We start from the raw sequence: 113683 nt of genomic DNA on the forward strand, positions 1-113683 counted from the left end.
CCTGGACCTGACCGAGCGGGACGGACGCTGGTACGTGACCGCCGACCGCCCCGGCGAGGGCGCCGGCCCACGGCTCTGGCAGCAGGGCGATGTGGAGGTGGTGCGAGGGGAGCGGAGCCTGGTCCTCGGCGTCGGCCAGACACAGGAGCGGCTGCGCGAGGTCGCGGCGGCGGCGGACCGGGCGGTGCCCGTGGTGTCGGCGGTCTGGCCGGACGCCTGGGCGGACCGGGTGGTCGTCCTCGTCCCGGCCACGCTGGAGGCGATGGGCGGGCTGCTCGGCGCGCCGGGGACGTCCTACCGGGGCATGGCGGCCGTCACGACCGGCGAGGCCGGTGGCGGACCGGACGCCCCCGCGGACCGGGTGATCGTGAACCCGGAGGCGTACGGGGTGCTCGGGGACTTCGGCCGCCAGGTGGTCCTCACCCACGAGACCACGCACGTGGCGACCCGCGCGCACACCTCGGCCTCCACTCCGGTCTGGCTCTCGGAGGGGTTCGCCGACTGGGCCGCCTACCGGGGCACCGGGCGCACGGCCGCCCAGACGGCGCCCGAGCTGAGGCGCTCGGTCCAGGCGGGCCAGGCCCCGCAGCGGCTCCCCGACGACGGGGACTTCGCCTTCGGCGGGGACCCGGAGGCGCTGGCGAGGGCGTACGAGAGCGGCTGGCTGGCCTGCGAACTGATCGCCGAACGCTGGGGAGAGGCCGCGCTCGTCGCGTTCTACCGGCAGGTGGGCGCGCACCCGGGCCGGGACGGAGCGGTGGAGAAGGCGCTGCGGGACGTGCTGGACACCAGCCCCGGTGACTTCACCGCGGCCTGGCGCGCCTCCCTGGCCCGGCGTCTGGCCTGAACCCGACCCGCCGCGCCGCCCGCCGTACGAACGGCTCCGTGCGCGGGGGCCGCGGCCCGGCCGGTCTTCAGGGCAGCGGCGCGACGCTCCGGCGGTCCCGTTGCGCCGGCAGGGTCGGGGGCGTGCGGCGCGGCTCCGTCACGGTCTGCCGCCACAGCACCCGACAGGCGCTCAGGCAGGCGGCGACCAGCAGGCCGTTGCGGACGAGCAGCAGGGCGATGCCCAGCGGGTCGCTGTGCGACACGTGCGTGAACCACACCGGGAACTCGAACTGTGTGACGGCCGCCGCCCACACCACCAGATGTGCCGGCCGTCGCATCCCGCTCGCGCGGTAGGCCAGGCAGACCGCCGCCAGGCCGAGCAGCCAGATCATGTACTGCGGACTGATCACCCGGCTCGTGGTGGTGAACAGCAGCACCGCCACGAAGGCCGCGTCCGCCGTGGTGGTCGTGGAGAACGCGCGGGCTCGTATCCGCCACCACGCCAGCCAGCCGAAGGCGGCGACGGACAGGACCTTCGCCGCCAGGGTGACCAGGGGGACGTACGGACCGAGGAACTCCACCGAGCCGTAGTTCAGCCGGGCCTCGCCCTCCCAGCCGAAGTGGCGGCCCACGTGGAACACCAGCGCGCCCAGCGACTCGACCTCCGTTCCCCGGTCGCGCTGGAAGGTCAGGAAGGCCAGGGCCCCCGGCGCCGCGAGCGTGCACAGGAGCAGCACCCCGGCCGCCGCGCCCGCCGCCGTCCACCAGGACCGTAAGGTGGCCCGGCCGCGCGGGGTCCCCGCGAGCAGCAGCGCCGGCCAGACCTTCAGCGTCGCGCCGAAGCCCGCCAGCGCGCCCAGCAGGCGCGGGTGGCGCAGTCCGGTGAGCAGCGCGGCGACGGCGACGGCGGTGACCATCACGTCGTACCGGGCGTAGGCGGTCGGCCCGAGCAGCGGGACACCCGCGATCCAGATCCACGCGCCGTGCGGCGAACGGCCGGGACGCCCGCCCGCGTACCGCAGAAGTCCGAACACGAGCGCGTCGCACAGGAAGGCCAGGACGAAGAAGGCGGCGGCGTACCCCAGGAACGGCAGGACCGCGGGGGAGAGGATCGCGAGGGCGGCGGCGGGTGGGTACTGCCAGGTGACGTCGTCCAGCGGGTACGTGCCGGACCTCAGGACCTCGTACCACCCCTGGTAGATCTGTTCGACGTCGCTGGTGACGTCCGGTCCGGGGACCGTGACGACCTTGAAGACGCACAGCAGGAGGACGATCCGGGTGACGCCCCAGAGGGCGACCGGGTGGCGCGGGAGGCCGCGCAGGGCGCCGGTCCGTCCGCCGGCCGGGGTGCCCTTGGCCGCCACCGGAGCCAGGAGCGGTTCCTCACCCGTGTCCGGGCGCGACGCGCCCCGTACGCCCGTCATTCCCACGTGTCCTCGTCCTGTCGGTCCGCTCGTGCGGAGGTGGTGGTGCCGGGCGGGGAGTGCGGCCCCTGTACATTCGGCCACGATGCACAAGACCCTGATCGTAACCAACGACTTCCCGCCCCGTCCCGGCGGAATCCAGGCGTTCCTGCACAACATGGCGCTGCGTCTGGACCCCGAGCGGACCGTGGTCTACGCCTCCACCTGGAAGCGGGGCCGTGAGGGGGCCGAGGCGACCGCCGCGTTCGACGCCGAGCAGCCTTTCACGGTGGTCCGCGACCGCACCACCATGTTGCTGCCCACCCCCCGCGTGACCGCGCGGGCGGCCGGGCTGCTGCGTGAACACGGCTGCACCTCCGTGTGGTTCGGGGCCGCGGCACCGCTCGGACTGATGGCGCCCGCGCTGCGCCGGGCCGGTGCCCGGCGACTGGTGGCGACCACCCACGGGCACGAGGCGGGCTGGGCGCAACTGCCCGCGTCCCGGCAGCTGCTGCGGCGGATCGGCGAGGGTACGGACACGATCACCTACCTCGGCGAGTACACCCGCTCCCGGATCGCGGCGGCCCTGACCCCGGCCGCCGCCGGTCGGATGGCGCAACTCCCGCCGGGGGTCGACGAGAAGACCTTCCATCCGGGCTCGGGCGGCCGGGAGGTGCGGGAACGCCTGGGCCTCAGCGACCGCCCGGTCGTCGTCTGCGTCTCCCGGCTGGTGCCGCGCAAGGGCCAGGACACGCTGATCCTGGCCATGCCGGAGATCCTGCGCCGGGTGCCGGACGCGGTGCTGCTGATCGTCGGCGGCGGTCCCTACGAGGACGATCTGCGCAAGCTCGCGCGGGAGACCGGCGTGGCCGGCTCCGTACGCTTCACGGGCGCCGTCCCGTGGGAGGAACTGCCCGCGCACTACGGCGCGGGCGACGTCTTCGCGATGCCCTGCCGCACGCGCCGCGGCGGGCTCGACGTGGAGGGGCTCGGCATCGTCTACCTGGAGGCTTCGGCCACCGGTCTGCCGGTCGTCGCGGGCGACTCCGGCGGTGCCCCGGACGCGGTCCTGGACGGGGAGACCGGCTGGGTCGTGCGCGGCGGAGACCCCGAGGAGTCCGCGGACCGCGTCGCGACGCTCCTCCTCGACCCGGAACTGTCCCGCCGTATGGGCGAGCGGGGCCGTCGGTGGGTCGAGGACCGCTGGCGCTGGGACCTGCTCGCCGAGCGCCTGAGGGAACTGCTCTGAGGGCCGCCCCGAACCCCGGCCGGGAACCGCGGCCCGGCCGGGGTTCGGGGCGGTCAGACGGGCAGGTAGTCGGTGAGCGCGCAGCCGTCCACCAGGAGCTTCTCCCGGCGGTAGCCGTCCGGCACCACGAAGTCCTTCTCGCAGGTGAAGAGCAGGACGCCGGAGCGCTTCAACTCCTCGGCCACCGCCGTGTCGTCCGCCGCGAGGGCGAAGTCCTGTCCGAGGAGGAAGCGGCCCCCCGCCCCCTCGGCCGCGGCCTTCTTGTTCGCCTTCTGGAACTTCTCCATGTCCGACACCGACAGCAGCGTCAGGGTGTCCCGGCTGTCGTTCCCGCACACCGCGCGTGCCTCGATGCCCCACGCGGGGTCCGCGGACTCCCGGCTCAGGGCGCCGTCGACGCCGGTCCGCAGGTCGCTGCACATGGTGTGCTGCCCGACGAGCCGTTCGAGCGCCGCCATGTCCCCCGCCTTCGGCAGGCCCGCGTCCTCCCCCCAGGCACTGCCACAGCCCGAGACCGTGACCAGCGCGGTGAGGGCCGCGCCCAGGACGGCGGTGCGCTTGAGCCGCATGTGAACCTGCTCCTCCTGTGTTTCCTCGGCCGGGCCCGTCCCGGCACGCGAGAACGCCCCCGCCGGGTCCGCGAAGCGGGTTCCGCCGGGGGCGTGCCGAGCGTACGTCACGCGTGGTAGAGCGACTCGATCTCGTCGGCGAAGTCCTTCGCCACCATGTTGCGCTTCAGCTTCAGCGACGGGGTGATGTGTCCCGCCTCCTCGGTGAACTGCGCCTTCAGGACGCGGAACTTCCGGACCGACTCGGCCTTGGACACCGCCGCGTTGCCGTCGTCCACCGCGCGCTGGACCTCGGCCAGCAGGTCCGCGTCCTCCCGCAACGAGGCGGCCGTCGAGTCCGCGGGCTTGCCGTGGTCGACGGCCCAGCGGCTCAGGAACTCCTCGTCCAGGGTGACCAGCGCGCCCACGAACGGGCGTCCGTCGCCGACGACCATGCACTCCGCGACCAGCGCGTGGGCACGGATCCGGTCCTCGATGACGGCCGGGGCGACGTTCTTGCCGCCCGCCGTCACCAGGATCTCCTTCTTCCGGCCGGTGATCGCGAGGTAGCCGTCCTCGTCGAGCGTGCCGATGTCACCGGTGTGGAACCAGCCGTCGGTCAGCGCCTCGGCGGTCGCCGTCTCGTTCTGCCAGTAGCCGCCGAAGAGGTGCTCGCCGTGCAGCAACACCTCGCCGTCGTCGGCGATCCGCACCACCGAGCCGGGCAGCGGCTGGCCCACCGTGCCGATCTTCTGCCGGTCCCACGGGTTGAAGGCGGTGGCGGCGCACGACTCGGTCAGACCGTAGCCCTCCAGCACGGTGAAGCCGATGCCGCGGAAGAAGTGCCCCAGCCGCTCGCCCAGCGGCGCCCCGCCGGAGATCGCGTACTCGCCGCGCCCGCCGAGGACGGCGCGCAGCTTGGAGAAGACCAGCTTGTCGAAGATCCTGTGCTTGATCCGCAGGCCCAGGGAGGGGCCCTGCGGGGTGCCGATCGCACGGCTGTACGCGATCGCCGTGTGCGCGGCCCTGTCGAAGATCCTGCCCTTGCCCTCGGCCTGGGCCTTGGCGCGCGCCGAGTTGTAGACCTTCTCGAAGACACGCGGCACACCGAGGATCAGCGTCGGCCGGAAGGCCGCCAGTTCGTCAGTGAGGTTCTTGATGTCCGGGACGCAGCCCAGCTTGATCGGCGCCATCACGGAGGCGACCTCGACCAGGCGCCCGAAGACGTGCGCGGCGGGCAGGAACAGCAGGACCGAACACTCGCCGGTGCGGAAGAGCGGCTTCAGGCGCTCCACCACGTTGCCGCACTCGGCGAAGAACGCCCGGTGGGTCAGCACGCATCCCTTGGGGCGGCCGGTGGTGCCGGAGGTGTAGACGATCGTCGCCGGGTCGTCCGCGTTCGCCGCCGACATCCGCTCGTCGAGCAGCGCGTCGGACACCCCGGCGCCGTCCTCCGTGAGCCGGGCGACGGCGTCGTCCTCGATCTGCCGCACGCCCTTCAGAGCCGGCAGGTCGTCCCGGACGGAGGCCACCGACTCCGCGTGGGCCGCGGACTCCACCAGGGCCAGCGAGGCACCCGAGTCACCGAGGATCCACTGGATCTGCTCCGGTGAGCTGGTCTCGTACACCGGCACGGTCACCGCGCCGGCGCTCCAGATCGCGAAGTCGAACAGGACCCACTCGTAGCGGGTCCTGGAGAGCAGGGCCACCCGGTCGCCCGGCTCGACACCGGAGGCGACGAGCCCCTTGGCGACGCCACGGACCTCGGTGAGGAACTGCTCGGCGGTGACGTCCGTCCAGACGCCGGCCACCTTGCGCCCCATCACGGCGACATCGGGGTGCTGAGAGGCGTTGCGGCGGATGAGATCCGTCAGGTTGCCGTCCGTGGGGACCTCGTACAGGGCCGGAAGGCTGAACTCGCGCAAGACTGCTGCTCCTCATCGGGCGCCGGCGCCACGGCTCTGTGTGATGCACCGGTGCGGTCCAAGATCGGGCAGGGGTGCTCAGTGGGGGTGAGCACGACTGGACTGCTCGGACGTTACCCACCAGTACTCGGTTCCCGATAGGGGGTCCCGGTCAGATGTTCGGTGCGTCACATATGTGTGGCGGTGCTTCGCGCACAGTAATCCACACCGTCGACGACTCGGAAGTAACCGCAGGTCCGACAGGCTCTATGGTGAATTCCATGTCAGGCATGAGAGTTCACGTGGTCAGTGACGTGCACGGAAACGCCACCGCCCTCGCCCGGGCGGGGGACGGCGCGGACGCCCTGATCTGCCTGGGTGACCTGGTGCTCTTCCTCGACTACGCCGATCACAGCCGCGGGATCTTCCCCGACCTCTTCGGGGTGGAGAACGCCGATCTGCTGGTCTCGCTGCGCACCGAGCGTCGCTTCGACGAGGCCCGTGACCTGGGGCGGCGGCTCTGGTCCGCGCTCGACGTGGACCGCGACACGGCCATCGAGTCCGCGGTGCGCCGCCAGTACGCGGAGCTGTTCGCGGCCTTCCCCACCCCCACCTACGCCACCTACGGGAACGTCGACATCCCCGGCCTGTGGAGCGAGTACGCGCGTCCGGGCACCACCGTCCTCGACGGCGCGCGGACCGAGATCGGCGGCCTCGTCTTCGGCTTCGTCGGCGGCGGGCTGCGCACCCCCATGCGGACGCCGTACGAGGTGTCCGACGAGGAGTACGCGGCGAAGGTCGAGGCCCTCGGGGAGGTCGACGTGCTCTGCAGCCACATCCCGCCCGACGTGCCGGAACTGACCTACGACACCGTCCCGCGGCGCTTCGAGCGCGGCAGCCGGGCGCTGCTGGCCGCGATCCGCCGCACCCGCCCCCGGTACGCGCTCTTCGGGCACGTCCACCAGCCACTCGTGCGCCGTATGCGGATCGGGGCCACCGAGTGCGTCAACGTGGGCCACTTCGCCTCGACGGGCAGGCCGTGGGCGCTGGAGTGGTGAGCGGTGCGGGGCGGGCGCCGGGGGCGGTATAGCCTTCGGGTCGGCACGCCAGTGCCCTTCGACTTCCGCCGGACCGCACAGTGGAGGAGCCACCGCGATGGCCGAACACACCAGCTCGAGCATCACCATCGAGGCGGCGCCGGCCGACGTCATGGGCGTGATCGCCGACTTCGCCCGCTACCCGGAGTGGACGGGCGAGGTGAAGGAGGCCGAGGTCCTGGAGACCGACCCGGCCGGCCGCGCCGAGAAGGTCCGCCTCCTGCTGGACGCCGGGGCGATCAAGGACGACCACACCCTCGCGTACACCTGGACCGGTGACGGCGAGGTCAGCTGGACGCTGGTCAAGTCCCAGATGCTGCGCGCCCTCGACGGCTCCTACCGGCTGGCCCCGGCGGCCGGCGGCGCCCGCACCGAGGTCACCTACCAGTTGACCGTCGACGTCAAGATCCCGATGCTGGGCATGATCAAGCGCAAGGCGGAGAAGGTCATCATCGACCGCGCGCTGGCCGGACTGAAGAAGCGCGTCGAGTCGGGCGCGTAGCCCCGCCGCCCGGCGCCGGCCGCCCCGAGGACCGGGCCGCGGCCCGTGCCCCGGTACCGTCACCGCATGCGGATCATCCTTGTCACCGGCCCCGGCGGCGCCGGGCGTACCACCGTCGCCGCGGCGACCGCCCTCGTCGAGGCATGGGCCGGCCGTCGCGTGCTGCTCCTCGCGGCGGACGGCGGCACCGGGACGGTGCTCGACGACGGAGAGCTGCCCGGCTCCCTGACGGTCCTCCGCCCCGAGACCGGCGCCGGATTCCGCCGCGAGTTCCTGGCCATCCAGAGCCGCGCCGGCACCGCCTTCGACCTGCTCGGCGCGGCGCCCTTCGAGGAGGCCGAGCTGACCGAGCTGCCCGGCAGCCGCTCGTTCGCCCAGCTCCGCGCGCTGCGGGACGCCGCGGCCGGGGACCACGACCTCGTCGTCGTCGACATGCCGGTCCTGCGCGACGCGCTCGCCCTGCTCGCGCTGCCGGTCCAGCTCCGCCGCTATCTGCGGCGCCTCCTGCCGCCCGAACGGCAGGCCGCCCGCGCCCTGCGGCCCCTGCTGGCCCAGCTCGCCGGCGTCCCGATGCCCGCGCAGTGGCTCTATGAGTCCACCGCCCGCTGGGAGACCGAACTCGCGGCCGTCCAGGCCGTCGTCGACGCCCCGGACACCACCGTCCGGCTGGTCGTCGAACCCGGCCCGGCCGCCGACGAGGCCCTGCGCACCGCCCGGCTCGGCCTCGCCCTGCAGGGCGTCGCCCTCGACCTCGTCGTCGCCAACCGGATGCTGCCCGCCGAGTCCGGCGACCCCTGGCTCGCCGGACTCGCCGCCCGGCAGCACGACCACCTGGCCCGGCTGCGCGAGGCGTACGGGTCCGTCCATCCGCTCCCGCACCTCGGCCGTGCCCCCCGGGGGCCCGAGGACCTCGCCCTCCTCGGAGCCGTCCGGCACCAGGCGCCCGCCGTCGCCCCTCCCGGACGGACCGTCGAGGACCGCCGCGAACAGGACGGCGTCCTCGTCTGGCACCTGCCGCTGCCCTGCGCGGTCAAGGACGACGTCTCGCTCGTCCGCCGCGGCGACGAACTCCTCCTCACCGTCGGCCCGTTCCGTCATGCCCTGGCCCTGCCCGCCGCGCTGCGCCGCTGCACCGTCACGGGCGCCGGTCTCGTCGAGGGGGACCTGCGGGTCCGCTTCACGCCGGACCCCGGTCTCTGGCCGCGAACCCCCTGACGGCGTGTACCGTCGACGGTAGAAGCCCTAAGGAGTACGCCATGAGCGATTCGGACGCCTGGGCCCGGGCATGCGCCGAGGACCTGGAGGCGGAGAAGGCCCGCCGCCGCGCGCGGAGCGGTGAGGAGCCCGGCTCCGCGGCCGAGGAGTTCCGCAGGCTCTTCGACGCCGTCGCCGACAAGGTCTCCTCGCTGCGGGGCCCGCTGGCGGGCATGGCCGCGCAGGGAACCGTGCAGCAGTTCGTCGACCAGGCGAAGGCCGCCGTCGAGCCGGTCATCGAACGCAACCCACGGGTCTTCGAGCACCTCGCGGCGGCCGGCGGCGAACTTCTCGCCGCCTACCGCTCGGCGGTCGAAGGCCACGAGACCCGCTGGACGCGTGACGACGACCGGCACGCGGACGATCTCGGTGGGGAGCACGCCCGTGAGGACGGAACCCGCGAGGCCCGCAGGGACGAACCCCGCGAGGACGAACCCCGCAAGGACGACGACGGACCCGGAACCGGGCAGCGGATCGACCTGGACTGACCAGGACGACCGGTCCCCTCGGGTACGGTTGGCCTTAGCGGGGCTCGACCGAAACTGAGGGACATATGGGACTCACCATCGGCGTCGACATCGGCGGCACGAAGATCGCGGCCGGCGTGGTCGACGAGGAGGGCAACATCCTCGACACGCACAAGGTGCCCACCCCGCCGACTCCCGAAGGCATCGTCGACGCGATCGCCGCGGCCGTCTCGGAGGCCGGCAAGGGACACCGGATCGAGGCTGTGGGCATCGGTGCCGCGGGCTATGTCGACGACAAGCGCGCCACCGTCCTCTTCGCGCCGAACATCGACTGGCGGCACGAGCCGCTGAAGGACAAGGTCGAGCAGCGGGTGGGTCTGCCGGTCGTGGTCGAGAACGACGCGAACGCCGCGGCCTGGGGCGAGTACCGCTTCGGCGCCGGGCAGGGCCACGAGGACGTCATCTGCATCACGCTCGGCACGGGCCTCGGCGGCGGCATCATCATCGGCAACAAGCTGCGCCGGGGACGCTTCGGCGTCGCCGCCGAGTTCGGGCACATCCGGGTCGTCCCGGACGGTCTGCTGTGCGGCTGCGGCAGCCAGGGATGCTGGGAGCAGTACGCCTCCGGGCGCGCGCTCGTCCGGTACGCCCGGCAGCGCGCCAACGCGACCCCGGAGCACGCGGAGATCCTGCTGGGCCTCGGCGACGGTACGCCCGAGGGCATCGAGGGCAAGCACGTCAGCGCCGCGGCCCGCCAGGGTGACAAGGTGGCCGTGGACTCCTTCCGCGAGCTGGCCCGTTGGGCCGGCGCCGGCCTGGCGGACCTGGCCTCGCTGTTCGACCCCTCGGCGTTCATCGTCGGCGGCGGCGTCTCGGACGAGGGCGACCTGGTGCTCGACCCGATCCGGAAGTCCTTCCGTCGCTGGCTGATCGGCGGCCGGTGGCGCCCGCACGCCCAGGTCCTCGCGGCCCGGCTGGGCAACAAGGCCGGTCTGGTCGGAGCCGCCGACCTGGCCCGCCAGGGCTGACCACCACCGCCGCGGTCCGGTCGGCACACCGTCACACCACCGCCCGTCGCGTCCCCAGGGGACGCGACGGGCGGTGTCGTATCTTGCTGGCCATGGCGATCCGCGAGCTGCCCGACTCCCGTACCGAGGCGGACGGTTCGGCCGTCGTCCGGGTCCTCGGCTACAACATCCGGTCCCTGCGCGACGACGAGGACGCCCTCGCCCGCGTCATCCGGGCCTGCGCCCCCGACCTCGTCCTCGTCCAGGAGGCGCCGCGCTTCTTCCGCTGGCGCAAGCACGCCGCCCGGCTCGCCGCCAAGAGTGAGCTGGTCGTCCTCGGGGGCGGGGCCACGGCCGCCGGCCCCCTGCTGATGTGCTCGCTGCGGGCCACCGTGGAACGCACCGAGGACGTGCTGCTGCCGCTCACCCCCGGACTGCACCGGCGGGGCCTCGCCACCGCCGTCGTCCGCTTCGGCGGCGCCAGGGTCGGGGTGATCAGCTGCCATCTGAGCCTGCGGGAGGAGGAGCGGTACGGCCAGGCCGGGATGCTGTTGGACCGGGTGGCCACGCTCGGCGTGCCGCACGTGATCGTCGGTGGCGACCTCAACGAACGTCCGGACGGCCGCGGTTTCCGCCGCCTGGCCGCGGCGCTCCAGGACGGCTGGGCGGTCAGCCCCTGGGGCGGCGAGTACACCTCGACGCCGGCCGATCCGCATCAGCGCATCGACGCGATCCTGGCCACTCCCGGCGTGGAGTTCCTCGGCTGCGGTGTTCCGACCGGGCTGCCGGCGTCCGATCTGGCGGCGGCCACGGACCACCTCCCGGTGCTGGCGGCGGTCCGCGTCCCGGCGGCCGGCTGACCGGGAACCGGCCGCGGCCATGCGCCCCACCGTCCGCTACACGACCGCGCCGCGTCCCGGATCGTCGTACCCGTCCTCGTCGTCGTCCTGCCGCATCCGCGCCACCAGGGTCGCGAAGCCGCCCAGGAAACCGCCGACGCAGACCGTGGTCAGCCACCACGTCATGTCCCACCGCAGCACCACCGCGAGCAGCATCAGGACCGGGCCGCCCACCACGCCGAGCCAGGCGAACTTGGTGGTCGCGTCGGCCTCCGGCAGCGGCGGCGGCTCCGGCGGGACGAAGTGCCCCTCGTCACCGTCGCCGTCGTCGTCAGCGCCGCGGGCGTCGGTGTCGCGGGCGTCCTCCGCGTCCGGGTCCGCGACCGCGTAGTCCCGCGGGCCGGCCCCCACCCCGGGGGCGAACACGATCGAGCTGCCGAGGGCGGGCTTCTCCGGCTTCCCCGGCTTTCCCGGGTCGGCGGCCGGACCCTCGTGGTCCTCGTCGTCGTCCTCGTTCCCGTCGTCCTCCGGGAGCGCGAGGTCCTCCACCGACCGGAAGGGCCGGGCCCCCGGCGGGTCCGCGGGCTCCTCGCCGTACCCGGCGACGATCGCGGCCCAGGCCGCCTCCTCGTCGATGGGCTGCGGCTCGCGCTCGCCGTCCTGCTGCTCAGCCACCGCTCGTGTTCCCCTTCGTCTCGGTCGCCAGCGGAGCGAGCCGGCCCACGAACGCCAGGCTCTCCTCGAAGATCCGCTCCGCGTCATGGTCCAACGTCGCGACGTGGTAACTCTGTTCCAGCAGGATCTCCGTCACGTCCGTGGAGGAGACCCGGCTCAGCACCCGCGCCGAGTCGGCCGGCGGCACCACGTGGTCCTGGGGACTGTGCAGGAGCAGCAGCGGCTGCGTGACCTGCGGCAGCTCCGCGTCGACGACCTGGAAGAAGCGCCGCAGCGAATGCGCCGCGTGCAGCGGCACCCGGTCGTAGCCGACCTCGGTCACGCCCTCCTTGGCGATGTCGCTGGCGATGCCCTTGGTCGAGGCGACCAGGTGCCGGGCCACCGGCAGGGCGTGCGCCGCCAGCCCGTGCACCTTGTTGCCCGGGTTCACGAGGACGATCCCGCGGACCGCGTCCCCGTGCCGGGCGGCCAGCCGCAGGGTCAGCGCCCCGCCCATGGAGAGGCCGAAGACGAAGACCTTCGCGCAGCGCGCGAGCAGCTCCTCCAGGGCGCGGTCCACCTCCGCGTACCAGTCGTGCCAGGTGGTGAGCTGCATGTCCTCCCAGCGGGTGCCGTGCCCGGGCAGCAGGGGCAGCGACACGGTCAGCCCGCGCTCGGCCAGGTACTCGGCCCAGGGGCGCAGCGACTGCGGGGAACCGGTGAAACCGTGACAGAGGAGGACGCCGACCTCTCCGCCCTCGTGGCGGTACGGCTCAGCTCCAGGAAGGACCGGCACGGGGGTCTCCTGTTCGTGGGTTCGGCGAAGCGACGACAAAAAGGGGAAGGACCTTCACCGTACGCGACCGGGCGGACACCGACCAGGGCCGTTCGCACGAAGGTGCCGAGCCCGTCGCGGCTCCCCCCGCGCCGTACGGGATAAGGTCTGTCCCACAGCACACGGAAGGTACCCGAGTTGATCTACGGCGCAATGAAGTTCTCCATCGGAGGGTCACTGAAGCTCGCCTTCAGGCCCTGGGTGGAGGGCCTCGAGAACATTCCCGCCGAGGGGCCGGCGATCCTCGCGAGCAACCATCTGTCGTTCTCCGACTCCTTCTTCCTGCCGGCCGTCCTGGACCGCAAGGTCACCTTCATCGCCAAGGCCGAGTACTTCACCTCGCCCGGAGTGAAGGGCAAGCTCACCGCCGCCTTCTTCAAGGGCGTCGGCCAGCTTCCGGTGGACCGGTCCGGCGCGCGCGGCGCGGGCGAGGCGGCCGTCAAGGCCGGGATCGAGGTCATCGAACAGGGCGGCCTCTTCGGCATCTACCCGGAGGGCACCCGCTCGCCCGACGGCCGGCTGTACCGCGGCAAGCCCGGCGGTCTCGCCCGGGTGGCCCTGGCCACCGGCGCGCCCGTCATCCCGGTCGCGATGATCGACACCGAGAAGATCCAGCCGCCCGGCAAGGTCGTTCCCAAGCTCATGCGCCCCGGCATCCGGATCGGCGAGCCGCTGGACTTCAGCCGGTACCAGGGCATGGAGGGGGACCGTTTCATCCTCCGCTCGGTGACCGACGAGGTCATGTACGAGATCATGAAGCTGTCCGGCCAGGAGTACGTCGACATCTACGCGACCGCCGCCAAGCGGCAGATCGCGGAGGCCGAGAAGGCCGCGAAGGAGGCCGTGAAGGCCGAGATCGCGGCACGGGAAGAGTCCGGCGCGTAGCCCTCCGCGGGGTGGGCCTTTGGGGGTGGGGAGATGGCCAGGCGCGAGCGTGTCGTGCGCATGTCGGTCGAGCAGCCGCTGTGGCGCGCGCTCACCGCCTACCGCGTCCTGACGATGGTCTACGCGGTACTGATCTTCGTCTTCTCCCAGGAACGCTACGAACGCCCGGCGGTGGCCGTCGTGTTCCTCGCCGTGATCTGCGTGTGGACCCTGGCCACGCTGCCGAAGGTGGCGAACGCGGTCAGCTGCACCCGGGGCTTCCTCGTCGCCGACCTCGCGATCGCCCTCGTCGGCATCCTGCTCACCCCGCTCGCCGACGCGCAGGCCCGGACCCAGGACGGCCCCACGCTGCCGTCGATATGGACCGCCGGTGCCGTCCTCGCGTACGCGATCAAGGGCGGCTGGCGCTGGGCCGGCTTCGCGTCCTCGCTGGTGGCCGTCGCCAACCTCGTCGAGCGCGGCAGCCCCAGCCGGGACACCCTTCACAACGTCCTCCTCGTGTGGGTCGCGTCCATCGCGATCGGCTACGTCGTCGAGGTCGCCCGCGCCTCCGAACGCACCCTGGCCCGCGCCCTGGAGATCGAGGCGGCCACCCGCGAACGCGAGCGGCTGGCCCGGGACATCCACGACAGCGTCCTGCAGGTGCTGGCGATGGTGCAGCGGCGCGGGACGGCGCTGGGCGGCGAGGCCGCCGAGCTGGGCCGGATGGCGGGCGAACAGGAGGTCGCCCTGCGCACCCTGGTCGCCGGCGGGCTCACCCGGCCCTCGCTGGTCTCGGAGGACGAGTCCGAGGGCGCGGTGGTCCGCTTCGTCGAGGAACCGGACGACGACGCCCCGGTCGACCTGCGCGGCCTGCTCGTGCCCCGGGCGGGGGCGCGGGTCACGCTCTCCGAGCCGGGCGTCCCGGTCCTGCTGGCACCGGCCGCCGCCCGGGAGCTGACGGCCGCGGTCTTCGCCGCCCTGGACAACGTCCGGGTCCACGCGGGCACGGACGCGCGCGCGTGGATCCTGGTCGAGGACTGGACCGACGAGGTGATCGTCACGGTCCGGGACGACGGACCCGGCATTCCGGAGGGGCGGCTCGACCAGGCGGAGGGCGAGGGCCGGATGGGCGTCGCCCTGTCCATCAGGGGCAGGCTGCGCGATCTCGGCGGCACGGCCGAGCTGATCTCGGTACCGGGCCAGGGCACGGAAGTGGAACTGAAGGTCCCGCGGGAGCGGGACCCGCGGGGGAAGGCGAGCGGATAGATGAGCGAGCAGCGGACGCACGAGGAGCGACGGACGGCGGACGACCGGCCGGTCCGGGTGATGGTCGTGGACGACCATCCGATGTGGCGCGACGCCGTCGCCCGGGACCTCTCGGAGGCCGGTCTGGACGTGGTCGCCACGGCCGGCGACGGCGAGCAGGCCGTACGCCGCGCCACGGCCGTCGGGCCGGACGTCCTCGTCCTCGACCTGAACCTGCCGGCCAAGCCCGGCGTCCAGGTCTGCAAGGAGCTCGTCGGAGCCGACCCGGCCCTGCGGGTCCTGGTGCTCTCCGCGAGCGGCGAGCACGCCGACGTCCTGGAAGCGGTCAAGTCCGGCGCCACCGGCTATCTGCTCAAGTCCGCCAGCACCGCCGAACTGATCGACGCGGTCCGCCGGACGGCCGTCGGCGACCCCGTCTTCACCCCGGGGCTGGCGGGGCTGGTCCTCGGCGAGTACCGCCGGCTGGCCTCCGAGCCCGAGCCGGCCACCGGCGTCGACGAACCGAAGGCGCCACAGCTCACGGAGCGCGAGACCGAGGTGCTGCGCCTGGTCGCCAAGGGACTGGGCTACAAGCAGATCGCCGAACGCCTGGTCATCTCCCACCGCACCGTGCAGAACCACGTCCAGAACACTCTGGGCAAACTCCAGCTGCACAACCGTGTGGAACTCGTCCGCTACGCCATCGAGCGCGGCCTCGACGACGCCTGACGGGTGCGGTGACGCCCCCGGCGAGGCCGGGGGCGAGGAGCCGTCCACCACGCCGACCGCCCCCACGGGCCGTATATTCGCCGGGACCAGACAATTCCGGCACACTCTCGGAGGGGCTCCGTGGAAATCCTGGCGTTCGGCGTGCAGGCGGACGAGAAGCCGATGATGGAGAAGGCATTCGAGGGCCACCATGACGTCCGCTGCCTGGAGGTGTTCCTCACCGAGGACACCGCGCCCATCGCGGCCGGCTACGAGGTCGTCTCCAGCAGCGTCAACGCGGACCTCGGCGCCCGGGTGCTGCGCACCCTCCACGCCGGCGGGACCCGGATGATCGCCCAGCGCTCCACGGGCTTCAACAACATCGACCTCGACGTCGCGGCCCGCCTCGGCTTCACCATCGCCCGCGTCTCGTACTACTCGCCCTATTCCGTCGCGGAGTTCGCCTGGACGCTGGCGACGGCCGTCAACCGCCGGATCGTCCGCGCCTCCAACCGGACCCGGGACTTCGACTTCCGGCTCGACGGTCTCATGGGCCGGGACCTGCGCGGCCGTACGGTGGGTGTCCTCGGCACCGGGAAGATCGGCGAGGCATTCACCCGGATCGCCCACGGCTACGGCATGAACCTGCTCGGCTGGGACCTCGCCGAGAACCCGGCCTGCCTGGCGCTCGGCATGACCTACGTCGAGAAGGAGCGGATCTTCGCCGAGGCCGACCTGATCAGCCTGCACGTCCCGCTGCTGCCCAGCACCCACCGGCTCATCGACGCCGCCGCGCTCAAGGCGATGAAGGACGACGTGCTGCTGGTGAACTCCAGCCGCGGCGGACTGATCGACACCGAGGCCCTCGTCGCCGAACTGCGCGCCGGCCGCTTCGCCGGGGTGGGCCTGGACGTCTACGAGGCGGAGGCCGGGCTCTTCTTCCTCGACAAGTCGCTGGAGGCCGTCCAGGACGACGTCCTGGCGAGGCTGATGACCTTCCCCAACGTCGTGGTCACCTCCCATCAGGCGTACTACACCGTCGACGCGGTCGGCCAGATCATCGACACGACCCTCCGGAACGTCCTCGACCACATCGAGGGCCGGCGCAGCGAGAACGTCCTGGTGCCGGCGGAGTCCTGACCCGGAGGTGCCCGGCACCGCCCCGGGAAGCGGCCCCGGCGGGACCTACACCAGGACCCCCGCCAGCAGGGACGCGGTGAGCGCGGCCCCCTCCCGGGTCAGGACCGACTCCGGATGGAACTGCACCCCCGCGAAGCCCGGCCCGCGCAGCGCGTGCACCTCGTCCGTCACCGGGTCCCGGCTGACCTCGATCCGGTGCAGCGCCAGTTCGGTGGCCGCGCGGTCGTCGCACCGGGCCGTGAAGCTGTTGTAGAAGCCGACCGTCCGTTCCTGCCCGAACAGGTCGATCCGGAGCTGCGCCCCCTGGAACGGGGTGCGCTTGCGCACGATCTCCAGGCCCAGCTCCGCCGCGATCAGCTCGTGGCCCAGGCAGACGCCGAGCAGCCCGTGCCGGTGGTCCCGCACGAGGTCGGCGGTCAGCCGTCGGAGGAACCGCATCTTCGGATCGCCCGCGTCCCCCGGGTCGCCCGGTCCGGGGCCGAGCACCACGGGTCCGTCGTGGCCGAGCGCCAGCTCCCGCAGCCCCGGCTCGTCGTAGCGGACCACCGAGACCTCCGGTCCGGAAGAGCGCAGCAGATGGGCGAGCATCGCCGTGAAGGTGTCCTCCGCGTCGATGACCAGCACCTGGCCCGTCAGCGCCGCGACCGTTCCCCGGGCCGGGGCCGCCCCGTCCCGCATCTTCAGCCAGAAGGGCGCGAGGTCGGCACGCCGCGCGTCCAGGGCGGCCCGCACCCGGGGGTCGTCGGCCGGCCGCGGCGCCCGGGGTACGTCCTCGCGGGGCCGCCCCTCCCGCACCCCGAGGGCGGTCAGCACGCCCGCCGCCTTGGCGTGGGTCTCGGCGACCTCGCCCGCGGGGTCGGAGTGGCGCACCAGCGTCGCGCCCACCGGCACCCGCAGCCGGCCTTCGGCGGAGATGTCGGCGGTCCGGATCAGGATGGGGGAGTCCAGTGTCTGCGCCCCGTTCCGGTCCGTGCGCAGCAGTGCCAGGGCGCCCGCGTAGTAGCCCCGGCCTCCGGCCTCGTGGCGCTTGATGACCCGGCATGCGTTCTGCACCGGCGAACCGGTGACGGTCGCCGCGAACATGGTCTCCCGCAGGACCTCCCGCACGTCGAGGGAGGACCGGCCGCGCAGTTCGTACTCCGTATGAGCGAGATGCGCCATCTCCTTGAGGCGGGGGCCGATCACCACTCCGCCCCGGTCGCCGACCGTGCACATCATCTTCAGCTCCTCGTCGACCACCATGGAGAGCTCCTCGGCCTCCTTCCGGTCGGCGAGGAAGGCCAGCAGGTCCTCGGGGGTCGGCGCGGACCCGGCCGGGTACCGGTAGGTGCCGCTGATCGGGTTCATCACGACCGTGCCGCCGGACATCCGGACGTGCGCCTCCGGGCTCGCGCCCACCAGCGTGCGGGACCCGGTGTGCACGACGAAGGTCCAGTACGCGCCCCGCTCGCCCGCCAGCAGCCGCCGGAACAGCGCGAGGGCGTCGGCGCGGCCGAAGCCCGGGATCTCGCCGGTGAAGGTACGGCGGATGACGAAGTTGGCACCCTCGCCCGAGCCGATCTCCTCGTCGACGACCCGGCGCACCGTCTCCGCGTACACCGCGTCCGGCACGTCGAAGCCGCCGCCCTCCACCCGCACCGCGTGGGCGGGCAGCCGCTCCATCGCCTCGTCGAGCGGCAGCTCGTACGCCTCCTCGGCGACCAGGTACGCCAGCGGTGTGCCGTCGTCGCGCACCTCGAACCCGCGCTCGCGGATCTGCCGGAACGGCACCAGGGCGAGGGTCGGCAGCGTGCCGACGGGCAGGTCGGCGAGCCGTTCGGCCTCGCGCACCGCGCCGATCAGCACCTCCACCGTGTCGTGGTCGCGGCCCGGGGCGCGCCGGCGCAGCAGTGCGAACGGGGGACAGGAGTCGTCCAGGAGACGGGAGAGGTCCATGCGGTTCGTCGTTCCTTCCGTGGAGCGGAGAGGAACGGCCCGGAAAACAGAGGAAGGCCGCCCCTCGGGCGGCCTTCGCGTGTTCGGGTACGCGCAGTCAGTGGGCCGCCGGATGAGCGGTCCACCACCAGTCACGGGGCGTCTGCGCGAACATGCCGGTGATGGTAGCCCATGATCCGCGCCGTACCGGTGTCGTACGTCTCAGCTGGCGGTCACTGGCGTGGACAAAGCCCTCGGCCACGTACTGTGGTCGTGTGACCGTGAACGCTGAATCCCACGCCGTCGCCAAGGCGACCTGGCGAGACCTGCCCGCGGCGCAGCAGCCCGAGTACCCCGATGCCGAGGCTCTGCGCGATGTGATCGCGGACCTCGAGTCGTATCCGCCGCTCGTCTTCGCGGGCGAGTGCGACCAGCTGCGCGCCCGGATGGGAGCCGTCGCCCGTGGCGAGGCGTTCCTCCTCCAGGGCGGCGACTGCGCCGAGGCATTCGACGCCGTGTCCGCCGACCACATCCGCGCCAAGCTCAAGACGCTGCTCCAGATGAGCGCCGTCCTCACCTACGCGGCCTCCGTGCCCGTCGTGAAGGTCGGGCGCATCGCGGGGCAGTACTCGAAGCCCCGCTCCAAGGGGACCGAGACCCGCGACGGCGTGACCCTGCCGACGTACCGCGGCGACTCGGTCAACGGCTTCGACTTCAACGAGAAGGCCCGTGTCCCGGACCCCGAGCGCCTCAAGCGGATGTACAACGCCTCCGCCTCGACGCTCAACCTGGTGCGCGCCTTCACCACCGGTGGCTACGCCGACCTGCGCCAGGTGCACGCCTGGAACCAGGACTTCGTGAAGTCGTCCCCCTCGGGCCAGCGCTACGAGCAGCTGGCGCGCGAGATCGACAACGCCCTCAACTTCATGAAGGCGTGCGGCACCGACCCGGCCGAGTTCCGCGCGGTCGAGTTCTACGCCTCCCACGAGGCGCTGCTCCTCGACTACGAGGGCGCGCTGACCCGGACCGACTCGCGTACCGGCAAGCTGTACGACACCTCGGGCCACATGGTCTGGATCGGTGAGCGCACCCGACAGCTGGATCACGCCCACGTCGAGTTCGCCTCGCGGATCGCCAACCCGATCGGCATCAAGCTGGGCCCGACGACCACGGTCGACGAGGCGCTGACGTACGTCGACCGGCTCGACCCTGACCGGGAGCCCGGCCGGCTGACCTTCATCGTCCGCATGGGCGCCGACAAGGTGCGGGACAAGCTGCCCGAGCTGGTCGAGAAGGTCACCGCCTCCGGCGCGGTCGTCGCCTGGGTCACCGACCCGATGCACGGCAACACCTTCGAGGCGGCCTCGGGCCACAAGACCCGTCGCTTCGACGACGTGCTCGACGAGGTCAAGGGCTTCTTCGAGGTCCACAAGGCTCTCGGCACCCACCCGGGCGGCATCCACGTCGAGCTCACCGGTGACGACGTCACCGAGTGCGTGGGCGGCGGACACGAGATCTTCGTCGACGACCTGCACCAGCGCTACGAGACGGCCTGCGACCCGCGGCTCAACCGCAGCCAGTCGCTCGACCTGGCGTTCCTGGTGGCGGAGATGTACCGCGACCAGTGAGCGTGACCGGGGGGTGACCTCCCGCGACGGTGGGGCGCGGATCTCTGTGATCCGCGCCCCACCGTCGTCGTGAGGACTTTCCCGAGTCCGGCCCGCCAGGTAAGGTTAGGTTGACCTTATCGATCCTGGCGGGAGGTGAACCGCGTGTACATCTGCTCGTGCTTCGGTGTCACGGAGAAGCAGGTCAAGGAGCACGCGGACGCGGGTGCCTGCACCCCGCGCCAGATCGCCTCCGCCTGCAAGGCCGGCACCGACTGCGGCTCGTGCGTGCGACGCATACAGGCGCTCCTCGGGCGCGGGAGCTGCCCGCGCCGGGACCTCCTGGACCAGGGCGCGCCCGCCCTGGTGGCGGAGTTCACCGTGCCGGAACGCCTCTCCGAGGCTGCCTGAGAGCCTGTCGGCCGAAGGTCACCCGACAGGCTCTGAGCTGAGACCGAGGCCCGTCGTCCGCGGGTCGTCCCGCACCGGCGGGGCTCCCGCTCCGGCCGGCCGGGGTCGGAACCGATCCTTCCTCAGCCCGGCTGCTCGATCAGCGTCGAGAGGTAGAGCGCCTCACCCAGGCTCTCGACGAGTTCCAGCTGGGTGTCGAGGTAGTCGATGTGGTGCTCCTCGTCGGCCAGGATCTCCTCGAAGAGGTTGGCCGAGGTGATGTCGCCCTTGGCGCGCATGACCTCGATGCCGCGCTTGAGGCGGTCGATCGCCTCCACCTCCACCTGGCGGTCCGCCTGGAACATCTCGGTGACCGTCTGGCCGACACGGACGTGGAAGAGCCGCTGGTAGTTGGGCAGGCCGTCCAGCATCAGGATGCGTTCGGTCAGCTTGTCCGCGTGCTTCATCTCGTCGATGGACTCTTCGCGGGTGTACTTGGCGAGCTTCGTCCAGCCCTTGTTGTCCTGGATGCGGTAGTGCAGCCAGTACTGGTTGACGGCCGTCAGCTCGCCGGTCAGCTGCTCGTTGAGGAACTCGAGGACCTCGGGGTCGCCCTGCATCGCAGAGGCTCCTTCCACGCATGTCTGTGTCGTGACTGGGCAGGATGGCCGCATCCTCGCACCACGCGTGGGAGGCGTCCAGTAAGTACAGGCTTAGTGTGAGTTGCCCGAATCGTGCCGCGGTCGGGGCTTGCCTGGTCATGACCACCCCTCGCGGTCTGTCACCATGGATGACATGGGTCAGCCGGAGAGCGGAGTACGCCGGGAAGCGGCACAGTCGGATCTTCCGCCGGGGCAGCGGCTGCAGCGCGGCTGGCCGGTCACCCACTACGGACCCGTTCCCAAGTTCAAGCCGGACCGCTGGGAGTTCAGGGTCTTCGGCGCGACGGCGGACGGCGACAAGCGCTGCTGGAACCACGAGGAGTTCTCGGCACTCCCCTTCGCCACCACGGTGGCCGATCTGCACTGCGTGACGAAGTTCAGCATGCTGGGGGCCGAATGGGGAGGCGTCCCCGCCCGCACGATCCTCGAACTCGCCCCGCCGGCCGCGAACGTCACGCACGTGATGGTATGGGCCGAGTACGGCTTCAGCGCCAACATGCGCCTCGCCGACTTCGCCTCGGACGGCACGATCTTCGCCACTCACAAGGACGGTGAACTGCTCACCGCCGAGCACGGCTTCCCGCTCCGGCTCGTCGTGCCGCACCTGTACGCCTGGAAGGGCCCGAAGTGGGTCAGGGGCGTGGAGTACATGACCGCCGACCGCCGCGGCTTCTGGGAGGAGCGCGGCTACCACAACATCGGCGACCCGTGGACGGAGCAGCGCTACTCCTACCAGGAGGAGCCGGGGGACGGCCCCGAGCTCTGAGCGGCCCCGGAGCGCCCGGACGCCGCCCGGGTTGCCGGAGGGCGCTCAGGCCCGGAGTTTCTTCAGCAGCTCCACGTCCGCCGCGTGCCCCTCGGGGCCGCCGGGCGTCTCGATGACCAGCGGCACGCCCTCCGTGGCGGGGTGCGCGAGCAGCTTCCGGAACGGCTCCTCGCCGATGTGCCCGGCCCCGATGTTGGCGTGCCGGTCCCTGCGCGCGCCGACGGCCTCCTGGGAGTCGTTCGCGTGGATCAGCCTCAGCCGCCCCTCGCCGACGACGTCCACCAGCCGGTCGAGGGTCCGCGCCATGCCGTGCGGCCCGGTCAGATCGTGTCCGGCGGCGAAGATGTGGCAGGTGTCGAGGCAGATCCCCAGCTTGGGGTGGTGGTCGAGGGCGTCGAAGTAGGGGCCGAAGTCCTCCGCCCGCGAACAGAGCGAGAAACCCTGCCCCGCCGTCGACTCCAGCAGCAGGACCGGGTCGTCCTCGTGCGTCAGCTCGTCCAGCAGCGGCAGCATCCGTTCGCGGACCTGCGCCAGCGCCGTCGCCCTCGGCCGTCCGCCGGTCGCCGAGCCGGTGTGCACCACCACGCCCCGGGCGCCTATCTCACGGCCGCGGCGCAGTGAGTGCCGCAGCGAGTCCACCGACTTGGCGACCGTGGCCTCCGTGTGGGAGCCGAAGTTGATCAGGTACGGGGCGTGCACCCAGGCCGACAGGCCCTCGGCCTCGCACTCCGCGCGGAAGCGTTCGTCCTGGGCGGGACTGCCGAGGGGCGTCGCCCAGCCGCGCGGGTTGGCGACGAAGACCTGCACGGCCTCGGCGCCGAGCGTGCGGGCGTAGGCGAGTCCGGTCGTGGCGAGGCCGCCGGCCACCGGGACGTGGCCGCCGACGGGGTTGCGCATGAGTCTCTACAGTCCCTTGATCGTGATCGTGATGGTGGAGCCCTCGGCCGCCGAGGCCCCGCCCCGGACGGACTGCCTGGAGACCGTGTCACCGAGAAAGGGGAAGGTCTTCTCCACCTTCACCTCGAAGCCCGCCTGCTCCAGCCGCTCGCGCGCCTCGTCGACCGTGGCGCCCACGACGTCGGGCACCTCGATCATCCGCGGGCCCTTGGAGACGGTGAGGGTGATGACGTCACCCCGGGCGGCACGGCTGCCCTCGGACGGCGACTGGGCGGCGATCGTGCCCGCGTCCTGCGGGGAGTGGATCCGCTCGCTCGCGATCCGCACGGTGAGCCCCGCCTCCCGCAGCGCGGCCGTGGCATCCTCCACGGACTCTCCGGTCACGTCCGGCACGTCGATCGGCGCGCCCTTGCTGACGACCAGGGCGACGGCGGAGTCCGGGCTGCGCTCCGTGCCGGGCTCGGGATCGGAGCCGATCACGGCGCCCTGCGCCACGGACCGGTCGAAGACCCTGGTCACCACACCGGTGCCCAGTCCCTCCCGCTCCAGGATCTCCCTCGCCTCGGCCAGCGGCTTCCCCCTGAGGTGGGGGACCGTCACCACCTCGGGGCCGCGGGAGAGCGTGAGCACCACCGCGCTGTTGCCGCGGATCCGCTCCCCGGGGGCGGGGTCGGTCGCCATGACCGTGCCGCGGTCGTAGACCTCGCTGAAGGCGCGCCGGGTCGTCCCGACGTCCAGTCCGGCGTCGGCGAGCCGCTTCGCGGCCTCGGCCTCGGTCTGGCCGAGCACCGCGGGGACACGGGTGAACTGGCCGGAGTTGATGTACCAGACGCCGGTTCCGAGTCCCAGGATCAGCAGCACGGCGGTCACGACGAGCAGCGGGCCGCGGGAGCGGAGGGGCCCGCGACGAGGCCCGGACGCGGCGGGCGTCCGGTGCGCCGCAGGCTCGGCGTCGGGCGGCACCACGAAGCGGCTCGTACGCTCGGGCGGGACGCGCGGGATGACGCTCGTCGCCTCCTCCGACGGGACCCCCGGGCGCGGAGCGTCCTCCGGACGCGCCAGCGGCGGCAGCAGGTCCAGCTGTTCGTCGTCGAGCGCGGCACGCGCCGCCCGGGCGCGGGCCAGCAGGTCGACGGCGTCGTACGGCCGGACGTCCGCGTTGCGCGCGGTGGCGGCGGCCACCAGCTCGTCGAGCTCGAGGGCGAGGCCGGGGACGGCGGCGGACGGAGCCGGGACGTCGGTGTTGAGGTGCTGGTAGAGCACCTGGGCCGGGGTTTCCCCGGCGTGCGGTTTGCCGCCGGTCAGCATCTCGTAGAGGACGACCCCGCAGGCGTACACGTCCGAGCGGGTGTCGGCGGTGCCGTGCTCGATCTGCTCGGGAGCCAGGTACGAGACGGTCCCGAGCACGGCGCCGGTGGTCTGGGTGGCGGAGCCGACGGCCCGGACGAGCCCGAAGTCGGCGACCTTGACCCGGCCGTCGTCCCCTATCAGGACGTTCTCGGGCTTCATGTCCCGGTGGACGAAGCCGGCCCGGTGGGCCGCGCCGAGCGCGGCGAGCACGGGCTCCAGGATGTCGAGGGCGGCGCGGGGCCGCAGGGCGCCGCGCTCGCGCAGGACGTCGCGCAGCGTGCAGCCGGCGACGTACTCCATGGCGAGATAGACGTACGCGCCGTCGGCGCCCTGGTCGAAGACCCCGACGACATTGGGGTGGGAGAGCCGGGCCACGGACTTCGCCTCGCGGATGAACCGCTCGACGAAGGTCGCGTCGGTGGCGAGCGAGGGATGCATCACCTTGAGCGCGAGCACCCGGTCGAGACGGATGTCGACGGCCCGGTAGACCGTGGCCATCCCACCGACGGCGATACGCGCGTCGACGCGGTAACGGCCGTCGAGCAGCTGCCCGACGAGCGGGTCCTGAAGGGTCGTGTCCACGGCCCCGAGTTTACGAGTCCGCGAGCCCGGCGGGGGCCGCGCGCCCCCGTCCGCCCCGTACTGCAGCCGAGCTGTGACGGGGCGGGAACCCCGCCGTGCCCCGCCGGGACCGGGTCCGCGCCGCCCGCGCGGGGGCGGGGACCCGGCCCCGCGCGGCTGTTGCGTCCCTCAGAACGCCGGACGCTCCGGGTCCAGCCTGGCCCGGCCCTCCACCGGCGACGATGCCTCGGCGAAGTGCCGGCGGGGGATGCGCCCCGCCCGCCGGGCCAGCCGGCCCGCGCCCACCGCCTGCCGCATCGCCTCCGCCATCAGGACCGGTTCCTGCGCCCGGGTCACCGCCGAGGCCAGCATCACCGCCGCGCAGCCCAGCTCCATCGCGAGCGCCGCGTCCGAGGCCGTCCCGGCCCCCGCGTCCAGGATCACCGGCACCCGCGCCCGCTCCACGATCAGCTCGAAGTTGTGCGGATTGCGGATGCCGAGCCCGGAGCCGATCGGAGAGCCGAGCGGCATGACCGCCGCGCAGCCCACGTCCTCCAGCTTCCTCGCGAGCACCGGATCGTCATTGGTGTACGGCAGGACCGTGAAACCGTCGTCGACCAGCGTCTCCGCGGCGTCCAGCAGTTCCACGGCGTCCGGCAGGAGGGTCCGCTCGTCGGCGACCACCTCCAGTTTGATCCAGTCCGTCCCGAGCGCCTCCCGCGCGAGGCGCGCCGTCAGCACCGCCTCGCCCGCGGTGTAGCAGCCCGCGGTGTTCGGCAGGACCCTGACGCCCAGCCGGTCCAGGACGGACAGGACCGAACCCCGCACCGTCGGGTCCAGCCGTCGCATCGCGACGGTCGTCAGCTCGGTGCCGGAGGCGATCAGCGAACGCTCCAGCACGTCCAGGCTGGGCGCCCCTCCGGTGCCCATGATCAGCCGCGAGGAGAACTCCGTACCGCCGAGGCGGAAGACGTCGTCGGACACGTCTCAGCCCCCCTGCACCGCGGTGAGGACCTCGACCCGGTCGCCCTCGCCGAGCATCGTCACGGGCCACTGGCCGCGCGGTACGACCGTCTCGTTGACGGCCGCGGCCACGCCCGAGGGCGCCGCGGTCAGACCGGCGACGAGGGCGTCGAGGGAGAGGGGACCGGAGAGCACACGCGGCTCCCCGTTGACGGAGAGGTTCATGCGAGCTGCTCCTGACGTGCGCGAAGGGAGGGTGCGGCCGGGAACCGGAGCGGGCTGAAGGGCCGGGCCTCGTCCGGCAGCGCGCCGGTGATCAGCGCCTCGGCCAGCGCGTCGCCCGTGACCGGCGTGAGCAGCACCCCGTTGCGGTAGTGGCCGGTGGCCAGATGAAGACCCGGCAGCGCGGTCGGCCCGAGCAGCGGCGCGTTGTCCGGAGACCCCGGCCGCAGGCCCGCCCGTGTCTCGGTGAGCGGCAGTTCGGTGATGCCGGGCACCAGCTCGTGGGCGTCGCGCAGCAGCTCGTACACCCCGCCCGCGGTCACCGTCGTGTCCCAGCCCAGTTCCTCGCTGGTCGCGCCGACGACGAGTTCGCCGTTCGCCCGCGGCACCAGGTAGACGTGGCTGCCGCGGACGACCGCCCGGACCGTGCGGGAGAGGAACGGCGCGAACGCGGGCGGCACCGTCAGCCGGAGCACCTGACCCTTGACCGGTCGTACCGGCGGCAGGACCTCGTCCGGTACGCCGGTCAGCCGGCCGCTGAGACTGCCGCCGGCCAGGACGACCTGGTCCGCGGCCGGTGTCGTCCCGTCCGCCAGGGCCGCGCCCGCGGCCCGGTCCCGTACCACCGTCAGCCGTTCCGCGACGCTCCGGTGAAAGACCACGCCGGCCCGTTCGCAGGCGGTGACGAGCGCGGCGGCGAGCCGGCGCGGATCGACCTGGTGGTCGCCGTCGACCCGCAGCCCGCCCCGGACGCCCGGTGCCAGCATCGGCTCCAGCCGTCGGCAGTCGCGTCCGCTGAGCCACTCCGAATCCAGACCGCAGCGGGTCTGCAGGGTGTGCAGTTCCCGCAGGTGAGCCCGGTCGTCGGCGTCGAGGGCGACAGCGAGCGTGCCGCAGGCTCGATAGCCGACGTCGTGCCCCGTGGCCTCCTGGAGTTCGGCGACGAAGCCCGGATAGCGCCGCGCGGAGACCAGGTTGAGGCCCAGCAGGGTCTCCTCGCCGTAGTGCAGTTCGGTGACGGCGGCGAGCATGCCCGCCGCCACGGCGGCGGCCCCGCCGCCCGGTTCCGGGTCGACCACGGCGGCGCGCAGCCCGCGCAGCGTCGCCCGCCAGGCCGTGACCAGGCCGATGATCCCGCCCCCGATGACGAGGACATCCGATCCTGTGCGTGGATGCATGGGCGTCCAGCCCCTCCCTTCGCCGGCATGACCCGGATCAGGTTCGTACGGTCGGAGGCCGTCCCAGCCTCCCTCTCAGCCCGGTGCGTCCGGGCTCCCGCGAGTGCTTTACGACGGCCAGACTAGCCTCCGCCCCGTCCCGCTCCCAGAGCCCACCCTTACTGACGATGCGTCAGCTGCGTAAGGTGGACGGGTGAGCGAGCAGAAGCAGTCACCGCAGCACGTCGTCGTCGTAGGTGCCGGGATGGCGGGCGTCCAGACCGCGGTCGCCCTGCGCGAGCAGGGCTTCACCGGGCCCGTCACCCTCATCGGCGCCGAGCCGCACCAGCCCTACGACCGGCCGCCGCTCTCCAAGGCGGTGCTCCTCGGCAAGGCCGAGGACTCGGCCTTCGACGTCGACTTCGAGGCGCTCGGCGTCGGACTGCGGCTGGGACTCGACGTGACCGGACTGCGCGCCGACGACCACGAGATCGACACCCAGGCCGGACCCGTCCCGTATGACGTGCTCGTCCTCGCCACCGGAGCCCGCCCGGTCACCCTGCCGGGAAGCGAGGGCGTCCCCGGCGTCCATCTCCTGCGGACCCTCGACGACGCCGCCCGGCTCAGGCCGGTCCTGGAGCGGCGCCACGACATCGTGGTCGTCGGCGCGGGATGGATCGGTGCCGAGTTCGCCACCGCCGCCCGAGAGGCGGGCTGCGCCGTCACCGTCGTCGAGGCCGCCGAACGGCCGCTGTTCGGCGCGCTGCCCGCCGAGGTCACCGCCCCGATGGCCCGCTGGTACGCCGAGAGCGGCGCCGAGCTGCTCACCCACGCGCGCGTCGCGGCCGTCGAGCCAGGGCACGTCGTGCTCTCCGACGGCCGGACCCTGCCCGCCGGCGCCGTCGTCGTCGGCATCGGGGCCCGGCCGGACACCGGTTGGCTCGACGGCTCCGGCATCGCCCTCGACGCGGGCGGCTCCGTCACCGCCGACGCCCGACTGCGGACCTCGCTGCCGGACGTGTACGCCGTCGGTGACTGCGCCTCCTTCCCGTCGGCCCGCTACGGCGAACGGCTCCTGGTCCACCACTGGGACAACGCCCTCCAGGGTCCCCGGACCGTCGCGGCCGGCATCGTCGGCGATGCCCCCGCCGACTACGACCCGGTGCCGTACTTCTGGTCCGAGCAGTTCGGCCGCTTCGTGCAGTACGCCGGCCACCACGACGGTGCGGGCGACCTCGTACGCCGCGGCGACCCGGACGGTGCCGCCTGGTCCGCGCTGTGGCTGCGCGACGGCGCCCTCGTCGCCCTGCTGGCCGTCGGCCGTCCGCGCGACCTGGCGCAGGGCCGCAGGCTGATCGAGTCCGGCGCCCGGCTCGACCGGGACCGCGCGGCCGACCCCGCCGTGCCCCTGAAAGCGGCGGTGCTCTGAGCGCCTGTCGGGTGGCCCCTGACCGGGCGGTCAAAGGCCACCCGACAGGCTCTGAGCGGCCCCGGGCCCTTGCCCTGCCCCTTCCCGCGGCCGCTCGGACCCCGCCGCCCCGGCCCGGTCCGGCCCCGCCCGGACACGAGCGTCCCCGGCCCGGTCAGGGGGCACCCACGGGGCCCGACTACCGGCTGTCGGTCCGGGATGGCACGCTTGTCCCGTGACCGAGATTGACGCAAAGACCGATGCTCTCGTCCCCGCCTGGCTCTACCTCCCCGACATCGCGGAGATGCTCGACGTCGAGGTGACGCGCGTGCGCCAGCTGGTCAAGGAGGGCCAGCTCATCGCCGTGCGCCGTGGGGAGAACAGGGCGCTCCAGGTGCCCGCCGCCTTCATCCAGGGCGACAAGGTCGTCAAGGGTCTCTCCGGGACCCTGACGCTCCTGAAGGACGACGGCTTCACCGACGAAGAGATGCTGGAGTGGCTCTTCACTCCCGACCCCACCCTGCCGGGCACCCCCGCGCAGGCCCTCAGCGAGAATCGCGGTACGGAGGTGAAGCGCCGCGCCCAGGCGCTCGCCGTCTGAGCACTGACGACACACCGAGGGTCCCGCGGGGACCGGGTCCGCCCGGCCCGCGCGGGACCACCGCACCCGACGGGGGGATCCACCCATGCCCACGCCACGCGAGCGGCTCGCCGACGCCCGGCTCTACCTGTGCACCGACGCCCGCAGGCGCCAGGGTGACCTGCCCGCGTTCCTGGACGCCGTGCTCTCCTCCGGCGTGGACATCGTGCAACTGCGCGACAAGGGGATGGAGGCCGGCGAGGAGCTGGAACACCTCGCCCTCCTCGCCGACGCCTGCCGTCGGCACGGCACGCTCCTCGCCGTGAACGACCGCGCCGACGTGGCGCACGCCATCCGCTCCGACGTGCTGCACCTGGGCCAGGGCGACCTGCCGGTGCCCGCGGCCCGCGCGATCCTCGGCGACGAGGTCCTGGTCGGCCGTTCCTGCCACGCCGGGAGCGAGGTGGACGCGGCCGTCGCCGAGCCGGGAGTGGACTACTTCTGCACCGGCCCCTGCTGGCCCACCCCCACCAAGCCGGGGCGCCACGCGCCGGGACTCGGGCTGGTGCGGTACACCGCCGCCCTGGAGCAGGACCGGCCGTGGTTCGCCATCGGAGGCATCGACGAGGGCAACCTCGACGAGGTGCTCGACGCGGGCGCCCGCCGGATCGTCGTCGTCCGTGCCCTCACCGAGGCCGACGACCCGGCCGCCGCCGCGGCCCGGCTGGCGAAGCGGGTCCGGGAGCGTCCGGCGTAGAACGCCCGGAATCGCCCCCGCGGACGTTGTCCAAAAAGATGTCCATTCTGCGGACCTTGCTTCGTCGGCGCGTGGACCCCGTCTAACCTGCCGGTATGGCTCTCGGAACCGCTTCCACCCGATCGGATCGCGCACGCACGGTGCGCGAGATTCTCGCGTCCGGAAAGTGCTCGTACTCCTTCGAGTTCTTCGCGCCCCGGACGGAAAAGGGCGAGCGGAGCCTCTGGAACGCCCTGCGCCACGTCGAGCAGGTCGGTCCGAGCTTCGTCTCCGTGACCTACGGCGCCGGCGGCTCCACCCGAGGCGGTACCGTCAAGGCCACCCAGGAGATCGCCGCCGACACCACCCTCACGCCGGTCGCCCATCTCACCGCCGTCGACCACTCCGTGGCCGAGCTGCGCAACGTCCTGGGCCAGTACGCCGACGCCGGGATCCGCAACATGCTGGCGCTGCGCGGCGACCCGCCCGGCGACCCGCTCGGCCTCTGGGCCGAGCATCCGGAGGGGGTCCGCTACGCGGCCGACCTGGTCCGGCTGATCAAGGAGTCCGGCGACTTCTGCGTGGGCGTGGCCGCCTTCCCCGAGATGCACCCGCGTTCCACCGACTGGGACACGGACATCCGGCACTTCGTCGACAAGTGCCACGCGGGCGCCGACTACGCGATCACCCAGATGTTCTTCGACCCGGAGAGCTACCTGCGGATGCGCGACAGCGTCGTGAAGGCCGGCTGCGAGACGCCGATCATCCCCGAGGTCATGCCCGTCGTGAACGTCCGGACGCTGGACCGGTTGCCCCAGCTGAGCAACGCCTTCTTCCCCGCGGACGTGAAAGACCGCATCCTCGCCGTCAAGGACGATCCGGCCGCTGTACGCTCCATTGGCATCGAGTTCGCGACGGAGTTCTGCGCGCGTCTGCTCTCCGAGGGTGTCCCCGGACTGCACTTCATCACGCTGAACAACTCCGCCGCGACGTTGGAGATCTACGAGAATCTCGGGCTGCACGAGCAGTCGTGACCGGCGTACCCGCCCCCGACCCGCGGCGGTGGCCGGAGGAGAGGGGCGGGCATGGGGTGGACGGTCCTCTACATCGCGTTCGGCATCGTCGCGTTGTGGTTGCTGGGCGAGGTGCTGCTCCAGTACAAGGCGCGGCTGCGCTGGCGGCTGCTGGCCTTCAGCGGTTTCCTGGCCGTCGTCGTCGGGGTCCTGCTGCCCTCCGTTGCCGTGATCATCGCGGGAGCGGTCACCTTCGCCGTGGGACAGGCATACGTCACTCTGTCGTTCCGCCGCGGCTTCTCCACCGGCTGGGCCCTGGGCGGGAGCCCGGGAGCCAGCCGGCGCCGCCGGTCCGGCCCGCCGGCCGCCCGGCCGAACCTGGAGGTCACCGACCTCTCCTACGAGCCGGTGGACCCCGCCCCGGACGGGACCGACGTGGTCCACGAGCCCGAGCCGCTCCCCGAGGACACCGGCTCGTACGGCGTCTACGACACTTCCTACGAGTCCTCCTACGACACTTCCTACGAGTCCGCCGGCGGACGGGAACAGCCGGAGGAGACGCGGCCCGGCTACGACACCGGCCACGACGCCTACGCCGCCGGCTACGACCCGTCGGCCCAGCAGCGGCCCGGCTACGACTACGGCACCGGGCAGCACTACGCCGCCTACTCCGACCCGTACATCGGTCCGGGCACGGACGGTCAGCAGTACGCCTCGTACGACTACGGCACCGGCGCGCAGCAGCCCTATGACCCCTACTCCGCCTCGTACAGCTACGACACGCCGCCCGGGGGCGTGTGGGTGCCGCAGCAGCGGGACGACGAGCAGTCCGCGCGGCAGGAGTGGGGGCACGGCGGCCACGACCCGCACGAGAGCGACCCACACCACCGCTACTGAGCCTGATCGGGCTCGCCCGACGCCGTCCGCCGGCGGCCCGCACGACGGCGTCGCCCCAGGTCAGCGCGAGCCGCGGAAGTCCGCGCCCTCCACGACGAGCCCCGCGACCAGTGCGCCCGACATGCCCGCGTGCGCCAGCCCGCCGCCCGGGTGGGACCAGCCGCCCGCGAAGTACAGGCCGGGGAGCGGGGAGAGGTTGGGCGCGGGCAGGAAACGCCCCTCCGCCCCCGCGAGCGCCGGACCGGGCACCTCGGCGCAGCCCGTCTCCCGCAGGGTGTCCCGCGGCGTCCGGACCTCCTGCCACAGCAGGCGCTCGCGGAGGCCGGGCACGGCCGCCTCGGCAGCCGCCAGCATCCCCTCGGCGTGCCCCGCCCCGTCCGCCGCGCCGTCCGTCCGTACGGTCGAGGTGACCGTCACCGACTCGTGCTCCGCGTCGGGGCGCAGGCTCGCGTCGTCGGGTCGCAGCACGGTCACGATGGGCCGGTCCGCCGTCGCGTGGACCACCGTGCGGTGCACCGCTCCGGCCTCCCGCGCGCCGCGCAACGCCAGACAGAGCGTCACCCGGCCCGTCCCCGGGGACAGGGGGAGGGGCCGGTCATCCCGGTGCTCACGGGACACGACCCGCTCCCGGAAGAGCGAGGGAACCGGTGCCCCGGCGACGACATGGTCCGCCCCGACGACTTCGCCGCCGGCCAGTTCGATCCCGGCCGCCCGGCCGTCCTCCTCGCGGACCCCGGTGACCTCGGCCCCGAAGACGAACTCCACCCGTCGCTTCCGGCAGCGCTCGTACACGGCGTCCGCCAGGGCCCGGATGCCCCCGCCGACGTACCAGGTGCCGAAGGTCTGCTCCATGTACGGCAGGACGGCGGCCGAGGCCGGGGCGGTGGCCGGGTCGAATCCGTAGGACCAGGCATGGGCGTCGAGCAGCGCGGCCAGCCGGGGATCGCCCAGTTCGCGGCTGCCGATCCGGCCGAGCGTGGTCGTCGGCCGGCGCAGCGGGCCCGTCTTCCGGCCCGGATAGGGCTCGCGGGCCAGCGCCGTCGTGTCCCGGGGCTGGGGCTCCTCCAGGAGCGGGCGGCGGGTGCGGTCCCAGGCTTCGCGGGCGCGGACCAGGAAGTCCCCCCAGCGCTCACCGGCCCCCGTGCCCAGCGCGGCGTCCAGCGCGGCGACCGTGCCGGCCCGGGAGGCGTTCGGCAGGTCGACCCGGGTGCCGTCGGCGAAGACATGACGGCTGGCCGGGTCGACCTGGGCCAGCGTGACGAGGTCTTCCAGCGGCTCCTTGCCCGTCTTGACGAACAGGTCCCGGTAGACCGCGGGCAGATGCAGCAGACCGGGGCCGGTGTCGAAGCCGAACCCGTCGCGCGTGTACCGGCCGACCGCGCCGCCGTACGTCGCCGCGCGCTCGTACACCGTCACCCGGTGGCCGGCCACGGCCAGCCGGGCGGCGGCCGCCATGGCGCCCATCCCGGCGCCGATCACCACAATCCGTGCCATGTCAGGGACCCTATCGGCCTCCGTCGGCCGCCCGGTCAGCCGGGCGGGACCACGACCCCGGCCTCCGCCGAGGCCAGGCGCCGCTCCTCGCGCCGCTGGGCCCTGCGGCGCAGGAAACGGCGGATGCGGTGGGCGAGGAAGCCCAGTATCACCAGACCGAGCACCAGCAGGACCGCCACGACGGCGGACGCCGCCCGGGGGTTGAAGATCGCGAAGGTCACGATGCCCGCGACCGCGAGGTCCTCGGCCAGGCTCAGGGCGATGTTCGAGAACGGCTCGGGTGAGGTGTTGACCGCCATCCGGGTCCCGGCTTTGACGGCGTGGCTCAGCAGGGCGGTGGAACCGCCGACCGCACCCGCGGCCAGCTCCGGCAGCGATCCCGACTGCCCGGCGATCAGGGCGCCGACCACGGCGCCGGCGATCGGCCGGATCACGGTGTGGAAGGAGTCCCAGAGGGAGTCGACGTACGGGATCTTGTCCGCCACCGCCTCACAGAGGAACAGCACGGCGGCGGCGATCAGGACGTCGGTGCGCTCCAGCGGGGCGGGCACCTCGTCGCTGAGGCCGGTCACGCCGAAGAGACCGAGCAGCAGGACCACCGCGTAGGCGTTGATCCCGCTCGCCCAGCCGCTGGTGAAGACGAGGGGGAGTACGGACACGGACGCGATCGTAGTCAGTGGTGGCCGCGTGCGGGTGGGGATCGGCACGGACGGCTGAGTACGCGTACCTAGGCGCGGAGATGAGTAGCCGCACGGATGGGCTCCGACCTGCGCGGACGGGAGAGTGGGGGCACGGAAGGGGCGCGGTTCCGTACCGCCGGCACGGGGCGGCGGTACGGAACCGCGCGCCTGCCGGCACGGGGGTGCGCGGGGGGCACGGGGGTGCTCACGGGGGACGGGGGGAGGACCGCCGGTTCCGGCGAGGCTCGGGGGGATCGAGCCTCGCCGGAACCGGTGTCTTCGCGTTCCCGGCGGTGGACCGGGCCGGGCTGCCGGGGCGGGCCCGGTCCCGGGCGCGGGTCCTCAGCGGCCGCTCACCCGGCCATGCAGCAGACGGGAGAGCGCGCGGTGCACGTCGTCGATCGACCGCTCGCTCTGGAATGCCTGCCAGTCCAGGGCGGCCACCAGCACCATGCCGACCAGCGCCGCCGCCGTGAGCGGGATGTCGATCTCCTCGCTCAGCTCGCCGGCCTCCACGCCCTCCCGGAGCACTCCCTCGACCACCGCGACCGCCTGCTGGCGGACCACCAGGAGGGTCGAGTTCCAGGCGCGGTTGGTGCGCCAGAGCTCGGCGACGTACAGCTGGGTGAAGGCCGGGTAGCGGTCGATGAAGACCAGGCCCGCCCGGATCATGGCGTCCAGCGCGTCGACCCGGCTCCCGCCCCGCCGCCCGGTCTCCTCGGCCGCGTCCCGCAGCGAGGCGGTGAGCAGGCCCACGCCGTGCCGCAGCAGCTCCTCGAAGAGCTCGGTCTTGCTCTTGAAGTTGTAGTAGACCGTGCCCTTGGCGACCCCCGCGCGTTCGGCGATCTCGTCGACCGTGGTCGCCGAGAAGCCCTGCTCGGCTATGAGGGTGACGGCGGCCTCGTAGAGCTTCGCGCGGGTGGCCCGGCGTCTGGTGCTGCTGCTGTCCATGGAGACGATTCTCACAGGTCCGGCGGATGTCACAGGGACAGTTCCGGGTGGAGCCGGTCCATGGTCCACACCTGCTTGCGGCGGGCGGAGACGGCCGTCAGCGCCAGGGCGCCCACCGTGAACGCGGTCAGGACCGCGCATGCCTGCCAGACCGGTCCCAGGCCGCCGCCGGTGATCAGCCGCCGCAGCGCCTCGACCACATGGGTCATCGGCAGGAACGGATGGATCGCACCGAAGAAGCCGGGGCTGGTCTGTACCGGGTACGTGCCGCCCGCCGAGGTGAGCTGGAGCATCAGCACCGCGAGCACCAGGATGCGGCCCGCCGCGCCGAAGCGGGCGTTGAGCCACTGGATGATCGCCGCGAAGCAACAGGTCACCAGGACCAGGAAGGAGACGGTTCCGGCCGCCCTGGCCATCTGCAGGCCCAGGCCCCAGTGCAGGACCGACATCAGCGCGGCGACCTGCAGCACCCCGATCGCCGCGACCGGGAACCAGCCGGCCAGCGCGATCCGCCGGGCGGAGGCGCCGGCGGCCAGGGCGCGCCGGTTGAGTGGCTGGATCACCATGTACGCCACCATCGCGCCGACCCAGAGGGAGAGCGGGATGAAGTACGGGGCGAATCCGGTGCCGTAGTTGGGTGCCTTGTGCAGGGACTGCGAGGCCAGTTCGACGGGGTCGGCCATGACCGCCGTGCGGCGGTCCCGGTCACGCTGGTCGTAGTCGGGGATCTTGTCGACACCGTCGTTGAGCCCGGTGGCGAGCTCGCCCGAGCCGTCGGCCAGTTTGAACAGACCGCCGTCGAGGTCTCCGGCGCCCTTCTTGAGCCTGCCGACGCCGGTGTCCAGGTTCGTGGAGCCGGTACGGGCGCCGGTGAGTCCGGTGTGCAGGTCGTCGGCGCCCTTGGCGACCTTCTGGGCGCCGCTGTTCAGCGCGTTGACCTTCTTGACGGCGTCCTCGAGGTCCTCGTCCAGATGCGGTGCGGCCTCGGCCAGCGCGTCCGCCTGCTTCTGCAGGGTGGCCAGCCGGCCGTCGAAGCGCTTGAGGTCGCCGGTCTGGTCCTTGGTCAGTTCGTGCAGATCGTCGGCGATCTTCGCCACGTCGTCCGCGCTGACCTTGGCCTCCTTCAGGACCGGGCAGGTCCGCGGGTCGGGCAGCGGGTTGTCCACGCACTCCTTCTTGTGGAGTGCCTCCAGGTGGTCGTCGGCCAGGTGCGCGGCGCTGCGGGCGAGCGGGGCGCGCCGCACCAGGTCGTCCAGGTCGTGGCGGACCGCCTGGACCGAGTCGGAGACCAGCCGGGCGGTGTCGCCGATCGACTTGCCGTTGTCCTTCAGGAACGGGCGGACCTGGCCGGCCGTGCCGTTGACCCGGTCGGCGAGGGCCTGGGTCCCGGCGGAGACCTGCCGGGCGCCGGTCTCCAGGTCGCCTGCGCCCTTGTCGAGCTTCCTGAGGCCCGAGGCCAGGTCGCCGCTGCCCTTCTTGGCGTCCTTCAGCCCGTCCGCGAGGCTCTTGGAGCCCTTCTTGGCCTTGTCCACGCCGTCCTTGACCTGGTCGGCACCCTTGGCGGCCGCGGCGGTCGCGTCGTGGATGTCGGAGAAGGAGATGAAGATCCGGTCCAGGAACGTGCGCGAGGACTTGGTGGAGGCCGCGGTGCGCACCTCGGAGAACACCGTGCGGGAGATCTGCCCGACGATGTAGTTGTTCGCGTCGTTCGTGCGCACCTTGAGGGCTCCGGTCTCCGGGCTGTCGCCGGAGCTGGAGGCGATCCGCGAGCTGAAGTCGCGGGGCATGGTCAGCGAGAGGTAGTACGTGCCGTTCTCCACGCCTCGGGCGGCCTCGGCGTCGCTGACCTCGTGCCATTCGAAGACCGCGCTCTCGCGCAGGCCCTTGGTGATGTCCGCGCCGGCGTCGATCCGCCCGCCGCCCGCGGTCGCGCCCCGGTCCTCGTTGACGAGCGCGACGGGTATCCGGTCGAGCCTGCTGTAGGGGTCCCAGAACGAGCACAGGTAGAGCGCGCCGTACAGCAGCGGCAGCAGCAGGACCGCGATGAGCGCGGCGGCCGGCAGTTTTCCCCTGCCGAAGCGCCTGAGCTCAAGCGCGGCCAGTCTCGGCGAGCGCATCGGCCGCCCCCTCCTCGATGGTGTCGGTGTCGGTGTCCCCGGGGGCGTCGGCCTTCGGGGCCTCGGGTGCCCGTCCGGCGGCGGTGTCCCGCCGGTCCGGGGCCTCCGGCTTCGTCTCCGGGTCCGGCTCCGGCGCGGTTCCGCCCGGCGCGGTGGTGACGCGCACGGCGCCTTCGGGCGCGTCGCTGCACACGGCCAGGACGGTCGTGCCGGAGTCGGCGACGGAGCGCAGCAGAGCCCATGCCTCGACCCGGTCGGCGTCGGAGAGCTTGAGGTCGGTGTCGTCGAGGGCCAGCAGGCGGGGCCTGCCGATCAGGGCGAGGGCGACCGACAGGCGTAGCGCCTCCAGCCGCTCCAGGTCCCGGACGGAGGTCCGGCCGGCCTTGGGCAGGGTGGCCGGGTCGAGTCCGGCCGCTTCGAGGGCCTCCCTGATGCGGGCGCGCATCTCCGCGGTCCGCTCGGCCGGAGGGCGCAGCAGGGCGCGCACCGAGCCGTCGTAGCGGCGCTGGAGCAGCGCGCGCTCCCGCAGGTGCTCGTCGACGGTGAGGGCGGGGTCGAGGTCGCTGACGCCCGGCACCGGGCCGAGCGCGCTGAGGCGTCGGACGGCGGCCATCCCGCGGGGCAGGTGCAGTCCGGCGATCTCGGCGTGTCCCTCGTGGGTCTTCATCCGGCCGGTCAGCGCGAGCAACAGACAGGTCCGGCCCGAGCCCGACGGGCCCTCGATCGCGACGAGCGAGCCGGGCGCGGCCCGGAGGCCGACCTCGCGGAAGACCCAGCCGCGCGGCCCTTTCAGTCCGAGGCCCTCCGCGACGACGGCGGCGCCGTGCGGCTCCTTCGGGTTCGCTTTCACGGACCCCCACCCCTCATCCCCTGTTTTTGAACTGACCAGTCAGTTCAAAAACAGTAGCGCCCTCACGCCTTCGAAGGCAAAGCGGCAGGTCAGGCTGATTGTCAGTGCCGCCCTGCACGATGGACACACACGGCCACGGTGCCGTCACACGACGACAGGAGGCTCGTCATGACCAGCTCCTCGGCAGCGGCGCCCCGGCGCCACAGCACCGGTCGCACCGCCCCCGCACTGGTCGGACCCCCATCCGACATCCATCCCGTTCCGCGCCGCGCCACGGCGCCGCCCGCCGCCCTCGACCTGCTCGCCCAGGCCCGCGCCGGGATCGAGGAGGCCGCCGCGCTCGACGTGGCCAACGAGAGCTACGCCACCGCCCACCTCGCCGCCCTCCGTACCGCCGCGGCCGTGCTCGCCGCCCGCGGCAGGCCGGAGACCAGCCCACGCAGGCGCGCCCGGATCAGGAGCGCCTGGGAGGTGCTTCCCGAGATAGCCCCCGAGCTGGCCGAGTGGAGCGCGCTCTTCGCGGCGGGCGCGGAGCGGCGGGCTCGGGCCGAGGCGGGCATCGCCGGCGCCGCCGGCCGGCGGGAGGCCGACGACCTGATACGGGACGCCGCCATGTTCCTGCGCCTGGTCGAACGCCTCCTCGTCCTGCAGCCCGTCCTGCCCCGCCGGCCGGGCACCGGTGACGCCGTGAGGTGAGCGGGGGGTACGCCGCCCGAGGCCATAGGGTGGGGGACGTTCGTTCCCGTAGCGAGGAGTCAACAGCCGTGCCGGACCCTTCCCCTGTCTTCGGTCGAGAGGCGTCGTCGCGTCCGTCGCGCGCCTCCCTGCGTACCGCCGTCGTCTGGGACGTCCTCAAAGAGGCTCTCGACCGCCGGGTCAAGGCCACCGGGAAGGACGGCCTCGACGTCCTCGACACGGGCGGCGGTTCCGGGAATTTCGCGGTGCCGGTGGCCCGCCTGGGCCACCGCGTCACCGTCGTCGACCCCAGCCCCAACGCCCTGTTCGCGCTGGAGCGCAGGGCCGCCGAGGCCGGGGTCGCCGACCGCGTCAGCGGGGTCCAGGGCGACGTGCGCGGCCTGTTCGACGTCGTCGAACGCCAGGGGTACGACGTGGTCCTCTGCCACGGCGTCCTGGAATACGTCGACGACCCGGCCGAGGGCCTGCGCAACGCGGTCGCCGCGCTCCGGCCGGCCGGAGCGCTCAGCCTGCTCGCCGCGGGCCTGGGCGGTGCCGTCCTGGCCCGCGCGCTGGCCGGCCACTTCACCGAGGCCCGCCAGGCCCTCAGCGACCCCGAGGGCCGCTGGGGCGCCGGTGACCCGGTCCCCCGGCGCTTCACCGCGGAGCAGCTCGCCGAGCTGGCGGGGGAGGCCGGTCTGGAGGTCGGGGCGGTGCACGGCGTACGGATCTTCGCCGACCTGGTGCCCGGGGCCCTCGTCGACACCGAGCCGGGCGCCGCGGAGGCTCTGCTCAGGCTGGAGGAGGCAGCCGCCGAGCTGCCCGCCTTCCGCGCCGTCGCCACCCAGCTGCACCTCCTGGGCGAGAAGCGCGGCTGACACCCGGGCGGCGGCACGCCCCCGGGCGGGCGGGCGGCGTTCTCCACACCGGGCTGATCAGCGGCGCAGCTGCACACGGAGTACGCCACAGGCCCCCCGATCGGGCTTGTGTCCCCGTATGATCGGGGGACACCAACCGGCATGACGGGCAGGGCGCTGGGGAATCAAGGCTTCAGCATCCGAACCGCGTGGCGGCCCGGATTGGCGTTTTGGCGTTGAGGGCGGGTTTCACGGGGGCGAATCCCTGCCTATCCTGAAAGGGCCGCATACCGGTCGCCCCCGCGACCGACGACTAGGAGGACTCCGTGCCGCTCTCGGAGCACGAGCAGCGAATGCTCGAGCAGATGGAGCGAGCGCTGTACGCCGAAGATCCCAAGTTCGCGACAGCGCTCGAGGGAAGCGGACTGCGTACGTACACCCGGCGACGGGTCTACCAGGCAGTCGTCGGCTTCCTGGTGGGTATCGCGCTCCTCATGGCCGGAATGGTCGCCCAGCAGATCTGGATCAGCGTGGTGGGGTTCCTCGTCATGCTGGGCTGCGCGGTCCTGGCGGTCACCGGATGGCGCAAGGCTCCCAAGCCGGGCGAGCAGCAGGTGGCGGGTGAGGCGGCCGGCGGCCGTCCGTCCCGGCAGCGCCGCTCGATGATGCATCGCATCGAGGAACGGTGGCAGCGCCGCCGTGACGAGCAGCAGGGCGGCCACTGACGGCCCCCTGAGCGGAGGCCGCACCTCCGTACACGACACCGAGCCCCGTGGGGCCGGCACCTCCGGGTGGTCCGGCCCCACGGGGCTCGTCGCGTTCCCGCTCGCGGGCCGGTGTCGGCCCCCGCTGTGGCGCGGGCCGACGAGCCCCGACGAGCACCGGCCCGCGAGCAGCCGTCCCAGCGTGGCCGTCCCCGCCCGGCCGACGGCCCGGGGACACCCAGGCCGACGGCGGGAGGAACGGACCGGCGCCGGATTCAGCCCTCGCCGCGCGACGGGCGGCGCACCAGCGCCATGGCCCGCGCCGTCAGCGCCCGCCGCCGGGCCGACCAGGCGTCCGCCAGCGACGCCCACCGGTCCGAGGCCGACCACAGCACCCTGGCGGCCGAACGGGGGGCCAGCAGGGCGCGCAGCCGGACGCGACGGCCGGAGGCCGTGTGGAAGCCCGCCCTGACCAGGGCCACGTCCGCCGCCGGGACCGCGGCCGACCGAGGCCCCGGAGCGTAGAGGACCTCCTCCAGCGCGCCCGCCGCCCGGTGCACCGCGTCGGCCGCCTCGCCCTCCAGCCCGCCCCGCCGCACGACCCGCGCGGCGCGCCCGCGGGGCGTCAGCGACTCGTCCGGCACGATCCCGTGGTCCCAGGCCGTGTCCTCGATCTCCCGCCAGGCCGCGAGTGTCCGGGCCACCACGTCCTCGGCGGCGCGCCCCGTGGAGCCGAGCCGCCGCGCCCGCACCCGGGTGCGCCACCACAGGGGTGTCAGCGGCAGCAGCAGGACCGCCGCCGCCCCCAGACAGATCAGCGCGACCGTCAGCGGAGGCATCCCGTCACCGCCCGAGGAAGCGGCGCCCGTCGCCTGCTCCTGACCGCACTCGCCGAGCCGCCGCAGCCGCGGCGGGCAGCTCTCCGCCGCGCTCGGCGCGGCGGACGGCTGCGCCGAGGCGCCGGGCTCCGGCTGCGCCGGCCCGGTGGGCGTACCGGTCGGGGACTGGGCCCGCGTGTACTCCGGGGTGGAGCCGCGTGACGGTGTCGGCTCGAACCGGGTCCAGCCGACACCCTCGAAATACAGCTCGGGCCAGGCGTGCGCGTCCCGGATGCCCACCGACATCGTGCCGTCGGACTGGGTGGTGCCCGGCATGAAGCCCACCGCCACCCGGGCCGGGATGCCCAGCGAGCGGGCCATCGCCGCCATCGAGAACGAGAAGTGGACGCAGAAGCCCTCCTTCTGACGCAGGAAGCGGGAGATCGCCTGGACCCCCGTGCCCGACTCGACCTCGACGTCGTAGCGGAAACCGCCGTCGACCGCGAACCAGTCCTGGAGCTTCACCGCCCGCTCGTAGTCGTTGCGCGCCCCCTCGGTCACCGCGGCGGCGGTGGTCCGCACGTCCGCGGGCAGCGAGTCCGGGACCCGGGTGTACTCCTCGCGGAGATCCACCGAGGGCGGCGACGCGGCGGCCAGCTGCTCCGCCGTGGGCCGTACGTCCAGGCTGGTCACCTGGTATTCCGCCCCCTTGGTGGTCTGGTCGGCGTCGCCGACCAGCATCCGCCCGACCGGTTCGTAGCGCCAGCGCCCGCCGATGGTGACCCGGGACGCCGGATAGGGCATCGGCAGCCACTTCTGCTCGTACGCGGGGGACGCCACGAAGTTGCTCGTCACCTCCCGCGTCCGGACGTCCTGCGCCAGCCCGTTCGGCCACGGCAGCAGCTCGGGCACGTCCTGGATCGGCCGGACCGAGGACTTCCAGGAGGTGCCGTCGAACTCGTCGAGCGCCACGAGCCGCAGGTACATGCCCCCGGTGTCGGGGGAGTTGGTGCGGTAGCGGAGCACCTCGCGGTCCTCGGGCTGCCGCAGGTCGTCCTGGATCGACACCAGCGGGTTCACGGCCGAGACGGTGCCACCCTTGCCGCCGGCGCCCGGCCCGGTGCCGGCGCCGTCGAACAGCCCGCCGGTGAACCCGGGCAGGGCGAGCGGAACCACCAGCGCGATCCCCGTCGCGACCGCGCCGATGCGCCGGCCGGTCCGCACCGGGGCGAGCACCTGCCCGCCCTCGGAGGCGCCCGACCCGGGCGGTCCGGTGCGCGACGCGCCCCCGAACACCCGCCCCCACGCGGAGAGCCGGTCCCGGCCCTCCGCGAGCAGGAGCAGCAGATAGCCGGAGGCCGCGGCCAGGAACCACAGCGGGCTCGCGTCGCCGCCGGAGAGTCCCGCCGCCACCGAGTACAGCGCGAGCAGGGGCAGACCGGCCGGGGCCGCGGCCCGGAAGGTCACCGCGAGCGTGTCCACCAGCAGCCCGATCACCACGACACCGCACACCAGGATGAGCCGGATGCCCTCGGTGTCCGGAGCGGGGATGGCGTAGCGGCCCACGTCGGCGGCCCCCGCCTGGAACAGGTCGGCGAACCGCGCGAAGGCCGCCGTGCCGGGCAGCACGCCGAGGAACGCCTCCTCGCGGGCGAAGAGCACCGTCAGTGCCAGCAGTGTCACGACGCCCTGGGCCGCGATCGTCAGCGGCCGGGCCAGCGGTACCCGCCGGGTCAGCGCGCCGACCCCGCTCTGTACCGCGAGCAGCAGTGCCGCGGCGAAGATCCAGACCGCCGGCTTCACCAGGGGCAGCAACGCGCCCGACGCGAGCAGCGTCGCGGCGAAGGCCCCCACCGTCAGCCGGCCCCGCCCGCTCATGACCGTCCTCCTCGGGTGTCGCCCGCGGCGTGCCGGGTACGCACCCCGCCGGCCTCCTGCCACAGCTCGGCGAGAGGCGCGCCGGGCGGCACGGCCAGCGCCGTCCACCCCGCCTCCCGCAACTGCCGCAGCCGTTCCTCGACCGCCCCGGACATCGCGCCACCGGTCAGCCAGGTGCCGCTGTCCAGGACGAACGCGACGGCCGCGCCGCTGCGCCGCCGGATCCGGGCGGCCAGCGCCGCCTGTTCCTCGTCGAGGTCGCCCAGGAACGCCACCAGGAGACCTTCCCTCCCGCCGCGCAGCACGTCGTGGGCGCGTGAGAGCCCGGCTCCGTCGGAGTGGTCGACGACGGCCAGCGTGTCCATCATCAGACCGGCGGCCTCGGCCGAGCCCTGCGGGGAGCCGGCGAACCCCTCGGCGCCCTCGCCCGGCACCGTGGTGCCGGTGTCGGTGAGCAGCCGGACGGAATAGCCCCGCTCCAGCATGTGCACCAGAGTGGAGGCGGCACCCGAGACGGCCCACTCGAAGGCCGAGTCGGGCCCGGCGCCCTGGTAGGCGAGCGCGCGGGTGTCGAGCAGCACCGTGCAGCGGGCCCGCTGCGGCTGCTCCTCACGACGCACCATCAGCTCGCCGTAGCGCGCGGTGGAGCGCCAGTGGACCCGCCGCAGGTCGTCGCCGTGGCGGTATGCCCGCGGGATCACGTCGTCGTCGCCGGCCAGCGCCGGCGAACGGTGCGCGCCGTCCCCGTGGCCGGCGGACTCGCCGGCCGGCCTCACCTGGGGCAGCGGCTCGGTCCGGGGCACCACGGTCAGGGTGTCGTGGCCGCTGAACGAGCGGGTCAGCTCGCACATCCCGAAGGGGTCGCTCAGCCGCAACTGGAGCGGGCCCAGCGGGAAGCGGCCGCGCAGATCCGAACGGACCCGGTACGACACCTCGCGCCGTCCGCCCGCCTCGACCCGGTCCAGTACGAAGCGAGGCCGCGGCCCGAGCATGTACGGCACGTGGTCCTGGAGCATCAGCAACCCGGTGGGCAGCTTGGAGACGTTCTCCACCCACAGGTGCACCCGGGCCTCGGAGCCGACCGCGACACGCTGCGGGGAGAGCCGACGGCTGCCCGCGACACGGTGGCGGGTGCGGTGGAGCACACCGACGCAGATCAGCGGCAGCACGGCGAGCAGCAGTCCGACGCGCAGCAGGTCCCCCTGGCCGAGGACGTAGGCGCAGATCGCGGCGGCGACACCGGCGGCGAGGAAGGACCGGCCACGCGTGGTGAGTCCGCCCAGCGCGGCCCGCAGGCCGCCCCGTGCCTCGCCCGGAGCTGCCTCCGGCCCGGTGGCGGTCGGCCTCACAGCTGCCGGGCCCCGGGCTGCTGCCGGCCGTGGAGCACACGGGCGCCCGCGGGCGGCCCCGCGGGCGGCCCCGCGGGCGGGGCCGAGGCCGGCACGGGCGCGCGCTGCAGGATGTCCAGGACGACCTGTTCCGCCGTGAGCCGGTTGAGCTGGGCCTGCGCCGTCGGCAGCAGCCGGTGGGCGAGCACCGGGACGGCCAGCGCCTGGAGGTCGTCGGGCAGGACGTACTCGCGCCCGTCGAGCGCGGCGGACGCCTTGGCGGCACGCAGGAGATGGAGCGTGGCGCGCGGCGAGGCCCCCAGGCGCAGGTCGGGGTGGCTGCGGGTCGCGGCGACGATCTCCACGGCGTAGCGGCGCACGGAGTCGGCGACGTGCACACCGCGCACCGTCTCGATCAGCTTGAGGATGTCGTGCGCGTGCGCCACCGGCTGGAGGTCGTCGAGCGGGGAGAGCGCGCCGTGTACGTCGAGCATCCTGAGCTCGGCCTCGGGGCTGGGATAGCCGATCGAGACACGGGCCATGAAACGGTCGCGCTGGGCCTCGGGCAGCGGATAGGTGCCCTCCATCTCCACCGGGTTCTGGGTGGCGACCACCATGAACGGGCTGGGCAGCTCGTAGGTCTGCCCGTCGACGGTGACCTGCCGTTCCTCCAGGGACTCCAGGAGGGCGGACTGGGTCTTCGGCGAGGCACGGTTGATCTCGTCGCCGATCACGATCTGTGCGAAGACCGCCCCCGGCTTGAACTCGAAGTCCCGCCGCTGCTGGTCGAAGATGGACACGCCCGTGATGTCCGACGGCAGCAGGTCCGGTGTGAACTGGATGCGGCGCACCGAACAGTCGATGGACCGGGCGAGCGTCTTGGCCAGCATGGTCTTGCCCACGCCGGGGACATCCTCGATCAGAAGATGTCCCTCGGCGAGCAGCACGGTCAGCGAAAGCCGTACGACCTCAGGCTTGCCCTCGATCACAGCCTCCACCGACCTGCGGACACGCTCCGCTGTGGTGGTCAGATCCGCGAGGCTCGCTCGATCGTCATAGGTCGTCACCCGGCCCTCCTCGGCCCTTTCCCCGGACCTGGCGCGACTGACGGCCCGGCCCACCCCGATACAGGGACACGACTCCCGGGGGGTTTCCGGAAGGTGCCACCGCAGCATTGTTGTTGCCCGTGGCGCGATGTGTCACTTGCCCGGGGGTGAAAAGGAGTGCAATGCCAGGTTTTGTGGGGTCACACCGGGTCGATCTCGCGGAGCAGGCCGCTCGTCACGTCGAAGACGAAGCCCCGGACGTCGTCCGTGTGGAGCAGGAAGGGAGAGGTCCTGACCCGCTGCATCGACTGCCGGACGTCCTGCTCGACGTCGCGGAACGCCTCGACCGCCCACGGCGGACGCTGGCCGATCTCCATCTCCAGGTCATGACGGAACTCCTCGGTGAGCGATTCCAGGCCACAGCCCGTGTGGTGGATCAGGACGACGCTGCGCGTCCCGAGCGCCCGCTGGCTGATCGTGAGGGAACGGATCACGTCGTCGGTGACCACACCGCCCGCGTTGCGGATGGTGTGGCAGTCGCCGAGCGCGAGGCCCAGGGCGCTGTGCAGGTCGAGGCGGGCGTCCATGCACGCGACGACGGCGACGTTCAGGACGGGACGCGCGTCCATGCCGGGGTCGGTGAACGCGGCGGCGTACTTCGCGTTCGCCTCGATGAGACGGTCGGTGACCGCTCCGGGCGTCCGTACGGCGTCGGCGGCGGCGGGGGAGGGGTGCGCAGAAGTCGACATGAGGACGACGGTAATGGTCACAAGGGTGCGCGGCCCGCTGTGAGGGCGGACAAAGAACGTCAATGCGCCTTGTTGTGAGTTAACCCACAGGCTCGTGACCCCGGGTCCGTACGGGTGATCCACCGGGAACGCCGGCCTCCCGCGCGACGCGCCAGCCGGTTGATTGACCGCCGGGTCCAGTGGACTAAAGTGACGCGGAGTTCACGGAGACATCGAGCGAATTCAGCGGATTCTCCCCCGCGTGTGCGGCGGTACGTACGGCTCGGCCTCCTCCCGCTCGCCGGCCGGCCGAGGCGCCTTCCCGGCGCCGGTCCGGCACTTCCCCTTTCTGCGAGCGGGCGGGGACCCGGCGGTGCGTACCGGCCGCGCCGGATCTGAGAGGGCGCATTGAGCAACGACCGACACGTCCCGGTGATGCTCCAGCGGTGCCTGGACATGTTGGCCCCGCCCCTGGAGCGCCCCGGCGCGGTCGTCGTCGACTGCACCCTCGGCCTGGGCGGCCACAGCGAGGCGCTGCTGAAGCGCTTCCCCGAGGTGCGGCTGATCGCCCTCGACCGGGACAAGGAGGCGCTGCGTCTCTCCGGCGAGCGGCTCGCCCCCTACGGGGAGCGCGCCACGCTCGTGCACGCCGTGTACGACGAACTGCCCGAGGTCCTCGACCGACTCGGCGTCCCGCGCGTCGACGGCGTCCTCTTCGACCTGGGTGTCTCCTCCATGCAGCTCGACGAGGCCGACCGCGGCTTCGCCTACGCGCAGGACGCCCCGCTCGACATGCGCATGGACCAGACGACCGGAGTGAGCGCGGCCGAGGTCCTCAACACCTACCCGCCCGGCGAGCTCGTCCGCATCCTGCGCGCGTACGGCGAGGAGAAGCAGGCCAAACGCATCGTCTCCGCGATCGTGCGGGAGCGCGACAGGGAGCCGTTCGGCAACAGCGCCCGCCTGGTCGAACTCATCCGCGACTCCCTGCCGCAGGCGGCCAAGCGCACCGGCGGCAACCCGGCCAAGCGCACCTTCCAGGCCCTGCGCATCGAGGTCAACGGCGAACTCACCGTCCTCGAACAGGCCGTCCCGGCCGCGGTGAAGGCCCTCGCGGTGCACGGCAGGATCGCGGTGCTGTCCTACCACTCACTGGAGGACCGCCTGGTCAAGCAGGTCTTCGCGGCCGGCGCGGCGACCACGGCGCCGCCCGGTCTGCCCGTCGTCCCCGAGCGTTACCAGCCGCGTCTGAGACTCCTCACCCGCGGCGCCGAACTCCCCACGGAGGAGGAGATCGCCGAGAACCGCCGCGCGACCCCGGCCCGGCTGCGGGGCGCGGAGCGCATCCGGGAGGACGAGATCTCGTGACGGGCACGGGGCCGCTCAGGGGACGGGCCGCCCGACTCGGGCGGCTCATGCCGTCGGGGCCGAGCACCGCCGCCCGCACCCCCTTCGTCCTGCTCGTCGTCGTGCTGCTCGGCGGCGGTCTGATCACCCTGCTGCTGCTCAACTCCGCCCTCAACCAGGGCTCCTTCAAGCTCAGCGAACTCAGGAAGAAGACCACCGAACTGACCGACGAGGAGCAGGCCCTCCAGCGGGACGTGGACGACCGGTCCGCGCCCGACTCCCTGGAGCGGCGGGCCCGCGAGCTCGGCATGGTCCCGGGAGGCAGCCCGGCCTTCCTCGACTCCGACGGCACCGTCCGCGGCGAGCCCTCCCTGGCGACCGCCCCCGCCGTCGAACCGGCACCCACGCCGGCCGGCCCACCCGCCGGGGAGCCCCCCGCCGCCGCGGCGTCCGCCGTACCGGAGCCGTCCGCGAGCCCCTCCGCGGACACGGCCGGGCAGCCGCCCGAGAAGAGCCCCGACCCCCCGCGGACGACCGCGCCCACCCCGACCCGATCCGGCAGGTGAACGCTGTGCCCCCCAAGGAGCCCCCGCGCCGGCGGGTACCCGGACCCGCCCGGCCCGCCTCCTCCCGGTCCGGCTCCGCCCGCCGTACCGCCCGGCCCGCCGCGTCGCGCTCCGCGGCGTCCCGTCCCGGCCCGGCCCGGCGCCCCTCCTCCCGTCCCGCGAGCCGGCCGCGCACGATCAGGCTCGGCAACCCCAAGCCCCGGCTGCGGCTCATCTCCCTGGGGCTGACCCTGGTGATGCTGGCCTTCGTCGTCCGGCTGCTCCAGGTGCAGGCCGTCGACGCCAGCGCGTACGCCGCCAAGGCCGAGCGGGCCCGCTACCAGGAGTACACGCTCTCCGCGGACCGCGGCGAGATCACCGACCGCGCCGGGATCGCCCTGGCCACCAGCGTCGACGCCTACGACATCACCGCCGACCCCAAGCTGTTCACCCCCGAGGACAGCAAGGTCCAGGACGCCCCGGAACAGGCCGCCGCCCTCCTCGCGCCGATCCTCGGCAAGGAGCCGGCCGAACTGGTCGAGAAACTCCGCACCCCCAAGTCCCGCTACACCATGCTCGCCCGCAAACAGACCCCGCAGGTGTGGAGGCAGATCAAGGACCTCAAGAAGGTCTACGCGCAGAAGGCCAGGCCCTCGCGGGGCGGCAACGGCGTCAGCATCCTGGCCGGCGTCATCAGCGAGCCCAGCACCAAGCGCGTGTACCCCAACGGAGAACTCGCCGCCGGGATACTGGGCTTCGTCAACGCCGAGGGCCGCGGCGCGGGCGGCCTGGAGTCGATGCTCGACGAGGAACTGGCCGGCAAGGACGGAAAGATCCGCTTCGCCCAGTCCGGCGGACGCCGGGTGCCCACGGCGGGCTCCCGGGGGACCCCGGCCGTACCCGGCTCGGACATCGAGCTGACCATCGACCGCGACATCCAGTGGGCCGCCCAGCAGGCCATCACCGAACAGGTGGAGAAGTCCCGCGCCGACCGCGGCTACGTGATAGTCCAGGACACGCGGACCGGCGAGGTGCTGGCCATGGCCAACGCTCCCGGCTTCGACCCCAACGACCTGTCCGCGGCCAACGCCGCCGCGATGGGCAACGCCTCTCTCCAGGACGCCTACGAACCCGGCTCCACCAGCAAGGTGATGTCCATGGCCGCCGTCCTGGAGGAGGGTGCGGCGACCGCCGGCACCCACGTCACCGTCCCCAACCGGCTGCACCGCGGCGACCGGCTCTTCAAGGACGACATCGACCACCCCACCTGGTACCTGACCCTCAACGGGGTCCTCGCCAAGTCCAGCAACATCGGCACCATCCTGGCCACCGGCCAGCTCGGCCGGAACCAGTCCGAGTCCAACCGGATCCTCTACTCCTATCTGCGCGCGTTCGGCATCGGTACTCCCACCGGGCTCGGGTACCCAGGCGAGACCCGGGGCATCCTCGCCAAGCCCCAGGACTGGTCGACCTCGCAGCAGTACACGATCCCCTTCGGCCAGGGGCTCTCCGTCAACGCCATGCAGGCCACCTCCGTCTACTCGACCATCGCCAACGGCGGCGTCCGGATCGAGCCCACCCTCGTGCGCGGCACCAAGGGACCGGACGGCCGCTTCACGCCCGCGCCCGCGCCCCGCCAGACCCGCGTGGTCAGCGAGAAGACCGCCAAGACCCTCGCGCAGATGCTGGAGTCGGTGGTCGGCGACGAGGAGGGCACCGGCACCAAGGCCCGCATCCCCGGCTACCGGGTCGCGGGCAAGACCGGTACGGCCAACCGGGTCGATCCCGAACTCGGCCGCTACAAGGGCTACACCGCCTCCTTCGCGGGTTTCGCGCCCGCCGACGCCCCGCGGATCACGGTCTACTGCGCCATCCAGAACCCGACCAAGGGCAGCTACTTCGGCGGCCAGATCTGCGGACCCATCTACAAGAAGGTCATGGAGTTCGCCCTCAAGACGCTCCATGTCGCCCCGACGGGCAGCGAGCCCGCGGGGCTGCCGGTGACCTTCAAGGCCAGCGAGTGACACCCCGGGAGCACCCATGACCACGACCACCCCCGATTCCGGCGACCGCAAATCGAACGTCGGCGACGCCCGGCCCTCTTTTGGCTCCGCGGCGGGTGCGCCCGGTACGCTCACCGCCGTGCCACACGCTGATCAGTACCGAAACGCCATGCCCCGCCCGGAGCAGGCCCGCCCCACACACCTGGGCGATCTGGCCGCCCGGCTCGGCATCGAGACCTCCGCGGCCGCTGAGGTCTCGGGCATCACCCACGACTCCCGGGCCGTGCGTCCCGGGGACGTCTACGCGGCCCTCCCCGGCGCCCGGCTCCACGGCGCCGACTTCGCCGCCCAGGCCGCCGGACTGGGCGCCGCCGCGATCCTCACCGACCCCTCCGGCGCCGAACGCGCCGCGGCGACCGGTCTGCCGGTCCTGGTGGTGGAGGACCCGCGCGGACGCATGGGCGAACTCGCCGCCGAGGTGTACGGACGGCCGGGCACGGACCTGCTGCGGATCGGCATCACCGGCACCTCCGGCAAGACCACCACGGCCTACCTCGTCGAAGGCGGCCTGAGAGCGGCCGGGCACCGGACCGGCCTGGTCGGCACCGTCGAGATGCGGATCGGCGACGAGCGCATCAAGTCCGAGCGGACCACCCCCGAGGCCACCGACCTCCAGGCCCTCTTCGCGGTCATGCGCGAACGCGGGGTCGACGCCGTGGCGATGGAGGTCTCCAGCCACGCGCTCGTGCTCGGCCGGGTCGACGGCTGCGTCTTCGACGTCTCCGTCTTCAACAACCTCAGCCCGGAGCACATGGAGTTCCACTCCGACATGGAGGACTACTTCCAGGCCAAGGCGAAGCTGTTCACGCCCGAACGCAGCCGGCGTGGCGTGGTGAACCTCGACGACGCCTACGGCCGCCGGCTCGCCAGGGAGGCCACCGTCCCGGTCGTCACCTTCTCCGCCGCGGGCGACCCCGGCGCCGACTGGAGGGCGGAGGACGTCGTCCTGGGCGCCGCCGACTCCGCCTTCACCGTCGTCGGCCCGGCCGGGGAGCGCATCCCGGCGACCGCCCCGCTGCCCGGCCCCTTCAACGTCGCCAACACCCTGGCCGCGATCGTCACCCTCGCCGTCGCCGGGGCCGACCCGCGGACCGTCGCGGACGGCGTCGCCGCCGTGCCGGGCGTCCCGGGCCGCCTGGAGCGCGTCGACGCCGGCCAGCCCTATCTGGCCGTCGTCGACTACGCCCACAAGACCGACGCCGTCGAATCGGTGCTGCGCTCGCTGCGCGAGGTCACCGAAGGCCGCCTCCACATCGTCCTCGGCTGCGGCGGCGACCGCGACATCACCAAGCGCGGCCCGATGGGCGCCGCGGCGGCCCGGCTGGCCGACACCGCCGTGCTGACCTCCGACAACCCCCGCTCCGAGGACCCGCTGGCGATCCTCCTCGCCATGCTGACCGGCGCGGCGGAGGTACCCGGCGACCAGCGCGGCGACGTGCTGGTCGACGCCGACCGGGCCGCCGCCATCGCCGCGGCCGTGGCCCGAGCCCGCCCCGGCGACACCGTGCTCGTCGCCGGCAAGGGCCATGAACAGGGCCAGGACATCGCCGGGGAGGTCCGCCCCTTCGACGACCGCCGGATCCTGCGTGAAGCGATTGAACGCAGCCTCAAGAACAGTCAGGGATAAGTTGTGATCGCCCTCTCCCTCGCCGAGATCGCCGAAATCGTCGGCGGGCAGTCGTACGACATACCGGAACCGGCCGCCCTCGTCACCGGTCCCGTCGTCATCGACTCCCGCGAGGTGAAGCCCGGCAGCCTCTTCGCCGCCTTCGCCGGCGAGCACGTCGACGGCCACGACTACGCGGTCCGCGCCGTCGGGGCGGGTGCGACGGCCGTCCTGGCCGCGCGGCCCGTCGGTGTGCCCGCCATCGTCGTGGACGATGTCCAGAGCGCACTCGGAGCACTCGCCCGCACGGTCGTCGAACGCCTCGGCACCGACGTCGTCGCACTCACCGGCTCCGCCGGCAAGACCTCCACCAAGGACCTCATCGCCCAGGTCCTGCAGCACCACGCGCCCACCGTGTGGACACCCGGATCGCTCAACAACGAGATCGGGCTGCCGCTCACCGCGCTGCGCGCCGACGACGGCACCCGGCACCTGGTCCTCGAAATGGGCGCCCGCGGCATCGGGCACATCCGCTACCTCACCGGACTGACCCCGCCGCGCATCGGACTCGTCCTCAACGTCGGCACCGCCCACATCGGAGAGTTCGGCGGCCGGGAGCAGATCGCCCAGGCCAAGGGAGAACTCGTCGAGTCCCTGCCGTCCGCCGAGAACGGCGGCGTCGCCGTCCTGAACGCGGACGATCCGCTGGTCCGGGCGATGGCCTCCCGCACCCGCGCGCGCGTGACGCTCTTCGGGGAGTCGGACGAAGCGGTCGTACGCGCCGAGAACGTCCGGCTCGCAGGTAACGGACAGCCCTCTTTCAAACTCCGCACACCCACCGGGTGCGGGGACGTGACCTTGCGCCTGTACGGTGAGCACCACGTGTCGAACGCGCTCGCCGCGGCCGCCGTCGCGCACGAGCTGGGCATGCCCGTGGAGGAGATCGCCATCGCGCTCTCCGAGGCAGGCACCCTTTCGCGCTGGCGCATGGAGGTCACCGAGCGTTCGGACGGCGTGACGATCGTCAACGACGCCTACAACGCCAACCCCGAGTCCATGCGGGCCGCCCTGCGCGCCCTCGCGGCCATGGGGCGGGCGGCACGGGCCCAGGGGGGCCGTACGTGGGCGGTGCTCGGCAAGATGGCCGAGCTCGGTGACGCGTCGCTCGTCGAGCACGACGCGGTCGGACGGCTCGCCGTCCGGCTCAACGTCAGCAAGCTCGTCGCGGTCGGGGACAGGGAAGCGTCCTGGTTGCAACTGGGCGCATATAACGAGGGTTCGTGGGGTGAGGAGTCGGTGCACGTGTCCGACGCGCGGGCGGCGGTCGACCTGTTGCGCAGTGAGCTGCGCCCGGGAGACGTCGTGCTGGTGAAGGCGTCCAGGTCGGTCGGCCTCGAACAGGTCGCCCTGGCACTGCTCGACGCCGAGAGCGAGGTTTCCGGCCGATGAGGCAGATCCTCTTCGCGGGGGCCATCGGGCTCTTCCTGACCCTGATCGGCACCCCGCTGCTCATCAAGCTCCTGGCGCGCAAGGGGTACGGGCAGTTCATCCGCGACGACGGCCCGCGCGGCCACGCCGGCAAGAAGGGCACGCCCACCATGGGCGGCATCTCCTTCATCCTGGCCACGCTCATCGCGTACGCGCTGGCCAAGGTCATCACCGGCGAGTCCGTCTCCTACTCCGGCGTGCTGGTCCTCTTCCTGATGGCCGGCATGGGCCTGGTCGGCTTCCTCGACGACTACATCAAGATCGTCAAGCAGCGTTCGCTGGGCCTGCGGGCCAAGGCGAAGATGGCCGGCCAGCTGATCGTCGGCATCGCCTTCGCCGTGCTCTCGCTGCAGTTCGCCGACTTGCGCGGACTCACCCCGGCCTCTACCAAGCTCTCCTTCATCACCGACTTCGGCTGGGCCATCGGCCCGGTGCTGTTCGTGGTCTGGGCGCTGTTCATGATCCTCGCCATGTCCAACGGCGTGAACCTGACGGACGGTCTGGACGGCCTGGCCACCGGCGCGTCGGTGATGGTCTTCGGCGCCTACACCTTCATCGGGCTCTGGCAGTTCCAGGAATCCTGCGTCAATGCCACCACGCTCACCAACCCGAACGCCTGTTTCGAGGTCCGCGACCCCCTCGACCTCGCGGTCGTCGCCTCCGCGCTGATGGGCGCCTGCTTCGGCTTCCTGTGGTGGAACACCTCGCCCGCCAAGATCTTCATGGGGGACACCGGCTCGCTGGCCCTCGGCGGTGCGCTCGCCGGCCTCGCCATCTGCTCCCGTACGGAGCTGCTGCTCGCCCTGCTCGGCGGGCTCTTCGTGATGATCACGATGTCCGTGGTCATCCAGGTCGGCTCCTTCAAGATGACCGGCAAGCGGGTCTTCCGGATGGCTCCCCTCCAGCACCACTTCGAACTCAAGGGGTGGTCCGAGGTCCTGGTCGTCGTCCGGTTCTGGATCATCCAGGGCATGTGCGTGATCGTGGGCCTGGGCCTCTTCTACGCGGGATGGGCAGCCGAGAAGTGACCACGGATCAGCACGACGCCGACTGGCGGGGCAAGCGCGTCACCGTCGCCGGGCTGGGCGTCAGCGGCATTCCCGCCGCCCGCGTCCTGCACGGTCTCGGCGCGGTCGTGACCGTCGTCAACGACGGCGACGACGAGCGCTCCCGCGCTCAGGCGGCCGAACTGGAGGCGGCGGGCGTCACCGTGCGCCTCGGGGACGGGGCGACCCTGCCGGAAGGCACCGAGCTGATCGTCACCACGCCGGGCTGGCCGCCCGACAAGCCCCTCTTCACCGCCGCCGCCGAGGCTGGCGTCGCGATCTGGGGCGACGTCGAACTCGCCTGGCGCCTCCGCGGCCGGGGCGGTGCGGAACCGGCCCCCTGGCTCGCGGTCACCGGCACCAACGGCAAGACCACGACCGTCCGCATGCTCGCCTCCATCCTGGAGGCGGCCGGCCTGCGCACCGCCGCCGTCGGCAACATCGGCGTCTCGCTCCTGGACGCCGTCCTCGGCGAGGAGACGTACGACGTGCTCGCCGTCGAGCTCTCCAGCTACCAGCTCCACTGGGCGCCCTCGCTGCGTGCCCACTCGGCCGCCGTGCTCAACCTGGCGCCCGACCACCTCGACTGGCACGGCTCCATGGAGGCGTACGCCGCCGACAAGGGCCGGATCTACGAGGGCAACACCGTCGCCTGCGTCTACAACGTCGCCGACAAGGCCACCGAGGACCTGGTCCGGGAGGCCGACGTCGAGGAGGGCTGCCGGGCGATCGGCTTCACCCTGGGCACCCCCGGCCCCTCCCAGCTCGGTGTCGTCGACGACATCCTGGTCGACCGGGCGTTCGTCGCCGACCGGCAGAAGCAGGCGCAGGAGCTGGCCCAGACCGCGGACGTGACGCCCCCGGCCCCGCACAACATCGCCAACGCCCTCGCCGCCGCCGCCCTCGCCCGCGCCTTCGGCGTGGAGCCCCGGGCGGTCCGGGACGGACTGCGGGCCTTCCGGCCCGACCCGCACCGCATCGAACTGGTCGAGGAGATCGAGGGCGTCGTGTACGTCGACGACTCCAAGGCCACCAACACCCACGCGGCCGAAGCCTCGTTGGCGTCCTACGACCCGATCGTGTGGATCGCCGGCGGCCTCGCCAAGGGGGCCACCTTCGACGAACTCGTCAGCCACTCGGCGAAGCGGCTGCGGGCGGCCGTCCTGATCGGCGCGGACCGTGCCCTGATCCGCGAAGCCCTGGCACGACACGCCCCCGAGGTCCCGGTGGTGGACCTCGACCGGACCGACACTGGGGCGATGTCCGTGGCGGTCCGCGAGGCGGCCCGCCTCGCCCAGCCCGGTGACACGGTCCTGCTGGCCCCGGCCTGTGCCTCGATGGACATGTTCGCCAACTACAACAAGCGGGGCGAGGCGTTCGCGGAGGCCGTCCGCGCCCTCGCCACGACCGGGCACGCCTGACCTGACCCGCCGACAGGTCCGGCCGAGCCGGGCACGACTGGAGGGGACAGCGACCATGCCGAGCAGAATCGTGGGGACCCGCAGGCCCCCCGCCGCACGCGGTGCGGGCCGGGCGCCCGCGCCGGCGCGGGGCCCGCGCACCGGCGGGGTACGGCGGACGTACGAGCGGGCCCGCCGTGCCTGGGACCGCCCGCTGACCGCGTACTACGTGATCTTCGGGGCCGGTCTGCTCATCACCACCCTCGGCCTGGTGATGGTCTATTCGGCGTCGATGATCACGGCGTTGCGCTACGACCTCGTCCCCTCGTACTTCTTCCGGAAGCAGTTCTTCGCCGCGGCCCTCGGCGCCGTGCTGCTGCTGGCGGCCTCCCGGATGCCGGTCAGACTGCACCGCGCCCTGGCCTATCCGATCCTCGTCGCGGCCGTCTTCCTGATGGTGCTGGTGCAGGTTCCGGGGATAGGGCGAGAGGTCGGCGGCAACCAGAACTGGATCTCGCTGGGCGGCCCCTTCATGCTGCAGCCCAGCGAGTTCGGCAAGCTGGCCCTGATCCTGTGGGGCGCCGACCTGCTGGCCCGCAAGCAGGACATGCGGCTGCTGACCCAGTGGAAGCACATGCTCGTCCCGCTGGTCCCGGGCGCCTTCATGCTGCTCGGACTCATCATGCTGGGCGGCGACATGGGTACCGCGATCGTCCTGACCGCCATCCTCTTCGGCCTGTTGTGGACCGCGGGCGCCCCCACCCGGCTCTTCGTCGGCGTGCTCGCCTTCGCGGGCGGGATCGGCTTCCTGCTGATCAGGACCAGCCCGAACCGGCTGAAGCGGTTCGCCTGCATCGGCGCCACGGACCCCGGCGGGGAGGGTGCTCCCTGCCTGCAGGCCGCACACGGCATCTATGCTCTGGCCTCGGGCGGATGGTTCGGTTCCGGCCTCGGTGCAAGTGTGGAAAAATGGGGCCAACTACCTGAAGCGCACACCGACTTCATCTTCGCCGTCACCGGGGAGGAACTGGGGCTCGCGGGGACGCTGTCGGTGCTCGCCCTGTTCGCGGCTCTAGGCTATGCGGGTATCCGCGTGGCCGGACGCACGGAGGACCCCTTCGTGAGGTATGCCGCGGGAGGCGTGACCACGTGGATCACGGCGCAGGCCGTGATCAACATCGGTGCGGTGCTCGGTCTGCTGCCGATCGCCGGGGTCCCGCTCCCGCTGTTCTCCTACGGGGGGTCGGCCCTGCTGCCGACCATGTTCGCCGTCGGGCTGCTGATCGCGTTCGCGCGACAGGAGCCCGCCGCGAAAGCGGCCTTGGCCCTGCGACGCCCTCACTGGGGCAAGCGGGCCGGGGGGAGATGGAAGTCGATGCGACGGCGCGTCAAGAAGCGTCCGTCCGGAGAGCGGTGAATTTCGGTGCATGTCGTACTCGCCGGCGGGGGGACCGCCGGCCACATCGAGCCGGCGCTCGCCCTCGCGGACGCCCTGCGCAGGCAGGACCCGAGCGTGGGGATCACGGCGCTCGGCACGGAGAAGGGTCTGGAGACCCGTCTCGTGCCCGAGCGGGGCTACGAGCTGGCCCTCATCCCCGCCGTCCCGCTGCCGCGCAAGCCCACCCCCGAGCTGATCACGGTTCCCGGGCGGCTGCGGGGCACCATCAAGGCGGCCGAGCAGATCCTGGAGCGCACCAAGGCGGACTGCGTGGTCGGCTTCGGCGGCTACGTGGCACTGCCCGGCTACCTCGCCGCCAAGCGGCTCGGTGTTCCGATCGTGGTCCACGAGGCCAACGCCCGTCCGGGCCTGGCCAACAAGATCGGTTCGCGGTACGCGGCCGGGGTCGGCGTCGCCACCCCGGACTCCAAGCTCCGCAACGCCCGCTACATCGGCATCCCGCTGCGCCACACCATCGCCACGCTGGACCGCGCCCGGGTCCGCCCCGAGGCGCGCGCCGCGTTCGGCCTCGACCCGAACCTGCCGACCCTGCTGGTGTCCGGCGGATCGCAGGGCGCCCGGCGGCTCAACGAGGTCGTCCAGCAGATCGCCCCGGTGCTCCAGCGCTCGGGCATCCAGATCCTGCACGCGGTCGGCCCGAAGAACGAAGTGCCGCGCGTCGACAACATGCCGGGAATGCCGCCGTACGTACCGGTACCGTACGTGGACCGGATGGATCTCGCGTACGCCGCGGCGGACATGATGCTCTGCCGCGCCGGCGCCATGACCGTCGCCGAGCTGTCCGCCGTCGGGCTCCCGGCCGCCTACGTCCCGCTGCCCATCGGCAACGGCGAACAGCGGCTCAACGCCCAGCCGGTGGTCAAGGCGGGCGGCGGCCTGCTGGTCGACGACGCGGAGCTGACGCCGCAGTGGGTGCAGGGCAACGTCCTGCCCGTCCTCGCCGATCCGCACCGGTTGTACGAGATGTCCCGCGCAGCCTCCGAGTTCGGCCGCCGGGACGCCGACGACCTGCTCGTCGGCATGGTGTACGAGGCGATCGCCGCCCACCGGCAGGGGTAGGGCGGCGACGGAAGGCAGGAGACGCCAGGTGGCAGCCGGACCGACGACAGCCGAGAAGAGCGGCGCGAGCAGGCCGAACGGGTCGTCGGACCGGTCGCCCCGGGGGGGCGACGGGGAGGCCCGTGAGGGACGTTTCCGGGTCCCCGGCCCGCGACCGCTGCTGATCTGTTCGGCGCTGATCCTGCTCGTGGCGAGCGGGATCTGGGCGCTCTACGGCTCCTCGTGGTTCCGGGTCGAGCGGGTGACCACCTCCGGCACGCGGGTCCTGACTCCGCGCGAGGTGGAGGAGGTCGCCGCCGTGCCGATGGGTGCCCCGCTCGTCTCCGTCGACACCGACGCGATCGAGGCACGGCTCGCCGAGAGACTGCCCCGCGTCGACACCGTCGACGTCGTCCGTTCCTGGCCGCACGGAATCGGCCTCAGGGTGACGGAACGGAAGCCCGTCCTGCTGCTGGAGAAGGGCAGGCGGTTCGTCGAAGTGGACTCCGCCGGAACGCGGTTCGCCACCGTCGACCGGGCGCCGCGCGGCGTGCCGAAGCTCGTGCTGGACGCGTCCGCCTCGCCGAGTCTCCGGCGCTTCGACACGGACCGCCTGCTGGCCGAGGCGGTGGTCGTCGCGGGCGAACTCCCCAAGAAAGTCGCCGTGGACACTCGTGTCGTGCGCGTCACCTCGTACGACTCCATCACTCTGGAGCTCAGCGGGGGCCGTACGGTCTTCTGGGGAAGCGGCGAGGACGGCGAGGTCAAAGCTCGCGTACTGTCCGCTTTGATGAAAGCAACCCCCAAAGCGGGGCACTTCGATGTAAGTGCCCCCACGGCACCTGCCGCGACGGGTAGTTGACGTCCATCGCTGCTGGCCAGGACCCTGGTTGGCCAGCGCTACGGGTGATCACATAGGGTGAAAAGAAAAACGGGAGGTTCGGCGTGTTCGTTGAACGTGCGCCACTTGTCGACTTAGTGTCCTGTTCGGAAGAGTCCAGCGAACAGAGACACTGGTAACCCTAAACTTGAACGTTAGGGTTTGGGTCGGCGTTTCGGACCGTCCCAATCGGCATCCGTCGTCGCGGCGCGACTACCAGCGCGTAGCGACGGCACGTAACTCGAGGCGAGAGGCCTTCGACGTGGCAGCACCGCAGAACTACCTCGCAGTCATCAAGGTCATCGGTGTCGGCGGCGGTGGTGTCAATGCCATCAACCGAATGATCGAGGTCGGTCTCAAGGGCGTCGAGTTCATCGCCATCAACACGGACGCGCAAGCGCTGTTGATGAGCGACGCCGACGTCAAGCTCGACGTCGGTCGTGAACTCACCCGCGGCCTCGGGGCCGGGGCCAACCCGGCTGTCGGTCGCAAGGCGGCAGAGGACCACCGTGAGGAGATCGAGGAGGTCCTCAAGGGGGCCGACATGGTCTTCGTCACCGCCGGCGAGGGTGGCGGCACCGGCACCGGCGGCGCTCCCGTCGTGGCCAACATCGCGCGTTCGCTCGGCGCCCTGACGATCGGTGTGGTCACCCGGCCGTTCACCTTCGAAGGCCGCCGTCGCGCCAACCAGGCGGAGGACGGCATCGCCGAGCTCCGCGAAGAGGTCGACACCCTCATCGTCATCCCGAACGACCGACTCCTGTCGATTTCGGACCGCCAGGTCTCCGTGCTCGACGCCTTCAAGTCGGCCGACCAGGTGCTGCTGAGCGGTGTGCAGGGCATCACCGACCTCATCACCACCCCCGGCCTCATCAACCTCGACTTCGCCGACGTCAAGTCGGTCATGTCCGAGGCCGGTTCCGCCCTCATGGGCATCGGCTCGGCCCGCGGCGACGACCGCGCGGTGGCCGCCGCCGAGATGGCGATCTCCTCGCCGCTCCTCGAGGCGTCCATCGACGGCGCCCGCGGCGTGCTGCTCTCCATCTCCGGCGGCTCGGACCTCGGCCTCTTCGAGATCAACGAGGCCGCCCAGCTGGTGAGCGAGGCCGCCCACCCCGAGGCCAACATCATCTTCGGCGCCGTCATCGACGACGCCCTGGGAGACGAGGTACGGGTCACGGTCATCGCGGCCGGCTTCGACGGCGGTCAGCCGCCGGCCCGCCGGGACAACGTCCTCGGTTCGTCCTCGGCCAAGCGTGAGGAGCCGGCACCGGCACCCCGCGCCACCGAGTCCCCCCGCCCCCTGGGCGGACTGGGCACCGTCACCCCGCGTGAGGAGCCGGCCGCCCCGGCCGAGCCCGCCCCGGCGCTCAACGAGACCCCGGTCCAGCCGCCCGTCCCACCGGCGGTGCCCTCGGCCCGCCCGTACCCGGACACCCAGGCGGAAGAGCTGGACGTCCCGGACTTCCTGAAGTGACCCTGCGCACGTGATAGGGCAGCACGACCACGCGAACGGCGCGCACTTCGCCTTCACCGACCGGTGGGGCGGGGTGAGCGCCGTTCCGTACGAGGAGCTCAACCTCGGCGGCGCGGTGGGGGACGACCCCGCGGCCGTCCTGGCCAACCGGGCGCGTGCTGCCGCGGTGCTGGGCCTCGACCCGGCGCTGGTGGTGTGGATGAACCAGGTCCACGGGCCCGATGTCGCGGTGGTCGACGGCCCCTGGGCCGCGGACCGCGAGATCCCGTCGGTGGACGCGCTCGTCACCGCCCGGCGCGGACTGGCGCTCGCGGTCCTCACCGCCGACTGCACCCCGGTGCTGCTCGCCGACCCCGTCGCCGGGGTGGTGGCCGCGGCCCACGCCGGGCGGCCCGGCATGGTGGCGGGTGTCGTCCCGGCCGCCGTCCGGGCGATGGTCGCACTCGGCGCCGATCCCGCCCGTATCACCGCCCGCACCGGCCCCGCCGTGTGCGGTCGCTGCTACGAGGTGCCGGAGGTGATGCGCGCCGAGGTCGCCGGGATCGAACCGGCCGCCCGCGCGGAGACCTCCTGGGGAACCCCGGCCGTCGACGTCACCGCCGGAGTGCACGCGCAGCTCGCCCGGCTCGGGGTCGTGGACCGGAGGGCCAGCGCGGTCTGCACCCGTGAGTCGGGTGACCACTACTCGTACCGTCGCGATCGCACCACGGGGCGACTCGCGGGATATGTCTGGTTGGACTGAGAGAGACATGACGGGCATGACGGGCCGGAAGGCCGAACTCGCCGAGAACCTCGCGCGGGTGGAGCGGCGGATCGCCGCCGCCTGCGCGGCGGCCGGTCGCGCGCGGGAGGAGGTGACCCTCATCGTGGTCACCAAGACCTACCCCGCGAGCGATGTCCGGTCGCTCCACGAACTCGGCGTTCGCGATGTCGCCGAGAACCGCGACCAGGACGCCGCCCCGAAGGCCGCCGCCTGCGCGGATCTGGACCTCCGTTGGCACTTCGTCGGTCAGTTGCAGACCAACAAGGTCCGTTCTGTGATGAGTTATGCGGATGTCGTGCAGTCGGTCGACCGGTTGAGGCTCGTCACGGCGCTGTCGTCGGCGGCGGAGAAGTCGGGTCGCGAACTGGGCTGCCTGGTGCAGGTCGCCCTCGACGCCGAGTCGGGCGCGCGGGGGGACCGGGGTGGTGTGGCGCCGGACGGCATCGAGGAGTTGGCGGCCGCGGTGGCGGCGGCGCCCGGACTTCGACTCGACGGACTGATGACCGTGGCCCCGCTCGCCGGCCCTTACGCGGGCCGTCGACGAGCGGCTTTCGAGCGGCTCATGGATTTGTCGACTGCCCTGCGCACGACCCGTCCGGCTGCGAACATGGTGTCGGCAGGAATGAGTGCGGACCTCGAGGACGCGGTGGCGGCCGGAGCGACACATGTGCGCGTCGGTACGGCGGTACTGGGTGTCCGCCGCGGGCTCGGGTAACGTCGCCAAGCAAGTCGGACCACAGCAGAAAATATGGTCATTCCCGCCACGGGGCGGGCAGGCCCCGTGGATCGCGGGCACTTGGTGACACTGCGGCCCTTGGGCAAGGGCGATCCACCACAGAGCGGAGGACTCAGAGAATGGCCGGCGCGATGCGCAAGATGGCGGTCTACCTCGGCCTCGTGGAGGACGATGGGTACGACGGCCGGGGATTCGACCCCGACGACGACTTCGAACCCGAACTGGAGCCCGAGCCGGAGCGTGAGCGGCGTCACCACCAGCCCCCGCGCCAGTTGGAGCGGGAGGAGCCGGTGCGCGTCGTGGCCCAGTCCGCCCCCCGCGAGCCGGTTGCCCATTCCGCCCCGCTTTCCGCCGAAAGCGGACGCCCCGCTCGTATCGCCCCCGTGGCATCCATCACACCCGAACGCCCGAGCCTGGAGAAGAACGCACCGGTGATCATGCCCAAGGTCGTGTCCGAGCGGGAGCCCTACCGCATCACCACGTTGCACCCGCGGACCTACAACGAGGCCCGTACCATCGGGGAACACTTCCGCGAGGGCACGCCGGTGATCATGAATCTCACGGAGATGGACGACACGGACGCGAAGCGACTTGTCGACTTTGCCGCCGGACTCGTCTTCGGGCTCCATGGCAGCATTGAGCGCGTGACGCAGAAGGTGTTCCTGCTGTCTCCTGCTAACGTCGATGTCACGGCGGAGGACAAGGCCCGCATCGCTGAGGGCGGATTCTTCAACCAGAGCTGAGAAACACGAGACCGGAACGGGTCCGGCCGCGAGGCCGGACAAGCGAGAGCACGAAAGCCAGGGGAGAGGGAAGCACGGGATGGGCGTCGCACTACAAGTGGTCTACATCGCTCTGATGTGCTTCCTCGTCGTGCTGATCTTCCGGCTGGTCATGGACTACGTCTTCCAGTTCGCGCGTTCATGGCAACCGGGGAAGGCGATGGTGGTCGTTCTGGAGGCCACCTACACTGTCACCGATCCACCGCTCAAGCTTCTGCGGCGGTTCATCCCGCCGCTGCGTCTCGGGGGCGTGGCACTCGACCTGTCCTTCTTCGTTCTGATGATCATTGTCTACATTCTCATCTCCGTCGTGAGCAGCTTCGCGAGGTGAGTGTGGACGATACGGTCTTGCCGACTGCCGACGACTACGTAGAGGTGAAGAAGAGATGCCGCTGACCCCCGAGGACGTGCGGAACAAGCAGTTCACGACCGTCCGCCTCCGAGAAGGCTACGACGAGGACGAGGTCGATGCCTTCCTCGACGAGGTCGAGGGTGAACTGACCCGCCTGCTCCGCGAGAACGAGGACCTGCGCGCCAAGCTGGCCGCCGCCACGCGCGCCGCCGCGCAGAACCAGCAGCAGCAGGGCATGCGCAAGCCGCCGGAGCCGCAGGACCGCCCCGGAGGTCCCGGCGCTCCCGTGCCCGCCGCCATATCCGGTCCGCCGGTCCAGCAGCAGCCCCCGCAGATGGGTCCGCCGCAGCTGCCTTCCGGTGCCCCGCAGCTTCCCGCCGGTCCCGGCGGACACGGTCCCGGCGGACACGGCCCCGGCGGACACGGTCCCGGCGGACACGGTCCCGGCGGACACGGCCCCGGCCAGATGCAGGGCGGCCCCATGGGCGGCCCCGGCCAGATGCAGGGCGGCCCCATGCAGGGCGGCCCCATGGGTCAGCAGATGGGCGGCCCCATGGGGCACCCGCAGCAGCAGATGCAGCAGCCGATGCAGCAGGCCCAGGGGCCGGGCGGCGACAGTGCCGCGCGCGTCCTCTCGCTGGCCCAGCAGACGGCCGACCAGGCGATCGCGGAGGCCCGTTCCGAGGCCAACAAGATCGTCGGCGAGGCCCGGTCGCGCGCCGAGGGCCTGGAGCGGGACGCCCGCGCCAAGGCCGACGCGCTGGAGCGGGACGCGCAGGAGAAGCACCGTGTCGCGATGGGCTCGCTGGAGTCCGCCCGCGCCACGCTGGAGCGCAAGGTCGAGGACCTGCGCGGTTTCGAGCGCGAGTACCGCACGCGTCTGAAGTCCTACCTGGAGTCGCAGCTGCGTCAGTTGGAGACCCAGGCCGACGATTCGCTGGCTCCGCCGCGGACCCCGGCCACGGCTTCCCTGCCGCCGGCCCCGTCGATGGCCTCGGCCGGTGCGAGCGCGCCGTCCTACGGCGGCAACGGCGGGATGGGCGGCGCCCCGTCCATGGGCGGCGGCCCCTCCTACGGCGGTCAGCAGCAGATGTCTCCGGCGATGACCCAGCCGATGGCGCCGGTCCGGCCGCAGGCTCCGCAGCCGATGCAGCAGGCGCCGGCGCCGATGCGCGGCTTCCTGATCGACGAGGACGACAACTGACGGCGGGAGACCGCGTGAAGAACGCGTAGCCTCGGCAGGCTGTGAGGGCCGGACCCCTGGGAGACCAGAGGTCCGGCCCTCTGCCGTGTCCGCGCCCCGCCCCCGCGCCGCGCGGCCACGGCCGACGAGTGGCGCCCGCACCGCACTCGTCGCCCCCGCCCCTGCCGCTCGTACCGGCCGTCCGCGTCGCGGCTGACCGGGGACCGAGGTCAGGCGCGCGGGCCGGGACTCCTCGGGCGCGCCGGGGTACCTCGGAGGCCCGGAGCCGCCGTGAACTGCCGTGATCCGGCGCGGACGGTGCGCCCCGCACGCCAGAGGCCCGGCCCGCCTTCGCGGCGGACCGGGCCTCTGCGGTGCCTCCTACGCCTTGCGCAGACGGAAGGACAGGGACAGGCCCTCGTCCGTGAACGGGTCGCCGAAGCCCGCGTCGGCCTCGCCCGGGGCGAAGTCCGTCGCCAGGACCTCGTCCGCGATCAGTTCCGCGTGGACCGTCAGCGCGTCCGTCGTCTCCGCGGAGTCCGAGGTCCAGCGCAGCGCGATCCGGTCCGCCACGTCCAGGCCGCTGTTCTTGCGTGCCTCCTGGATCAGACGGATCGCGTCACGGGCGAGACCCGCCCGCCGCAGATCCGGCGTGATCTCCAGGTCCAGGGCGACGGTCGCGCCCGCGTCCGAGGCGACCGACCAGCCCTCCCGCGGGGTCTCGGTGATGATGATCTCCTCGGGTCCGACGGTGATCGTCTCGCCGCCGACCTCCAGCGTCGCCTCACCGGACCGCAGCGCCACGGACAGCGCCGCAGCGTCGGCCGCCGCGACCGCCTTCGCCACGTCCTGGACGCCCTTGCCGAAGCGCTTGCCCAGGGCCCGGAAGTTCGCCTTGGCCGTCGTGTCGACGAGCGAGCCGCCGACCTCGCTCAGCGAGGCCAGCGAGGAGACGTTCAGCTCCTCCGTGATCTGCGCCCGCAGTTCCTCGGAGAGCGCCCCGAAGCCGTTCGCCCCCACCAGGGCGCGGGAGAGCGGCTGACGGGTCTTGACCCCGGACTCCGCACGCGTCGCCCGGCCCAGCTCCACCAGACGCCGCACCAGCAGCATCTGGTGCGACAGCTCCGGGTCGACAGCCGTGAGGTCCGCTTCCGGCCAGGTGGAGAGGTGGACGGACTCGGGGGCGCCGGGCGCCACCGGCACCACCAGGTCCTGCCAGACCCGCTCGGTGATGAACGGCGTCAGCGGGGCCATCAGGCGGGTCACGGTCTCGATCACGTCGTGCAGGGTCCGCAGCGCCGCCGCGTCGCCCTGCCAGAACCGGCGTCGCGACCGGCGCACGTACCAGTTGGACAGGTCGTCGACGAAGGCCGAGATCAGCTTGCCCGCGCGCTGGGTGTCGTAGGACTCCAGGGACTCCGTCACCTGGGCCACGAGCGCGTTGAGTTCGCTCAGCAGCCAGCGGTCCAGGACCGTGCGGTCGGCCGGCGCCGGGTCCGCCGCGGACGGCGCCCAGGACGAGGTGCGGGCGTACAGCGCCTGGAAGGCGACCGTGTTCCAGTAGGTCAGCAGGGTCTTCCGCACGACCTCCTGGATCGTGCCGTGACCGACCCGCCGGGCCGCCCACGGCGAGCCGCCGGCCGCCATGAACCAGCGGACCGCGTCCGCTCCGTGCTGGTCCATGAGCGGGATCGGCTGGAGGATGTTGCCGAGGTGCTTGGACATCTTGCGGCCGTCCTCGGCGAGGATGTGACCCAGGCAGACCACGTTCTCGTAGGAGGACCTGTCGAAGACCAGCGTGCCGACCGCCATCAGCGTGTAGAACCAGCCGCGCGTCTGGTCGATCGCCTCGGAGATGAACTGAGCCGGGTAGCGGGACTCGAAGAGTTCCTTGTTCTTGTAGGGGTAGCCCCACTGCGCGAACGGCATCGAGCCCGAGTCGTACCAGGCGTCGATGACCTCGGGCACCCGCGTCGCCGTCTTCGAGCAGCTCGGGCACGGGAAGGTGACGTCGTCGATGAACGGCCGGTGCGGATCGAGCCCGGACTGATCCGTGCCCGTCAGCTCCGTCAGCTCGGCGCGTGAGCCCACGCACGTCAGGTGGTCGTCCTCGCAGCGCCACAGCGGCAGCGGGGTGCCCCAGTAGCGGCTGCGGGAGAGCGCCCAGTCGATGTTGTTGTTCAGCCAGTCGCCGAAGCGGCCGTGCTTGACCGAGTCCGGGAACCAGTTCGTCTTCTCGTTCTCCTGGAGAAGGCGGTCCTTGACGGCGGTCGTGCGGATGTACCAGGACGGCTGCGCGTAGTAGAGCAGCGCCGTGTGGCAGCGCCAGCAGTGCGGGTAGCTGTGCTCGTACGGCACATGCCGGAAGAGCAGGCCGCGCGTGTCCAGGTCGGCGGTGAGCGCTTCGTCGGCCTTCTTGAAGAAGACGCCGCCGACCAGCGGCAGGTCCTCCTCGAAGGTGCCGTCGGGGCGGACCGGGTTCACGACCGGCAGGCCGTACGCCTTGCAGACCTTGAGGTCGTCCTCACCGAAGGCGGGGGACTGGTGGACGAGACCCGTACCGTCCTCGGTCGTGACGTACTCCGCGTTGACGACGTAGTGCGCGGGCTCCGGGAAGTCGACGAGCTCGAAAGGACGCCGGTAGGTCCAGCGCTCCATCTCGGCGCCCGTGAAGGACTCCCCGGTGGTCACCCAACCCTCGCCGAGCGCCTTCTCCAGCAGCGGCTCGGCGACGAGCAGCCTCTCGTCGCCGTCGGTGGCGACGACGTAGGTGACCTCGGGGTGGGCCGCGACCGCCGTGTTGGAGACCAGCGTCCAGGGCGTCGTCGTCCAGACCAGCAGCGCCGCCCGGCCGGCCAGCGGACCCGAGGTCAGCGGGAAGCGGACGAAGACGGACGGGTCGACGACCGTCTCGTAGCCCTGCGCCAGCTCGTGGTCCGACAGCCCGGTCCCGCAGCGCGGGCACCAGGGCGCGACACGATGGTCCTGGACGAGCAGGCCCTTGTCGAAGATCTGTTTCAGGGACCACCACACCGACTCGATGTACTTGGGGTCCATCGTCCGGTACGCGTCGTCCAGGTCGACCCAGTAACCCATGCGGGTCGTGAGCTCGGCGAAGGCGTCGGTGTGGCGGGTCACCGACTCCCGGCACTTCTCGTTGAAGGCGGCGACACCGTACGCCTCGATGTCCTTCTTGCCGGCGAAGCCCAGCTCCTTCTCCACCGCGAGCTCGACGGGCAGGCCGTGGCAGTCCCAGCCGGCCTTGCGGGCGACGTGGTAGCCGCGCATCGTCCGGAATCGGGGGAAGACGTCCTTGAAGACCCGGGCCTCGATGTGATGGGCGCCGGGCATGCCGTTGGCGGTGGGCGGCCCTTCGTAGAACACCCACTCGGGGCGGCCCTCGGACTGCTCCAGGGTCTTGGCGAAGACCTTGCTCTCGCGCCAGAAATCGAGCACGGCGTGCTCGAGCGCGGGCAGGTCGACCTGGGCGGGCACCTGGCGGTACTGCGACATCGATCTTCCTCCGGCGGACTGCTCCGATTCCGTCCGGAGGGACGAGAGCGCCGTGCTGCGCGGCTCCCGCGGTACCACCCTCCTTGGCCCCGGGCGGGCGCCCGGTGCCCCCTCATTGGGGTCGCGATGCCGGTTCTAGTCGCCTCGCGGCTTTCTTCCGACGGCTCCGGGGTGATGCTTCACATCGGGCTGGCCCCCGGGCTCTCACCGTCCCCGGGTCGCTCATGGCCGCGTACGACGCTACTCGTCCCCATCCAAGCCTTTCGCTGCGCCCAGTGTACGGGCCCCGAGGCGGCGGGGCCGACCGGTTTTCCCGTGACCCGAATGGCCACATGGCAGCCACGGACTTCGACCACGCCCGTCCGGTGAGCGTCCGGCGTGATTGCCGGCCGGGCGGCTGGGCACAACGCAGGCAGGCTCCCCATGCCAGGGGCATGGGCGGGAGGGAATCGGCGGCGTGCCCCGTTGCCGCGGGCCCTGGGCCGATTTATCGTCCCAGCACGATGCGCGAGCAAGATCACAAAATGTGAAGGGGCCGCGACATGGTGGCGAAGAAGACCGCCGCGAAGAAGACCTCGGCCGCCGGTACCACCGACGCGGACGGGTCCGCCAAGGACGTGGCCGGCAAGACGACCACGGTCGCGGAGAAGGCGGGTGCGGCGGCCCCGGCGGACACGGGCACAGCCCCGCGGGCGGCGTCCGCGAAGAAGACGGCCACGAAGCGGGCGGCCACGAAGCGGGCGGCCGGCACGAAGAAGGCGGCGAGGACCGAGCGGGCCGCCACCGCGGAGGCCGACGGCGCCCTCGTGCGGGAGGCCGCCCGGACGGCTCAGGCCCGGAGGAACACAGTCGGGGAGAAGGCCGCTTCCGCGGCGCACGTGGAGAAGACAGGAGCCAGGACGGTGGCAGCGAAGAAGACCGCGGGTGGCGCGACGACGGTGGAGGACGAGGCCGTGGTGCCCCCGGCCCGTGCCGGAGAGCTCGCGGTGCGACCCGGCGAGGACCCCTGGACCCCGGAGGAGGTCGCCGAGGCCCGCGCCGAGCTGGAGAGCGAGGTGCTCAGGCTCCGCTCCGAGCTGGTCCACTCCCAGGAGGAGCTGACCGGTCTGATGCGGGACTCCGGTGACGGTGCCGGTGACGACCAGGCCGACACCGGCACCAAGAACATCACCCGCGAGCACGAGCTGGCCCTGGCCGCCAACGCCCGCGAGATGCTGGAGCAGAGCGAGCACGCCCTGGAGCGGCTCGACGCGGGGACCTACGGACTGTGCGAGGTCTGCGGGAACCCCATCGGCAAGGCGCGGATGCAGGCGTTCCCGCGGGCCACGCTGTGCGTCGAGGACAAGCAGAAACAGGAGCGGCGCGGCTGACGGCGTCACCCGGGTGTGTCGTACCCTCGTGCACAGTCAGGCACCTAGGTTGAGGGACTCACGTGACAGAGGCGGAGCGCATCATCGGTACGCCGGATTCAGCAGGGTCCGACGAGGAGGCGGTGCCCGCCGAGCGGCCGCGGGGCAAGCGGAAGATCGTCGCGCTCCTCGTCGTGGCACTCTTCGCGTACCTCGTCGACCTCGGCAGCAAGATGCTGGTGGTCGCCGAGTTGGAGGGGCACGAGCCGATCCGGGTCGTCGGTGACCTGCTGAAGTTCGACGCGATCCGCAACCCGGGCGCCGCCTTCGGCATGGGTGAGGCATTCACGATCATCTTCACCTGTATCGCGGTGACGGTGATCTTCGTGATCATCCGGCTCGCCCGCAAGCTCTACAGCACCGCGTGGGCCATCGCCCTCGGTCTGCTGCTCGGCGGGGCGCTGGGCAACCTCACCGACCGCGTCTTCCGGGCGCCGGGTGTCTTCGAGGGAGCGGTGGTCGACTTCATCGCGCCCGCGCACTTCGCCGTCTTCAACCTGGCGGACTCGGCGATCGTGTGCGGCGGCTTCCTGATCGTGATCCTCTCGTTCCGCGGCCTGGACCCGGACGGAACCGTCCACAAGGACTGACGTCGGGACCGGGTGCCGGCGACGTCCGGCATACTCGACGGGTGAGTACGAGTCCCGAGGTCCGCACCCTGCCCGTTCCCGATGGCCTGGAGGGCGAGCGCGTCGACGCCGCCATCGCCCGTATGTTCGGGTTCTCCCGTACGAAGGCCGCCGAGCTGGCCGCCGCCGGGAAGGTCCAGGTCGACGGCTCCGTCGTCGGCAAGTCCGAGCGGGTCAGCGGCGGCGCGTGGCTCGAGGTGGAGATGCCCGGCGCGCCGGCCCCGGTGCAGATCGTGGCCGAGCCCGTCGAGGGCATGGAGATCGTCCACGACGACGACGACATCGTCGTGATCATGAAGCCGATCGGGGTCGCCGCGCACCCGAGCCCCGGCTGGACCGGCACCACCGTCATCGGCGGACTGGCCGCCGCGGGCTACCGCATCTCGACCTCCGGAGCCGCCGAGCGTCAGGGGATCGTGCACCGGCTGGACGTCGGCACCTCCGGACTGATGGTGGTCGCCAAGTCGGAGCGGGCCTACACCCTGCTGAAGGCCCAGTTCAAGGAGCGGGTCGTCGACAAGCGCTACCACGCGCTGGTGCAGGGGCACCCGGACCCGATGAGCGGCACGATCGACGCCCCGATCGGCCGCCACCCGAACCACGACTACAAGTGGGCGGTGACCGCCGAGGGCAAGCCGTCCGTCACCCACTACGACCTGATCGAGGCATACCGCGCGGCCTCTCTGCTCGACATCAAGCTGGAGACGGGCCGCACGCACCAGATCCGCGTGCACATGTCGGCCCACCGCCATCCCTGCGTCGGCGACCTCACCTACGGGGCGGACCCGACGATGGCCAAGCGGCTCGGCCTGACCCGGCAGTGGCTGCACGCCGTGCGGCTGGGCTTCGAGCATCCGGCGGACGGCCAGTGGGTCGAGTTCTCCTCGACCTACCCCGCCGACCTCCAGGCGGCACTCGACCGGATCGCGGCGGAGAGCCAGTGAACGGCGCGGGGTTCGCGGTACGGGAAGCCGTCGGTCCGGAGGACCGGGCGGCCTGCTTCGCGGTCCGACAGGACGTCTTCGTGAGCGAACAGCGCGTTCCGCGGGAGATCGAGTACGACGCCCACGACGAGACGGCGGTGCACGTGCTCGCCGTTCGCGCGGACGGACTGCCGCTCGGGACCGGCCGGCTGCTGCACGGCGCCGACGCGGCCGGAAGGAACGGCGGGGACGCCTCCGTGGGCTCCCTGGGCCGACTCGCCGTCACCAAGGCGGCCCGTGGGCTCGGTGTCGGCGCGGCCCTGGTGCGGGCGATCGAGGACGCGGCGCGCGAGCGCGGACTGGCCGCCGTCGACCTGCACGCGCAGACGCACGCGCTCGGCTTCTACGAGCGCCTGGGCTACCGGGCATACGGCCCCGAGTTCCCGGACGCGGGCATTCCGCACCGCGCCATGCGCCGGGCGATCTGAGAGCGACGCCGGCGGACAGGGCGGGCGTCGGATCGCGCCCGGTCCCTCGATCCACGCCGTCGGTCCCCGAGGCCCGAGCGGGCGACCCCCGCCGCACCCCCCCGGCATCACACCCGGGCCGTTTCGTCCGGTTCGCGGCGTTCATGGCAGGGTGGGGACCCTGATCGTCGGCATGCCGGAGGCGGAGGGTCCCACCGTGGATCAGTTGGCCCTGTTGTTCCTGCTGTTGCTGGGCGCGCTGCTCACCGTGCCGCTCGGCGAGCGACTGGGTCTGCCGGCCCCGGTCCTCATGACCGTCGTCGGTATCGTCCTCGCCTTCCTGCCGTTCGTGCCCGAGGTCGACATCCCGCCCGAGTTCATCCTTCCGCTCGTCCTGCCCCCGCTCCTCTACGCCTCCGTACAGCGCACCTCCTGGCGCCAGTTCACGGCGAACAAGCGGCCCATCTTCCTGCTCGCCGTGGCCCTGGTCTTCGTCACCACGGCGGCCGTCGCCCTGGTGGCCGGCGCCCTCGTCCCCGGCCTCCCGCTCGCCGCCGCCGTCACCCTCGGCGCGCTCGTCGCGCCGCCCGACCCGGTGGCCGCGACCGCGGTGGCCGGTTCCCTCGGACTGCCGCGCCGGCTCGTCTCGATCCTGGAGGGGGAGGGTCTCTTCAACGACGTCACCGCGATCGTGCTCTACCACGTGGCGATCGGCGCGGTCGTCGGAGGCAGCTTCTCCTGGAAGGGCGCGGGCGTCGAGCTGGTGCTCTCCGCGGGCGTCGCCGTCGCCGTCGGGCTGGCCCTCGGCTGGATCAGCAACACGCTCATGAGGCTCCTCGGCGAGGCCACCCTGCAGACCGGGCTCACCCTCCTCGTCCCCTTCGTGGCCTACGTCATCGCCGAGGAACTGCACGGCTCCGGCGTCCTCGCGGTGCTGGTCGTGGCCCTGTACCTGGCCCACCACGCCGCCGACGCCGACGACGTGATCGGACGGCTCGCCGGACAGACCTTCTGGGAGATCGTCGACACCCTCGTCGCGGGCATCGCCTTCGGTCTCATCGGACTGGAACTGCGCAGCGTCTTCGGCACCGCCGAGGGCCGCCTCGGACCGATGCTCGGCTGGGGCGCCGCCGTGGTCGGCGTGGTCGTCGCCGTACGCCTGGTCTGGCTGCTGCCCGCCACCTGGCTGGCCAAGCGGCTGCACAACCGGCGGGACTACGACGAGGAGGTCCCGATGAGCTGGCGGGAGACCGTCGTCATGTGGTGGTCCGGGATGCGGGGGGTGGCCTCCGTGGCGCTGGCACTCGCGATCCCGCTGCGCGCGGACGACGGAGAACCCTTTCCCGGACGCGACGAGATCGTCTTCATCGCCTTCTGTGTGATCATCGCCACGTTGCTGGTCCAGGGCCTGAGCCTGCCCTGGCTGGTGCGACGGCTCGGCGTGCGGGCCGACGCCGACGTCGAGCGGGAACGCGAGCGCGACCTCGCCGTCCGGGCGTCGAAGGCCGCCCGCCGCAGGCTGAGGCAGATCGAGGAGCTGGAGGAGCTCCCGGAGGAGGTCCAGGATCGGCTCGCCCGCGGCGCGTTCGACATCGGGGCGCGGATCAGCCCGGACATGGTGGACGAGGAGCGGCGGGCGGCCTTCGCCGAGCGCATCCAGCGGGTCAGGGCCGTGCAGCGCATCCAGCGGGAGATGATGTCGGCCGCCCGGCATGAGGTGCTCTCGGCCCGGAACGAACCGGGGGCCGACCCCGAGGTGGTGGACCGGGTGCTGCGCCGGTTGGACGTGCGCAGCCTCAAGTAGGCCCGGTGGGAGAGGATGACCGCATGGACATCATGCTTTTCCACTCGGTCCTCGGTCCGCGCCCGGCGGTGGAGACCGCGGCCGGGCGGCTGCGGGCGGCCGGGCACCAGGTGCACATGCCCGATCTCTTCGAGGGGCGGACCGCTTCGACCGTCGAGGAGGGGACGGAACTCAAGGAGGAGATCGGCAAGGACGAGCTGCTACGGCGCGCGATCCTGGCCGCCGCTCCGTACTCCGAGCGCGGCCTCGTCTACGCGGGCTTCTCCTTCGGCGCCTCGGTGGCGCAGACCCTGGCCCTGGGCGACGAGCGGGCGCGCGGGCTGCTGCTGCTCCACGGCACCGCCGACATCGCCCCGAACGCGACCGTGGACGACCTGCCCGTGCAGCTGCACGTGGCCGACCCCGACCCCTTCGAGTCGCCGGACTGGCTGAACTCCTGGTACCTCCGGATGCGGCGGATCGGGGCCGACGTCGAGATCTACCGCTATCCGGGAGCGGGGCACCTGTACACCGATCCGGACCTGCCGGACTGGGACGAGAGCGCCGCGGCCGAGACCTGGGCACTGGCCCTCGGCTTCGTCGAGAACCTTTAGCGCCGCGTCGGGTGACGTTCGACCGTCGCGTCGTGGCGTTCTTCGCCCCCGAGCCGTTCCGAAGCGGAACACGGTGCCGAGGAGCCTGATCACACCACCGCGTGGCGTGGGGAGTTCAGGGAGGTGAGTCCGTCCGCGGACAGGCGCAGGGGGCCGGCGGCCACGTTCTGGGCGAGGTGGCCGGGGTCGCCGGTGCCAGGGATGGTCAGGACGTGGGGGCCCTGGTGCAGGGTCCAGGCCAGCCGGATCCGGGCCGTGCCGACTCCGTGGGCGCGGGCGACCGCGAGTACCTCGACGCCGTCGTCCGTGGTCGCGCCCGCCGTGCGCCCGGTGCCGGCGATCGAGTGGAACGGCACGAAGGCGATGCGCCGTTCACCGCAGAGGTCCAGGAACTCCTTCTGTTCCGGCGACGCGCCGATGCCGCCCGTGTTCTGCGCGCAGAACACGGGCGGCATCGGCGCGTCGCCGGGGCGTGTCCTGGACAGCACCAACCGCCACGGCTCATCGAGGGAAGGGCGCGACGGGGGTTCTCCCCGTCGCGCCCCCTCCGGTTCCCGGAGACCGGGAATCAGAGAAGCGTTCAGCCCGCGCGGTACGCGGTCCAGGCGTCGTTCATCCGCGCGGCCTGGCCCGCGGTGAACTGGTACATGCACGCGTCGTAGGTGTAATCCATGAAGTTGTGGATGGGGTCCACGCCCGACTTGTTCCGGCAGCTGTCACGGCCGGTCGGGCACTCGTAGGCGGGGCTCTTCTCGGCCGGGGTGTCGCTCACCGAGTCGCCCGAACCGTTACAGCCGCCCTGGAACGTGTGGTAAAGCCCCATCCAGTGGCCGACCTCGTGGGTGGCGGTGTCGCCCTCGTCGTAGTGGGTGGCGGAGCCGCCCGGCAGCGAGGCGTCGAGGACGACCACACCGTCCATGGACGGGCTGGACTTGTACGAGGACGGGAAGGTCGCCCAGCCGAGCAGGCCGCCGCCGAGGTTCGCCGTGTAGAAGTTCAGCGCGCCCGCGCCGCCCTTGCGGAGGGTCTGCTTCATCTGCTTCTCGGCGGTGGAGCCGGAGCTGAGGTTGTACCAGCTCGCGTTGTCCGTGTAGTCGGTCCCGGCCAGGGTGAACTGGAAGTTGGTGTTCACGTTGCCGGAGCCCTGGCCCGCGTAGGCCGCGTTCAGGACCGCCATCTGGTTGTTGATGGCACCGGAGCTGAGCTTGCCGGCCGACCCACTGTGGATGACATGGAAGTAGACCGGGATGTTCACCACGGACGCGGCGGCGGCGAAGCCGCGGGCGTCGGCGCGGGCCGTCGTGAGCTTGCTCTTCAGGTCCGCGTCCATGGCCTTGGCCTGGGCGGCGGAGATCTCGTTGGGCTCCGCGGCGTGGGCGGTGGCGCCCTTGACCTTGCGGGCGCTGGAGACGGCGGTGGAGCCGTCCGCGCAGGCGTCGGCGGAGACGCCTGCGGCGGAGGGGGTGAGGGGGGTGGCCGAAGGGGCGGAAAGCGGTGCCAGCGCCAGGGTTCCGGCCATCACGGCGGTACCGAGCATGCGGCGTGACATACGCGGTGATATACGAACAAGAGCACGCACAGGTGACTCCTCGCGGGGGGTGGGGGGGGAGGAAGTTCCTCGCCATCGCGGGGAGATTACGGGTCCATGTCAGGTCCTGATGAGCATCGATCAGGCCCATTCATCCATGGTGCATTTCGGTGTATCGGGAAGAAAAACTTCTGCCGGTTCCGGAGTTTGAGACGAGGACGTAATGAAGGGAGCGATAGAGGCGGGTGGTGTGTCCGGATTCGATCGTCCGAACTCACCACCCGCCGTGATGATGTGATCTTCTGTTAACGTGACGGATCATGGCCGAAAATCGACCATGTCATCGACTCAGCGCACCGGCTGGTGCACCCGCTCGACGCGCTGCGTTCCCGTCCGCGTCCGGTAGGAGCGTGCCCAGGCCGTCGTCGCGTCCGCCCTGGTCCGGTCCGAGACCGTGTAGTAGTCCATCTGCGCCCGCTCCGGCGTCACGTCGAGCACGCCGTAGCCGTGGTGGTCCATGTCCACCCACTTCACGTGGCGGTTGGTGGCCCGGACCGCCGCGGACGCAACCACCGAGACCGTGCCCGGTGCGACGTGCAGCATGTCGTCGAGGTTGTCCGACGTCACCGAGGTCACCACGAACTCGGTACCCGCCGACGCCGACAGCGGATACGTCGCCGCTTTCACCGGCACGTCGTTGGCCCAGGCCATGTGGATGTCACCGGTCAGGAAGACGGTGTTCCGGACGGAGCGCCGCGTCAGATGGTCCAGCAGCTCCCGGCGGTCGTCGGTGTAGCCGTCCCACTGGTCGGTGTTGACGGCCAGGCCCCCCTTCGGCAGGCCCAGCAACTCCGCCAGCGGACTGAGCAGATGGGCGGGCAGGGAGCCGAAGGCCACCGGTGAGATCATCACCGAGGTGCCGACCAGCTTCCACTGGGCGTCCGAGCCCGCGAGGCCCGCCTTCAGCCAGTCCAGCTGGGCCCGCCCGGTCATCGTGCGCTCCGGGTCGTCCACCTCGCCGCTGCCGACGCCCGCCTGCCGGGAGCGGAAGGACCGCAGGTCGAGCAGGTGCAGATCGGCCAGCCTGCCGAAGCGCAGGCGCCGGTACACGGTGCCCTCGGTGGAGGCGCGGACCGGCATCCACTCGAAGTACGCCTGCTTCGCGGCGGCGACCCGGGCCGCCCACTCGCCCTCGGCGCCGGGCGTGTGGTTCTCCGCCCCGCCCGACCAGGCGTCGTTGGCGAACTCGTGGTCGTCCCAGATGGCGATCACGGGATGGGCGGCGTGCAGCGCCTGCAGGTCGGCGTCCGTCTTGTACGTCCCGTGCCGGGTGCGGTAGTCGGCCAGCGAGACGATCTCGTGCTCGGGCGCGTGCCGTCGGACGGTGTACTTCGCCTCCGGATAGGCGCCGCCGGCGTACTCGTAGATGTAGTCGCCCAGGTGCAGGACCGCGTCCAGGTCCGCCCGGCCGGCGAGATGGCGGTAGGCGGAGAAGTAGCCGGCTTCCCAGTTGGCGCACGAGACCACGCCGAACCGGATGCCGGGCGCGGCACTGTCCGGCGCGGGGGCGGTGCGGGTGCGGCCCACCGGGGAGACGGTCCCGCCGGCCGTGAAGCGGAAGTGGTAGGTGGTCGCCGGGCGGAGCCCGCGGACGTCGGCCTTGACCGTGTGGTCGGAGGTCGCGGTCGCGGTCGCCGTGCCCCGGGCCACGGTCCGGGCGAAGGCGCGGTCCTCGGCGATCTCCCAGCCGACCGCGACGTCGGGGCCGGTGCGCGAACCCGGCACGGCCTCGGCGGTCGGCGTGACGCGCGTCCAGAGCAGGACGCCGTCGGGCAGCGGGTCGCCGGAGGCGACGCCGTGAAGGAAGGTGGGGGCCTCGTCGTCCGCGAGGGCGGGGGAAGCGGCTCCCACCAGGGCCGGTGCGGCGGCCGCCGTGACGGCGGCGGCCTTGACGACCGTGCGGCGGGTGGGTGCGGGGGGTATGAATCGTCTGGTCACGGCCAGTCAGATTACTGGTCGGTACGTCGAACGGGCAGACGAAAACAGGAATGTTCGCCCACGGCTCGGACCCTGTACGGCTCGGGCGCTTCCGAGGCCGCGGAGGCACTCCGGCGGCGGTGTCTTCGGACGGCGGGGCCGGGGTGCGGCTCGTCGCGCCGGAGCCGGGCGAGCCGCACCCCTCCGGCTACGCGGTGCCGCGCTTGGTGGTGCAGTACTGCGGAGTGCCGGAGTATCCGTCACGCAGGCAGACCTGGAGTGAGACGCGGATGCCTTCGCCGATCTCGAAGTCGCGGGTGACGCAACCGTTGTTGGAGCCGTTGGCGTCGTCGACGCGCTCGTAGTGCGAGGCCCTGGAGTCGGTCCATATCAGATGGGCCACCGCCCGCTTTCCGTCCGAACGGTTGTCGCAGACGGTCACGCTTTCCCCGTAAGCGCGGAAGCTGGCGGTACCCGAGTCCCAGGGGTCCGAGGTGGCGACGTAGACGTCGGTCCCGGCCGAGGCGGGCGTGGCCGCCAGAAAGAGGGCCGCACCCGTTGCGGCGACGGTGGTCGTCATTCTCGCCATACGTGACTTCATGACACATCTCCCGTGGTCAGTTGAGAAAAGTGGCGGCGATCAAGATCGCTTGTCTGTCATGTATAGCTACGGACGGACGGCCGGGTCAAGGAATTAATCGAACGCCCGCACGAGAGGCGGGGTGATATGCCACCCACTGGACGCCGGTCGGGTCGCATCTGCGTGCGTGAGGCCGGACCGCGGGCGTGCGTGAGGGGGATCGCCGGGACCGGGCCGGCCGTCGACGGCTGCCGGCCCGCCCGTCACCGGCCCGCGGAACCGGAAACGGGCCGCCGGATGATCCGACGGCCCGTCACAGCGGCCCGAGGTCAGGCGACGCCGAGCTTCTGCAGCTCCGCGGGCAGGCTGTCCTGGTCGACGTCCTTGCCGTCGATGCGGATCGTGGGCGTGCCCTTGATTCCGGCGGTGTTGAACTGCTCGACCATCTCCAGCGCCCACTTGTCGTAGGTGCCCTTGTCCATCGCGTCCTTGAACGCGGCGTTCCCCTTCAGCGCCTTGACGTTGTCCGCGACCTTCAGCAGGTAGGCGTCGTCGGCGAACTCGTCCTTCGTCTCCTCGGGGTGGTGATCTCCCGAGTAGAGAAGGCTGTGGTACTGGACGAACGCCTCCGTGCTCACGTCGAGTGCCGCACCCAGCGCGCTGATGGCGTTCTTGGAGCCGCTGCCGCCCATGTTGCCGTCGATGATCGACCCGAGGTGCACCTTGAGCGTGAACTTCCCGTCGGTCGCCCCCTTCTTGAGGCTTTCGCCGGTGGTCTGCTCGAAGGCCGCGCAGGCGGGGCACCGCATGTCCTCGTAGACGTCGACCACCGTCTTGCCCTTGCCGAGCGAGATGGTCGTGCCGTTCTCACCGGAGGTGTTGGCGGGCTTGACGAGGGCCTTGTCCTTCGCCGCCTCCCACTGGGGCGGCTTGTTGGCCTGGACGACGAGGTAGCCGGCGCCGCCGGCCACGGCCAGCAGTGCGACGGCCGACACGCCGACGGTCAGCTGGCGGCGGACCTTGTCCTTCTTGGCCTGGCGTTCGCGCTCGACGCGCAGTCGCTCGCGGGCGGCTGTCTTGTTCGCGTGGCTGTTGCGTGCACTCATGATGATGATCTCCGTCGGGAGGAGGAATACGGACCGGGTGCTCAGGCGACGAGGCCCGGGCACGGCGGTCCCCGCCGGCCGACGGAGTGCACGAGGAGACGCGTACGGGACCGGCGCGGCCGGTCCTGGGGAAGGCGGTCGCACCCGTGGGCGGGCCGGGGCGACCCGAAGAGGGCGGCCACCAGCAGCAGCGGCCGGAACGCGAACGCCGCCACGGCGCGGACCAGCCGTGCGAGTCCCCGTTCACCATGGCGCAGCCACCCCGCCGCGCAGAGCCCGACCGACACGTGGGCGGCCAGCAGCAGCCACGGGAGGGCGGGGTCGGACGTGTGGAGCAGGGCCGCCACATGGCCGCTGTCGGGAGCGGTCACCCCCGACAGCGGGGCGACCGGCGGACCGCCGCAGAGCACGTCCACGCCGACCGCCCGCAGCGATCCCGCGATGGGTCCGCCGGCCGGGCCGTAACAGACCGCCTGCCCGGTCGTGAACACCGTATCGGCGGCCAGCTCCAGCGGGACGAGCAGTGCGGCGATCGGCCCGAAGCGGCGCTCCCGGCCGGCCAGCGCGTACGCCGCGGCGAACACCCCGGCCGCGATCAGGCCCACGGTCGGCAGCGGCAGGGGAACCCGGGACAGCAGGACGTGGGAGCCGGCGGACAGCGTCACGACCAGAGCCGTGAAGAGCGCCGCCCGCAGCGTCCTGAGCCGCGTCCCAGATATGTCCATAGCGCTGGAGAGTGTGCCACGACTTCGTGTAGGACCCCCTAAGGGGACCCTGTGAAGCGGGCTACAGGCCCGGGATCCGCCCGTTGCGGAACAGGTCCACGAAGATCTGGTGATCGGCGCGCGCCCGGCTGCCGTAGCGATGCGCGAAGTCCACCAGGAGTACCTCGAAGCCCTCCTCGTCGGCGGCGATCGCCGTGTCGATGGCCCGTTCCGTGGAGAACGGCACCAGCGAGTGGCCGCTGGACTCGTCCGCCGCCGCGTGCATGGTCGCCGTCGCCCGGCCCAGGTCGGCCACGGTGGCCGCGATCTCCTCCGGGTCGTCGATGTCCGACCAGTCCAGGTCCACCGCGTACGGCGAGACCTCCGCCACCAGCTGCCCCCTGCCGTCCAGCTCGGTCCAGCCCAGCCACGGGTCCGTGTGTGCCTGCAGCGCCCTCTGCGAGATGACGGTGCGGTGCCCCTCGTGCCGGAAGTACTCCCGTACCGAGGCGTCCGTCACGTGGCGGGAGACCGCGGGCGTCTGCGCCTGCTTCAGGTAGATCACCACGTCGTTCTCGAGGGCGTCGCTGTTGCCCTCGAGCAGGATGTTGTACGAGGGGAGGCCGGCCGAGCCGATGCCGATCCCGCGCCGGCCGACCACGTCCTTGACACGGTACGAGTCGGGCCGGGCCAGGCTGGCCTCGGGCAGCGTCTCCAGATAGCCGTCGAACGCCGCCAGGACCTTGTGGCGGGTCGCCGCGTCCAGCTCGACCGAGCCGCCGCCAGGGGCGAACCGGCGCTCGAAGTCGCGGATCTCCGTCATCGAGTCCAGCAGGCCGAACCGGGTGCGGGAACGGGCGTGGCGCAGTGCGTCGAGGAGCGGACCCTCGGCGCTGTCCAGATCGAAGGGCCGCGGCTCGTCGTGCTTGGCTCCCGTGGCCAGCACGTGGATCCGTTCCCGGTACGCGGCGGCGCAGACCCGCACGAGCGCCGTGATCTGCTCGTCGGAGAGCGCCTTGGCGTAGCCGATCAGTGCCAGCGAGGCGGCCAGCCGCTTCAGATCCCAGGTGAAGGAACCGACGTATGCCTCGTCGAAGTCGTTGACGTTGAAGACCAGCCGGCCGGTGGCGTCCATGTAGGTGCCGAAGTTCTCCGCGTGGAGGTCGCCGTGGATCCAGACCCGGCCGGTGCGCTCGTCCACGTAGGGGCCGCCCTGCCGCTCGTCGGCCAGGTCGGCGTAGAACAGACACGCCGTCCCCCGGTAGAACGCGAAGGCCGATCCGGCCATCTTCCGGAACTTGACCCGGAAGGCCGCGGGGTCGGCGGAGAGAAGCTCCCCGAAGGCGGTGCCGAAGACGGCGAGGATCTGCTCGCCGCGGGCCGCTGCGGGCTCGGTGACCAACATCGAGGGTGCCTCCTGGGACGGGACGTGGCGTGAAACCGGCACATGACAAAACGGACGGGCGTTCCCTGTCGCTCGACGCGTGACGCTACCTCCGAGTGCCCGCCGCCCGGGAGCCCGGAGACGTAGACTTCCACGCTGACCCCCCAGACTGTCCGCAGCCTGTCGCCCACCCGTGGCCCGACCGCCGCTCTCCTCGAGGCGTGTCGCGCCGCAGCGTTCCCGGAGGACTCCCGCCGTGACCAAGCCGCCCTTCACGCACCTCCACGTCCACACCCAGTACTCGCTGCTGGACGGTGCCGCGCGGCTCAAGGACATGTTCGAGGCGTGCAACGAGATGGGCATGTCCCACATCGCGATGTCCGACCACGGCAACCTGCACGGGGCGTACGACTTCTTCCACTCCGCGAAGAAGGCCGGGGTGACGCCGATCATCGGCATCGAGGCATACGTCGCCCCGGAATCGCGGCGCAACAAGCGGAAGATCCAGTGGGGCCAGCCGCACCAGAAGCGGGACGACGTCTCCGGTTCCGGCGGATACACCCACAAGACCATCTGGGCGGCGAACGCCACCGGGCTGCACAACCTCTTCCGGCTGTCCTCCGACGCCTACGCCGAGGGCTGGCTGCAGAAGTGGCCCCGGATGGACAAGGAGACCATCTCCCAGTGGTCCGAGGGCCTGATCGCCTCCACCGGCTGCCCCTCGGGCGAACTGCAGACCCGGCTGCGCCTCGGCCAGTTCGACGAGGCCCTGAAGTCCGCCTCCGAGTACCAGGACATCTTCGGCAAGGACCGGTACTTCCTGGAGCTGATGGACCACGGCATCGAGATCGAGCGCCGGGTGCGCGACGGCCTCCTGGAGATCGGCAGGAAGCTCGGCATCCCGCCGCTGGTCACCAACGACTCGCACTACACGTACGCCGACGAGGCGACCGCCCACGACGCCCTGTTGTGCATCCAGACCGGCAAGAACCTCTCCGACCCGGACCGTTTCCGGTTCGACGGCACGGGCTACTACCTGAAGTCCACCGACGAGATGTACGCCATCGACGCCTCGGACGCCTGGCAGGAGGGCTGCGCCAACACGCGCCTGGTGGCCGAGCAGATCGACACCACCGGCATGTTCGTGGAGAAGAACCTCATGCCGAGGTTCGACATCCCGGAGGGCTACACCGAGGTCAGCTGGTTCCGCGAGGAGACCATGCGCGGCATGGAACGCCGCTTCCCCGGAGGCATCCCCGAGGACCGGCTCAAGCAGGCCGAGTACGAGATGGACACCATCATCTCGATGGGCTTCCCGGGGTACTTCCTCGTCGTCGCCGACTTCATCATGTGGGCCAAGAAGCAGGGCATCGCGGTCGGCCCCGGCCGAGGCTCCGCGGCCGGCTCGATCGTCGCGTACGCCATGGGCATCACGGACCTCGACCCGATCCCGCACGGACTGATCTTCGAGCGCTTCCTCAACCCCGAGCGCATCTCGATGCCCGATGTCGACATCGACTTCGACGAGCGCCGGCGCGTCGAGGTGATCCGCTACGTGACCGAGAAGTACGGCGCCGACAAGGTCGCCATGATCGGCACGTACGGCAAGATCAAGGCGAAGAACGCGATCAAGGACTCCGCCCGCGTCCTCGGCTACCCGTACGCCATGGGCGACCGGCTCACCAAGGCCATGCCCGCCGACGTGCTCGGCAAGGGCATCGACCTCAACGGCATCACCGACCCCTCACACCCGCGCTACAGCGAGGCCGGCGAGATCCGGGCGATGTACGAGAACGAGCCGGACGTGAAGAAGGTCATCGACACCGCCCGGGGCGTCGAGGGACTGGTCCGGCAGATGGGCGTCCACGCGGCCGGCGTGATCATGTCCAGCGAACCCATCGTCGACCACGCCCCGATCTGGGTGCGGCACACCGACGGCGTCACCATCACACAGTGGGACTACCCCCAGTGCGAGTCGCTCGGCCTGCTGAAGATGGACTTCCTCGGCCTGCGCAACCTCACCATCATGGACGACGCCGTCAAGATGGTGAAGGCCAACAAGGGCGTCGACCTCGACCTGCTGGCACTGCCGCTGGACGACCCGAAGACCTTCGAACTGCTCCAGCGCGGTGACACCCTCGGCGTCTTCCAGTTCGACGGCGGCCCCATGCGGTCGCTGCTGCGGCTGATGAAGCCCGACAACTTCGAGGACATCTCCGCCGTGTCCGCCCTGTACCGGCCGGGCCCGATGGGCATGAACTCGCACACGAACTACGCCCTGCGCAAGAACAAGCAGCAGGAGATCACGCCGATCCACCCGGAGCTGGAGAAGCCCCTGGAAGAGGTGCTCGCGGTCACCTACGGCCTGATCGTCTACCAGGAGCAGGTGCAGAAGGCCGCCCAGATCATCGCCGGGTACTCCCTCGGCGAGGCCGACATCCTCCGCCGCGTGATGGGCAAGAAGAAGCCCGAGGAACTGGCCAAGAACTTCACCATCTTCCAGGCCGGCGCCCGGAAGAACGGCTACAGCGACGAGGCCATCCAGGCACTCTGGGACGTTCTGGTCCCCTTCGCCGGCTACGCCTTCAACAAGGCGCACTCCGCCGCGTACGGCCTGGTCTCCTACTGGACCGCCTACCTCAAGGCCAATCACCCGGCCGAGTACATGGCGGGCCTGTTGACCTCGGTCAAGGACGACAAGGACAAGTCCGCGGTCTACCTGAACGAGTGCCGGCGCATGGGCATCAAGGTCCTGCCGCCCAACGTCAACGAGTCGGAGTCGAACTTCGCCGCCCAGGGCGACGACGTGATCCTCTTCGGCCTCTCCGCGGTCCGGAACGTCGGCACCAACGTCGTCGAGTCGATCATCAGGTCACGCAAGGCGAAGGGGAAGTACAGCACCTTCCCCGACTTCCTCGACAAGGTCGAGGCGGTCGTCTGCAACAAGCGGACCGTCGAGTCGCTGATCAAGGCCGGCGCCTTCGACGAGATGGGCCATACCCGCAAGGGCCTGGTCGCCCACCACGAACCGATGATCGACAACGTGGTGGCCGTCAAGCGCAAGGAGGCCGAGGGACAGTTCGACCTCTTCGGCGGGATGGGCGACGAGGCGAGCGACGAGCCGGGATTCGGTCTCGACGTCGAGTTCTCCGACGTCGAGTGGGAGAAGTCGTACCTGCTCGCCCAGGAGCGCGAGATGCTCGGCCTCTACGTCTCCGACCATCCCCTCTTCGGCATCGAGCACGTCCTGTCCGACAAGACGGACGCGGCGATCTCCCAGCTCACCGGCGGCGAGCACGGCGACGGCGCGGTGGTCACCATCGGCGGCATCATCTCCGGCCTCCAGCGCAAGATGACCAAACAGGGCAACGCCTGGGCCATCGCCACCGTGGAGGACCTCGCCGGCTCCATCGAGTGCATGTTCTTCCCGGCCACCTACCAGCTGGTCTCCACCCAGCTCGTCGAGGACACGGTCGTCTTCGTGAAGGGGCGCCTCGACAAGCGGGAGGACGTGCCCCGGCTGGTCGCCATGGAGCTGATGGTCCCGGACCTCTCCCACGCGGGCACCAACGCACCGGTGGTCCTCACCATTCCGACGGTCAAGGTCACCCCGCCGATGATCAGCCGGCTCGGCGAGATCCTCGGGCACCACAAGGGCAACACCGAGGTGCGGATCAAGCTGCAGGGGCCCCGGAAGACCACCGTGCTCCGGCTAGACCGGCACCGGGTGCAGCCCGACCCGGCGCTCTTCGGCGACCTCAAGGTGCTGCTCGGCCCGTCCTGCCTGGCCGGATAGCGACGCCGTCGGCCGGCGGCCCGCTGCGGCGCCGGGCACCGTCCCGCAGGCGGACACCGGAAGGGGCGCGCCCGTCGTCACGGGCGCGCCCCTTCCGGTGCCTGCGGTTGGTCAGTTGTGACCGAAGCGCTTCTGCCGGCCCTTGCGGGCCATGTCGCCAGGAGTCACCTGCGCGGAACGCTGCTCCGCCTGCGACTCCATCGAGGACTGCTGCGCCTGCTGGGCGCCGCGCTCGGCCGGCGACTGCGTCTGCTGACTGCGGTTCTGCTTTCGATTCTTGGCCATGGTGATGCCTCCTCAAGGGGAACTCGGGGCCAGGGCCGCTGTCAGCCTCACATAGGGCCCAAAACGCCGCATTTTGGATCATCACCGACAGTGAGGGCGTCGCTCGCCCGCGCTGCCGCGTGACATTCGCCACGCCGATGATCGAGTTCCGGCCGCCTCCTTCCGCGCGGTCGGGCAGACTCGGAACACTCCGAAGCACTTCCGATCCCGAGGTTCCCGAAAGAAGGTGGAACACGTGGACCGCTGCGTCGTTCTGGTGGACGCCGGCTATCTGCTGGGCGCCGCCGCGAGCCTCCTCGCCGGGGAACCGGCCCGCTCCCGGATCACCGTCGACCACGCCGCCCTCATCCGGGGGCTGCGTGACCGGGCCGAGGCGGACACCGAGCAGCCCCTGCTGCGCATCTACTGGTTCGACGGCGCCCCCGACCGGGTCCCCCAGCCGGAACACCGCCGGCTGCGCGTGATGCCCCGGGTCACCGTCCGGCTCGGCGCCCTCACCCGCAGCGACGGCCGCTGGGCCCAGAAGGGCGTCGACGCCGCCATGCACGCGGAGCTGACCGAGCTCGCCCGCAACCGCGCCTGTTCGGACGTGGTCCTGGTGACCGGAGACGGCGACCTGCTGCCCGGACTGATGTCCGCCAAGGAGCACGGCGTCGCCGTGCACCTCTGGGCCGTCCAGGCCGCCGACGGCGACTACAACCAGTCCGAGGACCTGGTCGCCGAGGCCGACGAACGACGCGTCCTCGACCGGGCCTGGATCACCCGGGCCGTCCGCGCCAAGGACCTCACCGGTCTGTGCACCCCGCCGCCGGTGCCCCGCCCCGAGATCGCCGCGATCCTCTCCGCTCCGCTGCCCGAGTCGGCGCTCGCCGCCTCCGCCGAACGGGCCGCCGAGGCGGCAGCCGCCGCCACCGCACACGCGAACGCCTCCGCCGCGCCCCCGCCCACGGCGAACGGCGCGACTCGCGGAGTGCCCGGCCCGTCCGCCGGCCGGGGGGTGCCCACCCCCAAGGACCTCGCCGGACTGCGCGGTCCCGCCGGACCGGCCGCCGTCCCCCCGGCCGGCGCCACCCTGCGCTGGTCCTCCGACAAGGGCTGGGCCGACCGCCCCGGTACCTCTCTCGGAGAGCCCGCCGAGACCGCTTCCCTGCCCACCCTCGCCCAGCTCACCAGCGCGGAGCAGCGCTGGGCCGACCGCGAGGAGGACATCACGACCGTCGGTGGCGACCCGTTCGAGGTCGGACAGGTGTTCGCCCGTCGCTGGATGGAGCGACTCCCCGAACAGAGCCATGTCCAGAAGCTCGCCACCATGTACCCCCGGGTCCCGCACCGCATCGACGGCGAACTGCTGCGGTACGCGGCCAGGTTCGGTCTGCTGGCCCACAAGGACGACCAGATCGACGAGCACGACCGGTACGCGATCCGGGCGGGATTCTGGCGTGAGATCGATGTGCGGGCCGCCGCCGAGCACGCCCCCGCGGCGGATGAGAGGCCGAAGACCCCGTAGGCTCATCCCTCGTGAGTACGGTGTGTGTGGTGCGGGATCTGGTCAAGACGTACCCCGCCACGCGCGGCAGGCGCGGGGCGCCCGGGACCCCCGAGGTCCGCGCCACGGACGGGATCAGCCTGGACGTCCGGGGCGGCGAGATCTTCGGCCTGCTCGGCCCCAACGGCGCCGGCAAGTCCACCCTGGTCCGTCAGCTCACCGGCCTGATGCGCCCCGACTCCGGCACGGTCGAGCTGCTCGGCCACGACCTCGTACGGCACCCGGAGCGCGCGGCGCGGCTCCTGGCCTACCTCGGCCAGGAGTCCACCGCGCTCGACGAGCTGACCGTGGCGCTCGCCGCCGAGACCACCGGGCGGCTGCGCGGACTCTCCGTCGCGGACGCGCGGGCCGAGCGGGACGCCGTGCTGGCGGAGCTCGGCCTCACCGGCCTCGCCGGGCGCCCCCTCAAGAAGCTCTCCGGCGGGCAGCGGCGGCTCGCCTGCGTCGCCGCCGCCCTGGTCGGCGCGCGGCCGGTGCTGGTCCTCGACGAGCCCACCACGGGCATGGACCCGGTCGCCCGGCGTGCCGTCTGGTCCGCGGTCGACCGGCGGCGCGCCGAGCACGGCACCACCGTGCTGCTGGTCACCCACAACGTCATCGAGGCCGAGACCGTACTGGACCGGGTCGCCGTCCTCGAACGCGGCCGGGTCATCGCCTGCGACACGCCGGCCGGTCTCAAGGAGCGCGTCGCCGGCGAGGTCCGGGTGGACCTGGTCTGGCGCGAGCGCGCCCCGCTGGAGGTGCCCGAGGTCGCCGCGCTGCGTCCCTCCGCGCAGGAGTCCGGCCGGCGCTGGACCCTGCGACTCGCCCCGGACGAGGCACGGGCCGCCGTCGCCGCGGTCACCGGAGGGGCGGCCTTCGCCGCGCTCGACGACTTCACGCTGGCGACGCCGAGTCTGGAGGACGTCTACCTGGCGCTCGGCGGCGAGGCCGAGGGACTGGTGAAGGCGTGAAGCGCCCCGTGAGTGTCAGGAGCTGGACACAGTGAGCACCGTGCCCGCCGAGGCCGCGCCGACCGGCACCCTTCCCGCCCGGGCCGCGGGCACCGGCGAGCGGGACGCCGCCGCCCCCCTCGCCCCGCGCGCCCGGCTGCTGCCGTCGCTCGCCGCGGTGTACCGCGCGCAGTTGTCGCGTGCCCGGGTCTCCCGCATCCCCCTGCTCTTCGTGGCGACCTTCCAGTCCGTCGGCATCATGGTCCTGATGCGCGGCGTCGTCGACGGCGGCACCGAGGCACGGGCGGTCGTGGCCGGCTCGTCCGTCCTCGTCGTCGCCTTCGTCGCGCTGAACCTGCTCGCCCAGTACTTCGGACAGCTCCGGGCGACCGGCGGCCTCGACCACTACGCCACGCTGCCGGTACCGCCGGCCGCGGTGGTGCTCGGCGCCGCCGGCGCGTACGCCTCCTTCACCGTGCCCGGAACGCTCGTGACCGCGGTCGTCGGCTCGATCCTCTTCGGGCTTCCGCTGGGCCATCTGTGGATCCTCGCGGCCGTCGTGCCGCTCGCCGGGGCCGCCCTCGCCGGACTCGGCGCCGCGCTCGGTCTGCTCGCGCCACGGCAGGAACTGGCCACGCTGCTGGGACAGCTCGGCATGTCGGCGGCCCTGCTGCTCGGCGTCCTGCCGGCGGACCGGCTGCCCGCGGTGGTCGGGTACGCGCGGGACCTGCTGCCGTCGACCTACGGGGTGGAGGCGCTGGCCCGTGCCTTCGACCCGCACCCCGACTGGGCGGCGGTCGGCCTGGATCTCGCCGTGTGCGGCGCGGTCGGCGTCGTCTCCCTCGCGGTGGCCACCCGGGCCTACCGGCGGGCGGCGGTCCGCTGAGGCGGCCCACGGGGGTACCTGGCACGATGGCGGGGTGACCGCACCTCTGACTCCGCCCCACCAGCCGCCTTCGAACGGCTCCGACGCGCCCCGGCCCGCGCCGTTCCCTCCGCTGCCAGGGGAGGAAGGCCCTCCGAGCACGGCGACGGAAATCCGCCAGGCCGTCGTCGTGACGGCGCTCTCCACGGTCGCGGGCGTGGCACTGGGGCTGCTCTGGCTGTGGCTGGCGCCCCGGGTGCCGCTGATCTCGGACGGCAAGGCGGTCTTCCTGCGGCACAGCGAGGGCGAGTCGGCGATCGGAACGGACGGCACGTTCGTCCTGCTCGCGCTGGCCTTCGGCGCGGTCGCCGCGGGCCTGGTCTTCTCCTTCCACCGCCTCGGCGGCGTGGCCCTCGTGCTCGGCCTGGCGGTGGGCGGGGTGCTCGGCTCGCTGCTCGGCTGGGGTGTGGGGACCTTCCTCGGGCCGACGCACGACGTGGTCGCCCACGCGAAGGCGGTGGGACCGAACGTCGTGTTCGACGCGCCGCTGAAGCTGAAGATGTGGGGAGCGGCGATGCTGGCCTGGCCGCTCGCGGCGATGATCGTGCACCTGGCCCTGACGGCGGTGCTCGGCCCGCGCGACCCGGAGCCGGTGTGGCCCGAGAGCCCCGCGCCCCCGCAGGACCGGCACTGATCCGTCACCGGGGCCCTGTGCGAGCGGGGACCGGCACCCGCCGTCGAAGGGGCTCCGGTCCCCCGCACCGCGCGGACCGGTGGGCCGGTGCGGCCGAGCGGTGCGGTGCGGCCCCGGCCGTCAGGAGCGGCCGATCGGCGCCGTCACCGCCGCCGTCAACGTAGCCAGCGCCGCCGGTGCGAGTTCCACCTCGAGGCCGCGGCGGCCGGCCGAGACGCAGATCGTCCGGTGTGCGGCGGCGGAGGCGTCCAGCACCGTCCGCAGGCGCTTGCGCTGTCCCAGCGGGGAGATGCCGCCCCGGACGTAACCCGTGGTGCGCTCGGCCGCCGCCGGGTCCGCCATCACCGCGCGCTTGCCGCCGACGGCCGAGGCCAACGCCTTCAGGTCCAGCTGGCCGGCCACCGGCACCACGGCCACCGTCAGCTCACCGTCCACGTCCGCGACCAGGGTCTTGAAGACCCGGTCGGCGGAGACGCCGAGGGCCTCGGCCGCCTCCTCGCCGTAGGACGGGGAGGCCGGATCGTGGTCGTACGCGTGCAGCGTGAACGGGGTCCCCGACGCCGTCAGGGCCACCGTCGCGGGGGTACCGCCCCCGCCCTGGCCCGCCTGCTTCCGCTGCTTCTTCGCCATTGGACTCCTCGGTCAGTTCGGGCTCGTGGGCCCCGTCGTCAGGTCCACCGCCGGCAGCGACGGCAGGTGCCGCAGCACCGCGGTCTCCGAACGCAGCAGGGTCAGCTCCTCGCGCAACCGGGTCGCCGTGTCCGGCGCCTGGAGCAGCCGCTGCTTCGCCGGGGTGTCCAGTACCGCGGCCGCAGCGACCAGGTACGACACCACCGAGGGCTCGTCCGGCAGGTCGCTCGTCGTCAGCGACCTCTCCCGCGCTCCCGCCAGCCGCTTCTGGTAGGTCCGGAACGCCCGCAGCACGCCCTCGGCGAGGGTGCCCGCCTCGTCGCCCTGCTCCTCCGGGATCTCCTCGACCTCGGCCACCAGGAAGGGCCCGCTCGCGTCCACGGACAGCAGCCTCACCCGGGTCGTGCCCGTCACCATCGCCTCGAAGCTGCCGTCCGCGCGCTCCCGGACGGAGGCCGCGTCGGCGACGCAGCCGACCCGGTGGAACGCCTGGATCGGGTCGGAGCCGAAGCCCGCCGCGGGCCCCTTCTCCGGCAGTGAGGTCGGGTCCGGCAGACCCGGCAGGCTCGGTGCGACCTCACGGCCGTCGCGGATCGCCACGACCGCGAAGCGGCGCGGCTCCGTCTCGTCGGCCTTGAGCAGTTCGCGCATCATGGCGCGATAACGCTCCTCGAAGACGTTCAGGGGCAGCACGAGGCCCGGGAACAGCACCGTGTTGAGCGGGAAGAGGGGCAGACGAGCGGTGGTCACAGCGGTCAAGCGTAATGGTCGCGGGCCCCGCCTCGTCCGGGCCGTCCACGACGGCCCGCGCCGAGCGGGATCGTCCGGGCCACATCCCGCCGTGCCCGGTCCCTCGCCTCGAGGAACCGGTCGAGCGGATCCTCGCTCACCAGCGTCCAGGGGAAGGAGGTGGCGTACGGCCCGATCCGCCTGAACTGTTCCAGCGCCTCGCCCGTCCGACGGCGCCTGAGCAGGAGGTACACGAGCAGATTGCGGACGTCCGCGGGCCACGGGACGGCCGCCGGGTACACGGCGGACAGCGCGATGGCGCGGTCCGCCGCCGTGTCGATCCGGTCCCCCCGGGCCGGTCCGGGGCCGGAGAGGAGCTCGGTGAGCGCCGCACGGGCCGGCAGGGCCTGGATGAGGGAGTCCGGCAGTACGTCCTCGGCCGCCCGCTCGGCGAACTCGAAGCACACGCGGTGCGAGCCGCACCACCGGGCCGAGAGGTACTTGAGCGCGGCGAGGTGACAGCCGAAGTGGTGCGGGGAACGGCGCACCGCCTGCTCCCACAGCAGCTCGAACTCCGTGTGGCCGGTGCGCGTGCCGCGGGCGTGATCGAGGGCGATGCGCCAGGGCACGGGGTCCCGGGGCGCGGCCCGCGCGGCGGCCTCGATCAGCGGGTCGAGCGCGCGCAGCCGCTCCGCCCGGACCGGCGACTCCCAGGCCCTGCGTACCTCCACCTGTGTCTTCACGAGGAGCGCGTCCGGGTCGTGCGGTGTGCCGGCCAGCCACCGGGTCAGCCAGTCGGCGCGGCTGCACGCGAAGGTGGCCAGCCGGGTCACATAGCGGTCCCTGCTCTCCCATTCGGCGGCCTCCCGGGTGGTGGCCAGCAGCTTCGCCGCCGGTTCCGGGTCCGCCAGGGCAGCGGCGACCAGGGCGGGCGCGAGCCGTTCGTCCGGCGCGTCGAGCAGCACGTCGTCGTCCGGCGGCATGGCGGCGCTGAGCCGCGGCGCGTGCCGGACCATGCGGGCGGTGCCGAGCAGGCCACGGAGCGTTGACATGGTGCCGACCATTGAAAACCGCAGGTGAGGACGGCGCCAGTCGGGGACTGTGAAGCTTTGGTGGCGGCGGGGAAAGTTGTCCCGCCAGAGGTCAAGACCGCGTAAAGAAAGAGCGGGGTTCGTCGGGACCCGCCCCGCCCCGCCCCGCGCTACCCCCGGCTCAGCAGCCTCGACGCGCCCGCCGCGACCGTCGTGGCCAGCACCCATCCCAGCAGGACCAGCGCCGCCGAGGCCCACTGCCATATCCCCTCGATCCGCCAGTAGCCGTCCTGGCCGAGATCGATCACCGGCAGCAGCAGATCCAGCGCGTACAGGGTGGCGCTCCACTCCGGAGCCTCGTCGGCCTTCAGCGGGCGCGGATCGTAGTGCGAGAAGGCGATCGCCCCCGCCGCCCACAGCACCGCCATCCACAGGGTGGCCCGGCCGGGCCGGTAGCCGTACGCCACCGTCCAGTCCTGCAGGTAGCCCCAGAGCTTCCCCGCCAGCGGCAGGGTCTCCCGGCGCCGCCGCTGCTTGGCGAGGAGCACCACCCGCGCGTCGGCGTCCTCGCCGCTGCCGCGCAGGACCGTCGCCAGCCGCTCGTACGGTTCGGGAGCGTATTCGGGGGTCGCCGCCGCCACCCACTCCAGCCGCCGGGCCAGCGGGAAGTGTCCGTACGGCACGAGGTTCTCGTAGACGAAGCCGTTCATCGCGAGCCCGCCGGGCCCGGGCCAGCTGGTGGACAGGTCGATCAGCGTCACGATCTTGGCGCCGTTCAGGACCACCCGGCCCTCCTCCGGGCGTTCCCCGTTGAACCGTAGTTCCGGCGTGGCTATCCGACGCAAGGACACCTCCTCCCGGCGCGCCCCGTCCAGCAGGAAGCGGGCGTAGTGCAGGTCCACCGCGTCCCCGAACCGGCCGTCGTCGAGCCGCACCCCGCCGTGGAACTCCACCGGTCTGCGCCGCGCCCCCGACACGGGCGTGTACCCGATGCCGTACGGGGGAGTGGCCATCATCTGCCGGCCCGAGCCTCCCGCGGTGTCGTTCCCCTCGCTCTCGTAGACCCAGGCCGCGTTGAGGTAGAGCGAGCGCTCCACCGTCAGTTGCGGCGCGTTGAGGGCGCGCCGCTGCTGGGCCCCGCGCAGCACGCTGCCGCGCAGGCTCAGCGAGACCCCGACCTTCGCCCCGCGCAGGCTCAGCTCGCCGTGGGACTCGATCAGCTCCGCCTGGAAATCCTGCGCCACCACGAGCCCGTCCGCGGTGATCGCCCGCCCACGCCGGTCGGGCCACACCCGGATCTGGTTGATCAGCAGGTCCGTGCCGATCTGCGCGTCCGACAGCCGGACGCCCCGCTCCACCCGGCAGCGCGGCAGATGCAGGTCGCCCTGAGTGTGCAGCCGTGCCGCCTCCAGGCGCGGTATCGCGCATTCCACCATCCGCACCGTCCCGAAGCGTGCCTCCGGCAGCACGATCTCGCCGTCGAAGCGGCAGCGGTTCAGTTCCACGTACGGGCCGACCGTCCCGCCGGCGAGGTTGAGCACCCCCGTGATCCGCGCCCCGCGCAGCTTGAGCGCCGCGACGCGCCCGGAGCGCGCCGGCGGACCGTCGAGCAGCAGCAGCGCCAGGGCCTCGGCGCGGACCCGCCGGCCAGGCCCCCACACATGGCGGCCGAACGGGTCGTCCCGGTGTGCCTCCCCCTCGCTCAGGTCACAGCTCCCGCCGACCCTGAACGCCCGCCACATCGCCTGCTCCGGAGCGGTGAGACCGTCCGGCATTCCGTCCTCGTGCGGCTCGGTCACTGCCGCCCCCTCGCTTTCCACGAATCCTCTTCCCCGGATTCGTACAGCCGTTCTTCCCGCTGAGTGACGGACTGAACGCTAACGGTCAGCTGTGGCGACAAGACGCCACTGTGGCTCGTATCAGTCAGTGATACGGGCGTCCGGCGCCGGTGAGCCGTCTGCGAGAATTGACCCGTGATCTCTCGTATCGACCTGCGCGGCGACGCCCTCCCCGAGGGTGGCGCCCTGCGCGACCTGCTGCCCCGAGCCGAGTTCGACGTGGAAGCCGCCCTGGAGAAGGTGCGGCCCATCTGCGAGGACGTCCATCATCGTGGCGATGCGGCGCTGGTCGAGTACGCGGAGAGATTCGACGGAGTGAGCCTCACGCACGTACGGGTGCCCGCCGAGGCGCTGGCCCGAGCCCTGGAGGAGCTCGATCCGGCCGTCCGCGCGGCTCTGGAGGAGTCCGTCCGCCGGACCCGGATCGTCCACCGCGCCCAGCGCCGCTCCCCGCACACCACCCAGGTCGTGCCCGGCGGCACGGTCACCGAGAAGTGGGTCCCGGTCCGTCGGGTGGGGCTCTACGCGCCCGGCGGCCGGTCCGTCTACCCCTCCTCCGTGATCATGAACGCTGTCCCGGCCCAGGAGGCCGGAGTCGAGTCCCTCGCGCTCGCCTCGCCGCCGCAGGCCGAGTTCGGCGGCCTTCCGCACCCGACGATCCTGGCCGCCTGCGCCCTCCTCGGCGTCGACGAGGTGTACGCGGCCGGCGGTGCCCAGGCCGTCGCGATGTTCGCGTACGGCACCGAGTCCTGCCCGCCCGCCGACATGGTGACCGGGCCGGGCAACATCTGGGTGGCAGCGGCCAAGCGCTACTTCACCGGCCGGATCGGCATCGACGCGGAGGCCGGGCCGACCGAGATCGCGATCCTCGCGGACTCCACCGCCGACCCCGTGCACGTCGCCGCCGACCTGATCAGCCAGGCCGAGCACGACCCGATGGCCGCGGCCGTCCTGGTCACCGACTCCGAGGAACTCGCCTCCGCCACCGAGGCCGAGCTGAAGACCCAGGTCGCCGCCACCAAGCACGTCGACGACCGGATCGTCCCGGCCCTCGCCGGCCGGCAGTCCGCGATCGTCCTTGTCCGCGACCTCGAGGACGGCCTCAGGATCGTCGACGCGTACGGCGCCGAGCACCTGGAGATCCAGACCGCCGACGCCGCCGTCCTCGCCGACCGCGTCCGCAACGCCGGAGCGATCTTCGTCGGCCCCTGGGCCCCCGTCTCCCTGGGCGACTACTGCGCGGGCTCCAACCACGTCCTGCCCACCGGCGGCTGCGCCTGCCACTCCTCGGGCCTGTCCGTGCAGTCCTTCCTGCGCGGCATCCACGTGGTCGACTACAGCCGGGACGCCCTCGCCGACGTGACCCACCACGTGGTGACGCTGGCGGAGGCCGAGGACCTGCCGGCTCACGGCGCCGCCGTCAAGGCCCGGTTCGGATGGAAGGTGCCCGAGAGCAAGTGACCGACCAGCGACAGGCCGTCGGGATCGACGACCTTCCCCTCCGCGACGAGCTGCGCGGCAAGTCCCCGTACGGCGCGCCGCAGCTCGACGTCCCCGTCCAGCTGAACACCAACGAGAACCCCTACCCGCTGCCCGAGCCCCTGGTGGCCCGGATCGCCGAGCGGGTCGCCGAGGCGGCCCGCGGCCTCAACCGCTACCCGGACCGGGACGCGGTGGAGCTCCGCACCGAGCTCGCCCGCTACCTCACCCGTACCGGCGGGCACCCGGTCGCCGTCGAGAACGTCTGGGCGGCCAACGGGTCCAACGAGGTCCTCCAGCAGCTGCTCCAGACCTTCGGCGGCCCCGGCCGTACCGCCCTCGGCTTCGAGCCCTCGTACTCGATGCACGCGCTCATCGCGCGCGGCACCGGGACCGGCTGGATCTCCGGCCCGCGCGCGGCGGACTTCACCCTCGACGCCGAGGCCGCCGAGCGGGCCATCGCCGAGCACCGCCCCGACGTCGTCTTCATCACCTCGCCCAACAATCCCACCGGTACCGCGGTCGCGGCGGAGACAGTCCGCGCGCTCTACGAGGCGGCCCAGGCCGCCCGGCCCTCGCTCGTCGTGGTCGACGAGGCGTACGTGGAGTTCAGCCACCGGGACTCGCTGCTGCCCCTCATCGAGGGTCGGCCGAACCTGGTCGTCTCCCGCACGATGTCCAAGGCGTTCGGCGCCGCCGGACTGCGCCTGGGCTACCTCGCCGCCCACTCCGCCGTGGTCGACGCCGTGCAGCTCGTCCGCCTGCCGTACCACCTGTCGGCCGTCACCCAGGCCACGGCGCTGGCCGCCCTGGAGTTCACCGACACCCTGCTCGGCTACGTCGAACAGCTCAAGGCCGAGCGCGACCGCCTGGTCGCCGAGCTCCGGGCCATCGGGTACGAGGTGACCGAGTCCGACGCCAACTTCGTCCAGTTCGGCCGCTTCGACGGTGCCCGGGGCTCCCACGAGGCATGGCAGGACATCCTCGACCGGGGCGTCCTGGTCCGGGACAACGGCGTACCGGGCTGGCTGCGGGTCACCGCCGGCACCCCCGAAGAGAACGACGCGTTCCTCGATGCGGTTCGCGCACGGAAGAAGGAGCACAGCCCATGAGCCGCGTTGGACGGGTCGAGCGCACCACCAAGGAGACCTCCGTCGTCGTCGAGATCGACCTCGACGGCACGGGCAAGGTCGATGTCGCCACCGGCGTCGGCTTCTACGACCACATGCTCGACCAGCTCGGGCGGCACGGTCTGTTCGACCTCACCGTGAAGACCGACGGCGACCTGCACATCGACTCGCACCACACCATCGAGGACACCGCCCTCGCGCTCGGCGCCGCCTTCCGGCAGGCCCTCGGCGACAAGGTCGGCATCTACCGTTTCGGCAACTGCACCGTCCCGCTGGACGAGTCACTCGCCCAGGTGACCGTCGACCTGTCCGGCCGCCCGTACCTGGTGCACACCGAGCCCGAGAACATGGCGCCGATGATCGGCTCCTACGACACGACGATGACCCGGCACATCTTCGAGTCCTTCGTCGCCCAGGCCCAGATCGCGCTGCACATCCACGTGCCGTACGGGCGCAACGCCCACCACATCGTGGAGTGCCAGTTCAAGGCGCTCGCCCGGGCCCTGCGCTACGCCTCCGAGCGCGACCCGCGCGCCGCGGGCATCCTGCCGTCCACGAAGGGCGCGCTGTAACTCCATGAACGGCCTCTCCACCGTCCTCATCGTCGTCGGCCTCTTCCTCGCGGGCGGCGTGTACTCCTTCTCCAAGCAGAAACTGCCCAAGGGCGTGATCGCCGTCCTCGCCATCGGGTCCGCGATGTGCCTGGCCGCCGGTGTCCTGCGGATTCAGGGGATCTGGGAATGAGCACTCCGAAGAAGGTCGTGGTCTTCGACTACGGCTTCGGCAACGTCCGTTCCGCCGAGCGCGCCCTGGCGCACGTCGGCGCGGACGTCGAGATCACCCGCGACTACGACCGGGCCATGAACGCCGACGGACTCCTGGTCCCCGGCGTCGGCGCCTTCTCCGCCTGCATGCAGGGCCTGAAGGAGGCGCGAGGCGACTGGATCGTCGGCCGCCGGCTCGCCGGCGGACGCCCCGTCATGGGCATCTGCGTCGGCATGCAGATCCTCTTCGCCCACGGCATCGAGCACGGCGTGGAGACCGAGGGGCTCGACGAGTGGCCCGGTACGGTCGAGCCCCTGAAGGCCCCGGTCGTGCCCCACATGGGCTGGAACACGGTCGAGGCGCCCGAGGACAGCGAGCTGTTCGCCGGGCTCGACGCCGACGCCCGGTTCTACTTCGTGCACTCCTACGCGGTGCGCGAGTGGACGCTGGAAGTCGGCAACGTCAACATCCGCGCCCCCAAGGTCACCTGGGCCACCCACGGCGAAGCCTTCGTCGCAGCCGTCGAGAACGGCGCCCTGTGGGCCACCCAGTTCCACCCCGAGAAGTCCGGCGACGCCGGAGCCCAGCTCCTCACCAACTGGATCGAGACCCTCTGATCATGGCTCAGAAGCTTGAACTCCTCCCCGCCGTCGACGTCCGCGACGGCCAGGCCGTCCGCCTGGTGCACGGCGAGTCCGGCACGGAGACCTCCTACGGCGCCCCGCTGGAGGCCGCCCTCGCCTGGCAACGGGCCGGCGCCGAGTGGCTGCACCTGGTCGACCTCGACGCCGCGTTCGGCACCGGCGACAACCGGGCCCTGATCGCCGAGGTCGCCGGAGCCATGGACATCAAGGTCGAACTCTCCGGCGGCATCCGCGACGACGCCTCGCTCGCCGCGGCGCTCGCCACCGGCTGCACCCGTGTCAACCTCGGTACCGCGGCCCTGGAGACCCCCGAGTGGGTCGCCAAGGTCATCGCCGAGTACGGCGACAAGATCGCGGTCGGCCTCGACGTCCGCGGCACCACGCTGCGCGGCCGGGGCTGGACCCGGGACGGCGGCGACCTGTACGAGACGCTGGCCCGCCTCGACTCCGAGGGCTGCGCGCGCTACGTCGTCACCGACATCGCCAAGGACGGCACGCTCCAGGGACCCAACCTGGAACTGCTGCGCAACGTCTGCGCCGCCACCGACAAGCCCGTCGTCGCCTCCGGCGGCGTGTCCTCCCTGGAGGACCTGCGGGCCCTCTCCGGGCTGGTCCCCGAGGGCGTCGAGGGCGCCATCGTCGGCAAGGCCCTCTACGCGGAGGCATTCACGCTGGAGGAGGCCCTCGCGGCCGTCGCGGCGGTGGCCTCGTGACCTCCGGCGTCCGCAAGGTGGTGACCGGCGCTCCCTGGGAGGAGCAGTTCGGCTACTCCCGCGCGGTGGAACTGCCCAACGGCCTGGTCCTGGTCTCCGGCTGCACCTCGGTGGCCGGCGGTCAGATCGCCGACGGCGGCCCCTACGACCAGGCGGTCAACTCCTTCAACGTGGCCTTCGCTGCCCTGGGGGAGCTCGGCCTGGGCGCGGAGCACGTGGTGCGGACCCGGATGTACCTCACGCACGCCCGGGACGTGGACGACGTCGGCCGCGCTCACAAGGAGCTGTTCGACGCGGTCCGCCCGGCCGCGTCGATGATCATCGTGTCCGGCTTCGTGGACCCGCGGCTGGTCGTCGAGGTCGAGGTCGAGGCGTACCGGCCCGGGGGACGGGAGGAGGACGCATGAGCCTCGCCGTACGGGTGATCCCGTGCCTGGACGTCGACAACGGCCGGGTGGTCAAGGGCGTCAACTTCCGGAACCTGCGCGACGCCGGCGACCCCGTCGAGATGGCGAAGCTGTACGACGCGGAGGGCGCCGACGAGCTGACGTTCCTGGACATCACGGCCTCCTCGGGTAACCGGGAGACCACCTACGACGTGGTGCGCCGCACCGCCGAGCAGGTCTTCATCCCGCTCACCGTGGGCGGCGGGGTGCGTACGGCGGAGGACGTCGACAAGCTGCTGCGCGCCGGCGCGGACAAGGTCGGCGTGAACACGGCCGCCATCGCCCGGCCCGAGCTGATCCGGGAGATCGCGGAGCGTTTCGGCCGCCAGGTGCTGGTGCTCTCGGTCGACGCGCGCCGCACCCCGTCCGGGTCCTTCGAGGTCACCACGCACGGTGGCCGCACCGGCACCGGCATCGACGCCGTCGAGTGGGCGCACCGCGCCGCCGAGCTGGGCGCGGGCGAGATCCTGCTCAACTCGATGGACGCGGACGGCACGAAGGACGGCTACGACACCGAGATGATCGCGGCCGTACGCGAGCACGTGACCGTCCCGGTCATCGCGAGCGGCGGGGCCGGCCGGCTGTCCGACTTCCCGCCGGCCATCGCGGCGGGCGCGGACGCGGTCCTGGCCGCCTCGGTGTTCCACTTCGGCGACCTGCGGATCGCGCAGGTCAAGGACGCGCTGCGGGAGGCCGGCCACCCGGTCCGCTGATCCGCTCCACGGTGAGGGCCCCCACGGGGGCCCTTTTCCTCCCCAGGACGCACAGTATTAATTGCGCGATTTTTCTTGCGCAAGAATCCTTGTGCATCTAACGTCGTGTCATGACCTCGCCCGAGACACGCCGGATCACCGACCTCGGCACCTTCAAGGCCATCTCGCACCCGCTGCGTATGCGCCTGTACCGTGCCCTCTTCGTGGCCCGCACCGCCACCGCCTCACACCTCGCCGACCAGGTCGACGAAGCCGTCTCCCTGGTCAGCTACCACCTGCGCAAGCTCGCCGACCACGGCCTCATCGAAGAGGCCCCCGCCCAGTCGGCCGACGGCCGCGAACGCTGGTGGCGGCCCAGCTCGGACGGCATCAGCCTCCGGGAGGAGGACCTCCGCGACGCGCCCGAACTGGCCGCCGCGACCCTCGCCTTCGGCCGTACCGTCAACGAGCAGCGCACCGAACTCCACCGGCGCTTCCTCGACGAGCGGATGACCTGGTCCGAGGACTGGCGCTCCGCGTCGGTCGACTCCGAGTGGCTCCCGCGCCTCACCGCCGCCGAACTCGACGCCCTCGGCGAGGAACTGGACGCGGTCCTCAGGAAGTACGACCGGGCCGCTCGCGCCGCCGAGGAGGCCGGCGACACCGAGGGCCGCGAGAACGTCGCCGTCCACCTCCACGCCTTCCCCTACCGGTCATGACGGCCATCGCCCCCGCCCCGGTGGCCCGCCCCGCCCACCGTGACCCCCAGGTCCTGCGCTGGGTCACCGCCTACGGCGCCTCCACCCTCGGCGACAGCGTCTACCACCTGGCCCTGTCCTGGACCGCCGTCCGCAACGGCACCCCGGCCGAAGCGGGCCTGGTGCTGGCCGTCGGAGCCGTCCCCCGGGCCCTGCTCATGCTCGGCGGGGGAGTGATCGCCGACCGCCTCGGTCCCCACCGGGTCGTCATCGCCTCCGACACCGTCCGCTGCGCCGTCGTCCTCGGCGTCGCCGCCCTGCTGCTCCTCACCACGCCCGGCCTGGCGGTCCTCGCCGCCGTCGCCCTCGTCTTCGGTGTCGTCGACGCCCTCTTCATGCCCGCCGTGGGCGCCCTGCCGCCCCGGATCGCGCCGCACGGCCAGCTCACCCGCGTCCAGGGCATGCGCGGCCTCGCCCAGCGCACCGGACTCGTCCTCGGCGCCCCGCTCGGCGGCCTCGCCGTCGCGCTCGGCGGCCCGTCGGCGGCCTTCGGCGCGGCAGGACTGCTCTTCGCGCTCTCCCTGCCCCTGTTGCTCGGGCTCCGCGTCGCACCCCTGTCCGGCGACCCGGCGGCCTGCCGGGGCGGCGTCCTGCGCGACCTCACCGACGGGCTGCGCTACCTGCGTGGCCACCGCGTCCTGGGCCCGCTGATGATCGTCGTCGCGCTCGGCGACCTCGGCTTCGTCGGCCCGCTCAACGTCGGCCTCGCACTCCTCGCGGACGCGCGGGGCTGGGGCGCCTCCGGCGTCGGCTGGATCCTCGCCGGCTTCGGCGCCGGAGCCGCCGGAGCCTCCCTGCTGCTGACCGTGGCGGGCCGGGTGCCGCGTGCCGGGGCCGTCCTCGGCTGGACCATCACCCTGGGCGCCGGCTCCGTCGCCGCGCTGGCCTACGTCCCCCGGCTGCCGGTGGCCGTCGCCGTGGCGCTCTCCGTGGGCCTGCTCGCCGGCCTCAGCGGCGCCCTCTGCGGCGCCCTGACCCAGACCGAGTGCGATCCCGCCTACCTCGGCCGGGTGACCGCCTTCACCGGCTTCGTGAGCCTCGGCCTCGCCCCGCTCAGCTTCCCCCTCACCGGCATCGCGACAGGACTGTGGGGGCTCGCGCCCGTCTTCACCGTCAGCGCCGCGATCTGCGCGCTCGGCGGCGTGTACGGGCTCCTCGTCCCGGCCCTGCGGCGCGCGGAACTGCCCCGCACGGCTGAGAGCCTGTCGGGTGGCCGCTGACCGGGCGGTCACGCCCTGGCACGCACGCTGCCGGCGTTGCCGACGTGCCCCGGTGGCTCCGCTACAGCGGCATCCCGGCGCCTTGGGATCGCACGCACCAGACCGCGCCGGCCTGCCGGCCGAAGGCCACCCGACAGGCTCTGAGCCACGCGGGGAGGGGGCGGGCCCTCAGATGCCCAGCTGCTTGGCCTGGTGGAGCCGTTCGATGGCATCCGGCTCGCCGTCCAGCTCCACCTTCGCCGTGTCCTGCCGCCCGAACACGAACATCGTCAGCTCGCCCGGCTCCCCGGACACCGTCACCACCGGGGTGCCCCGGTGCGCCACCGCCGTCTGGCCGTTCGGGCGGCGCAGGACCAGACCCACCGGCGCCTTCCGGCCCAGCAGCCTCGCGCTCTTCTCCAGACGCGACCACAGCGCGTCCGAGAAGACCGGATCGAGCTCGCGCGGGGACCAGTCCGGCTGGGCCCGGCGGACGTCCTCGGCGTGCACGTAGAACTCCACCGTGTTCGCCCCCTCGTCCACCTGCTTGATGGTGAACGGCGACATCCGCGGCGGCCCGGTCCGGATGAGCTGGATCAGCTCCTCGTACGGCTTGTCGGCGAACTCGGCCTGCACCCGGTCGAGGCGGGCCTTCAGCGCCGGCACGACCGTACCGGCCGCCGCGTCCGGTCGGCGTTCGCGCACCACCACATGGGCGGCCAGGTCCCGCGTCAGCCAGCCGTCGCAGAGCGTCGGCGCATCGGGCCCGGCCGCCTCCAACAGATCGGCGAGGAGAAGTCGTTCACGCTTGGCATGGGTCGACATGACCGCCAGCGTACGGTGGCCGGGACCGGTCCGCCCAGTGGACACCGGACCGGGAACGTCCCGCGGCCACGGCACAATGGCCGCATGAGCAGCAATCTCGACCCGGCCATCGCCGCACGCCTCAAGCGCAGCCCGGACGGACTCGTCCCGGCCATCGCCCAGCAATACGACACCGGCGAGGTGCTGATGCTCGGCTGGATGGACGACGAGGCCCTGCACCGCACCCTCACCACCGGCCGCTGCACCTACTGGTCCCGCAGCCGCCGCGCGTACTGGGTCAAGGGTGACACCTCCGGCCACGTGCAGCACGTCAAGTCCGTCGCCCTCGACTGCGACGCCGACACCGTGCTGGTGAAGGTCGACCAGGTCGGCGCCGCCTGCCACACCGGCGACCGCACCTGCTTCGACGCCGACGTGCTCCCGCTCTCCCAGTAAGGTCAGCCGCCATGGACCTCGAGACCTTCCGCAAGCTGGCGGCCGACCGCCGCGTGATCCCTGTCAGCCGCCGCCTCCTCGCGGACGGTGACACCCCGGTCGGGCTCTACCGCAAGCTCGCCGCCGAACGCCCCGGCACCTTCCTCCTCGAGTCCGCCGAGAACGGCCGCTCCTGGTCCCGCTACTCCTTCATCGGCGTCCGCAGCGACGCCACCCTCACCGTCCGGGACGGCCGGGCCCACTGGCTCGGCACCCCGCCGGTCGGGGTTCCCACCGACGGCGACCCGCTGCGGGCCCTGCGCGCCACCGTCGAGACCCTCCACACCCCCGCGCCCGGCGCCGCGGACGGAGCCCCCGGCATGCCCCCGTTCACCGGAGGCATGGTCGGCTACCTCGGCTACGACATCGTCCGCCGGCTCGAACGGATCGGTGACCACACCACCGACGACCTCGAGCTGCCCGAACTGACCATGCTGCTCACCAGCGACCTCGCCGTCCTCGACCACTGGGACGGCTCGGTCCTGCTGATCGCCAACGCGATCAACCACAACGACCTGGACACCGGCGTCGACGAGGCCCACGCGGACGCCGTCGCCCGGCTCGACGCGATGCAGGCCGACCTGGCCCGCCCCGTGGCGACCGTCCCCGCCGCGCTGCCCGCCTCCGAACTGCCGGAGTTCTCCGCCCTGTGGGGCGGCGCGGCCTACCAGGACGCCGTCGAGGACGTGAAGGAACGCATCCGGGCGGGCGAGGCGTTCCAGGTGGTCCCCTCCCAGCGTTTCGAGACGCCCTGCAGCGCCTCCGCCCTCGACGTCTACCGGGTGCTGCGCGCCACCAACCCGTCCCCGTACATGTACCTCTTCCGCTTCGAGAACGGCTTCGACGTCGTCGGCTCCTCGCCCGAGGCCCTGGTGAAGGTCGAGGACGGGCACGCGATGCTCCACCCCATCGCCGGCACCCGCCACCGCGGCGCCACCCCGCAGGAGGACCACGACCTCGCCGAGGAACTCCTCGCCGACCCCAAGGAGCGCGCCGAACACCTGATGCTCGTCGACCTCGGCCGCAACGACCTCGGACGCGTCTGCGAGCCCGGCTCCGTCGAAGTCGTCGACTTCATGTCCATCGAGCGCTACTCGCACGTCATGCACATCGTGTCCACGGTCACCGGCCGGGTCGCCGAGGGCAGGAACGCCTTCGACGTCCTGACCGCCTGCTTCCCCGCCGGCACGCTCTCCGGCGCGCCCAAGCCGCGGGCGATGCAGATCATCGAGGAGCTGGAGCCGACCCGGCGCGGCCTCTACGGAGGATGTGTCGGGTATCTCGATTTCGCCGGGGACTCCGACACCGCCATCGCCATCCGTACCGCCCTGCTCCGCGACGGCACCGCCTATGTACAGGCCGGAGCGGGGGTCGTCGCGGACTCCGACCCCGTCGGCGAGGACGACGAGTGCCGCAACAAGGCGGCGGCCGTGCTCCGCGCGGTCCACACCGCCAACCGGATGAACGGCGCGTGACGGCGTAAGGGATAGTGGGGTACGTGACTGCTGTTCCCGTACCCCAGCCCCGAGCCGCGCGCGCGAACGGCGCGGCCGCCGCGTCCGGCGGTCGTCGCAGTCTGGCCGCGGCCCTCCTCCTCGGCGCCCTCGGCGCCACCGTCGTGCTGCTGTCCGCGGGCCAGATCTGGGCCGAGGGCACTGCGGCCGTCGGCGGCGGCGCCGTTCCCGTCGAAGCCGACGGCGGCACCGTCACGGGCGTCCCGACGGCGCTCGCCGTCGTCGGTCTCGCCGCGCTCGTCGCCGTCTTCGCCGTCCGCCGCGCCGGACGCCTCCTCGTCTCCGGCCTCCTCGCGCTGAGCGGCGCGGGAGCGGCCCTCGGCGCCCTCCTCGGCGCCTCCGACGACGCCGCCCTGGACGCGGAGGCCGCCCGGATCACCGGCGACAGCGCGGCTTCCGTGGCGGACCTCGCCCACACGGCCTGGCCGTACGTCACCGCCGCCGGAGCGCTGCTGATCCTCCTCGCGGGTCTCCTCGCCCTGCGGTTCGGCATGAACTGGCCCGCCATGGGCGGCCGTTACGAACGCGAGGGCGGTCCGCGCCCGCCCCGCGGGGCGGCCCGGCCCGCCGCCGACCCGGAGCGCCCCGAGGATCTGTGGAAGGCCCTGGACCGCGGCGAGGACCCGACGCGCGGGGAGTGAGTCGCGTTCCGGCCGCCGGGCCACCCCCCGATTCATCTTCGTGGCCCTGCGTGCGGGACAATGGGACCGAGCGTCGCGCACGCGCGACCCTCACCCCCGAGCCACCACCGAGCAACTGCAACGAGGAGCAACTCATGGCGGGCACCGCCCACGGACACACCCCGGCCGCCTGGACGGGTGTCATCATCTCCTTCATCGGCTTCTGCATCGCGGGAGTCTTCATGGTGGCCGCCAACACGGCGGGCTTCTGGGCCGGAATCGGAGTCATCCTCGTCGGTGGCGCCGTGGGCCTCGCGATGAAGATGGCCGGCCTCGGCATGCCGCGGGAATCCGAGGCCGTGGCCGCCGCGCGTGCCGCCGCGACCGCGCAGGCGCACTCCTGATCCAGGGCACGTACGACCGACGCGCGGGCGCCGTCCGGCGGGGCCGGGCTGCGCCCGCGCGCGGCAGGGGCGAGAATCACCGCGTGGACGCGAAGACGACTGCCCCCGCCGTGACCGACGACCCCGCCGTGCTCTCCGGCGCCGTGCCGTCCGTCGCCGCGCCCGCCGGAGACCCCGGCCCTCCGGAACACCTCGCCCGGCACCCCGCCCGCGGAACCTGGGGGCCCGGCGCCCACCCGGCGGCCCCGCCCGCCCCCCGCGGGCTCGCCCGCCGCCTCACCCCGCCCGTCGGAGCCCTGGCCGGCGTCACCGCCGCCTTCGCGTACGTCGCGACCGTCGACCCCAACGAGCCCGGCCACTACCCGGTCTGCCCCCTCCTGCGCTTCACCGGGATCTACTGCCCCGGCTGCGGCGGGCTGCGCAGCGCCCACGCCTTCGTGCACGGCGATCTCGGCACCGCCTTCGGCGCCAACGCCCTCGCCGTCGTCGGCTACGGCCTCTTCGCCGTCGTCATGGCCCTCTGGCTGATTCGCGCCGTCCGCGGCGCGCCCATGCGGCTCGCGATCCCTCCGCTCGGCTGGTGGGGCGTGGGGGCCGTCCTGGCCCTCTTCACCCTTGTGCGGAACCTGCCCTTCGGCTCCGGACTGGCCCCGTGAAGTCCCAGCAGATGGGACGTACCTCGCCTGGATGCGGGTGCCGCGCCGTCCTGCGGATACCATCGGTATGGCTGAACCTGGATCATCACCATCACCCTCCCGGAAGGGGGCCTCTCGCGTGAGTGTGCTCGACGAGATCATCGAAGGCGTCCGCGCCGACCTCGCAGAGCGGCAGGCGCGGGTCTCCCTCGACGAGCTCAAGGAGCGCGCCGCCAAGGCGCCGCAGGCCAAGGACGGCGTCGCCGCACTGCGCGGGGACAGCGTCAAGGTGATCTGCGAGGTCAAGCGCTCCAGCCCGTCCAAGGGCGCGCTCGCCGCGATCGCCGACCCGGCCGCGCTGGCGGCCGACTACGAGGCGGGCGGCGCCGCCGTCATCTCCGTGCTGACCGAGGAGCGCCGCTTCGGCGGTTCGCTCGCGGACCTGGAGGCCGTCCGTGCCCGGGTCGACATCCCGGTCCTGCGGAAGGACTTCATCGTCACCGCCTACCAGCTGTGGGAGGCACGGGCCTACGGCGCCGACCTCGCGCTCCTGATCGTCGCCGCGCTGGAGCAGGAGGCCCTGGTCTCGCTGATCGAGCGTGCCGAGTCCATCGGTCTGACGCCGCTGGTCGAGGTCCACGACGAGGAGGAGACCGAGCGCGCCGTCGAGGCCGGAGCCCGTGTCATCGGCGTGAACGCGCGGAACCTCAAGACCCTCAAGGTCGACCGCTCCACCTTCGACCGGGTCGCCCCGGAGGTCCCCGCGGGCATCGTCAAGGTCGCCGAGTCCGGCGTCCGCGGGCCGCACGACCTGATCGCGTACGCCAACGCGGGCGCCGACGCGGTCCTGGTCGGCGAGTCCCTCGTGACCGGCCGCGACCCGAAGGCCGCCGTCGCCGACCTCGTCGCCGCCGGCGCCCACCCCGCGCTCCGCCACGGCCGGAGCTGACCCCGCCATGACCGCGCGCCACGCCACGCCGGCCGCCCCGGGCACCGCCCGGGGCGTCCACGGCGTGCGCGCGGCCACGACGGCACCAGCCGTCCCCGGACGCAGCGGCCGGCTCCGCACCGCCGCCGCTCCCGTCCCGGCCCACGCCCCGCTCGCCCGGGGCTGCCGCCCGCGCGGCTGCCGGGCACCGGCCCGCCGGGTCCACGGCCGCCGGGTGCGGTACGTGATCGGCGACGAGCCCGGCCAGGTCAACGGCATGCGATGGCGCCCGCGCCCCGCGCGCACCCGTCTCCGCTAGCGACGCCGCCCCCGGCACCGCACGGCCGCACGCCGTGCGGGTCCGGTCACCCGGCGCAGCCCCGCCCGTCACGGGCCCGGCCCCTCGCGCCCCGACGCGCCCGTACGTTCCCGTACGGCCCGCCGCCGGCGCACCCGGCCGGACCTCCCGTCGGCGTACCCGGGCGTCATCGGAGGAGATCGCGGGTCCGCGCGCACACCGTGACCACCGCCAGTACATGACCGGGGCACTTTGCCCCGCGAGGAGCAGCCGCATGACCAGCGAGTTCTTCCTTCCCGACCCCGAGGGGCAGGTCCCCTCCGCCGAGGGCTACTTCGGCGCCTACGGCGGCAAGTTCATCCCGGAGGCGCTCGTCGCCGCCGTGGACGAGGTCGCCGTCGAGTACGACAAGGCCAAGGCCGACCCGGAGTTCGCCCGCGAGCTCGGCGAGCTGATGGTCCACTACACAGGCCGTCCCAGCGCCCTCACCGAGGTGCCCCGGTTCGCCGAGCACGCCGGCGGGGCCCGGGTGTTCCTCAAGCGCGAGGACCTCAACCACACCGGCTCGCACAAGATCAACAACGTGCTCGGTCAGGCCCTCCTCACCAAGCGGATGGGCAAGACCCGGGTCATCGCCGAGACCGGAGCCGGTCAGCACGGGGTCGCCACCGCGACCGCCTGCGCCCTCTTCGGTCTCGAATGCACCATCTACATGGGCGAGGTCGACACCCGGCGCCAGGCCCTGAACGTCGCCCGGATGCGCATGCTCGGTGCCGAGGTCATCCCCGTGACGTCCGGCAGCCGCACCCTCAAGGACGCCATCAACGAGGCGTTCCGCGACTGGGTCGCCAACGTCGACCGCACCCACTACCTCTTCGGGACCGTCGCAGGACCGCACCCCTTCCCCGCCATGGTCCGCGACTTCCACCGGGTCATCGGCGTCGAGGCCCGCCGCCAGATCCTGGAACGCGCGGGCCGCCTGCCCGACGCGGCCATCGCCTGCGTCGGCGGCGGATCGAACGCCATCGGTCTGTTCCACGCCTTCATCCCGGACTCCGGCGTCCGGCTGATCGGCTGCGAGCCGGCCGGCCACGGGCTCACGACCGGCGAGCACGCGGCCACCCTGACCGCGGGCGAGCCCGGCATCCTGCACGGTTCGCGCAGTTACGTCCTCCAGGACGACGAGGGCCAGATCACCGAGCCCTACTCGATCTCGGCCGGCCTGGACTACCCCGGTATCGGCCCGGAGCACTCGTACCTCAAGGACATCGGCCGCGGTGAGTACCGCGCCGTCACCGACGACGAGGCGATGCAGGCCCTGCGCCTGCTCTCCCGCACCGAGGGAATCATCCCGGCCATCGAGTCGGCGCACGCGCTGGCCGGCGCACTGGAGGTCGGCAAGGAGCTCGGCAAGGACGGGCTGCTCCTCGTCAACCTGTCGGGGCGCGGTGACAAGGACATGGACACGGCCGCCCGCTACTTCGGGCTCTACGACGGGGAGGACTCCCAGTGAGCGGGAACATCCAGCTGCTGAGTGACACGCTGGCCGAGGCCAGGGCCGAGGACCGTGCCGCTCTCATCGCCTACCTCCCGGCCGGTTTCCCGACCGTGGACGGCGGTATCGAGGCCGTCAAGGCCGCCTTCGACGGCGGCGCCGACGTCGTCGAGGTCGGTCTGCCGCACAGTGACCCGGTCCTCGACGGCCCGGTCATCCAGACCGCCGACGACATCGCCCTGCGCGGTGGCGTCCGGATCGCCGACGTGATGCGCACGGTCCGCGAGGCGCACGCCGCCACCGGGAAGCCGGTCCTGGTGATGACCTACTGGAACCCGATCGACCGCTACGGCATCGCGCGTTTCACCGAGGAGCTGGCCGCGGCCGGCGGTGCCGGCTGCATCCTGCCCGACCTGCCGGTCCAGGAGTCCGCGACCTGGCGGGAACACGCCGACAAGCACGGTCTCGCCACCGTCTTCGTCGTCGCGCCGAGCAGCAAGGACGAACGTCTCGCCGCCATCACCGCGGTCGGCTCGGGCTTCGTCTACGCCGCCTCGCTGATGGGCGTCACCGGCACCCGCGAGTCGGTCGGCAGGGAGGCCGCCGATCTCGTCCGCCGAACCCGGGCCACCGCGGACCACCGGGACCTCCCGGTCTGCGTCGGTCTCGGGGTCTCCGACGCCGCCCAGGCGCGTGAGGTCGCCGGCTTCGCCGACGGCGTCATCGTCGGCTCCGCGTTCGTCAAGCGGATGCTCGACGCCCCGGACGAGGCGTCCGGACTCGCCGCCGTAAGGGAACTGGCGGCCGAACTCGCCGTAGGCGTGCGCCGGGCTTCGTAGCCCGTATGGGTGGATCTGGGACCGGGGAGGCGCGGAAGTGCCTCCCCGGTTCGTTGCCCGGGGCGTGAGCGAGAAGAACCGTGACGGTAACCGAAGCGCGCGGGAGCGCCTCCAGCAGCAGCGCGAGCGTGACCGGGCGCGTGAGAAACAGCGACGCGTCCTGATCGTGTCGGCCGCGGTCGTCGGTGTCCTCGGCCTGGCCGCGGTCGTCGGGGTGATCGCGGCCAACAACGGGGACAAGGGCAGCGGCTCCGACAAGGCCGGCCCGGTCGTCGCCCCGACCGGCGCCACCGGGGACGACCAGCCGGCCATCCCGACGGGTCGGGCGGACGCCCCGTCCACGCTCACGGTCTGGGAGGACTTCCGCTGCCCGGCCTGCGCCTCCTTCGAGAACGCCTTCCGGGACACCATCCACGAGCTGGAGGCGGAGGGAGCGCTCAGGACCGACTACCACCTGGCCACCCTCATCGACGGCAACCTGGGCGGCAGCGGCTCCCTGCGCGCGGCGAACGCGGCGGCATGCGCGCAGGACGCGGGGAAGTTCACGCCGTACCACGACGTGCTCTACGTCAACCAGCCCGAAGAGACCGACGACGCCTTCGCGGACGACGCCAAGCTGCTGGAGCTCGCGGGCAAGGTGCCGGGGCTCGACACGCCGGCCTTCCGCAGCTGTGTCGAGGGCGGCACCCACGACAGCTGGGTGGGGAAGTCGCAGGAGGCGTTCCGGGCCGGCGACTTCAGCGGCACCCCCTCGGTCCTGCTCAACGGGGAATCGGTCTTCCCGGCCAAGGGCGGCGAGCAGATCTCCCCGGACAACCTCAGGAAGTGGGTCGCCGAGGCCAACAAGGGCAAGAAGCCCGGCACCGCATCCTCGGCTCCGACCGGCGGCTGAGGGCCCGTCGGCGGCCCGCCCCCACGACGTTAGTTACCCAGAAGTTGCCGGGTGGGCTGCCGTCCCGCCCGCCCGGCAAGGTAGCGTCGGACCTGCCATGGACCTTGCCTACATTCCCAGCCCGTCGACCGGTGTGCTCCACCTCGGACCGCTCCCGCTGCGCGGCTACGCCTTCTGCATCATCATCGGTGTCTTCGTCGCCGTCTGGCTCGGCAACAGGCGCTGGATCGCCCGGGGCGGCAAAGCCGGCACCGTGGCCGACATCGCCGTCTGGGCCGTGCCCTTCGGCCTCGTCGGCGGCCGGCTCTACCACGTGATCACCGACTACCAGCTCTACTTCAGCGAGGGCGAGGACTGGGTCGACGCCTTCAAGATCTGGGAGGGCGGTCTCGGCATCTGGGGCGCCGTCGCACTCGGCGCGGTGGGCGCCTGGATCGGCTGCCGTCGGCGTGGGATCCCGCTCCCCGCGTACGCCGACGCCATCGCGCCCGGTATCGCTCTCGCCCAGGCCGTCGGCCGCTGGGGCAACTGGTTCAACCAGGAGCTCTACGGCAAGCCCACCACGCTGCCGTGGGGTCTGGAGATCAGCGCGAGCGGGAACCGCGAGGCCGGGATCTACCACCCGACCTTCCTGTACGAGTCGCTGTGGTGCATCGGCGTCGCGCTTCTCGTGGTCTGGGCCGACCGCCGCTTCAGGCTGGGACACGGCCGGGCGTTCGCGCTGTACGTCGCCGCGTACTGCGCGGGTCGCGGGTGGATCGAGTACATGCGCGTCGACGAGGCGCACCACGTCCTGGGTCTGCGACTGAACGTCTGGACCGCGATCGTCGTCTTCCTGCTGGCCGTGACCTACATCGTGGTCTCGTCGCGGGTCCGCCCGGGGCGTGAGGAGGTCGTGGAACCGGACCGGCCCGGCTCCGGTGGCGAGGACAGGAAGGCCGACGCCAGGAGCGACGGCGAGAAGACCGACGGCGCGGCGGACGAGGACGCGGCGGACGAGGACGGGCCGAAGGACGGGACCGGGGAGGCGGACCGGAGGTCCGGGAAGGCGGCCGGCACCGCCGCCACCGCGGACGGTCCCGAAGGGGAGACCGCCGGGAACGGCACGGAGGCGGCCGGCAAGAGCTGACCGCCCACCGAGGACGGAGAGCGGCCGGGGCCGCCCCGGCGACCGAGAGGTCCGGGGGCGGCCCCCTGCGTCGGAGGCCCCGGGGGAGCCCGCCCGTCCCGGTCAGGCACGGTTCGCCAGGGTCAGCACCCGGCGGGCCCCCTCCACCACCGCCGCGTCCACGAAGCGTCCGTCCGGCAGGGCCAGGGCTCCCTCCTCCGTCTGCGCCGCCTTGACGACCTCCTCGGCGGCGGCGATCTCGTCGGGCGTCGGCAGGTACGCCTGCTCGATGACCGGGAGCTGGCGCGGATGGATCGCGGCACGCCCCAGGAAGCCCAGCGCGCGTCCCCGGGCACAGCTGGCCGCCAGGGTGTCCAGGTCCCTGATGTCGGGGTGGACCGACTGCGCCGGGGGCGGCAGGGCCGCCGCGCGGGCGGCGACCACGACACGCCCGCGGGCCCAGTCCAGTCCCCGGTCGTCCCGCACCCCCAGGTCCGTGCGGAGATCAGCCTCGCCCAGCGCCACACCGTGCACGGACGGGTGCGCGGAGGCGATGGCGTAGGCGTGTTCCACGGCCAGGGCGCTCTCCAGGAGCGGGTACAGCGGGATGCCGGGGAACGCCTCGGCGATCCGGTGGACGTCACCGGAGTGGGTCACCTTCGGGAGACGGAAGCCGCGCAGGCCGGGCAGGGGGGCGAGCGGCGGGATGTCGCGCGCCGCGTGGACACGGACGTGGACCGGGACGGGGTGCGGATCGGCGAGGAGATCCACGGTGGCCGCCAGGGCGTACGCCTTGCGGTCCGGCGCGACCGCGTCCTCCAGGTCGACGATCACCACGTCCGCCCCGGAGCCCAGCGCCTTGCGGACGACGGCGGGGCGGTCCCCGGGGGCGTACAGCCAGGTGAGGGGGAACGTCATACGGCTCCTTCGCCGCGCAGCGCGGCGATCTCGCCGGGGTCGAGCCCGAGCTCGGCGAGGACCTCCGCGGTGTCGGCGCCGTGCGGCCGTCCGGCCCAGCGGATCGCGCCGGGCGTGTCGGAGAGCCGGAAGAGGACGTTCTGCATGCGCAGCGGGCCCAGCTCCGGGTCCGCGACCTCGGTGATGGTGTCCAGGGCCAGGTACTGCGGGTCCTCCAGCACGTCCCGGACGTCGTAGACCGGCGCGATCGCCGCCTCCGCCTTGTCGAAGGCCGCCAGGGCGTCGTCGCGGGTGTGCCGGGCGATCCAGGAGCCGACGGCCTCGTCGAGGACGTCGGCGTGGGCGGCCCGGCTCGTCCCCTCGGCGAACCACGGTTCGTCGATCAGGTCGGGGCGGCCGACCAGCCGCATCACGCGTTCGGCGACGGACTGGGCGGAGGTGGAGACGGCGACCCAGGCGCCGTCGGCGGTCCGGTAGGTGTTGCGGGGAGCGTTGTTGCGGCTGCGGTTGCCGGTCCGCGGCTGGACGTAGCCGAGCTGGTCGTACCAGGTGGCGTGGGGGCCGATGACGGACAACATCGGTTCGATGATCGCCATGTCGACGACCTGGCCGCGGCCGCTGGCGGTCCGGGCGGTCAGCGCCGTCATCACCGCGTACGCCGTGGCCAGGGCGGCGACGGAGTCCGCCAGACCGAACGGGGGAAGCGTGGGCGGGCCGTCCGGTTCGCCGGTGAGTGCGGCGAAACCGCTCATCGCCTCGGCGAGGGTGCCGAAGCCCGGCCGGCGCGCGTACGGGCCGAACTGGCCGAAGCCGGTGACCCGGGCCAGGACCAGACGCGGGTTGGCGCCGGAGAGCTCCTCCCAGCCCAGGCCCCAGCGTTCCAGGGTGCCGGGCCGGAAGTTCTCCACGATCACGTCGGCGTCGGCGGCAAGACGCAGCAGCGTGGCACGGCCTCCGTCGGTGGAGAGGTCGAGGGTGATCGTCCGCTTGTTGCGGCCCAGCACCTTCCACCAGAGGCCGACCCCGTCCTTGGCGGGGCCGTGGCCGCGGGACGGGTCGGGTCTGCGCGGGTGCTCGACCTTGACCACGTCGGCGCCGAAGTCGCCGAGCATCATCGCCGCCAGCGGCCCGGCGAACAGCGTGGCGAGATCGAGGACGCGCAGGCCCCGCAGGGGAGCGGCGGTCTCGGTTCCGGAGCGGGTCATACGGTGTCGACCTCCAGGCCGGTGCGGGCGTCGTGGGCGGCGTCGATCTCGGCGCGGAACGGCATCGAGGTCGAGGCCCCGGGCCGCTGGACGGACAGCGCGGCGGCGCTCGACGCCCAGGCCAGCGCCCGCTCCACGGGCCGTCCCTCGGCGAGGGCGACCGCCAGCGCGCCGACGAAGGTGTCCCCGGCCGCGGTGGTGTCCACGGCTGTCACCCCGGGGGCGGGGACCGTGAGGGGGGCCGCACCGCGGACCGCGTACAGGCAGCCGGCCCGACCGAGGGTGACGACCACCTCGGGCACGGTCCGCAGCAGGGCCTCGGCCGCGCCGTGCGGGTCGGCGATGCCGGTGAGCGCGGCGGCCTCGTGCTCGTTGGGGACCAGCAGATCGGTGGCGGCCAGGAGTTCGGGGGGCAGCGGCTGGGCGGGGGCGGGGGTCAGGATGGTCCGGACCCCGAGTCGGCGGGCGGTGACGGCGCCCTCGGTGACGGCGGACAGGGGCAGTTCGAGCTGGAGGAGGAGAGCGTCGGCGGTGGCGATCAGGGCGTCGTCGCCGTGGTCGAGGGAGGTGACGGTGCCGTTGGCGCCGGGGACGACGACGATCGAGTTGCCGCCCTCGTCGTCGACGACGATGTGCGCGGTGCCCGAGGGTCCCTCGGCGGTGCGCAGGAGATCCGTGTCGACACCGGAGGCGTCCAGCGCGGCCCGCAGTCGCGGGCCGAAGTCGTCGGCGCCGACCGCGCCGATCATCGCCACCTCGGCGCCGGCGCGCGCGGCGG

110 protein-coding genes and 1 riboswitch (2 of these 111 only partly in view) are annotated in these 113683 nt (G+C 72.5%); of the genes, 71 read left to right on the forward strand and 39 right to left on the reverse strand.

The genetic code is table 11. The features are described from left to right. Positions 1–847 carry the 3' portion of a hypothetical protein gene (locus OG393_RS24535; RefSeq protein WP_327376857.1) on the forward strand. It extends 377 nt beyond the left edge of the window, so 847 of the gene's 1224 nt are visible here — the last part of the coding sequence; the start codon falls outside the window, past its left edge; it ends in the stop codon at positions 845–847. Between the two features lie 67 nt (positions 848–914). On the opposite strand, the gene OG393_RS24540 is transcribed toward OG393_RS24535, so the two are convergent. Continuing rightward, complete coding sequence (locus tag OG393_RS24540) at positions 915–2252, reverse strand: glycosyltransferase family 87 protein (protein ID WP_327376858.1); 1338 nt, start codon at positions 2250–2252, stop codon at positions 915–917. An 85-nt stretch (positions 2253–2337) separates the two neighbouring features. On the opposite strand from OG393_RS24540, the gene OG393_RS24545 reads away from it, so the two are divergent. After that, the gene (locus OG393_RS24545) at positions 2338–3480 is read left to right on the forward strand and encodes a glycosyltransferase family 4 protein (protein WP_327376859.1); all 1143 of its coding nucleotides are present in this window, start codon (positions 2338–2340) and stop codon (positions 3478–3480) included. A gap of 53 nt (positions 3481–3533) precedes the next feature. Here OG393_RS24545 and OG393_RS24550 read toward each other — a convergent pair whose 3' ends face one another. Then, positions 3534–4049, reverse strand: a complete 516-nt coding sequence (locus OG393_RS24550) for a hypothetical protein (protein ID WP_327376860.1) — start codon at positions 4047–4049, stop codon at positions 3534–3536. A gap of 107 nt (positions 4050–4156) precedes the next feature. Next, complete coding sequence (locus OG393_RS24555; protein WP_327376861.1) at positions 4157–5953, reverse strand: AMP-dependent synthetase/ligase; 1797 nt, start codon at positions 5951–5953, stop codon at positions 4157–4159. Positions 5954–6222: 269 nt separating this feature from the next. Here OG393_RS24555 and OG393_RS24560 point away from each other — a divergent pair, with 269 nt between their 5' ends. The 6 genes from OG393_RS24560 to OG393_RS24585 all read left to right on the forward strand — a co-directional run bounded on the left by OG393_RS24560 (position 6223) and on the right by OG393_RS24585 (position 11119). Further along, the gene (locus tag OG393_RS24560) at positions 6223–6990 is read left to right on the forward strand and encodes a metallophosphoesterase family protein (RefSeq protein ID WP_327376862.1); all 768 of its coding nucleotides are present in this window, start codon (positions 6223–6225) and stop codon (positions 6988–6990) included. A 97-nt stretch (positions 6991–7087) separates the two neighbouring features. Then, entirely contained in the window at positions 7088–7531 is a 444-nt protein-coding gene (locus tag OG393_RS24565) for an SRPBCC family protein (protein ID WP_327376863.1), read from the forward strand. Positions 7532–7597: 66 nt separating this feature from the next. Beyond that, the gene (locus tag OG393_RS24570) at positions 7598–8746 is read left to right on the forward strand and encodes an ArsA family ATPase (RefSeq protein ID WP_327376864.1); all 1149 of its coding nucleotides are present in this window, start codon (positions 7598–7600) and stop codon (positions 8744–8746) included. A gap of 41 nt (positions 8747–8787) precedes the next feature. Then, positions 8788–9273, forward strand: coding sequence for a DUF5304 domain-containing protein (locus tag OG393_RS24575; RefSeq protein WP_327376865.1), 486 nt, complete (start codon positions 8788–8790; stop codon positions 9271–9273). Positions 9274–9338: 65 nt separating this feature from the next. Next, positions 9339–10280 carry an ROK family glucokinase gene (locus tag OG393_RS24580; protein ID WP_327376866.1) on the forward strand — a complete coding sequence of 314 codons (942 nt, stop codon included), beginning with the start codon at positions 9339–9341 and terminating at the stop codon, positions 10278–10280. Positions 10281–10372: 92 nt separating this feature from the next. After that, the gene (locus OG393_RS24585; RefSeq protein WP_327376867.1) at positions 10373–11119 is read left to right on the forward strand and encodes an endonuclease/exonuclease/phosphatase family protein; all 747 of its coding nucleotides are present in this window, start codon (positions 10373–10375) and stop codon (positions 11117–11119) included. A 36-nt stretch (positions 11120–11155) separates the two neighbouring features. Here the strand turns inward: OG393_RS24585 and OG393_RS24590 are convergent, their stop codons facing one another. Next, entirely contained in the window at positions 11156–11773 is a 618-nt protein-coding gene (locus OG393_RS24590) for a hypothetical protein (protein WP_327376868.1), read from the reverse strand. Then, on the reverse strand, positions 11766–12548 hold the full coding sequence (locus tag OG393_RS24595) for an alpha/beta hydrolase (protein ID WP_327376869.1): 783 nt from the start codon (positions 12546–12548) through the stop codon (positions 11766–11768). Before OG393_RS24595 ends, OG393_RS24590 begins: the two co-directional genes overlap by 8 nt. Positions 12549–12740: 192 nt before the next feature. On the opposite strand from OG393_RS24595, the gene OG393_RS24600 reads away from it, so the two are divergent. The 4 genes from OG393_RS24600 to OG393_RS24615 all read left to right on the forward strand — a co-directional run bounded on the left by OG393_RS24600 (position 12741) and on the right by OG393_RS24615 (position 16547). Further along, a complete protein-coding gene (locus tag OG393_RS24600; RefSeq protein ID WP_327378532.1) occupies positions 12741–13472 on the forward strand; it encodes a lysophospholipid acyltransferase family protein in 732 nt (243 codons plus the stop codon). Between the two features lie 33 nt (positions 13473–13505). Continuing rightward, on the forward strand, positions 13506–14720 hold the full coding sequence (gene macS / locus OG393_RS24605) for a MacS family sensor histidine kinase (RefSeq protein ID WP_327376870.1): 1215 nt from the start codon (positions 13506–13508) through the stop codon (positions 14718–14720). Continuing rightward, a complete protein-coding gene (locus OG393_RS24610) occupies positions 14721–15428 on the forward strand; it encodes a response regulator transcription factor (protein WP_327376871.1) in 708 nt (235 codons plus the stop codon). It abuts the gene before it with no gap. A 120-nt stretch (positions 15429–15548) separates the two neighbouring features. Beyond that, positions 15549–16547 carry a 2-hydroxyacid dehydrogenase gene (locus OG393_RS24615; protein ID WP_327376872.1) on the forward strand — a complete coding sequence of 333 codons (999 nt, stop codon included), beginning with the start codon at positions 15549–15551 and terminating at the stop codon, positions 16545–16547. A gap of 45 nt (positions 16548–16592) precedes the next feature. Here the strand turns inward: OG393_RS24615 and OG393_RS24620 are convergent, their stop codons facing one another. Further along, entirely contained in the window at positions 16593–18482 is a 1890-nt protein-coding gene (locus OG393_RS24620; RefSeq protein WP_327376873.1) for an anthranilate synthase family protein, read from the reverse strand. Between the two features lie 97 nt (positions 18483–18579). Further along, positions 18580–18636: a trp operon leader peptide gene (locus OG393_RS35520; protein ID WP_362946361.1), complete on the reverse strand. Its 57-nt coding sequence runs from the start codon at positions 18634–18636 to the stop codon at positions 18580–18582. Positions 18637–18736: 100 nt separating this feature from the next. Between OG393_RS35520 and OG393_RS24625 the strand changes: the two genes are divergently transcribed. Then, positions 18737–20089 (forward strand): class II 3-deoxy-7-phosphoheptulonate synthase, encoded by a 1353-nt coding sequence (locus tag OG393_RS24625; RefSeq protein WP_327376874.1) that lies wholly within the window; start codon positions 18737–18739, stop codon positions 20087–20089. A 135-nt stretch (positions 20090–20224) separates the two neighbouring features. Further along, complete coding sequence (locus OG393_RS24630; RefSeq protein ID WP_327376875.1) at positions 20225–20479, forward strand: (2Fe-2S)-binding protein; 255 nt, start codon at positions 20225–20227, stop codon at positions 20477–20479. Positions 20480–20601: 122 nt separating this feature from the next. Here OG393_RS24630 and bfr read toward each other — a convergent pair whose 3' ends face one another. Then, positions 20602–21078 (reverse strand): bacterioferritin, encoded by a 477-nt coding sequence (gene bfr, locus OG393_RS24635; RefSeq protein ID WP_327376876.1) that lies wholly within the window; start codon positions 21076–21078, stop codon positions 20602–20604. Between the two features lie 175 nt (positions 21079–21253). Here bfr and OG393_RS24640 point away from each other — a divergent pair, with 175 nt between their 5' ends. Next, positions 21254–21886: a sulfite oxidase-like oxidoreductase gene (locus OG393_RS24640; protein ID WP_327376877.1), complete on the forward strand. Its 633-nt coding sequence runs from the start codon at positions 21254–21256 to the stop codon at positions 21884–21886. A 45-nt stretch (positions 21887–21931) separates the two neighbouring features. Here OG393_RS24640 and OG393_RS24645 read toward each other — a convergent pair whose 3' ends face one another. The 5 genes from OG393_RS24645 to thiO form a co-directional block, all read right to left on the reverse strand. After that, the gene (locus OG393_RS24645; protein ID WP_327376878.1) at positions 21932–22783 is read right to left on the reverse strand and encodes a deoxyribonuclease IV; all 852 of its coding nucleotides are present in this window, start codon (positions 22781–22783) and stop codon (positions 21932–21934) included. Between the two features lie 6 nt (positions 22784–22789). After that, positions 22790–24715 carry a Stk1 family PASTA domain-containing Ser/Thr kinase gene (gene pknB, locus OG393_RS24650; protein WP_327376879.1) on the reverse strand — a complete coding sequence of 642 codons (1926 nt, stop codon included), beginning with the start codon at positions 24713–24715 and terminating at the stop codon, positions 22790–22792. 168 nt (positions 24716–24883) lie between these two features. Next, positions 24884–25678, reverse strand: a complete 795-nt coding sequence (locus OG393_RS24655; RefSeq protein ID WP_327376880.1) for a thiazole synthase — start codon at positions 25676–25678, stop codon at positions 24884–24886. Positions 25679–25681: 3 nt separating this feature from the next. Beyond that, positions 25682–25882, reverse strand: a complete 201-nt coding sequence (gene thiS / locus OG393_RS24660; protein ID WP_327376881.1) for a sulfur carrier protein ThiS — start codon at positions 25880–25882, stop codon at positions 25682–25684. Beyond that, positions 25879–27057: a glycine oxidase ThiO gene (gene thiO, locus OG393_RS24665; protein WP_327376882.1), complete on the reverse strand. Its 1179-nt coding sequence runs from the start codon at positions 27055–27057 to the stop codon at positions 25879–25881. The genes thiS and thiO overlap by 4 nt, the downstream gene beginning before the upstream one ends. Beyond that, positions 27055–27168, reverse strand: a riboswitch (TPP riboswitch). Its footprint overlaps the gene before it by 3 nt. 133 nt (positions 27169–27301) lie before the next feature. Between thiO and OG393_RS24670 the strand changes: the two genes are divergently transcribed. From OG393_RS24670 to OG393_RS24690, 5 genes are all read left to right on the forward strand, one after another. Beyond that, complete coding sequence (locus OG393_RS24670) at positions 27302–28465, forward strand: NAD(P)/FAD-dependent oxidoreductase (protein WP_442817432.1); 1164 nt, start codon at positions 27302–27304, stop codon at positions 28463–28465. Between the two features lie 214 nt (positions 28466–28679). Further along, positions 28680–29045 carry an Rv2175c family DNA-binding protein gene (locus OG393_RS24675; protein ID WP_327376884.1) on the forward strand — a complete coding sequence of 122 codons (366 nt, stop codon included), beginning with the start codon at positions 28680–28682 and terminating at the stop codon, positions 29043–29045. Between the two features lie 85 nt (positions 29046–29130). Then, positions 29131–29781 carry a thiamine phosphate synthase gene (gene thiE / locus OG393_RS24680; RefSeq protein ID WP_327376885.1) on the forward strand — a complete coding sequence of 217 codons (651 nt, stop codon included), beginning with the start codon at positions 29131–29133 and terminating at the stop codon, positions 29779–29781. Between the two features lie 95 nt (positions 29782–29876). After that, positions 29877–30794, forward strand: a complete 918-nt coding sequence (gene metF / locus OG393_RS24685) for a methylenetetrahydrofolate reductase [NAD(P)H] (RefSeq protein WP_327376886.1) — start codon at positions 29877–29879, stop codon at positions 30792–30794. A gap of 51 nt (positions 30795–30845) precedes the next feature. Then, complete coding sequence (locus tag OG393_RS24690) at positions 30846–31670, forward strand: hypothetical protein (protein WP_327376887.1); 825 nt, start codon at positions 30846–30848, stop codon at positions 31668–31670. Between the two features lie 60 nt (positions 31671–31730). Here OG393_RS24690 and OG393_RS24695 read toward each other — a convergent pair whose 3' ends face one another. The 5 genes from OG393_RS24695 to OG393_RS24715 form a co-directional block, all read right to left on the reverse strand. Next, a complete protein-coding gene (locus OG393_RS24695; RefSeq protein ID WP_327376888.1) occupies positions 31731–33164 on the reverse strand; it encodes a phytoene desaturase family protein in 1434 nt (477 codons plus the stop codon). Between the two features lie 35 nt (positions 33165–33199). Continuing rightward, on the reverse strand, positions 33200–33823 hold the full coding sequence (locus OG393_RS24700; protein WP_327376889.1) for a DUF4126 domain-containing protein: 624 nt from the start codon (positions 33821–33823) through the stop codon (positions 33200–33202). Positions 33824–34186: 363 nt separating this feature from the next. Then, positions 34187–34795, reverse strand: coding sequence for a TetR/AcrR family transcriptional regulator (locus OG393_RS24705; RefSeq protein WP_327376890.1), 609 nt, complete (start codon positions 34793–34795; stop codon positions 34187–34189). Between the two features lie 29 nt (positions 34796–34824). Beyond that, the gene (locus OG393_RS24710; protein WP_327376891.1) at positions 34825–36912 is read right to left on the reverse strand and encodes a YhgE/Pip domain-containing protein; all 2088 of its coding nucleotides are present in this window, start codon (positions 36910–36912) and stop codon (positions 34825–34827) included. Continuing rightward, entirely contained in the window at positions 36884–37762 is an 879-nt protein-coding gene (locus OG393_RS24715) for an ATP-binding cassette domain-containing protein (protein ID WP_327376892.1), read from the reverse strand. Before OG393_RS24715 ends, OG393_RS24710 begins: the two co-directional genes overlap by 29 nt. A gap of 168 nt (positions 37763–37930) precedes the next feature. Here OG393_RS24715 and OG393_RS24720 point away from each other — a divergent pair, with 168 nt between their 5' ends. The 3 genes from OG393_RS24720 (at position 37931) to OG393_RS24730 (ending at position 40019) form a co-directional block, all read left to right on the forward strand. After that, complete coding sequence (locus OG393_RS24720; protein WP_327376893.1) at positions 37931–38458, forward strand: SAV_6107 family HEPN domain-containing protein; 528 nt, start codon at positions 37931–37933, stop codon at positions 38456–38458. 68 nt (positions 38459–38526) lie between these two features. Next, positions 38527–39315, forward strand: a complete 789-nt coding sequence (locus OG393_RS24725) for a methyltransferase (protein WP_327376894.1) — start codon at positions 38527–38529, stop codon at positions 39313–39315. 305 nt (positions 39316–39620) lie between these two features. Next, the gene (locus OG393_RS24730; protein ID WP_327376895.1) at positions 39621–40019 is read left to right on the forward strand and encodes a DUF3040 domain-containing protein; all 399 of its coding nucleotides are present in this window, start codon (positions 39621–39623) and stop codon (positions 40017–40019) included. A gap of 254 nt (positions 40020–40273) precedes the next feature. Here OG393_RS24730 and OG393_RS24735 read toward each other — a convergent pair whose 3' ends face one another. From OG393_RS24735 to OG393_RS24750, 4 genes are all read right to left on the reverse strand, one after another. After that, positions 40274–42694 carry a transglutaminase family protein gene (locus tag OG393_RS24735; protein WP_327376896.1) on the reverse strand — a complete coding sequence of 807 codons (2421 nt, stop codon included), beginning with the start codon at positions 42692–42694 and terminating at the stop codon, positions 40274–40276. Then, complete coding sequence (locus tag OG393_RS24740) at positions 42691–44043, reverse strand: DUF58 domain-containing protein (protein ID WP_327376897.1); 1353 nt, start codon at positions 44041–44043, stop codon at positions 42691–42693. The genes OG393_RS24735 and OG393_RS24740 overlap by 4 nt, the downstream gene beginning before the upstream one ends. Continuing rightward, positions 44040–45089, reverse strand: a complete 1050-nt coding sequence (locus tag OG393_RS24745; RefSeq protein ID WP_327376898.1) for an AAA family ATPase — start codon at positions 45087–45089, stop codon at positions 44040–44042. Before OG393_RS24745 ends, OG393_RS24740 begins: the two co-directional genes overlap by 4 nt. Before the next feature lie 179 nt (positions 45090–45268). Further along, the gene (locus OG393_RS24750; RefSeq protein ID WP_327376899.1) at positions 45269–45817 is read right to left on the reverse strand and encodes a beta-class carbonic anhydrase; all 549 of its coding nucleotides are present in this window, start codon (positions 45815–45817) and stop codon (positions 45269–45271) included. A 387-nt stretch (positions 45818–46204) separates the two neighbouring features. Here OG393_RS24750 and rsmH point away from each other — a divergent pair, with 387 nt between their 5' ends. The 16 genes from rsmH to OG393_RS24830 all read left to right on the forward strand — a co-directional run bounded on the left by rsmH (position 46205) and on the right by OG393_RS24830 (position 63982). Beyond that, positions 46205–47164, forward strand: a complete 960-nt coding sequence (gene rsmH, locus OG393_RS24755; RefSeq protein WP_327376900.1) for a 16S rRNA (cytosine(1402)-N(4))-methyltransferase RsmH — start codon at positions 46205–46207, stop codon at positions 47162–47164. A gap of 47 nt (positions 47165–47211) precedes the next feature. After that, complete coding sequence (locus OG393_RS24760) at positions 47212–47709, forward strand: FtsB family cell division protein (protein WP_327378533.1); 498 nt, start codon at positions 47212–47214, stop codon at positions 47707–47709. A 5-nt stretch (positions 47710–47714) separates the two neighbouring features. Further along, positions 47715–49712 (forward strand): peptidoglycan D,D-transpeptidase FtsI family protein, encoded by a 1998-nt coding sequence (locus OG393_RS24765; protein WP_327378534.1) that lies wholly within the window; start codon positions 47715–47717, stop codon positions 49710–49712. Between the two features lie 16 nt (positions 49713–49728). Beyond that, entirely contained in the window at positions 49729–51378 is a 1650-nt protein-coding gene (locus OG393_RS24770; RefSeq protein WP_327376901.1) for a UDP-N-acetylmuramoyl-L-alanyl-D-glutamate--2,6-diaminopimelate ligase, read from the forward strand. A gap of 3 nt (positions 51379–51381) precedes the next feature. Beyond that, positions 51382–52806: a UDP-N-acetylmuramoyl-tripeptide--D-alanyl-D-alanine ligase gene (locus tag OG393_RS24775; RefSeq protein ID WP_327376902.1), complete on the forward strand. Its 1425-nt coding sequence runs from the start codon at positions 51382–51384 to the stop codon at positions 52804–52806. Next, a complete protein-coding gene (gene mraY, locus OG393_RS24780) occupies positions 52803–53873 on the forward strand; it encodes a phospho-N-acetylmuramoyl-pentapeptide-transferase (RefSeq protein WP_327376903.1) in 1071 nt (356 codons plus the stop codon). The genes OG393_RS24775 and mraY overlap by 4 nt, the downstream gene beginning before the upstream one ends. Continuing rightward, positions 53855–55312, forward strand: a complete 1458-nt coding sequence (gene murD / locus OG393_RS24785) for a UDP-N-acetylmuramoyl-L-alanine--D-glutamate ligase (RefSeq protein ID WP_327376904.1) — start codon at positions 53855–53857, stop codon at positions 55310–55312. The genes mraY and murD overlap by 19 nt, the downstream gene beginning before the upstream one ends. Positions 55313–55367: 55 nt before the next feature. After that, positions 55368–56708: a putative lipid II flippase FtsW gene (ftsW, locus tag OG393_RS24790; protein WP_327376905.1), complete on the forward strand. Its 1341-nt coding sequence runs from the start codon at positions 55368–55370 to the stop codon at positions 56706–56708. A 6-nt stretch (positions 56709–56714) separates the two neighbouring features. Beyond that, the gene (gene murG / locus OG393_RS24795; RefSeq protein ID WP_327376906.1) at positions 56715–57809 is read left to right on the forward strand and encodes an undecaprenyldiphospho-muramoylpentapeptide beta-N-acetylglucosaminyltransferase; all 1095 of its coding nucleotides are present in this window, start codon (positions 56715–56717) and stop codon (positions 57807–57809) included. 28 nt (positions 57810–57837) lie between these two features. Continuing rightward, positions 57838–58650, forward strand: a complete 813-nt coding sequence (locus tag OG393_RS24800; protein ID WP_327376907.1) for a cell division protein FtsQ/DivIB — start codon at positions 57838–57840, stop codon at positions 58648–58650. 280 nt (positions 58651–58930) lie between these two features. Then, positions 58931–60145 carry a cell division protein FtsZ gene (gene ftsZ, locus OG393_RS24805; RefSeq protein WP_327376908.1) on the forward strand — a complete coding sequence of 405 codons (1215 nt, stop codon included), beginning with the start codon at positions 58931–58933 and terminating at the stop codon, positions 60143–60145. A 10-nt stretch (positions 60146–60155) separates the two neighbouring features. Then, positions 60156–60887, forward strand: coding sequence for a peptidoglycan editing factor PgeF (gene pgeF / locus OG393_RS24810; RefSeq protein WP_327376909.1), 732 nt, complete (start codon positions 60156–60158; stop codon positions 60885–60887). Positions 60888–60903: 16 nt separating this feature from the next. Next, positions 60904–61623, forward strand: coding sequence for a YggS family pyridoxal phosphate-dependent enzyme (locus tag OG393_RS24815; protein WP_327378535.1), 720 nt, complete (start codon positions 60904–60906; stop codon positions 61621–61623). A gap of 140 nt (positions 61624–61763) precedes the next feature. Further along, positions 61764–62387, forward strand: a complete 624-nt coding sequence (locus tag OG393_RS24820; protein WP_327376910.1) for a cell division protein SepF — start codon at positions 61764–61766, stop codon at positions 62385–62387. Between the two features lie 79 nt (positions 62388–62466). Further along, positions 62467–62757: a YggT family protein gene (locus OG393_RS24825; RefSeq protein ID WP_327376911.1), complete on the forward strand. Its 291-nt coding sequence runs from the start codon at positions 62467–62469 to the stop codon at positions 62755–62757. Between the two features lie 55 nt (positions 62758–62812). Next, positions 62813–63982 (forward strand): DivIVA domain-containing protein, encoded by a 1170-nt coding sequence (locus OG393_RS24830; RefSeq protein ID WP_327376912.1) that lies wholly within the window; start codon positions 62813–62815, stop codon positions 63980–63982. Positions 63983–64342: 360 nt separating this feature from the next. Here OG393_RS24830 and ileS read toward each other — a convergent pair whose 3' ends face one another. Then, a complete protein-coding gene (gene ileS / locus OG393_RS24835; RefSeq protein WP_327376913.1) occupies positions 64343–67474 on the reverse strand; it encodes an isoleucine--tRNA ligase in 3132 nt (1043 codons plus the stop codon). 542 nt (positions 67475–68016) lie between these two features. On the opposite strand from ileS, the gene OG393_RS24840 reads away from it, so the two are divergent. The 6 genes from OG393_RS24840 (at position 68017) to OG393_RS24865 (ending at position 73299) form a co-directional block, all read left to right on the forward strand. After that, positions 68017–68844 carry a TraR/DksA family transcriptional regulator gene (locus OG393_RS24840; protein ID WP_327376914.1) on the forward strand — a complete coding sequence of 276 codons (828 nt, stop codon included), beginning with the start codon at positions 68017–68019 and terminating at the stop codon, positions 68842–68844. A 62-nt stretch (positions 68845–68906) separates the two neighbouring features. Further along, entirely contained in the window at positions 68907–69473 is a 567-nt protein-coding gene (gene lspA, locus OG393_RS24845; protein WP_327376915.1) for a signal peptidase II, read from the forward strand. Between the two features lie 41 nt (positions 69474–69514). Continuing rightward, complete coding sequence (locus OG393_RS24850) at positions 69515–70456, forward strand: RluA family pseudouridine synthase (RefSeq protein ID WP_327376916.1); 942 nt, start codon at positions 69515–69517, stop codon at positions 70454–70456. After that, positions 70453–70923 carry a GNAT family N-acetyltransferase gene (locus tag OG393_RS24855; protein WP_327376917.1) on the forward strand — a complete coding sequence of 157 codons (471 nt, stop codon included), beginning with the start codon at positions 70453–70455 and terminating at the stop codon, positions 70921–70923. The genes OG393_RS24850 and OG393_RS24855 overlap by 4 nt, the downstream gene beginning before the upstream one ends. Before the next feature lie 196 nt (positions 70924–71119). Continuing rightward, positions 71120–72706 carry a Na+/H+ antiporter gene (locus OG393_RS24860; protein WP_327378536.1) on the forward strand — a complete coding sequence of 529 codons (1587 nt, stop codon included), beginning with the start codon at positions 71120–71122 and terminating at the stop codon, positions 72704–72706. Positions 72707–72729: 23 nt separating this feature from the next. Beyond that, entirely contained in the window at positions 72730–73299 is a 570-nt protein-coding gene (locus tag OG393_RS24865) for a dienelactone hydrolase family protein (RefSeq protein ID WP_327376918.1), read from the forward strand. Between the two features lie 89 nt (positions 73300–73388). Here OG393_RS24865 and OG393_RS24870 read toward each other — a convergent pair whose 3' ends face one another. From OG393_RS24870 to OG393_RS24900, 7 genes are all read right to left on the reverse strand, one after another. Then, on the reverse strand, positions 73389–73787 hold the full coding sequence (locus tag OG393_RS24870; RefSeq protein WP_327376919.1) for an aldo/keto reductase: 399 nt from the start codon (positions 73785–73787) through the stop codon (positions 73389–73391). Positions 73788–73879: 92 nt separating this feature from the next. Next, a complete protein-coding gene (locus OG393_RS24875) occupies positions 73880–74836 on the reverse strand; it encodes a zinc metalloprotease (RefSeq protein ID WP_327376920.1) in 957 nt (318 codons plus the stop codon). Positions 74837–75175: 339 nt separating this feature from the next. After that, entirely contained in the window at positions 75176–76825 is a 1650-nt protein-coding gene (locus tag OG393_RS24880) for an alkaline phosphatase D family protein (protein WP_327376921.1), read from the reverse strand. A gap of 187 nt (positions 76826–77012) precedes the next feature. Next, positions 77013–77393 (reverse strand): hypothetical protein, encoded by a 381-nt coding sequence (locus OG393_RS24885; protein WP_327376922.1) that lies wholly within the window; start codon positions 77391–77393, stop codon positions 77013–77015. A gap of 320 nt (positions 77394–77713) precedes the next feature. After that, positions 77714–78490, reverse strand: coding sequence for a thioredoxin domain-containing protein (locus OG393_RS24890; protein ID WP_327376923.1), 777 nt, complete (start codon positions 78488–78490; stop codon positions 77714–77716). A gap of 41 nt (positions 78491–78531) precedes the next feature. Continuing rightward, positions 78532–79215 carry a hypothetical protein gene (locus OG393_RS24895; RefSeq protein WP_327376924.1) on the reverse strand — a complete coding sequence of 228 codons (684 nt, stop codon included), beginning with the start codon at positions 79213–79215 and terminating at the stop codon, positions 78532–78534. Between the two features lie 61 nt (positions 79216–79276). Then, positions 79277–80599, reverse strand: coding sequence for a DUF2252 domain-containing protein (locus tag OG393_RS24900; RefSeq protein ID WP_327376925.1), 1323 nt, complete (start codon positions 80597–80599; stop codon positions 79277–79279). A 235-nt stretch (positions 80600–80834) separates the two neighbouring features. On the opposite strand from OG393_RS24900, the gene dnaE reads away from it, so the two are divergent. After that, a complete protein-coding gene (gene dnaE / locus OG393_RS24905) occupies positions 80835–84374 on the forward strand; it encodes a DNA polymerase III subunit alpha (protein WP_327376926.1) in 3540 nt (1179 codons plus the stop codon). Positions 84375–84485: 111 nt separating this feature from the next. Here dnaE and OG393_RS24910 read toward each other — a convergent pair whose 3' ends face one another. Next, positions 84486–84659 carry a hypothetical protein gene (locus OG393_RS24910; protein ID WP_327376927.1) on the reverse strand — a complete coding sequence of 58 codons (174 nt, stop codon included), beginning with the start codon at positions 84657–84659 and terminating at the stop codon, positions 84486–84488. Between the two features lie 226 nt (positions 84660–84885). Here OG393_RS24910 and OG393_RS24915 point away from each other — a divergent pair, with 226 nt between their 5' ends. Genes OG393_RS24915 through OG393_RS24930 form a run of 4 tightly spaced genes read left to right on the forward strand, consistent with a single transcriptional unit; the run spans position 84886 to position 88696 of the window. Next, the gene (locus tag OG393_RS24915; protein ID WP_327376928.1) at positions 84886–86166 is read left to right on the forward strand and encodes an NYN domain-containing protein; all 1281 of its coding nucleotides are present in this window, start codon (positions 84886–84888) and stop codon (positions 86164–86166) included. A gap of 20 nt (positions 86167–86186) precedes the next feature. After that, on the forward strand, positions 86187–87158 hold the full coding sequence (locus tag OG393_RS24920) for an ABC transporter ATP-binding protein (protein WP_327378537.1): 972 nt from the start codon (positions 86187–86189) through the stop codon (positions 87156–87158). A 31-nt stretch (positions 87159–87189) separates the two neighbouring features. After that, positions 87190–88023 (forward strand): ABC transporter permease, encoded by an 834-nt coding sequence (locus OG393_RS24925; RefSeq protein ID WP_327376929.1) that lies wholly within the window; start codon positions 87190–87192, stop codon positions 88021–88023. 34 nt (positions 88024–88057) lie between these two features. Continuing rightward, positions 88058–88696 (forward strand): DUF2567 domain-containing protein, encoded by a 639-nt coding sequence (locus OG393_RS24930; protein WP_327376930.1) that lies wholly within the window; start codon positions 88058–88060, stop codon positions 88694–88696. 120 nt (positions 88697–88816) lie between these two features. Here OG393_RS24930 and ybaK read toward each other — a convergent pair whose 3' ends face one another. From ybaK to OG393_RS24950, 4 genes are all read right to left on the reverse strand, one after another. Continuing rightward, a complete protein-coding gene (ybaK, locus tag OG393_RS24935; RefSeq protein ID WP_327376931.1) occupies positions 88817–89326 on the reverse strand; it encodes a Cys-tRNA(Pro) deacylase in 510 nt (169 codons plus the stop codon). A 12-nt stretch (positions 89327–89338) separates the two neighbouring features. Then, a complete protein-coding gene (locus tag OG393_RS24940) occupies positions 89339–90076 on the reverse strand; it encodes an LON peptidase substrate-binding domain-containing protein (RefSeq protein ID WP_327376932.1) in 738 nt (245 codons plus the stop codon). Between the two features lie 5 nt (positions 90077–90081). Next, positions 90082–91119, reverse strand: a complete 1038-nt coding sequence (locus OG393_RS24945) for a hypothetical protein (protein ID WP_327376933.1) — start codon at positions 91117–91119, stop codon at positions 90082–90084. Between the two features lie 137 nt (positions 91120–91256). Further along, the gene (locus OG393_RS24950; RefSeq protein ID WP_327376934.1) at positions 91257–92885 is read right to left on the reverse strand and encodes an oxidoreductase; all 1629 of its coding nucleotides are present in this window, start codon (positions 92883–92885) and stop codon (positions 91257–91259) included. 174 nt (positions 92886–93059) lie between these two features. Here OG393_RS24950 and hisD point away from each other — a divergent pair, with 174 nt between their 5' ends. The 10 genes from hisD (at position 93060) to OG393_RS25000 (ending at position 100771) form a co-directional block, all read left to right on the forward strand. Further along, positions 93060–94385 (forward strand): histidinol dehydrogenase, encoded by a 1326-nt coding sequence (hisD, locus tag OG393_RS24955; protein ID WP_327376935.1) that lies wholly within the window; start codon positions 93060–93062, stop codon positions 94383–94385. Next, a complete protein-coding gene (locus OG393_RS24960) occupies positions 94382–95515 on the forward strand; it encodes a histidinol-phosphate transaminase (protein WP_327376936.1) in 1134 nt (377 codons plus the stop codon). Before hisD ends, OG393_RS24960 begins: the two co-directional genes overlap by 4 nt. Then, positions 95512–96105: an imidazoleglycerol-phosphate dehydratase HisB gene (hisB, locus tag OG393_RS24965; RefSeq protein ID WP_327376937.1), complete on the forward strand. Its 594-nt coding sequence runs from the start codon at positions 95512–95514 to the stop codon at positions 96103–96105. Before OG393_RS24960 ends, hisB begins: the two co-directional genes overlap by 4 nt. A gap of 4 nt (positions 96106–96109) precedes the next feature. Further along, positions 96110–96277 (forward strand): hypothetical protein, encoded by a 168-nt coding sequence (locus OG393_RS24970; RefSeq protein WP_327376938.1) that lies wholly within the window; start codon positions 96110–96112, stop codon positions 96275–96277. Then, positions 96274–96915 (forward strand): imidazole glycerol phosphate synthase subunit HisH, encoded by a 642-nt coding sequence (gene hisH / locus OG393_RS24975; protein WP_327376939.1) that lies wholly within the window; start codon positions 96274–96276, stop codon positions 96913–96915. Before OG393_RS24970 ends, hisH begins: the two co-directional genes overlap by 4 nt. Positions 96916–96917: 2 nt before the next feature. Continuing rightward, on the forward strand, positions 96918–97655 hold the full coding sequence (gene priA / locus OG393_RS24980; protein WP_327376940.1) for a bifunctional 1-(5-phosphoribosyl)-5-((5-phosphoribosylamino)methylideneamino)imidazole-4-carboxamide isomerase/phosphoribosylanthranilate isomerase PriA: 738 nt from the start codon (positions 96918–96920) through the stop codon (positions 97653–97655). Continuing rightward, positions 97652–98062 (forward strand): RidA family protein, encoded by a 411-nt coding sequence (locus OG393_RS24985; protein WP_327376941.1) that lies wholly within the window; start codon positions 97652–97654, stop codon positions 98060–98062. Before priA ends, OG393_RS24985 begins: the two co-directional genes overlap by 4 nt. Further along, positions 98059–98814: an imidazole glycerol phosphate synthase subunit HisF gene (gene hisF / locus OG393_RS24990; RefSeq protein WP_327376942.1), complete on the forward strand. Its 756-nt coding sequence runs from the start codon at positions 98059–98061 to the stop codon at positions 98812–98814. Before OG393_RS24985 ends, hisF begins: the two co-directional genes overlap by 4 nt. Positions 98815–98924: 110 nt before the next feature. After that, complete coding sequence (locus tag OG393_RS24995) at positions 98925–99512, forward strand: ArsR/SmtB family transcription factor (RefSeq protein ID WP_327376943.1); 588 nt, start codon at positions 98925–98927, stop codon at positions 99510–99512. Continuing rightward, on the forward strand, positions 99509–100771 hold the full coding sequence (locus OG393_RS25000) for an MFS transporter (RefSeq protein ID WP_327376944.1): 1263 nt from the start codon (positions 99509–99511) through the stop codon (positions 100769–100771). Before OG393_RS24995 ends, OG393_RS25000 begins: the two co-directional genes overlap by 4 nt. Before the next feature lie 168 nt (positions 100772–100939). Here OG393_RS25000 and OG393_RS25005 read toward each other — a convergent pair whose 3' ends face one another. After that, the gene (locus OG393_RS25005; RefSeq protein ID WP_327376945.1) at positions 100940–101575 is read right to left on the reverse strand and encodes a TIGR03085 family metal-binding protein; all 636 of its coding nucleotides are present in this window, start codon (positions 101573–101575) and stop codon (positions 100940–100942) included. Positions 101576–101659: 84 nt separating this feature from the next. Between OG393_RS25005 and hisI the strand changes: the two genes are divergently transcribed. The 11 genes from hisI (at position 101660) to lgt (ending at position 110803) form a co-directional block, all read left to right on the forward strand. Beyond that, complete coding sequence (gene hisI, locus OG393_RS25010; protein ID WP_327376946.1) at positions 101660–102010, forward strand: phosphoribosyl-AMP cyclohydrolase; 351 nt, start codon at positions 101660–101662, stop codon at positions 102008–102010. Between the two features lie 11 nt (positions 102011–102021). Beyond that, complete coding sequence (locus OG393_RS25015; RefSeq protein WP_327376947.1) at positions 102022–103524, forward strand: anthranilate synthase component I; 1503 nt, start codon at positions 102022–102024, stop codon at positions 103522–103524. Positions 103525–103538: 14 nt separating this feature from the next. After that, on the forward strand, positions 103539–104204 hold the full coding sequence (locus OG393_RS25020; protein WP_327376948.1) for a TIGR02234 family membrane protein: 666 nt from the start codon (positions 103539–103541) through the stop codon (positions 104202–104204). A 134-nt stretch (positions 104205–104338) separates the two neighbouring features. Beyond that, entirely contained in the window at positions 104339–104587 is a 249-nt protein-coding gene (locus OG393_RS25025; protein ID WP_327376949.1) for an HGxxPAAW family protein, read from the forward strand. 83 nt (positions 104588–104670) lie between these two features. Further along, positions 104671–105243: a DUF2752 domain-containing protein gene (locus tag OG393_RS25030; RefSeq protein ID WP_327376950.1), complete on the forward strand. Its 573-nt coding sequence runs from the start codon at positions 104671–104673 to the stop codon at positions 105241–105243. A gap of 118 nt (positions 105244–105361) precedes the next feature. After that, positions 105362–106171 (forward strand): indole-3-glycerol phosphate synthase TrpC, encoded by an 810-nt coding sequence (gene trpC, locus OG393_RS25035; RefSeq protein WP_327376951.1) that lies wholly within the window; start codon positions 105362–105364, stop codon positions 106169–106171. Between the two features lie 64 nt (positions 106172–106235). Further along, positions 106236–106469: a tryptophan biosynthesis modulator TrpM gene (gene trpM, locus OG393_RS25040; protein ID WP_327378538.1), complete on the forward strand. Its 234-nt coding sequence runs from the start codon at positions 106236–106238 to the stop codon at positions 106467–106469. 253 nt (positions 106470–106722) lie between these two features. Then, the gene (gene trpB, locus OG393_RS25045; protein WP_327376952.1) at positions 106723–107961 is read left to right on the forward strand and encodes a tryptophan synthase subunit beta; all 1239 of its coding nucleotides are present in this window, start codon (positions 106723–106725) and stop codon (positions 107959–107961) included. Next, positions 107958–108782, forward strand: coding sequence for a tryptophan synthase subunit alpha (gene trpA, locus OG393_RS25050; RefSeq protein WP_327376953.1), 825 nt, complete (start codon positions 107958–107960; stop codon positions 108780–108782). The genes trpB and trpA overlap by 4 nt, the downstream gene beginning before the upstream one ends. Before the next feature lie 64 nt (positions 108783–108846). Then, a complete protein-coding gene (locus tag OG393_RS25055; protein WP_327376954.1) occupies positions 108847–109674 on the forward strand; it encodes a DsbA family protein in 828 nt (275 codons plus the stop codon). Between the two features lie 97 nt (positions 109675–109771). Further along, a complete protein-coding gene (gene lgt / locus OG393_RS25060; protein WP_327376955.1) occupies positions 109772–110803 on the forward strand; it encodes a prolipoprotein diacylglyceryl transferase in 1032 nt (343 codons plus the stop codon). A 102-nt stretch (positions 110804–110905) separates the two neighbouring features. Here the strand turns inward: lgt and OG393_RS25065 are convergent, their stop codons facing one another. The 3 genes in view from OG393_RS25065 to rbsK are tightly spaced (each overlapping or abutting the next) and all read right to left on the reverse strand, a layout consistent with a single transcriptional unit that may run on beyond the window. Further along, complete coding sequence (locus OG393_RS25065; RefSeq protein ID WP_327376956.1) at positions 110906–111700, reverse strand: HpcH/HpaI aldolase/citrate lyase family protein; 795 nt, start codon at positions 111698–111700, stop codon at positions 110906–110908. After that, positions 111697–112905 carry a CaiB/BaiF CoA transferase family protein gene (locus OG393_RS25070; protein WP_327376957.1) on the reverse strand — a complete coding sequence of 403 codons (1209 nt, stop codon included), beginning with the start codon at positions 112903–112905 and terminating at the stop codon, positions 111697–111699. The genes OG393_RS25065 and OG393_RS25070 overlap by 4 nt, the downstream gene beginning before the upstream one ends. Then, a protein-coding gene (gene rbsK / locus OG393_RS25075; protein ID WP_327376958.1) for a ribokinase crosses the window boundary here: on the reverse strand, positions 112902–113683 show its 3' portion. It continues 139 nt past the right edge of the window; the window shows 782 of its 921 coding nt (coding positions 140–921); its start codon lies off the right edge, out of view — the gene reads right to left on this strand; the stop codon is at positions 112902–112904. Before rbsK ends, OG393_RS25070 begins: the two co-directional genes overlap by 4 nt.

Source organism: Streptomyces sp. NBC_01216 (genome assembly GCF_035994945.1).
Classification (GTDB): Bacteria; Actinomycetota; Actinomycetes; order Streptomycetales; family Streptomycetaceae; genus Streptomyces.

Bases quoted from the DNA above. Each gene is read 5' to 3' on its own strand.
- OG393_RS24645 (WP_327376878.1), bottom strand. From the start codon at position 22,783: ATGCGCAACCCCGTCGGCGGCCACGTCCCGGTGGCCGGCGGCCTCGCC.
- OG393_RS24760 (WP_327378533.1), top strand. From the start codon at position 47,212: ATGCCGTCGGGGCCGAGCACCGCCGCCCGCACCCCCTTCGTCCTGCTC.
- hisI (WP_327376946.1), top strand. From the start codon at position 101,660: ATGAGCAGCAATCTCGACCCGGCCATCGCCGCACGCCTCAAGCGCAGC.
- bfr (WP_327376876.1), bottom strand. From the start codon at position 21,078: ATGCAGGGCGACCCCGAGGTCCTCGAGTTCCTCAACGAGCAGCTGACC.
- OG393_RS24735 (WP_327376896.1), bottom strand. From the start codon at position 42,694: ATGAGCGGGCGGGGCCGGCTGACGGTGGGGGCCTTCGCCGCGACGCTG.
- trpB (WP_327376952.1), top strand. From the start codon at position 106,723: ATGACCAGCGAGTTCTTCCTTCCCGACCCCGAGGGGCAGGTCCCCTCC.
- OG393_RS24710 (WP_327376891.1), bottom strand. From the start codon at position 36,912: ATGCGCTCGCCGAGACTGGCCGCGCTTGAGCTCAGGCGCTTCGGCAGG.
- OG393_RS25070 (WP_327376957.1), bottom strand. From the start codon at position 112,905: ATGACCCGCTCCGGAACCGAGACCGCCGCTCCCCTGCGGGGCCTGCGC.
- OG393_RS24600 (WP_327378532.1), top strand. From the start codon at position 12,741: ATGAAGTTCTCCATCGGAGGGTCACTGAAGCTCGCCTTCAGGCCCTGG.
- OG393_RS24620 (WP_327376873.1), bottom strand. From the start codon at position 18,482: ATGGACCTCTCCCGTCTCCTGGACGACTCCTGTCCCCCGTTCGCACTG.
- priA (WP_327376940.1), top strand. From the start codon at position 96,918: ATGGCTCAGAAGCTTGAACTCCTCCCCGCCGTCGACGTCCGCGACGGC.
- OG393_RS24815 (WP_327378535.1), top strand. From the start codon at position 60,904: ATGACGGGCCGGAAGGCCGAACTCGCCGAGAACCTCGCGCGGGTGGAG.
- OG393_RS24830 (WP_327376912.1), top strand. From the start codon at position 62,813: ATGCCGCTGACCCCCGAGGACGTGCGGAACAAGCAGTTCACGACCGTC.
- OG393_RS24720 (WP_327376893.1), top strand. From the start codon at position 37,931: ATGACCAGCTCCTCGGCAGCGGCGCCCCGGCGCCACAGCACCGGTCGC.
- hisF (WP_327376942.1), top strand. From the start codon at position 98,059: ATGAGCCTCGCCGTACGGGTGATCCCGTGCCTGGACGTCGACAACGGC.
- OG393_RS24575 (WP_327376865.1), top strand. From the start codon at position 8,788: ATGAGCGATTCGGACGCCTGGGCCCGGGCATGCGCCGAGGACCTGGAG.
- OG393_RS25065 (WP_327376956.1), bottom strand. From the start codon at position 111,700: ATGACGTTCCCCCTCACCTGGCTGTACGCCCCCGGGGACCGCCCCGCC.
- thiO (WP_327376882.1), bottom strand. From the start codon at position 27,057: ATGCATCCACGCACAGGATCGGATGTCCTCGTCATCGGGGGCGGGATC.
- metF (WP_327376886.1), top strand. From the start codon at position 29,877: ATGGCTCTCGGAACCGCTTCCACCCGATCGGATCGCGCACGCACGGTG.
- ileS (WP_327376913.1), bottom strand. From the start codon at position 67,474: ATGTCGCAGTACCGCCAGGTGCCCGCCCAGGTCGACCTGCCCGCGCTC.
- ftsW (WP_327376905.1), top strand. From the start codon at position 55,368: ATGCCGAGCAGAATCGTGGGGACCCGCAGGCCCCCCGCCGCACGCGGT.
- macS (WP_327376870.1), top strand. From the start codon at position 13,506: ATGGCCAGGCGCGAGCGTGTCGTGCGCATGTCGGTCGAGCAGCCGCTG.
- OG393_RS24695 (WP_327376888.1), bottom strand. From the start codon at position 33,164: ATGGCACGGATTGTGGTGATCGGCGCCGGGATGGGCGCCATGGCGGCC.
- OG393_RS24610 (WP_327376871.1), top strand. From the start codon at position 14,721: ATGAGCGAGCAGCGGACGCACGAGGAGCGACGGACGGCGGACGACCGG.
- thiS (WP_327376881.1), bottom strand. From the start codon at position 25,882: ATGAACCTCTCCGTCAACGGGGAGCCGCGTGTGCTCTCCGGTCCCCTC.
- OG393_RS24890 (WP_327376923.1), bottom strand. From the start codon at position 78,490: ATGAGTGCACGCAACAGCCACGCGAACAAGACAGCCGCCCGCGAGCGA.
- OG393_RS24995 (WP_327376943.1), top strand. From the start codon at position 98,925: ATGACCTCGCCCGAGACACGCCGGATCACCGACCTCGGCACCTTCAAG.
- murD (WP_327376904.1), top strand. From the start codon at position 53,855: ATGGGCAGCCGAGAAGTGACCACGGATCAGCACGACGCCGACTGGCGG.
- OG393_RS24690 (WP_327376887.1), top strand. From the start codon at position 30,846: ATGGGGTGGACGGTCCTCTACATCGCGTTCGGCATCGTCGCGTTGTGG.
- OG393_RS24750 (WP_327376899.1), bottom strand. From the start codon at position 45,817: ATGTCGACTTCTGCGCACCCCTCCCCCGCCGCCGCCGACGCCGTACGG.
- OG393_RS24560 (WP_327376862.1), top strand. From the start codon at position 6,223: ATGAGAGTTCACGTGGTCAGTGACGTGCACGGAAACGCCACCGCCCTC.
- OG393_RS24580 (WP_327376866.1), top strand. From the start codon at position 9,339: ATGGGACTCACCATCGGCGTCGACATCGGCGGCACGAAGATCGCGGCC.
- OG393_RS24825 (WP_327376911.1), top strand. From the start codon at position 62,467: ATGGGCGTCGCACTACAAGTGGTCTACATCGCTCTGATGTGCTTCCTC.
- hisB (WP_327376937.1), top strand. From the start codon at position 95,512: ATGAGCCGCGTTGGACGGGTCGAGCGCACCACCAAGGAGACCTCCGTC.
- OG393_RS25015 (WP_327376947.1), top strand. From the start codon at position 102,022: ATGGACCTCGAGACCTTCCGCAAGCTGGCGGCCGACCGCCGCGTGATC.
- OG393_RS24885 (WP_327376922.1), bottom strand. From the start codon at position 77,393: ATGGCGAGAATGACGACCACCGTCGCCGCAACGGGTGCGGCCCTCTTT.
- OG393_RS24670 (WP_442817432.1), top strand. From the start codon at position 27,302: ATGGCGGGCGTCCAGACCGCGGTCGCCCTGCGCGAGCAGGGCTTCACC.
- hisH (WP_327376939.1), top strand. From the start codon at position 96,274: ATGAGCACTCCGAAGAAGGTCGTGGTCTTCGACTACGGCTTCGGCAAC.
- OG393_RS25025 (WP_327376949.1), top strand. From the start codon at position 104,339: ATGGCGGGCACCGCCCACGGACACACCCCGGCCGCCTGGACGGGTGTC.
- OG393_RS24545 (WP_327376859.1), top strand. From the start codon at position 2,338: ATGCACAAGACCCTGATCGTAACCAACGACTTCCCGCCCCGTCCCGGC.
- ybaK (WP_327376931.1), bottom strand. From the start codon at position 89,326: ATGGCGAAGAAGCAGCGGAAGCAGGCGGGCCAGGGCGGGGGCGGTACC.
- OG393_RS24770 (WP_327376901.1), top strand. From the start codon at position 49,729: ATGACCACGACCACCCCCGATTCCGGCGACCGCAAATCGAACGTCGGC.
- OG393_RS24900 (WP_327376925.1), bottom strand. From the start codon at position 80,599: ATGTTGGTCACCGAGCCCGCAGCGGCCCGCGGCGAGCAGATCCTCGCC.
- OG393_RS25000 (WP_327376944.1), top strand. From the start codon at position 99,509: ATGACGGCCATCGCCCCCGCCCCGGTGGCCCGCCCCGCCCACCGTGAC.
- OG393_RS24840 (WP_327376914.1), top strand. From the start codon at position 68,017: ATGGTGGCGAAGAAGACCGCCGCGAAGAAGACCTCGGCCGCCGGTACC.
- lgt (WP_327376955.1), top strand. From the start codon at position 109,772: ATGGACCTTGCCTACATTCCCAGCCCGTCGACCGGTGTGCTCCACCTC.
- OG393_RS24565 (WP_327376863.1), top strand. From the start codon at position 7,088: ATGGCCGAACACACCAGCTCGAGCATCACCATCGAGGCGGCGCCGGCC.
- OG393_RS24970 (WP_327376938.1), top strand. From the start codon at position 96,110: ATGAACGGCCTCTCCACCGTCCTCATCGTCGTCGGCCTCTTCCTCGCG.
- OG393_RS24585 (WP_327376867.1), top strand. From the start codon at position 10,373: ATGGCGATCCGCGAGCTGCCCGACTCCCGTACCGAGGCGGACGGTTCG.
- OG393_RS24550 (WP_327376860.1), bottom strand. From the start codon at position 4,049: ATGCGGCTCAAGCGCACCGCCGTCCTGGGCGCGGCCCTCACCGCGCTG.
- OG393_RS24540 (WP_327376858.1), bottom strand. From the start codon at position 2,252: ATGACGGGCGTACGGGGCGCGTCGCGCCCGGACACGGGTGAGGAACCG.
- OG393_RS25005 (WP_327376945.1), bottom strand. From the start codon at position 101,575: ATGTCGACCCATGCCAAGCGTGAACGACTTCTCCTCGCCGATCTGTTG.
- OG393_RS24570 (WP_327376864.1), top strand. From the start codon at position 7,598: ATGCGGATCATCCTTGTCACCGGCCCCGGCGGCGCCGGGCGTACCACC.
- OG393_RS24705 (WP_327376890.1), bottom strand. From the start codon at position 34,795: ATGGACAGCAGCAGCACCAGACGCCGGGCCACCCGCGCGAAGCTCTAC.
- OG393_RS24910 (WP_327376927.1), bottom strand. From the start codon at position 84,659: ATGGCCAAGAATCGAAAGCAGAACCGCAGTCAGCAGACGCAGTCGCCG.
- OG393_RS24640 (WP_327376877.1), top strand. From the start codon at position 21,254: ATGGGTCAGCCGGAGAGCGGAGTACGCCGGGAAGCGGCACAGTCGGAT.
- thiE (WP_327376885.1), top strand. From the start codon at position 29,131: ATGCCCACGCCACGCGAGCGGCTCGCCGACGCCCGGCTCTACCTGTGC.
- OG393_RS24945 (WP_327376933.1), bottom strand. From the start codon at position 91,119: ATGGTCGGCACCATGTCAACGCTCCGTGGCCTGCTCGGCACCGCCCGC.
- mraY (WP_327376903.1), top strand. From the start codon at position 52,803: ATGAGGCAGATCCTCTTCGCGGGGGCCATCGGGCTCTTCCTGACCCTG.
- OG393_RS24865 (WP_327376918.1), top strand. From the start codon at position 72,730: ATGGACATCATGCTTTTCCACTCGGTCCTCGGTCCGCGCCCGGCGGTG.
- OG393_RS24875 (WP_327376920.1), bottom strand. From the start codon at position 74,836: ATGCTCGGTACCGCCGTGATGGCCGGAACCCTGGCGCTGGCACCGCTT.
- OG393_RS24820 (WP_327376910.1), top strand. From the start codon at position 61,764: ATGGCCGGCGCGATGCGCAAGATGGCGGTCTACCTCGGCCTCGTGGAG.
- OG393_RS24895 (WP_327376924.1), bottom strand. From the start codon at position 79,215: ATGGACATATCTGGGACGCGGCTCAGGACGCTGCGGGCGGCGCTCTTC.